Annotated in this window: 118 protein-coding genes, 1 other RNA gene and 1 other annotated feature (2 of these 120 cut by a window edge); of the genes, 64 read left to right on the forward strand and 55 right to left on the reverse strand. The window is 57.4% G+C overall.

Annotated features, from left to right (window positions below; translation table 11 throughout):
• The 3 genes in view from mnmA to rluE are tightly spaced (at most 40 nt apart) and all read right to left on the reverse strand, a layout consistent with a single transcriptional unit that may run on beyond the window.
• On the reverse strand, positions 1-839 hold the 5' portion of the coding sequence (gene mnmA, locus DBY73_RS01110; RefSeq protein ID WP_112009389.1) for a tRNA 2-thiouridine(34) synthase MnmA. Its footprint begins 274 nt before the window's first position; only the first 839 of its 1113 coding nucleotides appear in the window; it begins with the start codon at positions 837-839; its stop codon lies off the left edge, out of view.
• A 40-nt stretch (positions 840-879) separates the two neighbouring features.
• Complete coding sequence (locus tag DBY73_RS01115; protein ID WP_112009390.1) at positions 880-1353, reverse strand: NUDIX hydrolase; 474 nt, start codon at positions 1351-1353, stop codon at positions 880-882.
• Positions 1354-1362: 9 nt separating this feature from the next.
• Positions 1363-2016 carry a 23S rRNA pseudouridine(2457) synthase RluE gene (gene rluE, locus DBY73_RS01120; protein WP_112009391.1) on the reverse strand — a complete coding sequence of 218 codons (654 nt, stop codon included), beginning with the start codon at positions 2014-2016 and terminating at the stop codon, positions 1363-1365.
• Positions 2017-2133: 117 nt separating this feature from the next.
• On the opposite strand from rluE, the gene icd reads away from it, so the two are divergent.
• The 6 genes from icd (at position 2134) to DBY73_RS22250 (ending at position 6612) form a co-directional block, all read left to right on the forward strand.
• Positions 2134-3384: an NADP-dependent isocitrate dehydrogenase gene (icd, locus tag DBY73_RS01125; protein WP_112009392.1), complete on the forward strand. Its 1251-nt coding sequence runs from the start codon at positions 2134-2136 to the stop codon at positions 3382-3384.
• A gap of 361 nt (positions 3385-3745) precedes the next feature.
• Positions 3746-4294 (forward strand): chorismate mutase, encoded by a 549-nt coding sequence (locus tag DBY73_RS01130; RefSeq protein WP_112009393.1) that lies wholly within the window; start codon positions 3746-3748, stop codon positions 4292-4294.
• 163 nt (positions 4295-4457) lie between these two features.
• Positions 4458-5126: an epoxyqueuosine reductase QueH gene (locus tag DBY73_RS01135; protein WP_112009607.1), complete on the forward strand. Its 669-nt coding sequence runs from the start codon at positions 4458-4460 to the stop codon at positions 5124-5126.
• Between the two features lie 215 nt (positions 5127-5341).
• Positions 5342-5950 (forward strand): transporter, encoded by a 609-nt coding sequence (locus DBY73_RS01140; RefSeq protein WP_112009394.1) that lies wholly within the window; start codon positions 5342-5344, stop codon positions 5948-5950.
• Positions 5951-6215: 265 nt separating this feature from the next.
• Positions 6216-6464, forward strand: a complete 249-nt coding sequence (locus DBY73_RS01145) for a GlsB/YeaQ/YmgE family stress response membrane protein (protein ID WP_008500746.1) — start codon at positions 6216-6218, stop codon at positions 6462-6464.
• Positions 6465-6477: 13 nt separating this feature from the next.
• Entirely contained in the window at positions 6478-6612 is a 135-nt protein-coding gene (locus tag DBY73_RS22250) for a hypothetical protein (RefSeq protein ID WP_258458342.1), read from the forward strand.
• Here the strand turns inward: DBY73_RS22250 and DBY73_RS01155 are convergent.
• Both DBY73_RS01155 and DBY73_RS01160 read right to left on the reverse strand, forming a co-directional pair.
• A complete protein-coding gene (locus DBY73_RS01155) occupies positions 6591-6689 on the reverse strand; it encodes a YoaK family small membrane protein (protein ID WP_112009395.1) in 99 nt (32 codons plus the stop codon). The genes DBY73_RS22250 and DBY73_RS01155 overlap by 22 nt on opposite strands.
• 45 nt (positions 6690-6734) lie before the next feature.
• Entirely contained in the window at positions 6735-7763 is a 1029-nt protein-coding gene (locus tag DBY73_RS01160) for a sensor domain-containing diguanylate cyclase (RefSeq protein ID WP_112009396.1), read from the reverse strand.
• Between the two features lie 304 nt (positions 7764-8067).
• On the opposite strand from DBY73_RS01160, the gene DBY73_RS01165 reads away from it, so the two are divergent.
• Together DBY73_RS01165 and DBY73_RS01170 are read left to right on the forward strand one after the other, a co-directional pair.
• Entirely contained in the window at positions 8068-8322 is a 255-nt protein-coding gene (locus DBY73_RS01165; protein WP_112009397.1) for a DUF333 domain-containing protein, read from the forward strand.
• A gap of 80 nt (positions 8323-8402) precedes the next feature.
• Positions 8403-8708, forward strand: coding sequence for a hypothetical protein (locus DBY73_RS01170; RefSeq protein WP_112009398.1), 306 nt, complete (start codon positions 8403-8405; stop codon positions 8706-8708).
• On the opposite strand, the gene DBY73_RS01175 is transcribed toward DBY73_RS01170, so the two are convergent.
• On the reverse strand, positions 8709-9053 hold the full coding sequence (locus tag DBY73_RS01175) for a DUF488 domain-containing protein (protein WP_112009399.1): 345 nt from the start codon (positions 9051-9053) through the stop codon (positions 8709-8711).
• Positions 9054-9201: 148 nt separating this feature from the next.
• Here DBY73_RS01175 and DBY73_RS01180 point away from each other — a divergent pair, with 148 nt between their 5' ends.
• Positions 9202-9909: a CTP synthase gene (locus tag DBY73_RS01180; protein ID WP_112009400.1), complete on the forward strand. Its 708-nt coding sequence runs from the start codon at positions 9202-9204 to the stop codon at positions 9907-9909.
• 35 nt (positions 9910-9944) lie between these two features.
• Here DBY73_RS01180 and DBY73_RS01185 read toward each other — a convergent pair whose 3' ends face one another.
• A complete protein-coding gene (locus tag DBY73_RS01185; RefSeq protein WP_112009401.1) occupies positions 9945-11132 on the reverse strand; it encodes a CynX/NimT family MFS transporter in 1188 nt (395 codons plus the stop codon).
• Between the two features lie 99 nt (positions 11133-11231).
• On the opposite strand from DBY73_RS01185, the gene DBY73_RS01190 reads away from it, so the two are divergent.
• Positions 11232-12023: a helix-turn-helix transcriptional regulator gene (locus tag DBY73_RS01190; protein ID WP_112009609.1), complete on the forward strand. Its 792-nt coding sequence runs from the start codon at positions 11232-11234 to the stop codon at positions 12021-12023.
• On the opposite strand, the gene DBY73_RS01195 is transcribed toward DBY73_RS01190, so the two are convergent.
• Positions 12007-12453 carry a DUF441 domain-containing protein gene (locus tag DBY73_RS01195; protein WP_112009402.1) on the reverse strand — a complete coding sequence of 149 codons (447 nt, stop codon included), beginning with the start codon at positions 12451-12453 and terminating at the stop codon, positions 12007-12009. The two genes, DBY73_RS01190 and DBY73_RS01195, sit on opposite strands and share 17 nt — an antisense overlap.
• 144 nt (positions 12454-12597) lie before the next feature.
• On the opposite strand from DBY73_RS01195, the gene yoaI reads away from it, so the two are divergent.
• On the forward strand, positions 12598-12702 hold the full coding sequence (gene yoaI / locus DBY73_RS22255) for a small membrane protein YoaI (protein WP_258458341.1): 105 nt from the start codon (positions 12598-12600) through the stop codon (positions 12700-12702).
• A gap of 21 nt (positions 12703-12723) precedes the next feature.
• Here yoaI and DBY73_RS01200 read toward each other — a convergent pair whose 3' ends face one another.
• Positions 12724-13224: a YbaK/prolyl-tRNA synthetase associated domain-containing protein gene (locus DBY73_RS01200; protein WP_112009403.1), complete on the reverse strand. Its 501-nt coding sequence runs from the start codon at positions 13222-13224 to the stop codon at positions 12724-12726.
• A gap of 163 nt (positions 13225-13387) precedes the next feature.
• On the opposite strand from DBY73_RS01200, the gene DBY73_RS01205 reads away from it, so the two are divergent.
• Positions 13388-14284, forward strand: coding sequence for a diguanylate cyclase (locus tag DBY73_RS01205; protein ID WP_112009404.1), 897 nt, complete (start codon positions 13388-13390; stop codon positions 14282-14284).
• 33 nt (positions 14285-14317) lie between these two features.
• Here the strand turns inward: DBY73_RS01205 and DBY73_RS01210 are convergent, their stop codons facing one another.
• Together DBY73_RS01210 and yeaG are read right to left on the reverse strand one after the other, a co-directional pair.
• On the reverse strand, positions 14318-15601 hold the full coding sequence (locus tag DBY73_RS01210) for a YeaH/YhbH family protein (protein WP_112009405.1): 1284 nt from the start codon (positions 15599-15601) through the stop codon (positions 14318-14320).
• 93 nt (positions 15602-15694) lie between these two features.
• Positions 15695-17629 carry a protein kinase YeaG gene (gene yeaG, locus DBY73_RS01215; RefSeq protein ID WP_112009406.1) on the reverse strand — a complete coding sequence of 645 codons (1935 nt, stop codon included), beginning with the start codon at positions 17627-17629 and terminating at the stop codon, positions 15695-15697.
• A gap of 432 nt (positions 17630-18061) precedes the next feature.
• On the opposite strand from yeaG, the gene DBY73_RS01220 reads away from it, so the two are divergent.
• Complete coding sequence (locus DBY73_RS01220) at positions 18062-18808, forward strand: MipA/OmpV family protein (protein ID WP_112009407.1); 747 nt, start codon at positions 18062-18064, stop codon at positions 18806-18808.
• A gap of 75 nt (positions 18809-18883) precedes the next feature.
• On the opposite strand, the gene DBY73_RS01225 is transcribed toward DBY73_RS01220, so the two are convergent.
• Together DBY73_RS01225 and gapA are read right to left on the reverse strand one after the other, a co-directional pair.
• Entirely contained in the window at positions 18884-19768 is an 885-nt protein-coding gene (locus DBY73_RS01225) for a D-hexose-6-phosphate mutarotase (RefSeq protein WP_112009408.1), read from the reverse strand.
• A 74-nt stretch (positions 19769-19842) separates the two neighbouring features.
• Positions 19843-20838 carry a glyceraldehyde-3-phosphate dehydrogenase gene (gene gapA / locus DBY73_RS01230; protein ID WP_014831506.1) on the reverse strand — a complete coding sequence of 332 codons (996 nt, stop codon included), beginning with the start codon at positions 20836-20838 and terminating at the stop codon, positions 19843-19845.
• A 341-nt stretch (positions 20839-21179) separates the two neighbouring features.
• Here gapA and msrB point away from each other — a divergent pair, with 341 nt between their 5' ends.
• Together msrB and DBY73_RS01240 are read left to right on the forward strand one after the other, a co-directional pair.
• Positions 21180-21593 carry a peptide-methionine (R)-S-oxide reductase MsrB gene (msrB, locus tag DBY73_RS01235; RefSeq protein WP_112009409.1) on the forward strand — a complete coding sequence of 138 codons (414 nt, stop codon included), beginning with the start codon at positions 21180-21182 and terminating at the stop codon, positions 21591-21593.
• A 41-nt stretch (positions 21594-21634) separates the two neighbouring features.
• The gene (locus DBY73_RS01240) at positions 21635-21913 is read left to right on the forward strand and encodes a YeaC family protein (protein WP_112009410.1); all 279 of its coding nucleotides are present in this window, start codon (positions 21635-21637) and stop codon (positions 21911-21913) included.
• Positions 21914-21972: 59 nt separating this feature from the next.
• On the opposite strand, the gene DBY73_RS01245 is transcribed toward DBY73_RS01240, so the two are convergent.
• The 4 genes from DBY73_RS01245 to sppA all read right to left on the reverse strand — a co-directional run bounded on the left by DBY73_RS01245 (position 21973) and on the right by sppA (position 26985).
• Positions 21973-23229, reverse strand: a complete 1257-nt coding sequence (locus DBY73_RS01245; protein ID WP_112009411.1) for a glycoside hydrolase family 18 protein — start codon at positions 23227-23229, stop codon at positions 21973-21975.
• A 171-nt stretch (positions 23230-23400) separates the two neighbouring features.
• Positions 23401-24042 carry a bifunctional nicotinamidase/pyrazinamidase gene (pncA, locus tag DBY73_RS01250; RefSeq protein ID WP_112009412.1) on the reverse strand — a complete coding sequence of 214 codons (642 nt, stop codon included), beginning with the start codon at positions 24040-24042 and terminating at the stop codon, positions 23401-23403.
• Between the two features lie 9 nt (positions 24043-24051).
• Complete coding sequence (gene ansA / locus DBY73_RS01255) at positions 24052-25068, reverse strand: asparaginase (protein ID WP_112009413.1); 1017 nt, start codon at positions 25066-25068, stop codon at positions 24052-24054.
• Between the two features lie 60 nt (positions 25069-25128).
• Positions 25129-26985: a signal peptide peptidase SppA gene (sppA, locus tag DBY73_RS01260; RefSeq protein WP_112009414.1), complete on the reverse strand. Its 1857-nt coding sequence runs from the start codon at positions 26983-26985 to the stop codon at positions 25129-25131.
• 167 nt (positions 26986-27152) lie between these two features.
• Between sppA and DBY73_RS01270 the strand changes: the two genes are divergently transcribed.
• The 3 genes from DBY73_RS01270 (at position 27153) to DBY73_RS01280 (ending at position 30776) form a co-directional block, all read left to right on the forward strand.
• Entirely contained in the window at positions 27153-27704 is a 552-nt protein-coding gene (locus DBY73_RS01270) for an NAD(P)H nitroreductase (RefSeq protein ID WP_112009415.1), read from the forward strand.
• 116 nt (positions 27705-27820) lie between these two features.
• The gene (gene selD, locus DBY73_RS01275) at positions 27821-28864 is read left to right on the forward strand and encodes a selenide, water dikinase SelD (RefSeq protein ID WP_112009416.1); all 1044 of its coding nucleotides are present in this window, start codon (positions 27821-27823) and stop codon (positions 28862-28864) included.
• Positions 28865-28868: 4 nt separating this feature from the next.
• Positions 28869-30776 (forward strand): DNA topoisomerase III, encoded by a 1908-nt coding sequence (locus tag DBY73_RS01280; RefSeq protein ID WP_112009417.1) that lies wholly within the window; start codon positions 28869-28871, stop codon positions 30774-30776.
• Between the two features lie 66 nt (positions 30777-30842).
• Here DBY73_RS01280 and gdhA read toward each other — a convergent pair whose 3' ends face one another.
• A complete protein-coding gene (gdhA, locus tag DBY73_RS01285; protein WP_112009418.1) occupies positions 30843-32186 on the reverse strand; it encodes an NADP-specific glutamate dehydrogenase in 1344 nt (447 codons plus the stop codon).
• 214 nt (positions 32187-32400) lie between these two features.
• Between gdhA and DBY73_RS01290 the strand changes: the two genes are divergently transcribed.
• Positions 32401-32673 (forward strand): YnjH family protein, encoded by a 273-nt coding sequence (locus tag DBY73_RS01290; protein WP_112009419.1) that lies wholly within the window; start codon positions 32401-32403, stop codon positions 32671-32673.
• On the opposite strand, the gene DBY73_RS01295 is transcribed toward DBY73_RS01290, so the two are convergent.
• Positions 32633-33049: a pyrimidine (deoxy)nucleoside triphosphate diphosphatase gene (locus DBY73_RS01295; protein WP_112009420.1), complete on the reverse strand. Its 417-nt coding sequence runs from the start codon at positions 33047-33049 to the stop codon at positions 32633-32635. The genes DBY73_RS01290 and DBY73_RS01295 overlap by 41 nt on opposite strands.
• A 75-nt stretch (positions 33050-33124) precedes the next feature.
• Here DBY73_RS01295 and DBY73_RS01300 point away from each other — a divergent pair, with 75 nt between their 5' ends.
• Together DBY73_RS01300 and DBY73_RS01305 are read left to right on the forward strand one after the other, a co-directional pair.
• Entirely contained in the window at positions 33125-33694 is a 570-nt protein-coding gene (locus DBY73_RS01300; RefSeq protein WP_112009610.1) for a carboxymuconolactone decarboxylase family protein, read from the forward strand.
• Positions 33687-34304 (forward strand): CDP-alcohol phosphatidyltransferase family protein, encoded by a 618-nt coding sequence (locus tag DBY73_RS01305; protein WP_112009421.1) that lies wholly within the window; start codon positions 33687-33689, stop codon positions 34302-34304. Before DBY73_RS01300 ends, DBY73_RS01305 begins: the two co-directional genes overlap by 8 nt.
• Here the strand turns inward: DBY73_RS01305 and DBY73_RS01310 are convergent.
• The 6 genes from DBY73_RS01310 to xthA all read right to left on the reverse strand — a co-directional run bounded on the left by DBY73_RS01310 (position 34301) and on the right by xthA (position 40482).
• Complete coding sequence (locus tag DBY73_RS01310; RefSeq protein WP_112009422.1) at positions 34301-35608, reverse strand: rhodanese-like domain-containing protein; 1308 nt, start codon at positions 35606-35608, stop codon at positions 34301-34303. The two genes, DBY73_RS01305 and DBY73_RS01310, sit on opposite strands and share 4 nt — an antisense overlap.
• 73 nt (positions 35609-35681) lie before the next feature.
• Complete coding sequence (locus tag DBY73_RS01315; protein WP_112009423.1) at positions 35682-36302, reverse strand: ATP-binding cassette domain-containing protein; 621 nt, start codon at positions 36300-36302, stop codon at positions 35682-35684.
• Positions 36302-37837: a thiamine ABC transporter permease gene (locus DBY73_RS01320; protein ID WP_112009424.1), complete on the reverse strand. Its 1536-nt coding sequence runs from the start codon at positions 37835-37837 to the stop codon at positions 36302-36304. Before DBY73_RS01320 ends, DBY73_RS01315 begins: the two co-directional genes overlap by 1 nt.
• Positions 37810-38970: an ABC transporter substrate-binding protein gene (locus DBY73_RS01325; RefSeq protein WP_112009611.1), complete on the reverse strand. Its 1161-nt coding sequence runs from the start codon at positions 38968-38970 to the stop codon at positions 37810-37812. Before DBY73_RS01325 ends, DBY73_RS01320 begins: the two co-directional genes overlap by 28 nt.
• 15 nt (positions 38971-38985) lie before the next feature.
• The gene (locus tag DBY73_RS01330; RefSeq protein ID WP_112009425.1) at positions 38986-39669 is read right to left on the reverse strand and encodes a TVP38/TMEM64 family protein; all 684 of its coding nucleotides are present in this window, start codon (positions 39667-39669) and stop codon (positions 38986-38988) included.
• 6 nt (positions 39670-39675) lie between these two features.
• On the reverse strand, positions 39676-40482 hold the full coding sequence (gene xthA / locus DBY73_RS01335) for an exodeoxyribonuclease III (protein ID WP_112009426.1): 807 nt from the start codon (positions 40480-40482) through the stop codon (positions 39676-39678).
• Between the two features lie 433 nt (positions 40483-40915).
• Here xthA and DBY73_RS01340 point away from each other — a divergent pair, with 433 nt between their 5' ends.
• The 7 genes from DBY73_RS01340 to ves all read left to right on the forward strand — a co-directional run bounded on the left by DBY73_RS01340 (position 40916) and on the right by ves (position 48608).
• Positions 40916-42136 carry an aspartate aminotransferase family protein gene (locus DBY73_RS01340; protein ID WP_112009427.1) on the forward strand — a complete coding sequence of 407 codons (1221 nt, stop codon included), beginning with the start codon at positions 40916-40918 and terminating at the stop codon, positions 42134-42136.
• On the forward strand, positions 42133-43167 hold the full coding sequence (gene astA, locus DBY73_RS01345) for an arginine N-succinyltransferase (RefSeq protein ID WP_112009428.1): 1035 nt from the start codon (positions 42133-42135) through the stop codon (positions 43165-43167). The genes DBY73_RS01340 and astA overlap by 4 nt, the downstream gene beginning before the upstream one ends.
• Positions 43164-44651: a succinylglutamate-semialdehyde dehydrogenase gene (gene astD, locus DBY73_RS01350; protein WP_112009429.1), complete on the forward strand. Its 1488-nt coding sequence runs from the start codon at positions 43164-43166 to the stop codon at positions 44649-44651. Before astA ends, astD begins: the two co-directional genes overlap by 4 nt.
• A complete protein-coding gene (astB, locus tag DBY73_RS01355) occupies positions 44638-45963 on the forward strand; it encodes an N-succinylarginine dihydrolase (protein WP_112009430.1) in 1326 nt (441 codons plus the stop codon). The genes astD and astB overlap by 14 nt, the downstream gene beginning before the upstream one ends.
• Positions 45964-45972: 9 nt before the next feature.
• Complete coding sequence (gene astE, locus DBY73_RS01360) at positions 45973-46938, forward strand: succinylglutamate desuccinylase (RefSeq protein WP_112009431.1); 966 nt, start codon at positions 45973-45975, stop codon at positions 46936-46938.
• A gap of 334 nt (positions 46939-47272) precedes the next feature.
• On the forward strand, positions 47273-47767 hold the full coding sequence (gene spy, locus DBY73_RS01365; RefSeq protein WP_181573193.1) for an ATP-independent periplasmic protein-refolding chaperone Spy: 495 nt from the start codon (positions 47273-47275) through the stop codon (positions 47765-47767).
• Positions 47768-48050: 283 nt separating this feature from the next.
• The gene (ves, locus tag DBY73_RS01370; RefSeq protein WP_112009433.1) at positions 48051-48608 is read left to right on the forward strand and encodes an environmental stress-induced protein Ves; all 558 of its coding nucleotides are present in this window, start codon (positions 48051-48053) and stop codon (positions 48606-48608) included.
• Here the strand turns inward: ves and cho are convergent.
• A complete protein-coding gene (gene cho / locus DBY73_RS01375; protein ID WP_220092919.1) occupies positions 48586-49464 on the reverse strand; it encodes an excinuclease Cho in 879 nt (292 codons plus the stop codon). The two genes, ves and cho, sit on opposite strands and share 23 nt — an antisense overlap.
• Positions 49465-50055: 591 nt before the next feature.
• On the reverse strand, positions 50056-50880 hold the full coding sequence (gene nadE / locus DBY73_RS01380) for an ammonia-dependent NAD(+) synthetase (RefSeq protein ID WP_112009435.1): 825 nt from the start codon (positions 50878-50880) through the stop codon (positions 50056-50058).
• A gap of 232 nt (positions 50881-51112) precedes the next feature.
• On the opposite strand from nadE, the gene osmE reads away from it, so the two are divergent.
• The 7 genes from osmE to chbG all read left to right on the forward strand — a co-directional run bounded on the left by osmE (position 51113) and on the right by chbG (position 56967).
• A complete protein-coding gene (gene osmE / locus DBY73_RS01385) occupies positions 51113-51457 on the forward strand; it encodes an osmotically-inducible lipoprotein OsmE (protein WP_112009436.1) in 345 nt (114 codons plus the stop codon).
• A 281-nt stretch (positions 51458-51738) separates the two neighbouring features.
• Positions 51739-52056, forward strand: coding sequence for a PTS N,N'-diacetylchitobiose transporter subunit IIB (gene chbB / locus DBY73_RS01390; RefSeq protein ID WP_112009437.1), 318 nt, complete (start codon positions 51739-51741; stop codon positions 52054-52056).
• Between the two features lie 81 nt (positions 52057-52137).
• Entirely contained in the window at positions 52138-53496 is a 1359-nt protein-coding gene (gene chbC, locus DBY73_RS01395; RefSeq protein WP_112009438.1) for a PTS N,N'-diacetylchitobiose transporter subunit IIC, read from the forward strand.
• Between the two features lie 47 nt (positions 53497-53543).
• Positions 53544-53891 (forward strand): PTS N,N'-diacetylchitobiose transporter subunit IIA, encoded by a 348-nt coding sequence (chbA, locus tag DBY73_RS01400; protein WP_112009439.1) that lies wholly within the window; start codon positions 53544-53546, stop codon positions 53889-53891.
• 5 nt (positions 53892-53896) lie between these two features.
• Complete coding sequence (gene chbR, locus DBY73_RS01405) at positions 53897-54739, forward strand: transcriptional regulator ChbR (protein WP_112009440.1); 843 nt, start codon at positions 53897-53899, stop codon at positions 54737-54739.
• A gap of 109 nt (positions 54740-54848) precedes the next feature.
• On the forward strand, positions 54849-56204 hold the full coding sequence (locus tag DBY73_RS01410; protein ID WP_112009441.1) for a 6-phospho-beta-glucosidase: 1356 nt from the start codon (positions 54849-54851) through the stop codon (positions 56202-56204).
• Between the two features lie 10 nt (positions 56205-56214).
• On the forward strand, positions 56215-56967 hold the full coding sequence (gene chbG, locus DBY73_RS01415; RefSeq protein ID WP_112009442.1) for a chitin disaccharide deacetylase: 753 nt from the start codon (positions 56215-56217) through the stop codon (positions 56965-56967).
• Between the two features lie 109 nt (positions 56968-57076).
• Here the strand turns inward: chbG and katE are convergent, their stop codons facing one another.
• Complete coding sequence (gene katE / locus DBY73_RS01420; RefSeq protein WP_112009443.1) at positions 57077-59326, reverse strand: catalase HPII; 2250 nt, start codon at positions 59324-59326, stop codon at positions 57077-57079.
• A gap of 202 nt (positions 59327-59528) precedes the next feature.
• Here katE and cedA point away from each other — a divergent pair, with 202 nt between their 5' ends.
• Positions 59529-59768, forward strand: a complete 240-nt coding sequence (cedA, locus tag DBY73_RS01425; RefSeq protein ID WP_220092920.1) for a cell division activator CedA — start codon at positions 59529-59531, stop codon at positions 59766-59768.
• 53 nt (positions 59769-59821) lie between these two features.
• Here cedA and DBY73_RS01430 read toward each other — a convergent pair whose 3' ends face one another.
• The 3 genes from DBY73_RS01430 to hxpB form a co-directional block, all read right to left on the reverse strand.
• Positions 59822-61213 carry an L-cystine transporter gene (locus tag DBY73_RS01430; RefSeq protein ID WP_112009445.1) on the reverse strand — a complete coding sequence of 464 codons (1392 nt, stop codon included), beginning with the start codon at positions 61211-61213 and terminating at the stop codon, positions 59822-59824.
• 127 nt (positions 61214-61340) lie between these two features.
• The gene (locus tag DBY73_RS01435; protein ID WP_112009446.1) at positions 61341-61931 is read right to left on the reverse strand and encodes a metal-dependent hydrolase; all 591 of its coding nucleotides are present in this window, start codon (positions 61929-61931) and stop codon (positions 61341-61343) included.
• Between the two features lie 150 nt (positions 61932-62081).
• On the reverse strand, positions 62082-62753 hold the full coding sequence (gene hxpB / locus DBY73_RS01440) for a hexitol phosphatase HxpB (RefSeq protein WP_112009447.1): 672 nt from the start codon (positions 62751-62753) through the stop codon (positions 62082-62084).
• Between the two features lie 147 nt (positions 62754-62900).
• Between hxpB and DBY73_RS01445 the strand changes: the two genes are divergently transcribed.
• Positions 62901-63437: a YniB family protein gene (locus DBY73_RS01445; RefSeq protein WP_112009448.1), complete on the forward strand. Its 537-nt coding sequence runs from the start codon at positions 62901-62903 to the stop codon at positions 63435-63437.
• 34 nt (positions 63438-63471) lie between these two features.
• Here DBY73_RS01445 and DBY73_RS01450 read toward each other — a convergent pair whose 3' ends face one another.
• The 3 genes from DBY73_RS01450 to pfkB all read right to left on the reverse strand — a co-directional run bounded on the left by DBY73_RS01450 (position 63472) and on the right by pfkB (position 65761).
• Positions 63472-64332 carry a fructosamine kinase family protein gene (locus DBY73_RS01450; RefSeq protein WP_112009449.1) on the reverse strand — a complete coding sequence of 287 codons (861 nt, stop codon included), beginning with the start codon at positions 64330-64332 and terminating at the stop codon, positions 63472-63474.
• 104 nt (positions 64333-64436) lie between these two features.
• A complete protein-coding gene (ghoS, locus tag DBY73_RS01455) occupies positions 64437-64727 on the reverse strand; it encodes a type V toxin-antitoxin system endoribonuclease antitoxin GhoS (protein ID WP_112009450.1) in 291 nt (96 codons plus the stop codon).
• 101 nt (positions 64728-64828) lie between these two features.
• Entirely contained in the window at positions 64829-65761 is a 933-nt protein-coding gene (pfkB, locus tag DBY73_RS01460; protein ID WP_112009451.1) for a 6-phosphofructokinase II, read from the reverse strand.
• Positions 65762-66056: 295 nt separating this feature from the next.
• On the opposite strand from pfkB, the gene DBY73_RS01465 reads away from it, so the two are divergent.
• Positions 66057-66815, forward strand: a complete 759-nt coding sequence (locus tag DBY73_RS01465; protein WP_112009452.1) for a YdiY family protein — start codon at positions 66057-66059, stop codon at positions 66813-66815.
• A 229-nt stretch (positions 66816-67044) separates the two neighbouring features.
• On the opposite strand, the gene yniD is transcribed toward DBY73_RS01465, so the two are convergent.
• Positions 67045-67152: a small membrane protein YniD gene (yniD, locus tag DBY73_RS01470; protein WP_112009453.1), complete on the reverse strand. Its 108-nt coding sequence runs from the start codon at positions 67150-67152 to the stop codon at positions 67045-67047.
• Between the two features lie 101 nt (positions 67153-67253).
• Positions 67254-67346, reverse strand: coding sequence for a stress response membrane protein YncL (gene yncL, locus DBY73_RS01475; protein ID WP_112009454.1), 93 nt, complete (start codon positions 67344-67346; stop codon positions 67254-67256).
• 323 nt (positions 67347-67669) lie between these two features.
• Here yncL and thrS point away from each other — a divergent pair, with 323 nt between their 5' ends.
• The 14 genes from thrS (at position 67670) to selO (ending at position 80322) form a co-directional block, all read left to right on the forward strand.
• A complete protein-coding gene (gene thrS, locus DBY73_RS01480) occupies positions 67670-69598 on the forward strand; it encodes a threonine--tRNA ligase (protein ID WP_112009455.1) in 1929 nt (642 codons plus the stop codon).
• 3 nt (positions 69599-69601) lie between these two features.
• Positions 69602-70144: a translation initiation factor IF-3 gene (gene infC / locus DBY73_RS01485; protein ID WP_023616141.1), complete on the forward strand. Its 543-nt coding sequence runs from the start codon at positions 69602-69604 to the stop codon at positions 70142-70144.
• A gap of 97 nt (positions 70145-70241) precedes the next feature.
• Positions 70242-70439 (forward strand): 50S ribosomal protein L35, encoded by a 198-nt coding sequence (gene rpmI, locus DBY73_RS01490; protein WP_003030583.1) that lies wholly within the window; start codon positions 70242-70244, stop codon positions 70437-70439.
• 50 nt (positions 70440-70489) lie between these two features.
• Positions 70490-70846: a 50S ribosomal protein L20 gene (gene rplT / locus DBY73_RS01495; RefSeq protein ID WP_000124850.1), complete on the forward strand. Its 357-nt coding sequence runs from the start codon at positions 70490-70492 to the stop codon at positions 70844-70846.
• A gap of 127 nt (positions 70847-70973) precedes the next feature.
• Positions 70974-71098 (forward strand) — a sequence feature (Phe leader region).
• Positions 70979-71023, forward strand: coding sequence for a pheST operon leader peptide PheM (pheM, locus tag DBY73_RS22205; protein WP_001386830.1), 45 nt, complete (start codon positions 70979-70981; stop codon positions 71021-71023). It overlaps the preceding feature by 45 nt.
• Before the next feature lie 62 nt (positions 71099-71160).
• Complete coding sequence (pheS, locus tag DBY73_RS01500; protein ID WP_033145275.1) at positions 71161-72144, forward strand: phenylalanine--tRNA ligase subunit alpha; 984 nt, start codon at positions 71161-71163, stop codon at positions 72142-72144.
• Positions 72145-72159: 15 nt separating this feature from the next.
• Positions 72160-74547 (forward strand): phenylalanine--tRNA ligase subunit beta, encoded by a 2388-nt coding sequence (gene pheT, locus DBY73_RS01505; protein ID WP_112009456.1) that lies wholly within the window; start codon positions 72160-72162, stop codon positions 74545-74547.
• 4 nt (positions 74548-74551) lie between these two features.
• A complete protein-coding gene (ihfA, locus tag DBY73_RS01510; RefSeq protein ID WP_003857805.1) occupies positions 74552-74851 on the forward strand; it encodes an integration host factor subunit alpha in 300 nt (99 codons plus the stop codon).
• Between the two features lie 103 nt (positions 74852-74954).
• Entirely contained in the window at positions 74955-75935 is a 981-nt protein-coding gene (gene btuC / locus DBY73_RS01515; protein WP_112009457.1) for a vitamin B12 ABC transporter permease BtuC, read from the forward strand.
• A gap of 30 nt (positions 75936-75965) precedes the next feature.
• Positions 75966-76517, forward strand: coding sequence for a glutathione peroxidase (locus DBY73_RS01520; RefSeq protein ID WP_112009458.1), 552 nt, complete (start codon positions 75966-75968; stop codon positions 76515-76517).
• Complete coding sequence (gene btuD / locus DBY73_RS01525; protein WP_112009459.1) at positions 76517-77272, forward strand: vitamin B12 ABC transporter ATP-binding protein BtuD; 756 nt, start codon at positions 76517-76519, stop codon at positions 77270-77272. The genes DBY73_RS01520 and btuD overlap by 1 nt, the downstream gene beginning before the upstream one ends.
• Positions 77273-77346: 74 nt before the next feature.
• Positions 77347-77811, forward strand: a complete 465-nt coding sequence (locus tag DBY73_RS01530) for an NlpC/P60 family protein (RefSeq protein ID WP_112009460.1) — start codon at positions 77347-77349, stop codon at positions 77809-77811.
• Positions 77812-78104: 293 nt separating this feature from the next.
• Positions 78105-78818, forward strand: coding sequence for an EAL domain-containing protein (locus DBY73_RS01535; RefSeq protein WP_112009461.1), 714 nt, complete (start codon positions 78105-78107; stop codon positions 78816-78818).
• A 61-nt stretch (positions 78819-78879) separates the two neighbouring features.
• Positions 78880-80322, forward strand: a complete 1443-nt coding sequence (gene selO, locus DBY73_RS01540; protein ID WP_112009462.1) for a protein adenylyltransferase SelO — start codon at positions 78880-78882, stop codon at positions 80320-80322.
• On the opposite strand, the gene DBY73_RS01545 is transcribed toward selO, so the two are convergent.
• The 8 genes from DBY73_RS01545 to ppsR form a co-directional block, all read right to left on the reverse strand.
• Entirely contained in the window at positions 80319-81098 is a 780-nt protein-coding gene (locus tag DBY73_RS01545) for a heme ABC transporter ATP-binding protein (protein ID WP_112009463.1), read from the reverse strand. The two genes, selO and DBY73_RS01545, sit on opposite strands and share 4 nt — an antisense overlap.
• Complete coding sequence (locus tag DBY73_RS01550) at positions 81091-82083, reverse strand: iron ABC transporter permease (protein ID WP_112009464.1); 993 nt, start codon at positions 82081-82083, stop codon at positions 81091-81093. Before DBY73_RS01550 ends, DBY73_RS01545 begins: the two co-directional genes overlap by 8 nt.
• Entirely contained in the window at positions 82083-82904 is an 822-nt protein-coding gene (locus DBY73_RS01555) for a hemin ABC transporter substrate-binding protein (RefSeq protein WP_112009465.1), read from the reverse strand. Before DBY73_RS01555 ends, DBY73_RS01550 begins: the two co-directional genes overlap by 1 nt.
• On the reverse strand, positions 82901-83929 hold the full coding sequence (locus tag DBY73_RS01560; protein ID WP_112009466.1) for a ChuX/HutX family heme-like substrate-binding protein: 1029 nt from the start codon (positions 83927-83929) through the stop codon (positions 82901-82903). The genes DBY73_RS01555 and DBY73_RS01560 overlap by 4 nt, the downstream gene beginning before the upstream one ends.
• A 47-nt stretch (positions 83930-83976) precedes the next feature.
• Positions 83977-85962, reverse strand: coding sequence for a TonB-dependent hemoglobin/transferrin/lactoferrin family receptor (locus DBY73_RS01565; RefSeq protein ID WP_112009467.1), 1986 nt, complete (start codon positions 85960-85962; stop codon positions 83977-83979).
• Between the two features lie 74 nt (positions 85963-86036).
• Positions 86037-86225 carry a hemin uptake protein HemP gene (gene hemP / locus DBY73_RS01570; RefSeq protein ID WP_112009468.1) on the reverse strand — a complete coding sequence of 63 codons (189 nt, stop codon included), beginning with the start codon at positions 86223-86225 and terminating at the stop codon, positions 86037-86039.
• A gap of 172 nt (positions 86226-86397) precedes the next feature.
• Positions 86398-87444: a 3-deoxy-7-phosphoheptulonate synthase AroH gene (aroH, locus tag DBY73_RS01575; protein ID WP_112009469.1), complete on the reverse strand. Its 1047-nt coding sequence runs from the start codon at positions 87442-87444 to the stop codon at positions 86398-86400.
• A 152-nt stretch (positions 87445-87596) separates the two neighbouring features.
• Positions 87597-88430 carry a posphoenolpyruvate synthetase regulatory kinase/phosphorylase PpsR gene (ppsR, locus tag DBY73_RS01580; RefSeq protein WP_112009470.1) on the reverse strand — a complete coding sequence of 278 codons (834 nt, stop codon included), beginning with the start codon at positions 88428-88430 and terminating at the stop codon, positions 87597-87599.
• A 335-nt stretch (positions 88431-88765) separates the two neighbouring features.
• Between ppsR and ppsA the strand changes: the two genes are divergently transcribed.
• Positions 88766-91144 (forward strand): phosphoenolpyruvate synthase, encoded by a 2379-nt coding sequence (gene ppsA / locus DBY73_RS01585; RefSeq protein ID WP_112009471.1) that lies wholly within the window; start codon positions 88766-88768, stop codon positions 91142-91144.
• A gap of 90 nt (positions 91145-91234) precedes the next feature.
• On the opposite strand, the gene tssD is transcribed toward ppsA, so the two are convergent.
• The 5 genes from tssD to ydiK form a co-directional block, all read right to left on the reverse strand.
• Entirely contained in the window at positions 91235-91720 is a 486-nt protein-coding gene (gene tssD, locus DBY73_RS01590; protein WP_112009472.1) for a type VI secretion system tube protein TssD, read from the reverse strand.
• A 4-nt stretch (positions 91721-91724) separates the two neighbouring features.
• Positions 91725-92069 (reverse strand): putative T6SS immunity periplasmic lipoprotein, encoded by a 345-nt coding sequence (locus tag DBY73_RS01595; RefSeq protein WP_112009473.1) that lies wholly within the window; start codon positions 92067-92069, stop codon positions 91725-91727.
• The gene (locus tag DBY73_RS01600; RefSeq protein WP_112009474.1) at positions 92066-92620 is read right to left on the reverse strand and encodes a type IV secretion protein Rhs; all 555 of its coding nucleotides are present in this window, start codon (positions 92618-92620) and stop codon (positions 92066-92068) included. The genes DBY73_RS01595 and DBY73_RS01600 overlap by 4 nt, the downstream gene beginning before the upstream one ends.
• Positions 92621-92766: 146 nt before the next feature.
• An RNA gene (gene rprA, locus DBY73_RS01605) (antisense sRNA RprA) lies at positions 92767-92873 on the reverse strand.
• Between the two features lie 197 nt (positions 92874-93070).
• On the reverse strand, positions 93071-94186 hold the full coding sequence (gene ydiK, locus DBY73_RS01610) for an AI-2E family transporter YdiK (protein ID WP_112009475.1): 1116 nt from the start codon (positions 94184-94186) through the stop codon (positions 93071-93073).
• Between the two features lie 196 nt (positions 94187-94382).
• On the opposite strand from ydiK, the gene DBY73_RS01615 reads away from it, so the two are divergent.
• From DBY73_RS01615 to DBY73_RS01625, 3 genes are all read left to right on the forward strand, one after another.
• Entirely contained in the window at positions 94383-97439 is a 3057-nt protein-coding gene (locus tag DBY73_RS01615) for an FAD-binding and (Fe-S)-binding domain-containing protein (protein WP_112009476.1), read from the forward strand.
• Complete coding sequence (gene menI, locus DBY73_RS01620; RefSeq protein ID WP_112009477.1) at positions 97436-97846, forward strand: 1,4-dihydroxy-2-naphthoyl-CoA hydrolase; 411 nt, start codon at positions 97436-97438, stop codon at positions 97844-97846. Before DBY73_RS01615 ends, menI begins: the two co-directional genes overlap by 4 nt.
• 86 nt (positions 97847-97932) lie before the next feature.
• Positions 97933-98127 (forward strand): YdiH family protein, encoded by a 195-nt coding sequence (locus tag DBY73_RS01625; protein ID WP_003857766.1) that lies wholly within the window; start codon positions 97933-97935, stop codon positions 98125-98127.
• A gap of 45 nt (positions 98128-98172) precedes the next feature.
• On the opposite strand, the gene DBY73_RS01630 is transcribed toward DBY73_RS01625, so the two are convergent.
• Both DBY73_RS01630 and DBY73_RS01635 read right to left on the reverse strand, forming a co-directional pair.
• The gene (locus tag DBY73_RS01630; protein ID WP_112009478.1) at positions 98173-98802 is read right to left on the reverse strand and encodes a helix-turn-helix domain-containing protein; all 630 of its coding nucleotides are present in this window, start codon (positions 98800-98802) and stop codon (positions 98173-98175) included.
• A 67-nt stretch (positions 98803-98869) separates the two neighbouring features.
• Positions 98870-99529, reverse strand: coding sequence for a helix-turn-helix domain-containing protein (locus DBY73_RS01635; RefSeq protein WP_112009479.1), 660 nt, complete (start codon positions 99527-99529; stop codon positions 98870-98872).
• A gap of 402 nt (positions 99530-99931) precedes the next feature.
• On the opposite strand from DBY73_RS01635, the gene DBY73_RS01640 reads away from it, so the two are divergent.
• The 7 genes from DBY73_RS01640 to fliB all read left to right on the forward strand — a co-directional run bounded on the left by DBY73_RS01640 (position 99932) and on the right by fliB (position 107199).
• Complete coding sequence (locus tag DBY73_RS01640; RefSeq protein ID WP_112009612.1) at positions 99932-100453, forward strand: fimbrial protein; 522 nt, start codon at positions 99932-99934, stop codon at positions 100451-100453.
• Positions 100454-100519: 66 nt separating this feature from the next.
• On the forward strand, positions 100520-101197 hold the full coding sequence (locus DBY73_RS01645) for a molecular chaperone (RefSeq protein WP_112009480.1): 678 nt from the start codon (positions 100520-100522) through the stop codon (positions 101195-101197).
• 44 nt (positions 101198-101241) lie between these two features.
• Positions 101242-103755: a fimbria/pilus outer membrane usher protein gene (locus DBY73_RS01650; protein WP_112009481.1), complete on the forward strand. Its 2514-nt coding sequence runs from the start codon at positions 101242-101244 to the stop codon at positions 103753-103755.
• 10 nt (positions 103756-103765) lie between these two features.
• Positions 103766-104713, forward strand: coding sequence for a fimbrial protein (locus DBY73_RS01655; RefSeq protein WP_112009482.1), 948 nt, complete (start codon positions 103766-103768; stop codon positions 104711-104713).
• 11 nt (positions 104714-104724) lie between these two features.
• Positions 104725-105237, forward strand: a complete 513-nt coding sequence (locus DBY73_RS01660) for a fimbrial protein (protein WP_146745733.1) — start codon at positions 104725-104727, stop codon at positions 105235-105237.
• Between the two features lie 30 nt (positions 105238-105267).
• Positions 105268-105894 carry a helix-turn-helix transcriptional regulator gene (locus DBY73_RS01665; RefSeq protein ID WP_112009483.1) on the forward strand — a complete coding sequence of 209 codons (627 nt, stop codon included), beginning with the start codon at positions 105268-105270 and terminating at the stop codon, positions 105892-105894.
• 87 nt (positions 105895-105981) lie between these two features.
• Positions 105982-107199, forward strand: coding sequence for a flagellin lysine-N-methylase (gene fliB / locus DBY73_RS01670; protein WP_112009484.1), 1218 nt, complete (start codon positions 105982-105984; stop codon positions 107197-107199).
• A 36-nt stretch (positions 107200-107235) separates the two neighbouring features.
• Here the strand turns inward: fliB and fdhF are convergent, their stop codons facing one another.
• The 4 genes from fdhF to ycgZ all read right to left on the reverse strand — a co-directional run bounded on the left by fdhF (position 107236) and on the right by ycgZ (position 110456).
• Entirely contained in the window at positions 107236-109386 is a 2151-nt protein-coding gene (gene fdhF, locus DBY73_RS01675; RefSeq protein ID WP_112009485.1) for a formate dehydrogenase subunit alpha, read from the reverse strand.
• A gap of 191 nt (positions 109387-109577) precedes the next feature.
• On the reverse strand, positions 109578-109856 hold the full coding sequence (locus DBY73_RS01680; protein WP_112009486.1) for a biofilm development regulator YmgB/AriR family protein: 279 nt from the start codon (positions 109854-109856) through the stop codon (positions 109578-109580).
• A gap of 29 nt (positions 109857-109885) precedes the next feature.
• Positions 109886-110206 (reverse strand): hypothetical protein, encoded by a 321-nt coding sequence (locus DBY73_RS01685; RefSeq protein WP_112009487.1) that lies wholly within the window; start codon positions 110204-110206, stop codon positions 109886-109888.
• Between the two features lie 10 nt (positions 110207-110216).
• Positions 110217-110456, reverse strand: coding sequence for a regulatory protein YcgZ (gene ycgZ, locus DBY73_RS01690; protein WP_112009488.1), 240 nt, complete (start codon positions 110454-110456; stop codon positions 110217-110219).
• Positions 110457-110792: 336 nt separating this feature from the next.
• Between ycgZ and DBY73_RS01695 the strand changes: the two genes are divergently transcribed.
• Positions 110793-111633, forward strand: the 5' portion of a protein-coding gene (locus tag DBY73_RS01695; RefSeq protein ID WP_112009489.1) for a diguanylate phosphodiesterase. Its footprint extends 380 nt past the window's final position; only the first 841 of its 1221 coding nucleotides appear in the window; the start codon lies at positions 110793-110795; its stop codon lies beyond the right edge, outside the window.

Here is a 111633-nt window from a genome sequence, read left to right on the forward strand (position 1 = left end):
TGGTCGTGCCCCTGCGCGACGATCAGAATGTTGTTTTCGACGTCTTTATCGACAACGTACCACGGGTCTTCGCTGCCTTCTTTGGTGCCGCCGATGCCCAGGCCTTTACGCTGGCCGAGGGTGTGGTACATCAGGCCCTGGTGTTGGCCAATTTCGTCGCCGTCCACGGTCACGATTTTGCCCGGCTGCGCGGGCAGGTAGCGGCCGAGGAACTCGCGGAATTTACGCTCGCCGATAAAGCAGATACCGGTTGAGTCTTTTTTCTTCGCGGTGATCAGATCAAGTTCTTCGGCGATTTTGCGCACTTCCGGCTTTTCCAGCTCGCCGACCGGGAACAGGCTTTGCGCAATCTGTTCGTGGCTCAGCGTATAGAGGAAGTAGCTCTGGTCTTTGTTGCCGTCCAGGCCGCGCAGCAGCTGGCTTTTGCCATTTACATCGGCGCGGCGCACGTAGTGACCGGTCGCAATGTAGTCTGCGCCCAAATCTTCTGCGGCAAATTCCAGGAAGGCTTTAAATTTGATCTCTTTGTTGCACAGAATGTCCGGGTTCGGCGTGCGGCCCGCTTTGTACTCTTCGAGGAAGAGCTCAAAAACGTTATCCCAGTATTCTGCGGCAAAGTTGACGGTGTGCAGCTCAATGCCGAGCTTATCGCACACGGCCTGCGCATCGGCGAGATCCGCTGCGGCAGTGCAGTATTCCTCGCCATCGTCTTCCTCCCAGTTCTTCATGAACAGGCCCTCCACCTTATAGCCCTGTTGCTGTAACAGGTAGGCGGAAACGGAGGAATCGACACCGCCGGACATGCCGACGATCACTTTTTTCTGGCTGTTATCTGACATGGAATACTCACGACATTGAACTTCAAGGCGGCGTATTCTATCACGCGCCCCCACCGTTGGCACCCTCTGTAAACGGCCAGTTAAATTCTCCTATGACCTCCAGCGGAAGGCGACCCGCAGACTGCCAGCAGCGGATGCTTTCGGCAACCAGCGGCGAGCGCAGGTTTGGCGCGTTCAGGATCTCTTCAGCCGTCACCCACAGGCAGCGATCGATATCGTCATCGTGCGGCTCAGTAGCGCATGTTTCGCTAAGTTCGACAGCGAATAAGAAACGCAGGAAAGGGGTATGGTCCGGGGCAATCCACTGGTGCATGCGGATGAAGTGCTGAGGCTCCGCGCGGATCCCGGTCTCCTCCCACAGCTCACGCTTAGCGGCCTGCAGCAGCGTTTCATCGGCTTCAAGATGCCCGGCGGGCTGGTTCCACAGCGCTTTGCCGCTGATCGTCTCTTCTACTACCAAAAATTTACCCTGCGCGTGTACCACGCAGGCGACCGTGACGTGGGGCTTGAACATACATTCTCCTTAGGGGGCGACGTCGCGCCATTCACCGTTTTTTAGCGCATCGAGCGTATAGCTGCCCATGGCGTAGCGAATCAGGCGCAGGGTCGGGAAGCCGACGTGGGCGGTCATGCGCCGCACCTGGCGGTTGCGTCCTTCGTAAAGCGTAATTTTAAGCCAGCTTGTGGGTATGGACTTACGCTCGCGGATCGGCGGATTGCGTGGCCATAGCCAGTCAGGCTCGGCTACAAGCTCGACGCCGGCGGGCAGCGTGGGACCATCGTTGAGGGTTACGCCCTCGCGCAGGGCGCTAATGGCCTCCTGCGTGGGCTCGCCTTCTACCTGAACGTAGTAGATTTTTCCGGTGCGTTTGCCCGGCTGGGTGAGCTTCGCCTGCAGCGCGCCGTTGTTGGTCAGGACCAGCAGTCCTTCGCTGTCGCGATCCAGGCGCCCGGCGGCGTAAACGCCCTGAACGGGAATGTAATCCTTCAGCGTGCTGCGCCCGGCTTCATCGGTGAACTGCGGCAGCACATCGTAGGGTTTATTGAACAGGATGATCCGCGCTGGCTGGTTTTCTTGCGGTCTTCTGGCGGAGTGTTGTGAGCTGAATCGCTCAACCCGGTGTTTTCTAAAAGAAGTTTTCTTCATGGTATTTTCAGGCTTTATCAATTGCCGCATTATAGCCTAATAACGAAGACCTTTCATGGCGCGGGACATTCAGGTACTATCGGAAGGCTCATTACAATTTATTAACATAAGATCAGTAACAACCAGAAGCGCTCGAAGGAGAGGTTAATGGAAAGCAAAGTAGTTGTTCCGGCGGAAGGTAAAAAGATCACCCTGCAAAACGGCAAGATTAACGTTCCTCACAACCCGATTATTCCGTTCATCGAAGGCGACGGCATCGGCGTTGACGTTACCCCGGCAATGCTGAAAGTGGTTGATGCCGCTGTTGAGAAAGCCTACAAAGGCGAGCGTAAAATTTCCTGGATGGAAATTTACACCGGTGAAAAATCTACTCACGTTTATGGCCAGGACGTCTGGCTGCCGGCAGAGACGCTGGACCTGATCCGCGATTACCGCGTTGCTATTAAAGGCCCACTGACCACGCCAGTTGGCGGCGGTATTCGCTCCCTGAACGTGGCGCTGCGCCAGGAGCTGGACCTGTACGTGTGTCTGCGCCCGGTGCGTTACTACCAGGGCACCCCAAGCCCGGTTAAGCACCCAGAGCTGACCGACATGGTTATCTTCCGTGAAAACTCAGAAGACATCTACGCGGGTATCGAGTGGAAAGCGGACTCTGCTGACGCAGAAAAAGTGATTAAATTCCTGCGCGAAGAGATGGGCGTGAAGAAAATTCGCTTCCCTGAACATTGCGGTATCGGCATCAAGCCGTGCTCCGAAGAGGGGACCAAGCGTCTGGTGCGTGCGGCGATTGAATACGCGATCGCCAACGACCGTGACTCCGTAACCCTGGTGCACAAAGGCAACATCATGAAGTTCACCGAGGGCGCGTTCAAAGACTGGGGCTACCAGCTGGCGACCGAAGAGTTCGGCGGTGAGCCGATCGACGGCGGCCCGTGGCAGAAAATCAAGAACCCGAACACCGGCAAAGAGATCGTCATTAAAGACGTTATCGCCGATGCGTTCCTGCAGCAGATCCTGCTGCGTCCTGCGGAATACGACGTTATCGCCTGTATGAACCTGAACGGTGACTACATCTCCGACGCCCTGGCGGCGCAGGTTGGCGGTATCGGTATCGCCCCGGGCGCGAACATCGGCGACGAGTGCGCGCTGTTCGAAGCGACCCACGGCACCGCGCCGAAATACGCGGGCCAGGACAAAGTAAACCCAGGCTCCATCATCCTGTCCGCTGAGATGATGCTGCGCCATATGGAATGGTTCGAAGCCGCAGACCTGATTGTTAAAGGTATGGAAGGCGCGATCAACGCGAAAACCGTCACCTATGACTTCGAACGTCTGATGGAAGGCGCTAAGCTGCTGAAATGTTCAGAGTTTGGTGACGCGATCATCGCGAACATGTAATCCACTTGATGGGTTAAACGAGAACGGGAGCGGATAGGCTCCCGTTTTTTTTTAACCCAAAATCTGCCTGATTTCTCCCCGCTGTGTGTACCGATACCTTGTTGTGTTCTCTGGTAATGAAATCATCTCAAGCCAGAATACTTACGACGCGCAAATGCCTTCGCAAAATTACCCTTCAATTTTCATATTTCATCAACGGCGTTTACGAATATATATACCTTAAGCTGAACGATTTTCCGGATGCTGTATATCGATAAATAGAGCTATAACCGCAGGCTTTAGCGCCAATCGATACGGTAAATACCATGGTAGACTGAACCATAGATGGCTGACTTATGCTCTGCATAAAGAGAGGATGCACATGGGAAGTAAATTGACGGGAGGGCTTTTACTCTTGGCTGGAATGTTATTTTCTGCAACGTCGATGGCGATGCAAACTCAGAACGACGATGTGGGCGCACTGATAAACCAGCGATTATCGTATATGAAGGATGTCGCAGGTTATAAAGCCAGCAATCATCTCCCTATCGAAGATTTGCATCAGGAAGACCGAGTCTTGTTTGACTCAATGCTCGAGGCTGAAAAGTTAGGTTTAGACAGAGAGTCGGTAACACCTTTCATACGGGCGCAAATGGACGTCGCAAAGGCAATACAGTACCGTTACCGAGCAGATTGGTTATCTCTCCCTGAAACGGGCTGGAAACCTCAACCGCTGGATAAAGTCAGAAATAGCATTAGCGTATTAAATAGCCGTATTCTTGCAGCTATTCGCGCCGGGTTATCCACCGACGAGGCCTGCGCCGACAAAAATAAATTTATCCAACAGCTTAACCAGACGCATCTTAAAGATAGCGACAAAGAACTTCTTTGGCGTTCATTAGGGAAGATCAAGCTGAAAAACGATAAATAAAATAACGCCATCGTTTTACTGCCAGCGGGAATATTCAAGGGCGTATCTCAAGTCGTCTGAGCGTTGCCGAGCGGAGCGGGCAGCAACAGGGCAGGTAAAAAGTAAAATCCTCCTCGTGAATACGCTACAATTTCTGCAAACACACTTTTGCTGAATGTGAATGATGGCTATCGATAAATTTGAACGACCAAAACTTGAACTCCCTAACGGCGCAAATAAATTGTTACTTCACTCCTGCTGCGCCCCCTGTTCCGGGGAGGTAATGGAGGCCATTCAGGCCTCGGGGATTGAGTACACCATCTACTTCTACAATCCCAATATTCATCCGCAGAAGGAATATCTCATCCGCAAGGAGGAGAATATCCGTTTCGCTGAAAAACATGGCGTGCCTTTTGTCGATGCAGATTACGACACCGACAACTGGTTTGCCCGCGCAAAAGGGATGGAGTGGGAGCCGGAGCGCGGCGTTCGCTGCACCATGTGCTTTGATATGCGCTTTGAGCGCACGGCGCTGTATGCGGCGGAACACGGTTTTAGCGTCATCAGCAGCTCTCTCGGAATTTCCCGCTGGAAGAATATGCAGCAGATTAACGACTGCGGACAACGCGCCGCCGCGCATTACCCTGGAATGGTGTACTGGGATTACAACTGGCGCAAGCAGGGGGGATCGTCGCGGATGATTGAAATCAGCAAGCGCGAGCAGTTTTATCAGCAAGAATACTGCGGCTGTGTCTATTCGCTGCGCGATACCAACATGCATCGTAAATCGCAGGGCAGGCCGCTCATAAAGCTGGGTAAGCTTTATTACGGCAGGGAAGACGAAGGGCAATAATGCGACGCTGGATATTCCTGCAGGCCGCTTGAGTTTACTGTCCGCTCGGCGCGATGAGCGGACATCAGCAACTTGCGCCCTGGCAACGCACGCTTATTTGTCTGCAGGAAAATAGCCATTAATGTTAATCAAATGGGGCATTTGTAGCACGGATCGAAAAGGTTGGACGGGTTAAGCAGGATAAGATGGTCCTTTTAATAACCATGTTGTATCTAATGCTATTACTCAAACCCATTCTCCAGTTCGTCTTTTCCTCGCTCGCGATACTGATTGCCATCCTCTGCCTGCATCTCGATGTGAATCTCTTTAACAACGGTCTTTCAGAAATCTCCGTCACCGAAATTGTGCAGGAAAGCCTGCTGGCAGCGATCGTTGGCGTCCACCTGTGGCTTGCCCGGCGCAGCGGCGCGATGCGCGCGTGCAATATCCTCATTGCAGGTTTTTTTATGTCGATGCTGATCCGCGAGCTGGATGCGCTATTTGACATGATTTCCCACGGCAGCTGGGTGTGGTTTGCGCTGGGTGTGGCAGCGGTCGCCGTAACGAGCGTGGCACGGCATCCCGCAAGGGCGGTACAGCAGCTTGTGGAATACACGCGCACGCCGTGCTGGGGGATCATGCTTTCAGGATTGCTGGCCGTGCTGGTCTTTTCCCGCCTGTTTGGCATGGGGATACTCTGGCATAACCTTCTTCAGGACGGCTATCTGCGAATAGTGAAAAACATGGTGGAAGAGGGGACCGAACTGTTTGGCTATATTCTTTGCGCCACGGCGACGCTTGTCCATCTTGTCGATAGCAACGCCAGGCAAAAAAAAGCCCACTAAAAAGTGGGCAAGAAATACTGGAAGCAATGTGAGCAATGTCGTACTGAATACCTGAGTGATTTGCTCAACTATTCAGTGTTGAGAAAGATAATCTTTCTCAACAAAAGATGCAACCCCACATTTCGTGTGGTACGACAAATTTTTCTGAGCAAAAATCGTCCGAAACATTGATGTGATGTATATCACAAATTTCCTTTCTCAAATCCTGTGCTATTCTTTTCCGTGTCGTTGATTTAATGACTAAAACCATACGGAGAGGAAAACGATGGGAATTTTATCCTGGATTATCTTTGGGCTGATTGCGGGGATTCTGGCGAAGTGGATCATGCCGGGCAAAGATGGCGGTGGTTTTATCGTCACCGTGATACTCGGTATTGTCGGTGCGGTAGTTGGCGGCTGGATCAGTACGCTGTTCGGTTTTGGTAAAGTCGATGGCTTCAACTTTGGCAGCTTTGCCGTTGCGGTGATTGGCGCGCTGGTTGTTCTGTTTATCTACAGAAAAATCAAAAGCTAAACCTGGCGACAGAATGAAAAAGGCTGCCGATGGCGGCCTTTTTACGTTGGGTTACCACCAGCCGAACTGCGAACCCGCTACGGCCACGACGGCCACAACCAGCATGATCAGGGTTGTTTTTCTCATCTATGCCCCCGGCGCGGCGTAACCGCCAACAAAAAACCATGCCAAAAATACCACCGCCGTAATAAAAATGACGACCGGAAAAACGATCCCTATTCTCATGCTTTCACCTGTTTCGGTTTACGTAACGCCATAGAGTGTACGAGGTTAATCCACGGCGAGAAAGTGCGTTTTGCTTTTTGATTTTTTATCCTGATACATCGCGCTGTCAGCGGCGCGCAGGGCGCTGTCCGCATCGGTGCTGGCCGGGTCAACCGCAATCACGCCAAGGCTGGCACCGGGATAAATCAGATGAACCTCGCCAAGCCAGTATTCTCCAGCAATACGCGCGCTAAGTCGGGTTTTCAGCAGGTTGAGCTGTTCACGCTCGCCGCTCCTGCCGTTTTCGCACAGGCACGCCACCAGAAATTCATCGCCACCCAGGCGGCCGATAATCTCGTCCTGCGTTTGGCCTTCGGTCAGCCGTTTTCCAACCTCAATCAGGAACTGGTCGCCCGCTTCATGCCCGAAGCGATCGTTAATGAGCTTGAAATTATCCAGATCGATAAAGGCGATCGCGGCGTTGCGCTTCAGGTGCCGCGCCAGCGAGAAGAGCGTGGTGAGGTTTTCAAAAATGGCCCGACGGTTAGGCAGGCCGGTGAGGGCGTCCGTATAGGCGTGCGCGATGAGCGCCGCATTCGCCTCGCGCAGCTGCGCAACCAGCGACTCTTTCTGAATGTATTGGGCAATCAGTCCGGCAAACAGCCTGAGCACCTGCTCGCCGCGCTCGCTAAGCTGCTTCTTTTGCGTGCTGGTAGCGCAGAGGGTGCCGTAGAGCGAACCATCAGCCAGATGAATGGGAATGCTCATGTAGCTGGTAATACCCAGGGCTTTCGCTGCTTCACACTCCGGCCATCGTTCTGCCACCTCATTGCTAAAGAGCGTGCCGCTGTCTATTGCGCGCTTGCACAGCGTTTCACCCCACGGAACGCTCAGCCCCTCCGGGATCTGCATCTGTTTGCTGTTTCGCGCGTATAAAATATGCTGCAGCCGGGCGTTAATGTCGACTTTGGTCAGGTAGGTTGACTCCATATCAGACACCATCTCCAGCATCTCCAGGAGCTGGCGGACGAGGCTTTCAAGGGATTGCTCGGTGCTGAGGGTTTCTGAAACGCGGGCAAGGATAACATCTGACATGACGGTAGATAGACTCCCATACAGAAGATGTCCGCATCTGCATGTTGTGCTGAAATATTGGGCTCCTGCCATAGTAAAACATGAAGTTAAAAAATTTAATATATTCGTGAGCAAAGTGCGGGGAGGAGATGAAAAAAATGCCCCGTCGTTGAAACGGGGCCAAACATCTTGATTACGGAATGATGCTCTCTGGTCAAATCGAGAACAGGCGATACGTTAGCGCAGAAAAGTGCAGGTTTAATGGAGAAATCATGGAGAAAGCGCGTTACCCTTAGGTTTTCGAGTCACTTAAAGGATCGTTACGATGAGATATCTGTTACTGGCTATGGCGCTGCCGCTCGCGGCCTGCAGTACTGCACCAACGCCCCAGGATGCCCCAAAACCCCCGCACGCGATCGGCATGGCAAACCCGGCGTCTGTGTACTGTCTGGAAAAAGGCGGAGAGCAGATCCCGATTCAAAGCCCGCAGGGCGTGCGTACGGAGTGCAAATTACCCGGCGGCGAGGTGATTGATGAGTGGGAACTCTATCGTCGCGACCACCCGCAACCCGCCAGGTGACAGACGGATAGCGAGTGCGATACACTTCTCTTTAGGATTTATCTCAATCACTATCTGAAGTAATTCACCGCGAGAGAAGTATGTTTCAGCTTAAACCGGGCAGCCTGGCGATCGTCATCGGCGCTCGTACGACGGCAGGGCGTCGTAATATCGGTAAGTCAGTCGAATTATTCGGCCTGTGCCAGCCCGGACAGCGTTTTTTAAACCCGGTAAACGGCGTCATGACGCAGCTGCCGACCACGGCGGATCGCGCGCTGTGGCTGGTGACGGGGGACGTTTATGCCTTTGATAATCAACATGGCTTTGCGTTTGTGCGCCCGGAGCACCTGATGCCGCTCGCGCCGGATGACGTGGCGCAGGCGCGCGATGAGCTGGCCCTTTTCTGATTAAAGATGGCGCAGCCAGTCGGCCAGCACCAGGGCGTGATTTTGCTGCGTATTCTTCGCGCCGTACAGCAGCGTGACGGTCTGCTTTTTCGCTATCTCCGCGAGGCGCATGCCTTCCTCTTTATGCTGCGCCAGCTCCTGCCGATAGGCCTTGCTGAAGTGCGAAAAATCCATCGTTTCACCGTGGAAGGCTTTACGCAGCTCGCTTGAGGGCGTCAGCGTTTTGCACCATTCATCATACGCAAGGTCGGTTTTTTTCACCCCACGCGGCCAGAGTTTATCAACCAGCACCCGGTAGCCGTCTGCCGCGCTTGCCTCTTCGTACACTCGCTTGCACTGGATCATTTTTCCTCCTTACCACACATACCGTTCGCCCAACACTATAGCACTTTGCGCTGCCCCTCCCAATTTAAGGTATTGTGATAAATACAAAAGATCGGTAGTCTGAGGTTCCTTATGTTATCGGATAAAACTCTGGCGTAAGGAACCACTCATGGAACTCTCCCCGGTTAAAACAACGCTGCGCATTGCCCTCGTGGGCGATTACAACCCCGACGTGGTTGCGCATCAGGCGATCCCTCTGGCAATTGATGATGCAGCGGCCGTTCTGGACCTCACCGCTGATTACGACTGGCTTGCGACGACCGAGCTGACCAGCCCCGAAGATCTGGTGGGTTACGACGCCATCTGGCTGGTTCCGGCAAGCCCGTATAAAAACGCTGAGGCGGCATTCATCGCCGCACGCTACGCGCGTGAAAATAGCATTCCTTTCCTCGGCACCTGCGGTGGGTTCCAGCATGCGCTGATTGAATATGCTCGCAACGTGCTGGGCTGGCGCGATGCCGGACACGCCGAAACCGACAGTGAAGGAACCATGGTGATTGCGCCGCTGGCCTGTTCGCTGGTGGAAAAAACGGACGGCATTGAGCTGCGCAACAACACGCTGATTGCCAAGGCCTACGGCAAACCGGAGATTGTTGAGGGCTACCACTGCAACTATGGCGTGTCGCCGGAATTTGCGCAGGAGCTGGAGAGCGGCGATATGCGCGTGACGGGCTGGGACGAGCAGGGCGACATCCGTGCTGCAGAGCTGATCACGCACCCGTTCTTCGTCATCACTCTGTTCCAGCACGAGCGCGCCGCGCTTGACGGGCGTCCGGTGGTGCTGGTGCAGGCGATGCTGCGCGCCGCGCGCGGGTGAAAAAAGGCAGACCCGATGGTCTGCCTTTGTCATTTTTAACGGGGGGTAATCTCCCGATCGCGCCCGGCAAGCACGCCGCAGGCGGCCATCACGACGGCGGCCAGCGCGCAGGCCATCAGCGGAATGTGCCAGTCCCCTGCGGTATCGTGAATTTTTCCCATCAGCGGTGGCCCGCAGGCCGCCAGCAAATAGCCAATCGACTGCGCCATTCCCGACAGTGCCGCTGCCTGATGGGCCGAGCTGGCGCGCAGGCCGATAAACGTCAGGCCAAGGATCATGGTCGCCCCGGAGCCAAAGCCGAAAATCAACGTCCAGACCACGGCCATGCCGGGAGCGAACCAAAAGCCCGCCGCGCTGACGGCGCACATCATCGCAACCAGCCCGGCGATCCCGCGCTGATCCTTCAGGCGGTGCAGGAGCAGCGGTACCGCGAGGCCCGGAACCGCCGTGGCCAACTGCAGCAGGCCGTGCATGGAGCCCGCCTCGGTTTCGCTGTAGCCATGGCTAAGCAGAATCGCCGGAAGCCAGCCGATAATCACATAGTAGATCAGCGAGTTAATGCCGAGGAACAGCGTTACCTGCCAGGCGAGCGCCGAGCGCCAAATGGCGCGGTTATGGAGCGCGCCCGCGCCCGTGACCGTTGCGGGAGGCGTCCGGCGCCACTGCGGCAGCCAGAGCAATAGCGCGGCCAGCGGGAAAATCATCAGCATCAGCAGCGCGCCGTGCCAGCCGGCTCCGCCCAGCGCCAGAGGGACGATCAGCGCGGAGCCGAGCGCGGCGGCGGCCCCCATCGTCAGGGAATAGGCTCCCGTCAGCCTTGCGACCTGGCCGGGGAAATCCCGCTTAATCAGCCCCGGAAGCAGGACGTTACCCAGCGCAATGCCGCAGCCTATTGCCGCCGTTCCCGCAAACAGCATGGTGGCCGAGGGCAGGGAGCGAACGGCAATCCCGGCGCAAATCAGCAGCATGGCAATAAACAGGCTGCGCTCCATGCCTATGCGGCGCGCAACGCCGGCAGCAAGCGGAGAGACCAGCGCAAACGCCAGCAGCGGCAGCGTGGTCAGCAGCCCGGTCTGCGCCGTGCTGAGGCCGTAATCCTGGCTGATGGTGTCCAGCAGCGGGGCCGCGCCCGTAAAGGTCACGCGCAGCGTGGTGGCAATCATCAGGATGCCCGCGATCAGCAGCGCACCCTGTTTCCCGGAAGTTCGAATATCAGTACTCATTGTTTTCTCATACGTTCAGGCAAGGCCATACGATACCGATTTTCTCGGTGGTTTAAATCAGGCTAAAATGACAGTTTATCGCTAATATCGGACAACATGATGATCGGCCTGGGACTCGATGGCTACGATCCCGACAGCCAGCACGACGCGGCGGTGGCCTTTCGCGTTCGCGTGGTGGCCGAGGAGCAGCATATTCCCCTGCACCAGCACCGCAAGGGACAGCTGATTCTGGCGCTTGGCGGGGCAATAACCTGCGAAGTTGAAAATGCGATGCTGATGGTGCCCCCGCAGTATGCGGTGTGGATACCGGGACAGCTGCCGCACAGCAACAAAGCGACCCCGAGCGCGCAGCTCTGCTTTTTATTTATCGAGCCGGGCGCGGTGAGCCTGCCGGAGCGCTGCTGCACGCTCAAAATCTCGCCCCTGGTGCGGGAGCTGATCCTCTCCCTGGCAGAAAAAACGCGGGAGAGCCTGAATCACCCGGCCACGTCGCGCCTGGTGAACGTGCTTTTTGACGAGCTGCCGCTGCAGCCCCAGGAGCATTTACAGCTTCCCGTTTCGCCTCATCCTAAAATCCGTCAGATGAGCGAAACCATGGCCGAACGGCCCGCCCAGTGGCAGACGCTGGCGCAGTGGGCGCGTCACTTCGCGATGAGCGAGCGAAACCTCGCGCGCCTGGTGGTTAAAGAGACGGGCCTCAGCTTTCGCCGCTGGCGGCACCAGCTCCAGCTGATTGTGGCGCTGCAGCTGCTGATAAGCGGAAAATCCGTCCAGCAGACCGCGCAGGCGCTGGGCTATGACTCCACGACCGCGTTTATTACCATGTTCAGGAAAGGGCTAGGGCAGACGCCAGCGCGCTACGCGGCCAGCCTGGCTACGACTTCCCGATAAACAGCGACACCAGCCCGGCGGCAATCAGCGGACCGACCGGCACGCCGCGGAACAGGGCAACGCCCAGCACCGTACCGACCAGCAGCCCGGCAACCAGCGTCGGCTGGGAGCTCATCAGCGTGACGCCGCGGCCGCCAAGCCAGGAGACGAAAACGCCCACGGCTATCGCCACAAGCGATTTCCAGTTGACGAAGGAGTGCAGCAGCGTTGAGGCGGGCAGCGTGCCGCTGGCGATAGGCGCCATCACCCCAATGGTCAGAATGATAATCCCGACCGTCAGGCCCTGTTTTTCGATCCACGGGAAAAAGCCGTTTAGCGGGGTAACGCGCACGATGATCAGTACGAGGATTGAGACGGCCACGGTGGTGTTATGGCTGATAAAGCCCAGCGCGGCGAGCCCCATCAGGATTAAGAGAGTCGGATCTAACATGAATCATCCTTGCCAAAAGTAAGCCTGCTTAATTTGCGCGGATAGCGCTTCTGAAACGCTTTTATAAGATTAACGACAAACCGTCATGCTGCTGTCATTTACGGAGGATAAAACGAGGTTGTGCACCGTTTAAAGGCCACCGCGATGAACGACCATATGTTTGTTGAAACGCTGATAATCACCTCAGCCTTTATCACTATTGCCATCATACTGGTGGCGTCCGTGCTGTTGCTGGAAAAACGCGGCTGACCGATAAGCCAGCCGGGTGCGCTAGCCTCGGCGAAACGTCACCAGCTCAGGACACGCAATGCGCAGGTAGTCCTGGGTATCCATAATCACGGATTTTTCCAGCAGGCCGGCGTTGAAGGCGATCTCGTCCACGCGTTCAAACAGCAGCGGATCGGCGACCAGCGTAAGGTCCGGGTGGAAGCTAAACGGCGGGATTGCGCCGAATACGCAGGCGGTGAGGGCGTCTACCTCGGCAGGGCTGGCGAGGGAGGCTTTAAGCCCGCCAAAATGACCGGCAAGCTGGCTTAAATCGGCCTGCTGATCGGCCGCCAGGATCGCCAGCACGTGCTTTTTCACGCCGTTTCCCTTCACCTTACATACAAGCGCTTTTGCACCCTGCTTCAGCTCTGTTCCGCGAATTTCACTCACCGCTTCGCATTTACCTACGGGCTCATGATCGACGACGCGAAATTTTGCCCCTTGCTGCGATAGCAGCGAGATAAGCTGCCGGTGTGTCGCGGTGCCTTTTATCTCTTCAGACATAACGTTATGACTCTGCGATAGATCATTCAGTGGGAGCACTACAGTAGCATATTTCCTTTTACCGCGCGGGATATGACTCTTGAGCTTATATACGCTTGCTGACAAATATTGAGGCACGGATTGTTACTATTAGATCTGATTTCACTCATTAGCAGGAGCGCTTGTGAACAGAAAATTCAGGGAAATAGATACTACCCTTATCGGTCTAAACCAATCCACCGATGCCCATTTTAAATGGCTGGTCACCGTATTGCGCTACGTTGCCAGCAAAGACGTGGAGCTGATGGAAATCACCCACGAGGATGCACACCAGCACTGCGAGTTTGGCCAATGGCTGAATGCCCAGCTGCTGGAAGAGCGAGGCGACAGGCATTACCTGCTCGATATTTCGACGCATCACCGTAAAGTGCATTTTGCCTGTCAGCAAATCATCACCGCCATTGACGCTCGGGACGTCAGTTCGCACTCTTACGATGCGTTCGAAACGGCGCTGCTGGGCTTCACCGAAGCGCTTTCTCTCTATAAGGTCCACCTGCTGCAGCTGCGCACCAGCTACGACGCGCTTACTGGCCTGCCGCTGCGCCGCATTCTGGATGAATCTTTCGACGCGATGAACGCGGGGCAGGAAGCGTCGGGGCTTTACCTGATGCTGCTGGATATCGATCACTTCAAAAAGGTGAACGATAACTATGGGCATCTGACGGGGGACGCGGTGCTGCGCTCGCTGGCGCTGCATCTGGAAGATAACGTGCGGCGCTCGGAGTCGGTTTATCGCTACGGCGGAGAGGAGTTCATCATTCTTCTGCGGGCGAAAAGCGATCGTGAAGCCACTGCGGCGGCGGAGCGCTTACGCCGCTCTACCGCTGAGGTGAGTACCGTGTCGGGCGAGCATACCGTACGCGTTACCTTTACCACCGGCCTTTCGCGCGTGCATCGCGGTGAACCGCTGCGGGAAGTGCTGGAGAGGGCGGATATGGCGCTTTACCGGGGGAAACAGAGCGGCCGAAACTGCACCATGCTGATCGGCAAAAATCTGGACTGCATGAAGGTGAGCGGATGAAGAAAACAGCCAGCGCTATCGCTGGCTGTTGCATTATGCGCCGCTGGTTGCGGACTGCTTGTGGAAAAGCTCCCTGAACACCGGATAGATATCATCCTGATCGCGAATGTGCTGCATTGCAAAGTTGTCGAACATCGACTGCAGATGCTCATATTCGCGCCACAGCGTCTGGTGGGCTCGACGGGTAATTTCGATGTAGCTGTAGTAACGCACCACCGGCAAAATCTTCTTCGCCAGAATGTCGTGACACAGCGGCGAGTCGTCCGCCCAGTTATCGCCATCGGAGGCCTGCGCGGCGTAGATGTTCCACTGCGCCGGGTCGTAGCGCTCTTTTACCACCTCATCCATCAGCTTCAGCGCGCTGGAAACGATGGTCCCCCCGGTTTCCTGCGAATAAAAGAACTCATGCTCATCGACCTCCTTCGCCTGGGTATGGTGGCGAATATAGACCACCTCCACGTTCTTATAGGTTCTGCTCAGGAACAGATAGAGCAGGATATAGAAACGCTTCGCCATGTCTTTGGTGGCCTGATCCATCGAGCCTGAGACGTCCATCAGGCAGAACATCACGGCCTGGCTCGAGGGCTCCGGGCGTTTTTCATAGTTCTTGTAGCGCAGGTCGAACGTGTCAATAAACGGCACGCGATCGATTTTTGCGCGCAGTTCCGCAATTTCCTTACGCAGGCGCTCCTCTTCCAGCAGCTGCGCCGGCTCGGTGTTTTCGACCACCTTCAGGCTGGTTTCCAGCTCGTGCAGTTCACGCCGCTTGCCGGCGGTCATTGCGGTGCGGCGCGCCAGCGAATTTTGCAACGAACGCACGACGCTGATGTTGGCGGGCACGCCGTTGGCGGTATAGCCCGCGCGGTGCGTTTTGTATTCATTCAACTGGCGGTGCTGGTTCTTTTTCAGATTCGGCAGCGCCAGGTCCTCAAACAGCAGATCGAGGTATTCGTCCTTCGAAATCTGAAAGACAAATTCGTCCTGGCCTTCTCCGTCCTGGCTGGCCTGGCCCTGGCCGCTTCCCGAGCCGCCGCCTCCGCCCTGAGGGCGCTCGATGCGGTCGTTCTGAACAAAATGATCGTTACCTGGGTGTACGCGATGGCGCAGGCCGCCACGCCCCTGATGAAACATCGGTTCGCTGATGTCATCGGTAGGGATGGAGACGGATTCGCCGCTGTCGACGTCGGTCACCGAGCGTTTGTTGATGGCCTCGGAGATCGACTGTTTAATTTGCGATTTATAACGACGCAGGAAGCGCTGGCGGTTCACCGTGCTCTTGTTTTTGCCGTTAAGACGCCGATCAATAAACCAGGTCATAGTTCCCCCGTACTGCATTTGCCAACTTGCAGCGTCCGTAAGTGCCGGACATTTTGTTGGCCCGGTAAGCGCGAGCGCCACCGGGCACTTGTTTTAAGACGATTTCCGCACGCGCAGGTACCATTCACAGAGCAGGCGAACCTGCTTGCGGGTATAGCCTTTCTCCATCATGCGGTCGACAAAGTCGTCGTGCTTTTTCTGCTCGTCGGTTGAGGTTTTGGCGTTAAACGAAATGACCGGCAGCAGCTCCTCGGTGTTGGAGAACATTTTCTTCTCAATCACCGTGCGCAGTTTTTCGTAGCTGGTCCAGTTCGGATTGCGTCCGTTGTTGTGCGCTCTGGCGCGCAGCACGAAGTTGACGATTTCGTTACGGAAGTCTTTCGGGTTGCTGATCCCGGCAGGCTTCTCGATTTTCTCCAGTTCGGCATTCAGCGACTCGCGGTCAAACAGCTGGCCGGTGTCCGGATCGCGATACTCCTGATCCTGGATCCAGAAGTCGGCGTAGGTGACGTAGCGGTCGAAGATGTTCTGCCCGTACTCGGAGTAAGATTCCAGATAGGCGGTCTGGATCTCTTTGCCGATGAACTCGGCGTATTTCGGGATCAGGTAGCCTTTGAGGAACTCAAGGTAGCGCTCGGCCAGCTCCTGCGGGAACTGCTCGCGTTCAATCTGCTGCTCCAGAACGTAGAACAGATGCACCGGGTTGGCCGCCACTTCCGCATGGTCGAAGTTGAACACGCGGGAGAGGATCTTAAACGCAAAGCGCGTGGACAGGCCGTTCATCCCTTCATCCACGCCCGCGTAGTCGCGGTACTCCTGATAAGACTTCGCTTTCGGGTCGGTATCTTTCAGGCTCTCGCCGTCGTACACGCGCATTTTTGAATAGATGCTGGAGTTTTCCGGCTCTTTCAGGCGTGAAAGAATCGAGAAGCGCGACAGCGTTTCCAGCGTGCCGGGGGCGCAAGGCGCGTGTACCAGCTCGCTGTGGTTAAGCAATTTCTCGTAGATTTTGATCTCTTCGGAGATCCGCAGGCAGTAAGGCACCTTGACGATGTAAACGCGGTCAAGGAACGCCTCGTTGTTTTTGTTATTACGGAACGTGACCCATTCGGATTCGTTCGAGTGGGCGAGGATGATCCCGTTAAACGGCAGGGCGGAAATACCTTCCGTCCCGTTGTAGTTGCCTTCCTGGGTCGCGGTCAGCAGCGGATGCAGCACTTTAATCGGCGCTTTGAACATCTCGACGAATTCCATGATCCCCTGGTTCGCCCGGCACAGCGCGCCGGAATACCCGTAGGCGTCCGGATCGTTTTGCGCATGGTGTTCCAGCTTGCGGATATCCACTTTACCGACCAGCGCTGAAATATCCTGGTTGTTCTCATCGCCCGGTTCGGTTTTGGCGATGGCAATCTGCTCGAGAATGGACGGCCAGACCTTGACGACGCGGAACTTGGTGATGTCCCCGCCGAACTCGTGCAGGCGTTTTGCCGCCCACGGCGACATAATGGTGCCGAGATAGCGGTGCGGGATGCCAAACTCTTTATCCAGAATTTGCGCATCTTCCTGCGGATTAAACAGGCACAGCGGATGGTCGTTTACCGGGCTGCGCTCGCCGTTGGCGCTCAGCACATAGATCGGCACGCGCTGCATCAGCGCTTTCAGCCGTTCCGCGAGAGACGACTTACCGCCGCCCACCGGGCCGAGTAAATACAGAATCTGTTTCTTCTCTTCCAGGCCCTGAGCGGCGTGCTTCAGGTAGGAGACGATCTGCTCAATGGCATCTTCCATGCCGTAGAACTCTTCAAACGCGGGGTATCGGGCAACCACCCGATTCGAAAAGAGACGGGAAAGCCGTGGCTCCAGGGCAGTATCGACCATGTTTGGCTCACCGATAGCCATCAATAGCCGTTCTGCCGCATTGGCATAGGCACTGCGATCTTGCCGACAAATGGTAAGAAACTCCTGCAGTGTGAACTCTTCGTCCTTGGCAGCTTCATAACGCTGGCGATAGTGATCGAATATATTCATGGCATGCCGTCCTTTCGTTTTTTAGCACAGGATAAGAGCCGTTCGTATGAGTAGTGGAGGCTCCCGGAAGAGAATGTCTCGCACCTCACTGCCAGAGCAGCAACCTGTGTGCCAGGTCGGACGCTAATAACCGCAGGGCGTTCAGCAAAATCTCTTCTCAAATTAAAGCGTAGATGGCATTTGCAAAACTTGCATGCGAGGAAAATCTAATTTCAATGACATATCAATAACTCATCCTTGAAAACCCGCGGTCGTTATAAGGCGTACGCGCGATTTTCATTTATCAGTCACATATATGAAAACGGACTGTCATCTGAAAAGTAAAAAATATCGGATTTATCAAACGCATTAGCGGGCAAAAAGTTTTGGGATGTTCGCGTTTGGCGGTTACACTTCACCCGCTGATTATTTGACTACAGGAAAGAATGGATTGTGACCAAACTCAAACTTCTGGCATTGGGCGTTCTCGCCGCCACCGCAGTAACCACCGCACACGCGGAGAGTCAGTGGACAGTAGGTGCGGGGGTTGGCGTAATCAACAGCCCGTATAAACAGTACGATCGCGATGTCTATCCGGTTCCGGTTGTCACCTATGACAGTGATAACTTCTGGTTCCGCGGTCTGGGCGGCGGCTACTATCTGTGGAACGACAAGGCTGACAAGCTCTCCATTATGGCGTACTACGACCCGACGCACTTTAAGCCGGGCGACAGCGACAGTAACTCCCTGCGCCAGCTCGACAAACGCAGAAGTTCTCTGATGGCGGGCCTTTCTTACGTTCACAACACCGAGTATGGCTTCCTGCGCACCGCGCTGGCGGGTGATACGCTCGACAACAGCAACGGCTTCATCTGGGATCTGGCCTGGCTCTATCGTTACACTAACGGCGCGCTGACGCTGACGCCGGGCATCGGCGTGCAGTACAGCAGTGAAAACTATAACGACTACTACTATGGCGTGTCTAAAAACGAGTCTCGCCGCAGCGGTCTTAATAGCTACAGCGCCGATGATGGTTGGGATCCGTACCTGGAACTGACCGCCAGCTACAACTTCCTGACCGACTGGAGCGTGTACGGCACTGGCCGCTACGTGCGCCTGAGCGATGAAGTGAAAGATAGCCCGATGGTCGACAAGTCCTGGTCCGGCATCTTCTCTGTGGGTGTGACCTACAAGTTCTAAGAATGCATTAATAGTGCAGTCTTTGCATCAAAACGGGGCGCTTGCGCCCCGTTTGCTTTATGTCAGTGCGGACGTTTAGCGTTTAACCAGCTTAATCGTCTGCCCTAAACGAGACGGTTTTTCTTCACTCGCTTTCTGCGGCGCGGTCACGCAGGCGGTTTCCACGCAGACAAAGCTTTTGTATCCCTCATCCGGCATGTCGGCCATGCTGACGGACAGCGCCGGGCCCGGGTTCCAGCCCACAACATCGTTATGATGATGGTGAACGACCTCAATGCTCCGGTTCATCTTGCCGTCATGAATAACGCTGCAGGCTTCAGGATGGAAATAGACGCGGTCGGTACGGTCCGGGAAGGTCTGCACGCCGTCGCTCAGCTTGCCTTCCTTTGCGTTATCCACTTTGTCGATAAAGTTATTGCCAAGGCCGCTCACCTTCACCGCGCTGATATCGCCCACGTTGAAGTAGGTGTGCAGGGCAGACGTGGTTTCAAAATCACCGTGCGCTTCCAGCTCGATTTCACAGGTTTTGCCCAGCTTGAAGCGGGCGTAAAGCGTGAAGTCGTGCGGCCAGAGGGCGCGGGTTTCATCATTCGCCTGAAGTTCAAAGGTCAGCACCGCGCCGTTTTCATCTTCATTGTGTGCTTTTAGCGTCCACTGCTGGTTGCGGGCAAAACCGTGCGAAGGTAATCCTTGCTGTGCTGAAGGGCCAAACCACGGCCAGCAGATCGGCACGCCGCCGCGAATGGCTGCGCCTTTCTTGAAGGACGTTTCACTGCTGAGCCATAGCGCTTCTTCTTCGCCTTCCGGTTTCCAGGAGAGCAGATGAGCGCCGTTCAGCGCTACGGACGCTTTCACGCGAGGGTGGTCAACGACGATAACGTCAGCACCGTCAATCTGACGACGGGAGAGCACAGGGGTAAGTTGTTCGACTACCGGAAGTGCAAAAATTTTATTATTCATTCAGCAATCCTCTGTCTTAAAACAATAAAAAAGGCGACCGAAGTCGCCTTTTTGGATCAGATTCTCATCTCAACTTATTTGGAGATGTGAGCGATCAGGTCCAGTACTTTGTTAGAGTAGCCGGTTTCGTTGTCGTACCAGGAAACCAGTTTAACGAAGTTGTCGTTCAGTGCGATACCTGCTTTAGCATCGAACACGGAAGTGCACACTTCGCCGTTGAAGTCGGTAGATACAACGTCGTCTTCGGTGTAACCCAGAACGCCTTTCATTGCGCCTTCGGAAGCAGCTTTGATTGCTTTCTTAATTTCTTCATAAGAAGCAGCTTTTTCCAGACGAACGGTCAGGTCAACTACAGATACGTTTGGAGTTGGAACGCGGAACGCCATACCAGTCAGTTTGCCATTCAGTTCTGGCAGTACTTTACCTACAGCTTTAGCTGCACCGGTAGAGGATGGGATGATGTTCTGAGCCGCGCCACGGCCGCCGCGCCAGTCTTTGTGAGACGGGCCATCAACGGTTTTCTGAGTAGCGGTGGTTGCGTGAACGGTAGTCATCAGACCTTCGATGATGCCGAAGTTGTCGTTGATAACTTTAGCCAGCGGAGCCAGGCAGTTGGTGGTGCAGGATGCGTTGGAAACGATGTCCTGGCCAGCGTAGGTTTCGAAGTTTGCACCGCGAACGAACATTGGGGTGTTGTCTTTAGAAGGACCGGTCAGAACAACTTTTTTCGCACCTGCGGTGATGTGTTTACGCGCGGTTTCGTCGGTCAGGAAGATACCGGTTGCTTCAGCAACAACGTCAACACCGATTTCGTTCCATTTCAGGTTAGCTGGGTCTTTCTCAGCAGTAACGCGGATGGTTTTACCGTTAACAACCAGGTGGCCGTCTTTCACTTCAACGGTGCCGTCGAAACGACCGTGAGTTGAGTCGTACTTCAGCATGTACGCCATGTATTCAGCGTCCAGGAGATCGTTGATACCAACGATTTCGATGTCAGAACGTTTCTGAGCAGCACGGAAAACAATACGGCCGATACGGCCAAAACCGTTGATACCTACTTTGATAGTCATATATTCCACCAGCTATTTGTTAGTGAATAAAAGGTTGCCTGTAAAATTACAAAAACCTTACGCAGCGTCAAGCGGAATCGTGTCAATCATTGCGACAAATCAATCCTGTGACTAACGTTTGTGCGACTGACTCGCCTCACTTTCCCTTTGAGCTAGCAACCACATGGGGGCTGCGGGCGGGATTTTAAAGGCCTCACAGGATAAAAATGTGAAAAAGATCACAATTGCCTGACCGCCTTTTCGCGACACATAAGTTTAGAACAAAAGTGTGCGCGCTGGTGTTAATGTTTTGTTAGAATCAGGGGTAAAAGATGTCTGTTTCTACAGCGAGATGTAAGCATATGTCGAACCAACGTAACCCCGACGATTTGAAAAAAAACCTCACCGAAATGCAGTTTTACGTGACGCAAAATCACGGCACTGAACCGCCGTTTACCGGGCGTTTGCTGCACAACAAGCGAGACGGCGTCTATCACTGCCTGGTGTGCGATTCACCGCTGTTTAACTCGCAAACGAAATACGACTCGGGCTGCGGCTGGCCGAGCTTTTATGAGCCGGTTAGCGATGATGCGATCCGCTACCTGACCGACTCATCGCACGGCATGGTGCGCACCGAAATTCGCTGCGGAAACTGTGACGCACATCTCGGCCACGTGTTCCCGGACGGCCCCCAGCCAACGGGCGAGCGTTTCTGCGTCAATTCAGCCTCAATGAGCTTCACCGACGATGAGAATGGCGACCAAACCAAAGGTTGAAAAAACGATTCAGCAAATTATTCCTTTGAAAGGGAGGCATCATGAATATTGAGGACATGATTAGCGGTATGACGCCGGAAGTTTATCAGCGTCTGGTGACGGCGGTTGAGCTGGGAAAATGGCCGGACGGCGTGGCGCTGACCCCGGAGCAAAAAGAGAACAGCCTGCAGCTGGTGATGCTCTGGCAGGCGCGTCACAACACCGACGCGCAGCACATGACGATCGACACCCAGGGGCAGATGGTGATGAAGAGCAAGCGCGAGCTCAAAGAGGATTTTGGCATCACGCCAAAGCCGATCGCGACGATGAAAATGCAATAACGGTACGGGTTGATGCCCTTACCCAACCCTCTCCCACAGGGAGAGGGCTGATTATCCTACTACTTACGCGGGATCCCGAGAGACTCCGCCAGCTGCTTCGCGAGCTGATTATTGTCGTCAGCGCCATACTCCCAGAACATCGCGCCCGCCAGGCCTTTCTGCTTGATGTAGTCCGCTTTGAGCGCCACGGAACGCGGGTTTTCATACGAGATCGCAAACAGTTCTTTGCCTTCGGCTGACTTCACCGACAGCCACGGCACCTTCGCCTGGTCATCCCAGTGCTCCGTAAAACGCTTCTGCGGATCGTTGAGCAGCTTTTTGACGATGTCGTTGTACTTCACGTAGGTGTCTTTGGTCAGGTCATAGCCGAGCGACTTGAACAGCGCAATCTCCTGTGGGCCAAAGTAGGGCTGCGTGACCGGATTTTTTTGCGCGTCCGGCTTGCTCCAGTCGATGCCTGGCTCCACGGAGCGCTTCGGCACGCGGCCATAGAAGCCAATGCCGAGGTTCATCTGCTGCGGCTTCAGTCCGGCGGCAAGATAGTTATTGACCACAAAATCAACGCTGTATTTGTCCGCGGCAGCGACCGTTGGCCACGCGCTGGAGTCGTACAAATTGGCGTTGAAGTACTGCGTGCCATACGCCATGTCGTAGGTCATCAGGTTAATGTAGTCGAGAAGCGGGGCGATGGCCTTCACGTCGACCCAGCTTTTCGGACTTTCCGCATTCGCGCCGACCGCGATGGTCACCAGCTTTTTCTTCCCGAACGCGTCGCGCATCTCTTTCAGCAGGGCGGTAAAGTTATCCCGGTCGGCCGGCGTGCTGGCGACCAGCCCCCACGCGCCGTTAACCGGAAACTCCCAGTCCAGATCGATCCCGTCCAGACCGTATTTTTCGACAATCTCCTGCGCGGAGCGGATAAATACCGCGCGCGTCTCTTTTGTCGCCGCCGCGCCGGAGAAACCGCGCGCTCCCCAGCCGCCCACGGAAAGCAGCACCTTCAGATTGGGGTTTTGTTTACGCAGAACGGGGATTAGCGCCAGGTCGGACGCCACCTTGGGCGACAGCCAGATTTGATGCAGCTTGGCGGGATCTTTCAGCGCGGCGTTGGTTTCGTCTTTCTCATCGTTATAAACGAGGCCAAACGAGTAGTTGAGATGGGTGATTTGGCGCACGTCAAGCGTGTTGATGTCGCCGCCCGGCCCGGCGGTAACATCGCCTCCGCCGTTGAAGTAGCCTACGGACATCAGGGAACTGGCAGAAGCAACTGATGCGCACAGCAAGGGTAAAGCTGCCAGCAAGGGCAAACGTTTCATAGGTGTTCCTCTTTGACTTAAAAAAATAACCACGCCACAACAAGGGCGTGGCGAAAAAACAGCCTGAAAAGAATAGCATCGCCGCTTCGCTTGAGATGCGAGGGAGTTCACTTTATGGGATATCGGTGAGGGGATTGCCGGGTAAGCGTCAGCGCCACCCGGCTTAAAAAACTATGCCTGCGTCTCCAGCCAGTCGGCCAGCGTATACAGCGTCGCGCCTTCTGCGGCCATCTCCATAAACGCCTGCGCGCCGTCCTGCGGGTTAATATTTACCCCGCGGCAGCCGTCGGTAATCACGCTGACGGTGTAGCCAAGCTGCAATGCGTCCAGCACGGTGAACTTCACGCAGTAGTCCGTTGCCAGGCCCATCACGATCAGCTCGGTGATTTCATGGTGGTGCAGCCACGCGTCCAGCGCCGTTTTCTGACGGTGCCCGTTATCAAAAAACGCGCTATAGCTGTCGATCGCCGGGTTTTCCCCCTTATGGAAGACCGCGTCGATGGCTTTCTGATTCAGGAGCGGATGCAGATCCGCGCCTTCCGAGTGCTGCACGCAGTGATCGGGCCAGAACGTTTGCGCCAGCCCGTCCAGCTCTCCCTGGGTATAGGGTTCAACGCCGTGCTGGCTGGCAAAGCTGCCGTGGTTGGCGGGGTGCCAGTCCTGGCTTGCGACCACCGCCTCGCTGCGGGTTTTACACCAGTCGATAAGCGTATTCGCCACGTCAACGGTGCTATCGCCTTGTGCGACGGCCAGTGCGCCGCCCGCGCAGAAATCATTTTGCAAATCGACCAGTAACAGGGCGCGTTGCTTCATGGTGCCTCCTTATTCGTCCGGGGTCAGTTCGCCGCGCAGGTTTTGCATCATGGCGCTGCGGATGGACTGAACGTCCAGATCCTGACTCAGTAAATAGTGAAGTTTAGTCAGCGTCGCTTCCACGGTCATATCAAAACCGCCGATGACCCCCGCGTGCGCCAGCGCGTTGCCGGTCGCGTAGCCGCCCATGTTGACTTTGCCGGACATGCACTGGGTCAAATTGACCACCACAATCCCGCGCTTGCTCGCTTCCTGAAGTTCCTTCAGGAACTCGCCGTTCTGCGGCGCGTTGCCCACGCCGTAGGAGCGCAGGATCAGCGCTTTCACCGGCTGGCGCAGGAAGTTGCGCACCACGTCGGCGGAAATGCCGGGGTAAATCGTGACCACGCCAATCGGCTGCGGCGTGATCGGGTGAACGATCAGCTCGCCCGCGGTATGCGGCGCAGGAGGCGTGCCGAGGCGGCGAATGTGGATACCCGCCTCCAGCAGCGGCGGCAGGTTCGGTGAGGCAAACGCGTCGAATCCGTCGGCGTGCGCTTTGGTGGTGCGGTTGCCGCGGTACAGGCGGTTGTTGAAGAACAGCGACACTTCGTTGATCGGGTAATTGGCCGCCACGTACAGGGAGTTCAGCAGGTTAATCTGCCCGTCGGAGCGCAGCTCGGCAAGCGGGATCTGCGAGCCGGTCACGATGACGGGCTTGCTGAGGTTCTCCAGCATGAACGACAGCGCCGAGGCGGTAAACGCCATGGTGTCGGTGCCGTGCAGAATAACGAAGCCGTCGTAGCGGTCGTAATTGGCCTTAATGTCATCCGCAATATGCTGCCAGTCTTCCGGCGTCATATCGGAGGAGTCCATCAGCGGTTCATATTCATGGATGGTAAAATCCGGCATTTCCGGGCGGTGAAACTCCGGCATTAGCGCCAGCTGGCGCTGGAGGTGACCCGAGACCGGGATATAGCCATTTTCCGAGCGCTGCATACCAATGGTACCGCCGGTATACGCCACATAGATTGATTTCTTCTGCATGATGGTGAGTTCTTGTGCTTCAAAGAAAAAATCCCCTCTTCGCGTGAAGAGGGGACGGGGTTAACGGACGTTAGCGCAGGTCAGGCAAAATGCGTAACGGCTTTGCGGATCGTTGAAGGCGGCAAGCTTATCGCTCTCTACCTTCATGGCTTTCGCCGCGCTGGCAACCGGGGCCGGCAGGTAAGCCTGCAGAGCCTCCGGCAGCGCAGCGCGCACGGAGCCGGACATGCTGTCCATCACCATATCGAAGAAGCTTGGCTCGTCCTGATAGTAATCGACGTGCCACTGCTTCAGCTTCGCCAGCTCGGCCGCTTTTTTCACCGCGTCATCGAAATCGCCGAGGCTGTCCACCAGGCCGTTGCTTTTCGCATCCTGGCCTGTCCAGACGTGGCCCTGCGCAATCTGGTCAATTTGCTCAGGCGTTTTCTTACGGGAGTCCGCCACCAGGGTGATAAAGCGCTTATAGCCGTTTTCAATGCTGAGCTGCATCATCTCCGATACTTCCGGCGGCAGGGACTTGGTCACCGAGACGTCCGCCAGCGGGGAGGTCGCCACGCCGTCGGTATGCACGCCGAGGTAATCCAGGCTGTTTTCCACGGTGTTGATCACGCCGAAGATGCCAATCGAGCCGGTCAGCGTGCTTGGGCTCGCCACGATGTAGTTCGCCGGCGTGGAGATCCAGTAGCCGCCAGAGGCCGCCATGCCGCCCATAGACACCACCACCGGCTTGCCCGCGGCGCGCGCGGCGGCCAGCTCGGCGCGGATCACCTCAGAGGCGCTGACGCTGCCGCCAGGGCTGTTTACGCGCAGCACAATGGCCTTCACTTTCGGATCGAGGCGCGCGTCGCGGATTTGCGATGCGGTGGTATCCCCGCCCACGTTCCCCGGCGTTTCCTCACCGTCCATGATCGCGCCGTTGGCAAAGACCACGGCGATGCTGTCGCCGCTGTCGGCAGGTTTCTTCGCCGCGTAGTCATACATACTGACCGCGCTGTAGTTTTTGTCCTCTTTGCTCCAGCCAAACTGCTTGGTTAGCGATTTTTCGATATCCGCGCTGGTGCCCAGCGCATCCACCAGCTTGCTGTCGAGGGCGTATTTCGCGGTATCGCCATCCACCTTGCGCAGGCCGTCCAGCACGGCGCGCGCGCCCGGGAAGACTTGCTCAGCGGTGATCTGGCGGTTAGCCGCAACGATGTTCAGGTAGTTTTGCCACAGCTCGCCAATCCAGCGGCTGTCCGCTTCGCGCGCGGCGGGCGACATATCGTCACGGATGAACGGCTCAACGGCGGATTTATAGGTGCCGACGCGGAAGACGTGGGTGGTCACCTTCAGCTTGTCGAGCAGGGATTTGTAGTACAGGCCGTTGGTTGCAAAGCCGTGCAGATCCACGGTGCCCTGCGGAGAGAGCCAGATCTTATTGGCGAAGCTGGCCAGATAGTATTGCCCCTGGCTGTAGCTGTCGCCCACGGCAATCACCGGCTTGCCGCTGTCGCGGAACTCGCGCAGGGCCTTACCGACGTACTGCATGGACGGCTGATCGCCACCGGCGAAATCTTTTAGATCCAGCACGATGCCGGTAATGTTGCGATCGTCTTTCGCCTGGCGAATGGTATCGACAATATCAAACAGGGAATTTTCCTGCAGGCGGTCGGAGGTTGCGCCAAAGAGCTGGCGGCCAATGACGCCAAGACGATTGCTGGCAGACGGCTTATCAACGATAACGCCCGTAATATCCAGCAGCAGCGCGCCGCGCGTAGAATTTTTGGACTGGGTCGCGTTGCTGATGTGCATCCACACGCCAACGCAGACCAGCAGCAGCGCGATGAAAAAGATATTCATTACCAGATTGCGGGCGAAGTTGAGCAGTCGCCATGTCCATTTAAAGAAACCGGCAAAGATTCGCCAAAGGGTTCGCATGTATTCTCCCTAACCAGAAAGTGACCGTGTCCGTCGCCATGGGACGACGTTGTGAGGCTATCGTAATGACCCAACTGCCTCTTGTCAGCAGGAATCGCCTGCCGCGCTGTAACAAATTCTGCTCTCGTGTTAATTTTGTGAATAAATTTCATGACAGGAGTTAACCAATGGACGCACTTGAACTGCTTGTTAACCGCCGAAGCGCCTCACGTCTCGCTGAGCCAGCCCCGGCGGGCGAACAGCTGGAGAACATACTGCGTGCGGGACTGCGCGCGCCGGATCACGGCACGCTTCAGCCGTGGCACTTCTATATTATTGAAGGCGAAGGCCGCGAGCGTTTTAGCGCACTGCTGGAAAAAGGGGCGGTGGCTGCCGGTCAGGATGAGAAGGGCATTGAGAAAGCGCGCAGCGGCCCGTTCCGCGCGCCGATGATCATCGCCGCGGTGGCAAAATGTCAGGCCGGGCACAAAGTCCCCGTTTGGGAACAGGAGATGTCGGCGGGCTGTGCGGTGATGGCGATGCAGATGGCGGCCGTGGCGCAGGGCTTTAACGGCATCTGGCGCACCGGCCCGCTGACCGAAAGCCCGGCCGTGCGGGAAGGACTATCCTGCGGCGAGCATGATAAAATCGTCGGTTTCCTCTACCTTGGCACCCCGCAGCTAAAAGCCTCCAGCACCATTAGCGTGCCGGATACCTCACCTTTCGTCAGCCGTTTCTGATAACGCGCGCTAAACTGTCTGGATTCTGAGCATCTGCCGCAGAATTCAGACAGTCATACTTACCTCTTTATGGAATGAGCGCTACCATAGCGCGATTGCAATGACAGGAGATGTCCATGAGCGAGCAAACTATTCGTTTAACGCAATACAGCCACGGAGCCGGTTGCGGTTGTAAAATTTCCCCGAAGGTGCTGGAAACCATCCTGCACAGCGAGCAGGCGAAGTTTATCGACCCGAACCTGCTTGTCGGTAACGAAACGCGTGACGATGCCGCGGTGTATGACCTGGGTAACGGCACCAGCATTATCAGCACCACCGATTTCTTTATGCCGATCGTCGATAACCCGTTCGATTTCGGGCGCATCGCGGCCACCAATGCCATCAGCGATATCTTCGCGATGGGCGGCAAGCCGATCATGGCGATCGCGATCCTGGGCTGGCCAATCAATACCATTCCGCCGGAAATTGCCCGCGACGTGATTGAGGGCGGGCGCTTTGCCTGCCAGCAGGCGGGCATTGCGCTGGCGGGCGGCCACTCTATCGATGCGCCGGAGCCGATCTTTGGCCTGGCGGTCACCGGCGTCGTGCCGACCGAGCGCGTGAAGCGCAACAGCACCGCGCAGGCGGGCTGCAGGCTGTTCCTCACCAAGCCGCTGGGCATTGGCGTGCTGACCACCGCCGAGAAAAAATCCCTGCTGAAGCCGGAGCACGTCGGGCTGGCGACGGAGGTGATGTGCCAGATGAACCTCGCGGGCGCGGCGTTCGCCAATATCGACGGCGTGAAGGCGATGACCGACGTAACCGGATTCGGTCTGCTCGGCCACCTGAGCGAAGTGTGCCAGGGCGCGGGGGTACAGGCGCAGGTCTGGTATCAGGACGTGCCTAAGCTGCCGGGCGTGGAAGCGTACATCGCGCAGGGCGCGGTGCCGGGCGGGACGCAGCGTAACTTTGCCAGCTACGGTCACCTGATGGGCGACATGCCCGGCGAGTGGCGCGATCTGCTGTGCGATCCGCAAACCTCCGGCGGCCTGCTGCTGGCGGTCACGCCGGAATCGGAAGCCGAGGTTCAGGCAACGGCCGCGGAGTTCGGCATCACCCTGACCGCCATCGGCGAGCTGGTTACCGCCCGCGGCGGCCGTCCGATGATTGAGATCCGCTAAGTCGATGCGGTTGTTTATTGCCGAAAAGCCGAGCCTGGCCCGCGCCATTGCCGACGTGCTGCCTAAGCCGCACCGCAAAGGCGACGGCTTTATCGAATGCGGTAACGGGCAGGTGGTCACCTGGTGTATAGGTCACCTGCTCGAGCAGGCGCAGCCGGACGTCTACGACAGCCGCTACGCGCGCTGGAACCTCAACGATCTGCCCATCGTGCCGGAAAAATGGCGCCTTCAGCCGCGTCCTTCCGTCACCAAACAGCTCAACGTGATCAAGCGCTTCCTGCACGAGGCGTCTGAAGTGGTTCACGCGGGTGACCCGGACAGGGAGGGGCAACTGCTGGTGGATGAAGTGCTGGATTACCTTGAGCTGGCGCCGGAAAAGCGCCAGCAGGTGCAGCGCTGCCTGATCAACGACCTCAACCCGCAGGCCGTCGAGCGCGCCATCTCGCGCCTGCGCGCCAACAGCGAATTTATCCCGCTGTGCGTGTCGGCGCTGGCCCGCGCCCGCGCCGACTGGCTCTACGGGATCAACATGACCCGCGCCTACACCATTCTTGGGCGTAACGCGGGCTATCAGGGCGTGCTCTCCGTCGGGCGCGTGCAGACCCCGGTGCTTGGGCTGGTGGTGCGCCGCGACGAGGAGATTGAGAACTTCGTCGCCAAAGACTTTTTTGAAGTGAAGGCGCACATCGTCACGCCGAAAGAGGAACGCTTTACCGCCGTCTGGCAGCCGAGCGACGCCTGCGAATCGTACCAGGATGAAGAGGGGCGCCTGCTGCACCGCCCGCTGGCGGAGCACGTGGTCAACCGCATTACCGGCCAGCCCGCCATCGTCACCAGCTATAACGATAAACGGGAATCAGAACCTGCGCCGCTGCCGTTTTCGCTGTCCGCCCTGCAGATTGAGGCGGCCAAAAAGTTCGGCATGAGCGCGCAGAACGTGCTGGATATCTGCCAGAAGCTCTACGAAACCCACAAGCTGATCACCTATCCGCGCTCGGACAGCCGCTACCTGCCGGAAGAACACTTTGCCGGACGCCACTCGGTGATGAACGCCATCGGCGTACACGCGCCGGACCTGCTGCCGCAGCCTGCCGTTAACCCGGACACCCACAACCGCTGCTGGGATGACAAAAAGGTGGATGCTCACCACGCCATCATCCCGACGGCGCGGACCAGTAGCGTAAATCTGACCGAGAACGAATCGAAGGTCTATGGCCTGGTTGCCCGCCAGTACCTGATGCAGTTCTGCGCGGACGCGGTGTTCCGCAAGTGCACGATCGAGCTGGAGATTGCCAAAGGGAAGTTCGTTGCCAAGGCGCGTTTTCTCGCGGAAGCGGGCTGGCGCACGCTGCTGGGCAACAAGGAGCGCGACGAGGAAAACGACGGCACGCCGCTGCCGGTAGTGGCGAAAGACGACGAGCTGCTGTGCGAGAAGGGCGAAGTGGTTGAGCGTCAAACCCAGCCGCCGCGCCATTTCACCGACGCCACGCTGCTGTCGGCGATGACCGGGATCGCCCGCTTCGTGCAGGATAAAGATCTGAAGAAGATCCTGCGTGCGACGGACGGTTTAGGTACCGAGGCCACGCGCGCGGGGATCATCGAGCTGCTCTTTAAGCGCGGTTTTCTCGAGAAAAAAGGACGCTATATTCATTCGACAGAGCCGGGACGCGCATTGATCCATTCGCTGCCGGAGCTGGCCGCCAGGCCGGACATGACGGCGCACTGGGAGTCGGTGCTGACGCAAATCAGCGAAAAGCAGTGCCGCTATCAGGACTTTATGCAGCCGCTGGTCGGCACGCTGTATCAATTGATCGATCAGGCGCGCAGCACGCCGGTGAAGCGGTTCAGAGGAATGGTTGCGCCGGGCGGCGGCGCGAAGAAGCCGTTTAAAAAGAGAAAGAGTGCGGCCTGACCGGTTTTCTCCCTCTCCCCATGGGAGAGGGACGGGGAGAGGGCTCCCGGCCGCACGATATAAACCTTAAATCACACCCTGCCCAATCATCGCATCCGCCACCTTCACGAATCCGGCGATATTCGCGCCGCGCACGTAGTTGGTCTGCGACGCCTCGCCGCCGTACTCCACGCAGGAATGGTGGATATCCAGCATGATGTGGTGCAGGCGCGCATCCACTTTCTCTGCCTTCCAGCCCATGCGGGCGGCGTTTTGCGCCATCTCCAGGCCGGACGTCGCCACGCCGCCCGCGTTCGCCGCCTTACCCGGCGCGAACAGCACGCCCGCCTCCAGGAACAGGTCGGTGGCTTCGATGGTGGTCGGCATGTTTGCGCCCTCCGCGACCGCCTTCACGCCGTTGGTGATGAGCGTGTGCGCGGCCTCGGCGTCCAGTTCATTCTGCGTGGCGCACGGCAGGGCGATATCCACCGGTACCGCCCACGGCTGTTTACCTTCCAGATAGGTCAGGCCAAACTCGCGGGCATAGTCGGCCACGCGGCCGTCGCGGCTGGCTTTGATTTCGCACAGGCGCGCCAGCTTCTCCGCCGTAAAGCCGGCTTCGTCCACCACCGTACCGCTGGAGTCCGAGGCGGTTACTACGCGTGCGCCAAACTGCATCGCCTTTTCGATGGCATACTGCGCGACGTTGCCGGAGCCGGACACCGCCACGCGCATGCCTTCAAAGCTCAGGCCGTGAAGCTTGAGCATCGCTTCGGTGAAGTAGACCAGGCCGTAGCCGGTCGCTTCCGGGCGAATCAGGCTGCCGCCGAACGAAAGACCCTTGCCGGTAAAGACGCAGGCGCTGTTGTTGGAGAGCTTTTTCATCATTCCGGCCATAAAGCCGACTTCGCGTCCGCCCACGCCAATATCGCCCGCCGGGACGTCGGTATCCGGCCCCAGGTGGCGATACAGTTCGGTCATCAGCGCCTGGCAGAAGCGCATCACTTCCCCTTCGCTTTTGCCTTTCGGGTCGAAATCGCTGCCGCCTTTGCCCCCGCCCATCGGCAGGGTGGTCAGCGCGTTTTTAAACGTCTGCTCGAAGCCGAGGAATTTTAAAATAGAGAGGTTAACGGAAGGGTGGAAGCGCATGCCGCCCTTGAACGGGCCGATTGCCGAGTTAAACTGCACGCGCCACGCGCGGTTGACCTGCACCTGATTGCGGTCGTCGACCCACGTCACGCGGAACTGAATAACGCGCTCCGGCTCGACCAGCCGCTCGAGCAGCGACATCTGGCGATAGCGCGGGTTTTCTTCAAGGAATGGCCACAGGGTGGTCATCACTTCGCGAACGGCCTGCGCGAACTCGCTTTGATGCGGGTCGCGCCGTTGAACATGGTTAAGAAAGTCTTCCAGAGAGCGTGTCTGATCCATAGATATAAGAACCTCTTATAATACGTAGGTGTTTTGTGTTGTTTTTTTGACTATACCACCCGCACCGCTTTGCGAGGCAAGCGGAAATTCCGCCAGAAAGGGAAATTCATTACGCGGCGCCTGTCATAACCAAAAGCGATGGTGAGATAAATTAAAGGTCGGGCCGTTTTTTACCGTTATAGTCATTATCAGAAGACAACAGGAAGAGACGTCTATGAATCGTTATGTTTTTACCGCGCTGCTGGCCCTTTTATCCGCAGGCGCGCAGGCCGACCGCATTCGCCCGGACGTGGAGGTCAACGTGCCGCCAGAGGTGTTTAGCACCAGCGGGCAGCGCGCGCAGCCGTGCAACCGGTGCTGTATTTATCAGGATCAAAACTATTCGGAAGGCGCGGTGGTGAAGGCTGATGGCGTACTGCTGCAGTGCCAGCGCGACGAGCGCACCATCAGCACGAACCCGCTGGTCTGGCGGCGCGTAAAAGAATAAACGCTTCAAGCAGGGGAATATCGGCGGGGGCCAGATCGTAGCCAAACGCCTCCTCCGGCGTACACCACGCCAGCCGCGCGTGGTAATGCGCCGTGGGCTCGCCGCGAAAGGCGGGCACATGCCACGCGTGGAGGTTTATCAGCCGCTGCGACACCTCGCGCCGGTGGCTTGCCACGTAGCGTTCAGGCTGGGCCTCAATGCCCAGCTCTTCGCGCAGCTCGCGGATCAGCGCCTCCGGCTGGGTCTCCCCGGCCTCCACCTTTCCGCCCGCGAACTCCCACATTCCCGGCTGGTCGGCGTGGGAAGGGCGCTGGGCCAGTAAAATGTTGCCGTCTTTTTCGATAATGGCCGCCACAACTTCGAGTGTTTTCAGCATGAGTGTCAATAATTGATAATGAAAACCGACATATTATCGTCCCCCTTCAAAGAGTCCAGCCGTCAGGAGAATCAGGTGAAAGAGACGACCGCCTGGGTAAGCCCCATCAACAACATTCCCGCCAGCCTTAAGCCCATCGCCGCCGTACAGAAGAAACATTTCGGCGCGGTGTTAAACCCCACCCGCTGGTGGGGCCGCATGCCGCGATTGTTCTGGCTGGTGGCGCTGTTCGTCGGCTTTCTGGAGCGGCGCAGCGCGCGGCTTAGCCCGGTGCTGCGCTCGCTGCTGATGACCCGCGTGTCGCAGCTTTGCCACTGCGCGTTCTGTATTGACGCCAACAGCCTGCGCCTGGCGGAGAGAGCGGGCGCGCGGGATAAAGTGCAGGCCGTGAGCGACTGGCATGCCTCCGCGCTGTTCAGCGAGGAAGAGCGCGCGGCGCTGGCGTATGCCGACGCGGTCACCGCCACGCCGCCCCGCGTGGACGAGGCCACAAAGGCCGACCTCAAGCGCCACTTTACGGACGAAGCCATTACCGAGATGACGGCGCTAATTGCGTTCCAGAATCTCTCCGCTCGCTTTAACGCCGCGCTGGAGATCCCCGCGCAGGGGCTGTGCGACAGCGCCAAAGGAAAGCCGCATGCTTGATCGTCACCTGCACCCGCGCGTCAAGCCCGCGCTCGGCCGCCTGGCCGCCGCGCTGGATAAGCCTTTTATCTCACCGGACGGTCTCACCCTGACCGGGTTTGCCATCGGCGTGCTGGCGCTGCCGTTTCTGGCGCTGGGATGGTATCCGGCGGCGCTGGCCGCCATTGTGCTGAACCGCCTGCTCGATGGCCTTGACGGCGCGCTGGCGCGCCGCAGGGGATTGAGCGACGCTGGGGGATTTCTGGATATCGCGCTTGATTTTCTGTTCTACGCGCTGGTGCCGTTTGGCTTCGCCCTCGCCGCGCCCGCAGAGAACGCGCTGGCGGCCGCCTGGCTGCTGTTCGCCTTTATCGGCACCGGGAGCAGCTTCCTGGCGTTTGCGGCGCTGGCCGCGAAGCACGATATTGATAACCCCGGCTATGCGCATAAGTCGTTCTATTACATTGGCGGGTTAACGGAAGGGACGGAGACGATCGCGCTGTTCGTGCTGTGCTGCCTGTTTCCGGCGCACTTCACGCTGTTTGCGTGGGCGTTTGGCGCGCTGTGCTGGCTGACCACCACAACGCGCATCTGGAGCGGATACGTAACGCTGAAGGCGCTCAGGCCCTAGCGCACGCTCTCAGGCCCGCGTTCGCCGGTGACCGTCGGGTTTTTCGGGTCGGCGCTCCATTCGTACCAGCCGCCGTCGTACACGGAGACGTTTTTCCAGCCCATCGCCCGCGCGTACATGAAGGTTTCCGACGCGCGCCAGCCCGTACCGCAGTAGAACGCCACGTGCTGCTCGGGCAGGATATTCCAGGTTTTCCACATGGCGGCGATGTCGTCCGCGCTGCGCATGGTGCCGTCCGGATTGTGGAAATCTTCCATGTGGGTCGCATCGCTGCCCGCGTGTCCCCAGCGCGCTCCCGCAATCTCGCCTTTTGGCTTGATGTAGCTATAGCCGCTGGTTTCCCCGATGAACTCCGGCCACGAGCGAATGCTGACCAGCGAGGCGTCCTGGCGATTGAGCATGCCGCGCGCCTGTTCCATATCAACCATCAGCTGAGGCTGGCCGGGGATAGGGGCACCAAAATCGGGGGCCGGTTTCACCTTCGGCGGCATGCCGCGTTCAACCGGCAGCCCGGAATCTGACCAAGTCTTCCAGCCGCCATCAAGCAGACGCACGTCCTTAACGCCCGCGTACAGCATAATCTGCGCCACGCGCGCCGCCGCATAGACGTCGCGGCCGTAGAGGATCACCGTGGTGTCGTGGCGAATGCCGTATTTTGCCAGCAGCGCCTTCAGCTTGTCGTCGGAGACTTTATTCCACAGCGGCTCGCTCTCGACGTCGTTGGTGTCGATGTAGTCCGCGCCGGGAATATGGTTCAGCAGATAGAACTTCGGCGCGCCCCAGGCGGCTTCAATCACCTTCCAGTCGCCCTTCGGCGCGGCAACCACCGGTTTACCCTGCTGCAGCTGGTGGATCCACTGCGGATAAACCAGCTGTTCGAAGTGCGGCAGGCGCTGCAGGCGATCGGCGGCCTGAAGGGCATCGCTCAGAAGGGAAATCTGCGTATAGCCCGCTTTTTCCAGCCGGGCCCGGACGGCCTGGTTATCGCTTTCGCTGCCGTAAAGCGCAATCGGCCTGTCGGCGGAAAGCTGATGGGCTTTTGCCCATGCGGCTATCTGCGCGTCGCTCATCGCGCCGAGCCACGAGGCGGAAAGGTTCAGCGCGGCGGGTTCATGCCCGGAAGGGGCGCTTAACGCCTGCGGCCAGCCGTTATAAAACGCGCTGGGGCGGGTATCGATCGCCGCGCCGTGCTGCTGTTGCAGCTGCTCAAGCGTGAGGGCGTGGGGCATGTTAGCCGCCAGGGAAGAGAATGAGGCGAGGCCGCAAAGCAGGGCCAGCGCGGTCAGTTGAGAAACACGTTTCATCGAAAATCCTGACACAGAAAAATGAGGGCGTCATTGTCGTCGTTCCCGTCGCGGAAAACATTGCGTTAGCACATTATTGCCAGCGAGAAAGCGCAATCACCTGGCCGCCGGGCGGAATATCGTTTTCATCATGCGTGACCAGCACCGCCGGAATATTGCGCGCGCGGACGGCGTCAAAGACCCACGCGCGGAAGCTGGCGCGCAGCGCGCTGTCGAGGCGGCTGAACGGCTCGTCCAGCAGCAGCGCCCGCGGCTCGGCAAGCAGGGCGCGAAGCAGGCTCACCCTCGCGCGCTCACCGCCGGAGAGCGTTGCGGGATCGCTATGATAATGGTGATTCAGCCCGGCCGACGCCAGCGCCGCCTGCACCGCCTCCCGACGCGCCTTTCCTGCCACGCGCGCGGGCAGCGCCAGCAGCAGGTTTTGCCCAACGCTGAAGTGGTCAAACAGCAGCGCGTCCTGGAAAAGAACGCCGATTCCCCGCTGCTCCGTGGGCAATTCATCGCAGCGGCGATCGTCCAGCCACAGCTCGCCCTGCGCCTGAAAATCCGCGGCAAGCGCGCCCGCCATCCACGAAAACAGCGTTGATTTCCCGCTGCCGGAGGCGCCCATCAGCGTGACGATCTCGCCGCGCGGTACGCAAAAATTCACCCCGCGAAACAGCGGCTCAATGGTGAGGTCGTTGACGTTGAGCATCAGCGTAATCCTTGTCGATAGCGCCCGGCGAGGCGGGCCAGCAGCGCGGCCACGCCGAACGCGCCGCCCGTTAACAGCAACAGCCCCAGCGCGCGGCTGGCGAGCACCGGCACGCTGCCGCCGCTGCTGAGCGCAACGGCCTCGGTGGTTAGCGTGGCGAGGCGTCCCGCGCCGAGCCACAGCGTAGGCATGTACTGGGCCATACTCACCGAAAACCCGGTGGCGAACGCCAGCAGCGCCGGGCGAAGCAGCAGGGGACATTTTAGCAGGCAGAAGATTTTTCCGCGCGACCAGCCCAGCGTTCTGGCGGTGAGGATCAGCCGGGGATCGAGCCTGCGCCAGGCGGGCTGCAGCATCAGCAGCATCCACGGCAGCACCCACAGCAGGTGGCTCCACAGCACGGTGGCATACTCACCGTCCAGGCCGAGCCGCAGCGCCAGCGCGTACTGGCCGGAAACGAGCGGCAGGGCGGGAAGCGCCAGCGGCAGCCAGATCCACAGCGCGCCGCGCCGGGGGCCCCACTCGAGCCAGAGGAAAATAACCGCCAGGGCGATCAGGCTCGACAGCAGGCCCAGGGACAGGCTGGTGCTGACAAGCGTCAGGGCGGCACCGTCGTCGCGCGCCAGCGCAACCAGCACGACCGTACACAGGATGCCGCAGGCGGGCAACAGCCAGCCCAGCGCGCGTTCGGGAAGCGGGGCGTGCGATATCCGTCGAACGCCGGACAGGTTCGGCACCGCGCGCCGCCAGGCTCTCCACAGGCCGTAGCCCAGCGCGGCCAGCGCCGCTAAAAGCGCCAGCAGAAGCAGGCACAGCAGCGTGCCCTTGACCTGCTGGCCCTCATCGCCCTGGCTCAGCCAGTGCCAGGCCAGCACCGCCAGCGTCGGCGGGTTCCCCGGACCGAGAACGATCGCCACGTCGACGGCCGAAAGTGACCAGGCCAGGACCGCGAGCATCACCGCGCCCAGCGCCGGGGCAATTGCCGGAATGACCAGCCAGGCCAGGCGCTGCAGCCTCCCGTAGCCGAGGGTTTGCAAGACCACGTTCTGCTGCGCCAGCCGCTGCTCCGGCAGCACCGCGCAGATGGCCCACAGCACGAAGGCGCTCTCCTTAACGGCGAGCGTAAATCCCAACCCGACGCCGTAACGGTCCAGCTGGGGCGCGCAGAGCGTGCAGAATCGGTAAAAAAGGCCGCCCTCGGCAAACACCAGCAGCACGCTGGTGGCAAACGCGACGTGGGGCACGGCCAGCAGCCACGGCAGGCGGCCGCTCAGGCGCTGCCAGCGCTCGCCGGGCCAGAGCAGGGCAACGAACCCGAGCGCGATCAGCAGCGCGCCGAGCGTGGCAATCAGGGTTGAAACCAGCGTGGCGGCCAGCGCCTGGGGTAGCTGCGGATCGCCGAGAAGCGACTGCCACCCCTCAGAGGAGAACGCCGGAGCCAGCAGGATGACGGCCGCGGGCACGAGCGGCACGTAAATCACCGCCATCGCCAGCCGGGCAAGGCCGCCTAGCGCGTACCGTAGCGGCGAAGCCATTCCTGCTCCAGCGCGTTCACCCAGGCGGCGTGCGGTTCAGCCAGCACCGCCGGCTGGCCCGCAGGCGTAAAGGCGGCAAGCGCTTTTGCCGCATCGGCGGGAAGCTTGCTCGCGTCCAGCACGCTCGGATCGCCCCAGACGGCGGGGTCGGCCTTGCGGATCTGCGCCCGCGGGGAGAGCAGGAAGTTAGCGACCATCTTTGCTCCCGCGCTGGCGCTGGCGTTTAGCGGGATCGCCACGAAGTGGACGTTTCCGAGCATGCCGTTGCGAAAGCCGAAGCTATAGCTGTCAGAAGGAAGCTCGCCGCTGGCCACCTTCTGCTGCGCGTGGGCCGGGTTAAAGGTCAGCGAAAAATTCAGGCTGCCGCTGGCTAGCAGCGCGTCCATTCTGGCGGGGGACGGCGGAAAATCTTTCCCCTCGCGCCACAGCAGCGGGTGCAGGGCGTCGAGCCAGGCCCAAAGCGGCGCGGTAACCTGGGCGAAATCGGCGTCCGGCGCTTTTTTTAGCGCGTCAGGATGCTCGGTCAGCGTGAGGAGCATCTGCTCAAGAAACGCGGTGCCGGTAAAGTCCGGCGGGCGAGGGTAGCTCACCTTGCCCGGATGCTGCTGCGCGTACGCCAGCAGCGCCTGCGGATCGGCGGGCGGCGTAGGCGTGCTGCCACGGCGGGCGATGAAGGTGAGCTGCGCGCCGCCCCACGGGGATTCAGCGCCCTCTGTGGCAACCGCAAAATCTTCCGTCACCGGCTTTTGCATATCGACGTAGCGCCAGTTCGGCAGCGTCTGCGCCCACCGGGTTTGCAGCAGGCCGGCCTCCTTCAGGGTGCGGAAATTCTCTCCGTTAACCCACAGCAGATCGACCGAGCCTTTCGCCGTGCGCCCCGCGCGGGCTTCCGTCTGAATGCGTTTAACCGCGTCGGCTGCGTCGGCCAGGCGTACGATTTTAAGGTCGATGGCGTAGTGGGTTTTCATCTCTCCGCTCACCCAGTCGAGATAGCGGTTTACCGCCGGGTCACCGCCCCAGGCGTTGAACCAGACCGTCTGGCCCTGGGCCTGTTGCTGGAGGGTTTGCCAGCTGTCTGCTGCCAGCACGGGGGCTGCAAAGAGCAGGCCTGTCAGAATCGCGCAAAAACGCACACGGCGCATGATGCCTCACTTTTTGGTCGAAAAGGGATAACGGGAAAGAAGCCAGCGGGTCACCAGCGGAAATAATCCCAGCAGTGTAAAGGCAACGATCAGCCCAGGCGACAGAATATCGCGCAGTGAGGTTATGTTTCCTAACGCGCGTCCGGCGTTCAGGAAAATGACCGTAGCGGGCAGCATCGCCAGCTGGCTAACCCACCAGTAGCGGCGCACGCCAAGGCGCGTGAGCCCCATCAGCAGGTTGACCAGGAAAAAGGGGAACAGCGGCATCAGGCGCAGGGCAAAAAGGTAGCCCGCGCCGTCGTGAGCCATACCGGCGTTGACCGTTTTCATCTGCAGGGCAAAACGCTGCTGGACCCAGTCGCGCAGCAGGTAGCGGCTGGCAAGCATCGCCAGCGTCGCGCCGAGCGTGGAGGCAAACGACACCAGCAGTACGCCCAGCCACGGGGTGAACAGCGCGCCGCCGAGCAGCGTCAGGAACGCCGCGCCGGGAATGGAGAGCGCGGAAACCAGCACATATACCGCAAAGTAGAGCAGCGCGCTCTGAACCGGCGCGTGATTAACCTGCGCAATCAGCGCGTGCTGGTGAGCTTTAATGGTATCGAGCGAGAGCGTGCCGGGCGGCAGAAAACGAAACGCAAGAATAAAGGCGCCCAGAAGGGCGCACAGGAAGAGGGTTTTACGCATGGTCACGCGGCGTTACAGCTTGAATTTCGCCCATACCGGCGCATGATCCGACGGTTTTTCCATGCTGCGAATGTCGTAGTCAATCCCGGTTTCAACGCAGCGCTCTGCCAGCGGCGAGCTTGCCAGCAGCAGGTCGATGCGCAGGCCGCGGTTGTCGTCGAAGCCTTTCGAGCGATAGTCGAACCACGAGAAGCGATCCTGCGTCTCCGGGTTAGCGGCGCGGAAGGTATCCACCAGGCCCCAGCCGAGCAGGCGGTCCATCCACTCGCGCTCTTCCGGCAGGAAGGAACATTTGCCGGTGCGCAGCCAGCGCTTGCGGTTCTCTTCACCAATGCCGATGTCCAGGTCGGTCGGGCTGATATTCACATCACCCATGATCAGCACCGGATTCTCTTTGTCCAGCTCGGTGGTCAGGTAGTTTTGCAGGTCCTGATAAAACTTCGCTTTGGCCGGGAACTTGGTTGGATGATCGCGGCTTTCGCCCTGCGGGAAGTAGCCGTTGATCACCGTGATGTTGCCCAGCGGGGACGGAATTTCCGCCATGATGATGCGGCGCTGCGCCTCTTCATCATCGCCCGGGAAGCCGCGACGCACCGATACCGGCGTCTCTTTGGTCAACAGCGCCACGCCGTAGTGGCCTTTCTGCCCGTGATAGAAGACGTTGTAGCCCAGCTTCGCGACCTCTTCGAGCGGGAACATATCGTCGTGGACTTTTGTCTCCTGCAGGCCGATTACGTCAGGCTGATGTTGCTCAACAATTGCTTCAAGCTGATGGGGGCGGGCACGCAGGCCGTTGATATTAAAAGAGACAAATTTCATAGTCGCTGCCAATGCAAGGTGAATAGTGCAGGGATGGTAGCAGAATTTGCCGCGTCTGGTATCGGGATCGACCAATAACTGCAACAGATAACGTCAACGGTGCAATTTTTGCACCATTACGACGCGCGCTGCCCGCAAACAGGGCGCAAACGATCGCTAAATTTCGCGAGCGATCACAATTCCAGAATTATATTTGGCCTCTGCATACTCTTTCTGATTTTCGTGCGGCAAAGCGCCGCTTGTCGTAAAAATATTCACTTTTTATGCAATAACAGTGAATAACTCCATATCGTAACCCGTTGATATTCTGTCTGAACAACCCGTTTATGCATTTTTATCGCTGGCTGGCACGAAGGCTGCAATCTACATTCACAGTGCAAACACTCAAATATTTAACATTTAAACAACCTTTTATTTACCGGATGAGGTCGCTATGTCTCTGTCAATCACGCGTGAAAATTTCGATGAATGGATGATGCCGGTTTACGCTCCGGCGGCTTTTATTCCGGTACGGGGGGAAGGCTCACGCCTGTGGGATCAGCAGGGCAAAGAGTATATCGACTTTGCCGGCGGGATCGCGGTAAATGCGCTGGGCCACGCGCATCCGGCGCTGCGTCAGGCGCTGAACGACCAGGCGGCTAAGTTCTGGCATACCGGCAACGGCTATACCAACGAGCCGGCGCTGCGACTGGCGAAAAAGCTGATCGACGCCACCTTCGCTGAAAAAGTCTTTTTCTGTAATTCGGGGGCGGAAGCCAACGAGGCGGCGCTCAAGCTGGCGCGCAAATACGCCCACGATAAGTTCGGCGCGCACAAGAGCGGCATCGTGGCGTTCAAGAACGCCTTCCACGGCCGCACGCTGTTTACCGTGAGCGCGGGCGGCCAGCCGTCCTACTCGCAGGACTTTGCGCCGCTGCCGCCGGACATTCGCCACGCGGCCTATAACGATCTCGACTCTGCCCGCGAGCTGATTAATGACAACACCTGCGCGGTGATCGTCGAGCCGATGCAGGGCGAAGGCGGCGTGGTGCCCGCGCAGAAGGCCTTCCTGCAGGGGCTGCGCGAGCTGTGCGATCGCCACAACGCGGTGCTGATTTTCGATGAGGTCCAGACCGGCGTGGGCCGCACCGGCGAGCTGTATGCCTACATGCATTATGGCGTCACGCCGGACGTGCTCTCCACCGCGAAAGCGCTGGGCGGCGGCTTCCCGGTAGGGGCGATGCTGACCACCGATAAATTCGCCAGCGTGATGGTTGTCGGCACGCACGGCACAACGTACGGCGGTAACCCGCTGGCCACGGCGGTCGCCGGGCAGGTGCTCGATATCATCAATACGCCAGAGGTGCTCAACGGCGTGAAGCAACGCCACGCGTGGTTCGTGGAGCGCCTGAACGCCATCAACGGTAAGACCGGCCTGTTCAAAGAGATCCGCGGCCTGGGGCTGCTGATCGGCTGCGAGCTTGCGCCTGAGTTTGCCGGAAAAGCGAAGCTGGTTTCACAGGAAGCGGCGAAGCTGGGCGTGATGGTGCTGATTGCCGGTGCCAACGTGGTGCGCTTTGCGCCGGCGCTGGTGGTGAGCGAAGAGGAAATTCGCACAGGCTTAGACCGCTTTGCGCTGGCCTGTGAAAAAGTGAAGTCCGGGGTGTCATCATGATGGTCATCCGTCCCGTTGAGCGCGGCGATATCGCCGCGCTCATGCAGCTCGCCGGTAAGACGGGAGGCGGGCTGACCTCGCTTCCCGTTGATGAGAAAACGCTGTCGGCGCGCATCGAGCGCGCCCTGCAAACCTGGCAGGGGACGTTGCCAAAAAGCGAACAGGGCTACGTGTTCGTGCTGGAAGACACCGACACCGGAACGGTCGCCGGGATTTGCGCCATTGAGGTGGCGGTCGGCCTGAACGACCCGTGGTACAACTACCGCGTCGGCACCATGGTTCACGCTTCGAAAGAGCTGAACGTTTACAACGCGCTGCCGACGCTGTTTCTCTGTAACGATCACACCGGCGCCAGCGAGCTCTGCACGCTGTTCCTCGACCCGGAGTGGCGCAAGGAGGGCAACGGCTATCTGCTCTCTAAATCGCGCTTTATGTTTATGGCCGCGTTTCGCGATCGCTTTAACGAAAAGGTCGTTGCAGAAATGCGCGGCGTGATAGACGAAAAAGGCTATTCGCCGTTCTGGGAAAGCCTGGGCGAACGCTTCTTTTCGATGGAATTTAGCCGCGCGGACTATCTGTGCGGAACCGGGCAGAAGGCGTTTATCGCCGAGCTGATGCCGAAGCATCCTATCTATACCCATTTCTTAACCCCGGAAGCGCAGGCGGTGATTGGTGAAGTTCATCCGCAAACCGCGCCTGCCCGCGCGGTGCTGGAGAAAGAGGGATTCCGCTACCGCAACTACGTCGACATCTTTGACGGCGGGCCGACGCTGGAGTGCGACATCGACCGCGTGCGTGCGATCCGCAAAAGCCGCCTCGTGCAGGTGGCGGAAGGCCAGCCCGCGCCGGGCGAGTGGCCCGCCTGCCTGGTGGCAAACGAGCACTACGAAAACTTCCGCGCCATGCTGGTGCGAACCAACCCGAAATGCGAGCGCCTGGTGCTGACCGCCGCGCAGCTCGATGCCCTGAAATGCAATGCCGGCGACGCGGTTCGCCTGGTGCGGCTCTGCCCGGAGGAGAAGACAGCATGACTTTATGGATTAACGGTGACTGGATCACGGGCGAGGGCGAACCGCGCGTTAAAACCAATCCGGTGGGCAAAGAGGTGCTCTGGCAGGGCAACGACGCCAGCGCGGGGCAGGTTGAGCTGGCCTGTGCCTCCGCGCGCCGCGCGTTTCCGGCGTGGGCGAAACAGCCATTCTCCGCGCGTCAGGCGATCGTCGAAAAATTTGCCGGGCTGCTGGAGGCCAATAAAGCCGAGCTGACGCGCATTATCGCGTCCGAGACCAGCAAGCCGCGCTGGGAGGCGGCGACCGAGGTGGCGGCGATGATCGGCAAAGTCGCGATTTCGGTGAAGGCTTACCACACCCGCACCGGCGAGCAGCACACCGAGATGCCCGACGGCGCCGCCACGCTGCGCCACCGGCCGCACGGCGTGCTGGCGGTGTTTGGCCCGTACAATTTCCCCGGCCATCTGCCGAACGGGCATATCGTGCCCGCGCTGCTGGCGGGCAACACCGTGATCTTCAAGCCGAGCGAGCTCACGCCGCTGACCGGAGAGGCGGTGGTGAAACTCTGGGAGCAGGCGGGCCTGCCGCCGGGCGTGCTGAACCTGGTGCAGGGCGGGCGCGAAACGGGTCAGGCGCTGAGCGCGCTCGCCGACGTTGACGGCCTGCTGTTTACCGGCAGCGCCGGAACGGGCTACCAGCTGCACCGCCAGCTGGCCGGGCAGCCGGAAAAAATTCTGGCGCTGGAGATGGGCGGCAACAACCCGCTGATCGTGGAAGATCCTGACGATATTGATGCGGCGGTGCATCTGACCATCCAGTCGGCCTTTATTACCGCCGGGCAGCGCTGCACCTGCGCGCGCCGCCTGCTGGTGAAGCGCGGGGCGCAGGGGGATGCGTTCCTTAAGCGCCTCGTCGAGGTGAGCGCGCGGCTGGTTCCGGCAAAATGGGACGCCGAGCCGCAGCCGTTTATCGGCGGGCTGATCTCCGGGCAGGCGGCGCAGAACGTGCTGAACGCCTGGCAGGATCACGTTTCGCGCGGGGCGAAAACCCTGTTGGAGCCGAAGCTGGTTGAGCCGGAGACATCGCTGCTGACGCCGGGCATTATTGAGATGAGCGGCGCGAGCCGCGTGCCGGACGAAGAGGTCTTTGGCCCGCTGCTGTGCGTCTGGCGCTATGACGATTTTGACAGCGCCATCGCGATGGCCAATAACACCCGCTACGGCCTGTCGAGCGGGCTGATTTCGCCGCAGCGCGAGAAGTTTGACCAACTCCTGCTGGAAGCGCGCGCCGGGATCGTCAACTGGAACAAACCGCTGACCGGCGCGGCGAGCACCGCCCCGTTTGGCGGCGTGGGGGCGTCGGGCAACCATCGCGCCAGCGCGTGGTATGCGGCTGATTACTGCGCGTGGCCGATGGCGAGCCTGGAAACGCCCGCGCTGACGCTGCCGGGCACGCTCAGCCCGGGTCTGGATTTTTCGCAGGGAGACGATCATGAAAGCGCGTGAGGTTAACTTTGACGGGCTGGTGGGGCTGACGCACCACTACGCCGGGCTGTCGTTTGGCAATGAGGCCTCGACGAAGCACCGCTTTCAGGTCTCTAACCCGAAGCTGGCGGCGAAGCAGGGGCTGCTGAAGATGAAGGCGCTCTCGGACGCCGGTTTCCCGCAGGCGGTGATCCCGCCGCAGGAGCGCCCTAACGTGCCCGTTCTTCGCCAGCTCGGCTTTAGCGGCAGCGACGAGCAGGTGGTCGAAAAGGCGGGAACGCAAACGCCGCACCTGCTGTCGGCGGCCAGCTCCGCGTCCTCTATGTGGGTGGCTAACGCGGCAACCGTCGCGCCGTCGGCGGATACGCTGGACGGCAAGGTTCACCTGACGGTCGCTAACCTCAACAACAAGTTCCACCGCACCACGGAAGCGGAAACCACCGAGCGCGTGCTGCGCGCCATTTTTAATGATGAAGCCCATTTTGAGGTGCATCAGGCGCTGCCGCAGGTAGCGATGTTTGGCGATGAAGGCGCTGCCAACCATAATCGCCTGGGCGGTGACTACGGCGAGCCGGGCCTTCAGCTCTTTATCTACGGGCGCGAAGAGGGCGGTCCTTCCGCACCGGCCCGCTATCCGGCGCGCCAGACGCTCGCGGCAAGCCAGGCCGTCGCGCGGGTGAATCAGGTCAATCCGTCGCAGGTGATGTTTGCCCAGCAAAACCCGCACGTTATCGATCAGGGCGTGTTCCATAACGACGTGATTGCCGTCTCCAACCGCCAGGTGCTGTTCTGTCACGAGCAGGCGTTTGCCCAGCAGGACAGGCTGCTCGCCGCGCTGCGCGAGCGGGTGCCCGGCTTTACGCCGATTCAGGTACCCACTGAGGCGGTCAGCGTGCAGGACGCGGTCGAAACCTACCTCTTCAATAGCCAGCTGCTGAGCCGGGATGACGGCAGCATGATGCTGGTCCTGCCGCAGGAGTCGCGCAACCATGACGGCGTGTGGCGCTATCTGAGCGCGCTGGTGAAAGCCGATAACCCGATCGACGAGCTGAGGGTGTTTGACCTGCGCGAAAGCATGGCCAACGGCGGCGGTCCGGCCTGTTTACGCCTTCGCGTGGTGCTGACGCAGGATGAAATGCGTGCGGTCAATCCTGCGGTGATGATGAACGACGCGCTGTTTAACAGCCTTAACGACTGGGTCGAGCGCTACTATCGCGACCGGCTCACCCAGGCCGACCTGGTTGATCCGCAGCTGCTGCGCGAAGGGCGCGAGGCGCTGGACGCATTGACGAACATCCTGCGGCTGGGATCGGTTTATCCGTTCCAGCGCTAAGGGGAGGGTATGGAAAATTTACTGGCGCTGACGCTGGCGAACGACTCGCCGGCGCGGCGCGAGGGGGAAGGCCCCTCATTTCGCTGGCGCTGGCTTGAGCGCGGCGTGCTGGAGCTGACGCCGTTTGACGAGGACGGACGGTCGCTGCTGCTGTCGTCGGGCATTCACGGCAACGAAACCGCGCCGGTCGAGATTGTCGACCTGCTGCTGCGCGCGCTGTATCGCGGTGATATTAGCCTGCGCTGCCGCGTGCTGGTGGTGCTCGGCAACCCGCCCGCGCTGGCGCAGAATAAGCGCTACCTCGAAAGCGATCTTAACCGCATGTTCGGCGGGCGCTGGGCGCAGTTTCCGCAGGGCGATGAGACGGCGCGCGCGCAGCGGCTTGAGCAGGCGGCGAGCGCATTTTTCGCCGCCGCCGGGCCGGACCGCTGGCATCTCGATCTGCACACGGCGATCCGCGCGTCGTACCACGTGCGCTTCGGCGTGCTCCCCCAGCGCGATGGGCCGTGGGATGACGATTTCCTGCGCTGGCTTGGCGACGCGGGGCTGGAGGCGCTGGTCTTCCACCAGGCGCCAGGGGGCACCTTTACCCACTTCACCTGTGAAAAGCACGGCGCGCTGGCCTGCACGCTGGAGCTGGGAAAAGCGCTGCCGTTCGGGCATAACGATCTCGAACGCTTTGCGCCCACGCACGCCGCGCTGCGGGCCCTGCTGGGCGGGTCAGCACCCGAGCGCGCGGCTGAACCTCCGGTGCGCTATCGCGTGGTACAGCAAATTACGCGCCGCAGCGAGCATTTCCGGCTGCATATGGCCGCACACACGCTGAACTTTACGCCGTTCCGCCAGGGCGCGCTGCTGGCCGAGGACGGAGAAGAGCGTTACGAGGTGCAGAAAGCGACGGAGTATGTTCTTTTCCCGAATCCCGCCGTGGCGTTTGGCCTCAGGGCCGGGCTGATGCTGGAAAAATTAGCCTGAGTGTGGCCCCTCTCTTTTATGCGAGGGGCTCCAGTCCTTTTATTTTCTTGACCATAAGCGCGATTGCCGATCTTTTGCAGATTATTCCTGGTGAATTGCTTTATTAATAATCTCTCTTTGGATATACTTCTGCATATTCTCTTTAAAATCATTGAATTGAATATTTTCGTTTCAACTCTCCACGCTTTATCCTTAATTTCTCCATATTTGGTGAAAATGTGTTTTATACGCTTTCATTGTTTTACCGTTACTCTGACTAATTGACGATAAACCCCGTAAAGTTAATCTCGTCAACACGGCAACACGCCGAAGAATAACTGAAAGTAAGGAAATAATTATGCGTAAGTTAACTGCACTGTTTGTTGCTTCTACCCTGGCTCTGGGCGCTGCAGGTACGGCGTTCGCCGCAGATACCGCAACCGCGACGGCCGCGCCTGCTGAAGGCAAAATGATGATGCATCATAAAGGCATGCCGGGTATGCATCACGACATGATGTTTAAAGACCTGAACCTGACCGACGCACAGAAGCAGCAGGTGCGCGACATCATGAAAAGCCAGCGCGACCAGATGAAGCGTCCGCCGCTGGAAGAGCGCCGCGCAATGCATGACATCATCGCCAGCGACAGCTTCGATAAGGCAAAAGCTGAAGCACAGATCGACAAGATGGCCGCGCAGCACAAGGCAATGATGCTGTCCCGCATGGAGACTCAGAATAAGATCTACAACATTCTGACTCCGGAACAGAAAAAACAATTCAATGCCAATTTTGAGAAGCGTCTGACAGAACGTCACGCGCCGGAAGGTAAAATGCCTGCACCAGCCGAATAATCGGTTAACTCTCTTAAGACCGCCGGGATCCTGTCCACAAAAGCGCAACCGCTGTGGGCAGGACCGGCGGTTTTTCTTTTCTCTCCCCTTGCCTGGCGCGATAAGCTCGGTATTCTCATCAGGTCGCTACAGAGAATGTTCAACGGAGTCATGGCGTTAGAATTTTTTTAACGTTCGTCTAAGGCATACCTCTCTGCTGCCGATAATAGCTAACGATAACAATCATAACCGCAGCGGTGGTGAACCGCGGCGTTGGGGCTGGCTGCGCCCTTCAGGAGAGGTGATGGAGTTCTTTGATATTCGTAAGATGCCGGTCAGCCTGTGGCGCAACGGTGCCGGAGAAACGCGCGAGATTTGCTGTTTTCCTCCCGCCACGCGTGATTTTTCGTGGCGAGCCAGCATTGCGTCTATTGCCAGCAACGGGGAGTTTTCCTCTTTTCCGGGCGTCGAACGGGTCATCACCCTTCTTGAGGGCGGCGAAGTTACGCTGGACGCGGGCCACGCGTTTTGCCATACCCTGAAGCACCATCAGCCGTATCGTTTTTCTGGCGATCTGCCCGTCAAGGCGCAGCTGACCGAAGGCCGGATGTCGATGGATTTCAATGTTATGACCCGCCGGGAGCATTGCCGGGCGAAGGTTCGCGTGGCCGATCGCACCTTCACCACCTTCGGCTCGCGGGGGGGCGTGATTTTTGTGCTAAGCGGGGCGTGGCAGCTTGGCGAAAAACTACTGACCGCCGATCAGGGGGCGTGTTGGGAAGAGGGCGTACATACCCTCCGCCTTCTGGAGTCCAGCGGCACGCTGCTGTTCAGTGAGATTACCTGGCTGCCGGGTCACTAAGCGCGACGATCTCGTATTGTCCGTTCAGCAGGGGTTTACAGAGGATTTTATAACCGTCCTGATCGAAACCGGCGGGCGCGCGCAGCAGCCCGGCAGCGTCGGTTAACTTTTCAACCGCGCCCAGCCACAGCCAGTTGTGGATGATGTGATAGTGCGTGAGGCCATCGCCGCACTCCTTCAGCGCAACGGCGCCTTCCCACGGCCAGCAGTTCACGCTTATCGATGCCAGCCCCGCCATAAATCGCGCCTGATGTTCTTCGACGGGTTCTTTTCCGCAGCATGCCCCCGCGCACCGCTTAAGCGCCGACCGGAAGCAGGCGCGCCCGCGGGTGGTGGCTTCCAGCCCCAGCAGGCCGTAGCAGAGCTTCAGCTCGTCCGCGAGGGATTGCAGCGTCTGCAGCGCGGCGCGCTTGTTGGCAAACAGCCCGTACAGGTTTGGCGTGCGGGAGAAATCCACCTCCCGGGCGTACACCACCTGAGGTTTGCCGCCGACGACCTGCAGCGAACAGAGCTGGCGATTGCGGCGCAAACGCTTGTTGAACAGCGGCTGCTGCTCCTTGATGAGCCGGGCTTCAAGCAGCAGCGCGCCCAGCTCGCCCGCCGTCTGGATCCAGGTGATGCGACGCGACTGGCGCAGCATCGCGGCTTCATCCGGCGTGCGCAGATGCGAGAGCACCCGGCTGCGGATATTGACGCTTTTGCCGATATAGAGCGGCATGGTGTCGCTTTCGCCATGAAAGAAATAGACGCCGGGCTGCCTGGGCAGCGCTTCCAGCCAGGGACGAAGATGTTCGGGATATTCATAGATGGCCGCCGCTTCGAACTCGAGACGCGGGGCGGATTGACGCCTGCTCACATAGTGCTCCGTATACTGTTCAGGTATACAGTGTAGCAGGTGTGGAGTGGTTAAAAAAGAGCCGGGTGGGGTTGCGCTGAACCGGCCAGATCGTGCGGTCTGTTGCCCTCACCCCAACCCTCTCCCACAGGGGTGAGGGTTCCCCACAAATTACAGTCTGGCACCGGATACCCCCTCTCCCTGGAGGGAGAGGGCCGGGGTGAGGGGGGGAACATACGGCAGTGGTGGTTATTCCGTTCACTTTATGAGCGTTGCTACTCTGAAATCACATTACTTGTGAACGTGTTAAGGAGGCTCACCGCCGCCTCCTTAACAATCCGGGCTCCCGGCAGAGAAAATCGCCGCTTCGCGGTGCCTTCGGCTTATTCCTTCCGGCTTATCGGGGGCGGGCGGAGGCAACGTCCCTGTAAAGCCGCCCTCTCGGCGCATCCCTGCGCCTCGCCCCGGCCTGCAGGAAAAGCCTCAGCGATTTTCAGCCGGACCGGGGGGCGCTGTAAGCTTTTTATTCTGTTAATAAAAACTTAATCGCTTCTGAATAAAATTTTTGTGGGGATTCCTCAGCCCACAGGGAGAGGGAGAAAATGCTCGCGTTTATTTCCAGAAATCGTCGAACACTGTAATCGGCGTGTGGCGTTTATGCTCGGTCTTCAAATACCAGCCTTCGATGATTTTTGCGATGCCCTCATCCAGCGTTTTGCCCTCCAGATAATCATCGATGTTATCGTAGGTCACGCCGAGCGCCGCTTCGTCCGGCAGGGAGGGGCGATCGTCTTCCAGGTCAGCCGTTGGCGCCTTCTTATATAAATGTTCGGGGCAGCCCAGCGCGGCAAGCAGCTGTTTGCCCTGGCGCTTGTTCAGGCGGAAAATCGGATTAATGTCCGTGCCGCCATCGCCGTACTTGGTGAAGAAGCCGGTGATGGCTTCCGCTGCGTGATCGGTTCCCACCACCACGCCTTTGGTCATGCTTGCAATGCTGTACTGCGCCTTCATGCGCTCGCGCGCTTTCTCATTACCGCGAACAAAATCGCTTAGCTCAATACCCGCTTCACGCAGCGCCTGTTCGCTGGCCAGAACAGCCCCTTTGATGTTGACGGTCAGCACCCGGTCTGGCTGGATAAACGCAATCGCGTCCTGACAGTCCTGTTCGTCAGCCTGCACGCCGTAGGGCAGGCGCACCGCGATAAACTGCAGCGCGCTGTCGCCAGTCTCTTCACGCAGCTCGGTGATGGCCATCTGGCATAGCTTGCCGGTGAGGGTGGAATCCTGACCGCCGCTGATGCCCAGCACGAGAGACTTCAGGAACGAATTTTTTTTCAGGTATGACTTCAAAAAATCAACGCTTCGGCGGATCTCTTCTTGCGCATCAACCGCGGGCTTTGCGCCCAGCGCCTGAATGATGTCTTGTTGCAGAGCCATGACGCCCCTCCCTATGCAGAACGAAACAGAAAGTGTATTCCGTTAAAACTAACCCGTTGGGCGAGAAACGACAAGGATCACCGTTTTAAGTGCGCTAAATTGCGACGTTTTAGCAGGTTATCGTTGTTTTATTAGATTTTTCCGAAATTCGTCTGGCGAAAATCACAAAGTTGAAGAATCGTGATTTTTATTCCATGCTTAGATAACACGCTGATAAACAAGAGGACGGAAAATGAATAAGAACGTAGCAGGAATTTTAAGTGCAGCGGCGGTTCTGACTATGCTGGCAGGGTGTACGGCTTACGATCGTACCAAGGACCAGTTTACTCAGCCAGTGGTGAAGGACGTTAAGAAAGGGATGACCCGTTCGCAGGTTGCCGCAATTGCCGGTAAGCCTTCGTCCGAAGTCACCATGATTCACGCGCGCGGTACCTGCCAGACCTACATCCTGGGTCAACGTGATGGTAAGGCAGAGACCTACTTCGTCGCGCTGGATGATACCGGACACGTAATCAATTCCGGCTATCAGACCTGTTCTGAATATGATACCGATCCGCAGGCGCCTAAGGCTCAGTAACCCTTTCAGCCTGATGATGTTAACAAACCGGCCAGCTGGCCGGTTTTTTTACGCCCGCGCTAATCTTATTTCTTCCCGCGAATTATTTAGCTGAAATGTGAAGGGAGTCAACAAGCCAGGTCAATGAGAGACAATTTGTGTCTGTTCAGAATTATCCCCTGCCTGTACCATTGCGTATACTCACTTCAACGACAAACAATGTTAAGCAAACTGCCCGTCAGCCAGGATAGCGAGTCGAGTGATAGCGCGACGGCGGGTGGCCAAACAAGAGGGAAGTTACGATGGAAAAGAAACATATTTATCTGTTTTGTTCTGCGGGCATGTCAACCTCACTGCTGGTATCAAAAATGCGCGCGCAGGCTGAAAAGTATGAAGTTCCCGTGGTAATTGAAGCGTTTCCGGAAACCCTGGCGGGCGAGAAAGGACAGGCTGCGGACGTCGTGCTGCTGGGGCCGCAAATTGCCTACATGCTGCCTGAAATTCAGCGTTTGCTGCCAAACAAGCCGGTTGAAGTTATTGATTCCGGGCTGTACGGCAAAATTGATGGTTTAGGTGTATTGAAAGCTGCTGTTGCAGCCATTAAAAAAGCTGCAAATTAATTATTTTATTTTTCCCGTCAAAGAGTAATTTCACACACAATACGCCGTAACCGTCGTTACGGCATTTAAGGGTATTTACCTATGAGTAAAGTCATCGCTTCACTTGAAAAGGTACTCCTTCCTTTTGCTGTTAAAATAGGAAAGCAGCCTCACGTTAATGCCATCAAAAACGGCTTTATTAAATTAATGCCGTTAACGCTGGCCGGGGCCATGTTCGTTTTAATTAACAACGTTTTCCTGAGCTTTGGCGAAGGGTCCTTCTTTTATTCATTAGGAATACGGCTAGACGCTTCCACCATTGAAACCCTTAATGGTTTAAAAGCCATCGGCGGCAACGTATATAACGGTACGTTAGGTATTATGTCGCTGATGGCGCCTTTCTTTATTGGGATGGCGCTGGCGGAAGAACGTAAAGTGGACCCGCTGGCCGCAGGGCTATTATCCGTTGCCGCATTCATGACCGTGACCCCGTACAGCGTAGGCGAAGCCTATGCGGTAGGGGCCAACTGGCTCGGCGGCGCAAACATTATTTCCGGTATTGTGATTGGCCTGGTGGTGGCAGAAATGTTCACCTTCATCATCCGCCGCAACTGGGTTATCCGCCTGCCGGATAGCGTACCGGCTTCCGTATCTCGTTCATTTTCCGCGTTGATTCCAGGCTTCATTATCCTCTCCATCATGGGGATTATCGCCTGGGCGCTCTCTCACTGGGGCACGAACTTCCACCAGATCATCATGGACTCTATCTCTACGCCGCTGGCGTCGATGGGGAGCGTGGTCGGCTGGGCGTATGTCATCTTTACCTCCCTGCTGTGGTTCTTCGGCGTGCATGGTTCACTGGCACTGGCGGCGCTGGACAGCGGTATCATGACCCCATGGGCACTGGAAAACGTTGCGCTTTACCAGCAGTACGGCTCCGTTGATGCGGCGCTGGCGGCCGGTAAAACCTTCCATGTGTGGGCGAAGCCGATGCTTGACTCCTATATCTTCCTGGGCGGTACCGGGGCGACGCTGGGTCTGATCATCGCGGTCTTTATTGTCTCTCGCCGCGCTGACCACCGTCAGGTTGCGAAGCTGGCGCTGCCGTCAGGCATCTTCCAGATTAACGAACCGATTCTGTTTGGTCTGCCGATCATCATGAACCCGGTCATGTTTATTCCGTTCGTACTGATTCAGCCGCTGCTGGCCGCGATTACCCTGACCGCGTACTACCTGGGCATTATCCCGCCGGTCACCAACATCGCACCGTGGACAATGCCGGCCGGTCTGGGCGCATTCTTCAATACCAACGGTAGCGTTGCCGCCTTCCTGCTGGCGATATTCAACCTCGGTATAGCCACGCTGCTTTACATGCCGTTCGTGGCGATTGCGAACAAAGCGCAAACCGTTATCGACGAAGAAGAGAGCGAAGAGGATATCGCCCTCGCACTGAAATTCTAAAGTTGCACGGCGCGGGGTAGCCCGCGCCAGCCAAAAGGAGCTTAAAGATGTTAGATTTAGACAGCATTGTTGCAGAAGAGGCGGTAGAGAACGATCTGGAAGAGGTGGTGATGGGGCTTATCATCAACTCGGGGCAGGCGCGCAGCCTGGCGTATGCGGCACTCAAGCAGGCCAAGCAGGGCGATTTCGCCGCGGCAAAGACTATGATGGATCAGTCCCGCACCGCGCTCAATGAAGCCCACCTGGTACAGACGAAGCTGATTGAGGGCGATCAGGGCGAAGGCAAAATGAAGGTTAGCCTCGTCCTGGTGCATGCGCAGGATCATCTGATGACCTCTATGCTGGCCCGCGAGCTGGTGGCAGAGCTCATCGAGCTTCACGAGAAAATGCAGTAAGGTTGATGGGGCAGCAGGAGGTCAGCACGATGGAAATTAAAACCGCACTTGAGCAGCAGCTGTTTAACGGCAAAAATTTTCACGTGGTTATCTACAACAAGACGGAGAGCGCCAGCGGTCTGCACCAGCATGACTACTATGAGTTCACGATTGTTCTGACCGGCCGCTACTATCAGGAGATCAACGGGAAGCGGGTCCTGCTTGAGCGCGGAGATTTCGTGTTCCTGCCAATGGGGTCGTATCACCAGAGTTTCTACGAATTTGGCGCCACCCGCATTCTCAACGTCGGCGTAAGCAGACGCTTCTTCGAGAAACACTACCTGCCGCTGGTACCGTTCTGCTTTGTGGCCTCACAGGTTTATCGCGTTAAAAACGAGTTTATGACCTGGATCGAGACGGTTATCGCCTCGCTCAACTTCCGCGACGGTGAATTTGATGAGTTTATTGAAACGGTCACGTTCTACGTCATGAACCGCCTTCGCCACCACCGCGAGGAGCAGCAGGTTGTTGACGATATTCCCCATTGGCTGCGCAGCACCGTTGAAATGATGCACGATAAATGTCAGTTCAGTGATAATGCCCTGGAGAATATGGTGGCGATATCGGGTAAATCGCAGGAGTATTTAACCCGCGCGACTCAACGCTATTATCGTAAAACGCCGGTGCAAATCATTAATGAAATCCGCATTAATTTTGCCAAAAAGCAGCTGGAAATAACCAACTACTCGGTGACCGATATTGCTTACGAATCGGGTTACAGTAGCCCCAGCCTGTTTATTAAAACCTTTAAGAAATTTACGTCATTCACACCGAACAGTTACCGAAAGAATTTGACGGTAATTAATTAACGGCAGACGGAGTATCCGTCAAGAATAATGATTTAATTGCTTGCCCAAATAGCGGGAAGAGAACGCTATACCTTGCAGGCGGTTAACCTGATACGCTAAGGGAGATATTATGCAACAGAAATTAAAAGTCGTAACCATTGGCGGCGGCAGCAGCTATACCCCGGAATTACTGGAAGGCTTTTTGAAACGCTATCATGAATTGCCGGTCAGCGAATTATGGCTGGTGGACGTTGAGGAAGGGCAGGAGAAGCTGGATATTATTTTTGACCTCTGCCAGCGCATGGTTGCCAAAGCGGGCGTTCCGTTAACCGTCCATAAAACGCTGGACCGCCGCCTGGCGCTGAAGGATGCCGATTTCGTCACCACCCAGCTGCGCGTTGGCCAGCTGAAGGCGCGCGAGCTGGATGAACGTATCCCGCTGAGCCACGGTTACCTGGGCCAGGAAACCAACGGCGCGGGCGGCCTGTTTAAAGGGCTGCGCACCATTCCGGTCATTTTTGACATTATCAAAGACGTGGAAGAGATCTGCCCGAACGCGTGGGTGATTAACTTCACCAACCCGGCGGGCATGGTGACCGAGGCCGTCTACCGCCATACCGGCTTTAAGCGCTTTATCGGCGTATGCAATATCCCGATCGGCATGAAGATGTTTATCCGCGACGTGCTGGAGCTGACCGATAGCGACGATCTTTCCATCGATCTGTTCGGCCTGAACCACATGGTGTTTATTAAAGATGTCATCGTGAACGGAAAATCGCGCTTTGACGAACTGCTGGACGGCGTGGCTTCCGGCCGCCTTACCGCGGCGTCGGTGAAGAACATCTTCGATCTGCCGTTCAGCGAGGGGCTGATCCGCTCCCTGAACCTGCTGCCGTGCTCGTACCTGCTTTACTACTTCAAGCAGAAAGAGATGCTGGCCATCGAAATGGGCGAGTACTACAAGGGCGGCGCGCGCGCGCAGGTGGTGCAGAAAGTTGAAAAGCAGCTCTTTGATTTGTACAAAGATCCTAACCTCAACGTGAAGCCAAAAGAGCTGGAGCAGCGCGGCGGGGCGTACTATTCTGACGCCGCGTGCGAAGTCATCAACGCCATTTACAACGACAAGCAGGCCGAGCATTACGTAAACGTGCCGCACCATGGCCACGTCGACAATATCCCGGCAGACTGGGCCGTGGAGATGACCTGCATCCTGGGGCGCGACGGCGCAAAACCGCATCCGCGCATTACCCATTTTGATGACAAGGTGATGGGCCTGATCCACACCATTAAGGGATTCGAGGTGGCGGCGAGCAACGCGGCGCTCAGCGGCGAGCTGAACGACGTGCTGCTGGCGCTGAACCTCAGTCCGCTGGTGCATTCCGACCGCGATGCGGAAGTGCTGGCGAGCGAGATGATCCTGGCCCATGAAAAATGGCTGCCCAACTTTGCCGCAACGGTCGAGAAGCTCAAGTCCAATCACCGCTAAGGGGAGAACGATGGAAAACCTGCTGATCGTAAATGCCGATGACTTTGGCCTGTCGAAGGGGCAGAACTACGGCATTATTGAGGCCTGCCGCCGGGGCGTCGTGACCTCTACGACGGCGTTAATCAACGGTGAGGCGGTTGAACATGCGGCTCAGCTAAGCCGCGAGGTGCCCGAGCTGGGCGTCGGCATGCACTTTGTGCTGACGCTGGGGATGCCGCTCTCTGCGATGCCGGGGCTTACCCGTGACGGACTGCTGGGGAAATGGATTTGGGAAATGGCGGAGCAGGGCGTGCTGCCGCTCGATGAAATTGCCCGCGAGCTGGACTGTCAGTTCAACCGCTTTGTCGACGTGTTTGGCCGCGAGCCGTCGCATATCGACAGCCACCACCACGTTCACATGATCCCGGCGATTTGCCCAGTCGTCGCCGAATTTGCAAAGCGCAAAGGGGTGGCGATGCGCGTGGATCGTAGCGTTCCGCAGGAGATGGACATGCCAGACGTGACGACAACGGACGGCTTCAGCAGCGCGTTTTACGGTGACGATATCAGCGAGGCGCTGTTCCTGAAGGTGCTGGATGATTCCGCCGCGCGCGGCGAACGGTCGCTTGAAGTGATGGCGCATCCGGCGTTTGTCGATAACATCGTGCGCAAAAGCGCCTACTGCTGGCCGCGCCTGGCGGAGCTGGACGTGCTGACCTCGGCGTCGCTGAAATATGCGATTGCCGAGCGCGGGTATCGTTTGGGGACGTTCAGGGATTTGTAAAAAATGTCCCCTCACCCTATCCCTCTCCCCAAAGGGGAGAGGGGACTACGAGCACAGGCCTGCATGTCTCCCTCTCCCTTTCAGGGAGAGGGCCGGGGTGAGGGTATTTTTACGCCGGTATCTGATCTATCTTGCTGCTGCGTGACCAGACGCGGTGCGCGGCAAGCAGATCAAAAAGCGTGGTCATAAACGCTTTGTCGACGCTATCGCCTTCGACAATCCCTTCCTCGCCCTGGTCCGCAACCTTCAATAGCGCCTTGAACTGACGCGCGTCGCCCGCGAGCGCAATCGGCTTGAGGTGCTTATAGGCTTCGAGCAGGTAATAGGCCGCATCGCCGTTGTTCAGCAAGCTCTGAATATCCCCGCACGGCACGATGACGGCATCTACCGTCAGCGACGGTGCCCCTGCGAAGGTTGCCGCAATCGGCAGTACGGAGCCATCATCGGCGGTGACTTCGCCCATGCGTGAGTAAAGCAGCTTTGCGTGAACGCCTTTGGACTTCAGCGCCTTCATTATGCTCAACACGTCGCTGGCGCGAGTGTTGTCATTCAACAGAATTGCCACCACGCGCCCTTTGATTGAACCGCCAGGTACTGCGTACAGGCTGAGAGACGGATCTTTCTTCACGCCGTTGACGTCTTTTGGCGGCGCGGCGTTCCGCTGCTCGTCGGTAAGCGCAATGCCGAGGTTATCAGCCACGCTCTGGGCGAGCTGAATATCAATGCGTGCCAGATGATCGACCACGCGCTCGCGGATGTAGCTGCGCACCACCTTGCTCAGTTCGAAGCTAAAGCCGCCGATAATGTGCTGTTGCTCAATCGGCGTCTGGCTGTTCCAGAACAGGCGCGGCTGGGCGTAGTACTCGCCAAACGACGGGCTTCGCTCGCGAATTTTGGTGCCTTCAACGCGCTCCTGATACGACTCAAAGCCGCCGCGCGTTGGCGCAGGAGGCGTTTCGCGCGGCCAGTTATCGTTAATGGAGTTTGGCTCGTAGTTCGCAGGGTTGGTGTCGATATCCTGGCGGTGCATCCCGTCGCGCTGGAAGTTATGGTACGGACAGGTTGGGCGGTTGATCGGAATTTCGTGGAAGTTCGGCCCGCCGAGGCGGCTGATCTGCGTATCGGTGTATGAGAACAGACGACCCTGCAGCAGCGGATCGTTGGTGAAATCCAGACCCGGCACGATATGCCCCGGATGGAACGCCACCTGCTCGTTTTCGGCAAAGAAGTTATCCGGGTTGCGGTTGAGCACCATTTTGCCCACCAGCTGAACCGGCACCAGCTCCTCCGGGATGAGCTTGGTTGGGTCGAGCAGGTCAAAGTCGAACTTAAATTCGTCCTCTTCCGGGATCAGCTGTAGCCCCAGCTCATATTCAGGGAAATCACCCGCTTCAATCGATTCCCACAGCTCGCGACGGTGGAAGTCCGGATCGCGGCCGGTAAGCTTTTGCGCTTCGTCCCACACCAGGGACGCCTTGCCCGCAACGGGCTTCCAGTGGAAGCGCACAAACGTGGCTTTGCCTTCGGCGTTGATCAGGCGGAAGGTGTGAATACCGAAACCTTCCATCGTGCGGTAGCTGCGCGGAATGCCGCGGTCCGACATCGCCCACATCACGTTGTGCAGCGTTTCGGGCTGCAGCGAGACATAGTCCCAGAAGGTGTCGTGCGCGCTTTGTCCCTGCGGTATCGCCCAGTGGGGCTCCGGTTTTACCGCATGGACAAAGTCAGGAAACTTATGCGCATCCTGAATGAAGAAAATAGGGGTGTTGTTGCCTACCAGGTCGAAAATGCCCTCGTCGGTGTAAAACTTGGTGGCGAAGCCGCGGATGTCGCGCACCGTATCGGCCGAGCCTGCGCCGCCCTGAACGGTGGAGAAGCGCACAAATACCGGCGTTTTTTTGTTGGGATCGGAGAGGAAGTCCGCTTTGGTGATCGCTTTCAGGCTCTTATAGGGCTGGAAATAGCCATGTGCCGCAGAGCCACGCGCGTGGACGATGCGCTCCGGAATGCGCTCGTGGTCAAAATGGGTAATTTTTTCCCGCAGGATAAAATCTTCCAGCAGCGTTGGGCCGCGGCTGCCCGCGCGCAGCGAGTTCTGATCGTCCGCGATGCGCACGCCCTGATTGGTCGTCAGCGCAAAGCCTTCTCCGCCTTTGCGGTGCGGCTCAAGCGAATCTACCTTGTGGTTTCCCGCGTCCGGGGATTTCATGCTGCCCGGTGCGGTGGGTTGTTCCCCGGGCGCCGAGTGGCCGGGAGTCGGGCGGTGGGAGCCGTCCGCAGGTGCGAGAGAGTCCATCCCCGGTTTTGATTCTTCGGTGCCATGAATGGGTGACTGATGTGGCTTATCTTTGTTCGACATTGCACGCTTCTCCTTTATCCATTGCTAAAAACCCTATTAAGGATAGAACAATGTGAGGATTTGGCCGGTTAACTAAGAGTTTTCACACTCCGGGATTAGCAAAAGGAGCGAAATGAGGCGCGCCGGGCGCGACGCAGGAGGGGAGAATCGGCTATCATAGAATTTTCTGCTTCCCGAATTTGTTTTAGTGAATCCGTCGCTTATGAAACCTCTTCGTCAACAAAACCGCCCCGTCATTAGCTACGTGCCCCGCGTCGAGCCCGCGCCGCCTGAACATGCCCTGAAGGTGGATGGTTTTCGCGATGTTTGGCAGCTGCGGGGGAAATACGTGGCTTTTGTACTGATGGGTGAACACTTTCGCCGTTCGCCGACCTTTTCCGTGCCGGAGTCGGCCCAGCGGTGGGCCGTGCAAATCCGTCAGGATGACGAGGTTGAAGAGTAGAGCAACAGATATAAAAAAACCGCCGGAGGGCGGTTTTTTTATGTTGAATGCGATTAACGGTGCGCCAGCTCGGCGTCCTCTTCGCTGTCCAAAATCGTTTTGTCGGTTTGCTTCAGCCACTGGCTGGTCAGCGTCCCGGCGGTCATCGAGCCGCTTACGTTCAGCGCCGTACGGCCCATATCGATCAGCGGTTCAACGGAGATCAGCAGCGCAACCAGCGTCACCGGCAGGCCCAGCGCGGGAAGGACGATCAGCGCGGCGAAGGTTGCACCGCCGCCCACGCCAGCAACCCCGGCAGAGCTAATGGTCACAATACCCACCAGGGTCGCAATCCACACCGGGTCCAGCGGGTTAATCCCCACGGTTGGTGCTACCATCACGGCCAGCATGGCCGGGTAGAGACCCGCACAGCCGTTCTGACCGATGGTTGCACCAAAGGAAGCGGAGAAGCTGGCGATGGATTCCGGTACGCCCAGACGGCGGGTCTGCGCTTCCACGTTCAGCGGGATAGACGCCGCGCTGGAGCGGCTGGTAAACGCGAAGGTCAGCACCGGCCACACTTTGCGGAAGTACTTGAGAGGGCTCACGCCGTTCACGCCCAGCAGGATGCCGTGGACAACGAACATAATGCCCAGACCCAGGTAAGAGGCAATGACGAAGCTGCCCAGCTTAATGATGTCCTGCAGGTTAGAGCCGGCGACCACTTTGGTCATCAGGGCCAGCACGCCGTAAGGCGTCAGCTGCATCACCAGGCGCACCAGCTTCATCACCCAGCTTTGCAGGGTGTCGATCGCGGTCAGAACGCGTTCGCCCTTAGGCGCGTCGTCTTTCAGCAGCTTCAGCGCGGCCACGCCAAGGAATGCCGCAAAGATCACTACGCTGATAATAGAGGTTGGGCTGGCACCGGTCAGGTCGGCAAACGGGTTCTTCGGAATGAAGGAAAGCACCATTTGCGGCACGGTCAGGTCCGCCAGTTTGCCAACGTAGTTGGTTTGAATCGCGGTTAGACGCGCGGTTTCAGCAGAACCCTGCACCAGACCTTCGGCGGTCAGGCCAAACAGGTTGGTCACCAGCACGCCCACCAGCGCCGCAATCAGCGTGGTGAACAGCAGGGTGCCGATGGTCAGGAAGCTGATTTTACCCAGCTGAGTCGCGTTATGCAGACGCGCCACGGCGCTCAGAATAGAGGCAAACACCAGCGGCATGACGATCATCTGCAGCAGCTGAACATAGCCGTTGCCGACGATGTTGAACCACTGAATGGAGTCTTTCAGTACCGGATTGTCAGAGCCATAAATAGCCTGCAGTGCCAGACCAAATACAACACCCATTCCCAAACCGACGAGCACTTTCTTCGCCAGGCTCCACTGTTTGTGGCGCGTCTGCGCGAGAAGCAATAGCAATACGACGAACACGACAATGTTCGCGATGAGTGGAAAATTCATCCCCGTTCTCCTGATTTATTATACGGTCGGTTTTTACCGATCCTGTTGGCGCAAGGTTATCAGAAGTGTGATGTGGCGCTTATATCCAAATGGAATGGTTTATGACAAATGGGATTATTTTGTCGGTTTAATGTTCAATCTGGTGATGAATAAATCGATTGAACTGAAATTGTAGCGAATTGATCATCTGGGATGACCAGCGCACTGCACCATTTTCGGGCAGGCCCTGCGGCATCCACACCGCCCAGGCGAAGAGTGCCATGCAAAGTACGCGCTCAAGCTGGTTGCCTTTCTGCGGCACAAGGATGGGGAAACGAAAGCGCCAGCGGCACGGCCATAGCAGCGGCACGCCGGCAGGAGTGAGCATGTCCGCAAGGATATGGCTCAGATAGCCGAGCACCATGCCCTGAATGGCGTCGGCGGGGACGATCCAGCTCTCGGGTACCTTCAGGTAAAACAGCGTTAGCAGGCCAAACACGGCCAGCAGGCTGTGGGTAAATCCGCGGTGCCCGAAGGCTCTGGCGATCGGCTTCGAGATCCATTTCAGCCGCTGCCCGAGAAACGATTTGGGGTGGTCGATATCGGGCAGCAGGCAGGTCAGTACGGCCGAAGGGACGATATGCCACCAGTCGCCCTGCGCCAGCACGGGCGTCAGCTCAGCGTTTTTAGCAAACACCGCGCATGCGATTGAAAAAAGCAGGTGGCCTTCCGCCGTCATGATAAAACCCTGGAGACTGTCAATTCATCCAGTATAGGGTTTTTATACAGTACATGAAAGAGGTGACGGTGTAACTCTTTGTCACAATCCAATTAAAGCGATTAACCCGCGCCCCCGAAGGCCGTGCGCGAAGAACGCGGGTGGTTGACGCTACTTACCGAACAAATGCTGTGCGGTGAGTTCGGTCAGCGAGCTGAGCTTAACGTCAGCGAGCGCGAAGCGAGGATCGTGCTGGCCCTCTTCGGCAGGGACGACGATTGAGCGCATGCGTGCGGCTTTAGACGCCACCATGCCGTTAACGGAATCCTCTAGGGCCACGCAGGTGAGCGGGTCGAGGCCGAGTTTGGCGGCGCAGTCCATATACACCTGCGGGTGCGGCTTGCTGTAGGGCAGCTTTTCCGCAGAGGCCAGCGCGTCGAAGCTGTCGCGCAGCTCAAACATGGTCAGCACTTTTTCCAGCATATGCAGCGGCGACGCGGAGGCCAGCCCAACCTTGAGCCCGTTAGCTTTGCACAGGGCGACCGCCTCGCGAACCCCTGGCAGAAGCGGCTTGCTCTCTTCTACCAGCGAAATGGCGCGACTGATGATGCGCGACGTCACTTCAGCGCGATCGGGGCCCGTCCACGGCTGCTGGACATACCAGAGCTCAACCACCATATCGATGCGCAGTCCCAGCGTATCGGGCAGTTCGTGACGGCGGCTGATATCAACGCCAAGGCTGGCCATGACGTCCAGTTCAGCACGATCCCACAGCGGCTCGGAATCGATAAGTAATCCATCCATGTCAAAAATTGCGGCAAGAGTTTGGCGCGGTGTCGACATCACAACGTCTCCTTTTTTAGGGTGTACGACAGACGATAAGTGCTAAGTACCTACCGCAATTTAGCATAACGGTTTTAAAGAACGGGCGAAAATGATGGGCAGCAGGTAAACTTACGCAAAAATAACGCGTCTTTGAAAGGGGAACTGATGACGTATCAACAGGCTGGACGCATTGCGGTCTTAAAACGTATTGCCGGATGGGTTATTTTTATTCCTGCGGTCATTTCCACGCTGATTTCCGTACTCAAGTTTATGTACGACCACAGTGAAAAGCAGGCAGGAATTAACGCGGTCATGCTTGATTTTGCGCACGTCATGATTGAAATGATGCGCTTTAACACGCCGTTCCTGAACGTTTTCTGGTTCAATTCGCCAACGCCGGATTTTCACCAGCAGTTGAATATTGGGTTTTGGATCATCTTCGCCCTGATCTTCGTCGCCATGGCGCTGCAGGCCTCCGGCGCGCGCATGAGCCGCCAGACGCGTTTTCTTCGCGAAGGGGTAGAAGACCAGCTAATTCTTGAGAAGGCGAAGGGGGCGGAAGGGCTGAGCCGCGAACAGATAGAAGCGCGCATTGTCGTTCCGCGCCACACCATTTTCCTGCAGATTTTCCCACTCTATATCCTGCCCGTTATCATTATCGTGGCCGGATACTTTTTCTTTAAGCTGCTCGGCTTCCTGTAAAAACTGCGGGTGGCGTAAGGCCACCCGTTGAGCGCTACGCTGCCAGTACGCGCTCCAGGGCGCGCTCCGCGTTCACCAGATGCTGACCGCCAAACAGAATGGCGCGGTTGATCAAGGTGTAAAGCTGATAGACCGGCTGACGTTCAAGAAAACCGGTCGGAAGCGGCGATACGGACTGGTAGCCATCATAAATTTGCGGCGGCTGTTCTGGATGCAGAGGAAGCATGGCGAGGTCGCACTCCCTGTCACCCCAGTAGCAGGCGGGATCGTAGATATACGGCCCGTTCGGCCCAAGCGCGCAGTTGTCAGACCATAAATCACCGTGCAGCAGGGATGGCTGCGGCTGATGTGACGCAAGGCGCTGCTGGACGTGCTCGACTATCGCATCAATGTTGCCAAACGCCAGCCCCTTCTCGGCCGCCAGCTCCAGCTGCCAGCCAATGCGCTGCTCGGCAAAAAAGGTAGACCACCGGCGCTGCCAGGCATTTGGCTGCGGCGTGGTGGAAAGATCGTTATCGAAATCCAGGCCAAACTGAGGCTGATCGCTCCACTGGTGCAGCCGGGCAATCTGCTGCCCGAGGATAAAGGCGTTGTGGGCATCCAGCGGACGGGGCGGAAGGTAGTCCATGACCAGGAAGCTGTAGTCGCGGTCGCTTCCGACCGCCAGCACCTGAGGAACCGCAACCGTTTTACTGCGTGAAAGCAGCTCAAGCTGGTCCGCTTCGGCGGTAAAAATGGGCAACAGTTCTCGCTCGTCGGCCTTAACGAAAAGATCCCGACCCGCGTAGCGTAAATGCCACGCGGCGTGAATTTCTCCGCCCGGCAGTTCGGTACGCAGTTCGATTTCACCTTCACCCAGCTGTTCACTTAAAAGATGATTGATAGCCTGCCACATGATGCCTCTCCCATGTTGTCTGCCAGATCATAAAGTTAGCGCATAACGGCTGTATAAAATACGAACTAACGCACACCTGAGCGGTTTAACGTCAGGCAGGGCACTTAATGTTCTTTTTTGTGCCACGCCTCCCAGGTATCCACCTCGATGGCGGTGGCTTTATCGGTTACGCCTTCGGCGAGGCTGCTGGCCAGCGCCTTAACGTCGTTCGAATCGAGCGGGCTTATCAGGCCAAAAGTCATTGGCCCGAGATCGTGGGTATTGCCTTCCTCGTCCGTAAGCGTCAGGAGGAATTTCGCTTGGGAAAAGGCGTTGTTAAGTTCATTTAGTTCAGTCAGCGACGCTTCATGGATCTTAACCGTAACCACGTAGCGTGTGAGATCGCCACTGCTCATATTTCACCTCATTGTTATTCTGAAAGTTTTCTTAGCATAGTCGATGGCGCGGGTTTGGCGACCCGCGCGCGCAATCGCCCCGATAAAGAAGGGGGAAGGGGCTAGCTTCTGGACAGGTAATCGACAATTTTTTGGGTGTCCGCCAGCGAACACAGGCGCGTGCCCTGGTTTAGGGTGGCGGCGCTCCCCGCAGCGACGCCATAGCGCGTCATCTCCAGAAGGGATGCGCCCTGAGCCAGCTTTAGGGCCATGGCGCCGACCATGCTGTCTCCTGCGCCCACGGTGCTTTGGCTCTTCACCGGTGGCGGGACGACCTGTACACATCCGTTCTCATCCACGGCCAGCGCCCCCTGTGGGCCGAGCGAAACCACCACGCGGCGGGCTTTGCCGCTGTGAACAAGCTCCTCTGCCGCAGAGCGCACGTCATCTGGCTCGGTCAGTTCACGGTTGACCAGCGCGCTTAGCTCTTTCTGGTTCGGTTTTACCAGCTCGAGCCGGCCCGGCGCGAGCGCCGCGTGCAGGGCCTCGCCGGAGCTGTCGACAATGCACCGAACGTCACGCTGCTGTGCTGCCTGAATGAGCGACGTGAGTTTTTCCGTTTTTACGCCGGGCGGGAGGCTGCCGCTAATAACCAGCAGCGCGCCGCGGGGGATGGCCAGCACTTTCTCTTCAAGACGGCGAAACTCATCATCGGACAGCCTTGCTCCAGGCATTACGAACCGGTACTGCTCGCCGCTGGATTCAACGTGAACGTGCAGGTTTTGGCGGGTCCATTCCCGCGCCTCGACCGTGGAAACGGCGACCTGCTCATCGGCAAGCAGCGAGATCAGATGTTCCCCGGTCGCGCCCCCGGCCGGGAAAATAGCGGTCGCTTTTCCACCGAGATGCGTAATGGCCCGCGCTACGTTGATCCCGCCTCCGCCCGGTTCGAATACGGGGGCGCTGCAGCGTAGTTTACCTTCCGGATAAATCTGCGGCGTCAGGGTGGCAGAATCGAGAGAAGGGGAAAGGGTTAGGGTATAGATCACGTCCATCATTACCTCCTTTTTATAAGGGTATCCTTAAGCCTGGCACCTATCGGCAGGAAGGGAAAGTAAATAACAGTATGATTTTAAATACGAATGCTGACAAAAGTAGGGCTAGCGATATATAAACGAAATAACTTTTTCAGATCGTTCTTATTCAAAAAATGAAATAAGAAATCATTGCTATGTTATTTGCGGCTTTTTATAATTTGTTACCTTTCTCTGGACGCCTTGTCATTGATCCTCAAGAAAGTTTCCGGGACCGTGATGGTCTCTTTTTTTGTTGTACGGACTCCTTAATAAAATGAAGCTTTTGAAGACAGTACCCGCTGCACTGATGCTGGCGGGTGGCGTGTTTGCGTCAATGAATGCAGCCGCCGATGATTCCGTTTTTACTGTCATGGACGATCCTGCCACCGCGCAAAAACCGTTCGAAGGTAACCTGAACGCAGGTTATCTGGCACAATCCGGTAATACCAAAAGTTCCTCTCTGACCGCAGACAGCACCCTGACCTGGTATGGGAATACCACCGCATGGTCTCTGTGGGGCAATGCCAGCAACACTTCCGCGAACGATGAGCGATCTTCAGAGAAGTATGCCTTAGGCGGACGTTCACGCTACAACATGACGGATTATGACTATCTTTTTGGCCAGGCAAGCTGGCTGACCGACCGTTACAACGGCTATCGCGATCGCGACGTGTTCACGGCAGGTTATGGTCGTCAGTTCCTGAACGGGCCGGTTCATAGCCTTCGCTTCGAATTTGGTCCGGGCGTACGCTATGACAAGTACACTGACGGTGATACCAAGACGCAGCCGTTAGGCTATGCGTCTGGCACCTACGCCTGGCAGATGACCGACACGACGAAATTCACCCAGGGCGTATCGGTGTTTGGCGCAGATGATACGACGCTAAACTCTGAGACCGCGCTGAACGTGGCGATTAACGAGCATTTTGGACTGAAAGTGGCCTACAACGTCACCTGGAACTCTTCGCCTCCAGATACTGCACCGGATCATACTGACCGCAGAACCAGCATTTCCTTAGGCTATAAAATGTAATAGCGATGGGCCGATATAGTGTCGGCCCATTTTTATTTTAATCAGATATTATTTACGTCTGTTCGTCATGAAAAAGCGGTCTCGATAAACGGCAAAAATTGCAGAATTAAATAAATAGTTATGCAGTTAAACGGAAGGGAAAATAAAAAACGCAGAAATCTTCTTCGAACGCCGTCATCCATTTTGCCCGGCAGCCCATTGAAGTCTTTACGGATTTTCTTAGGTATGGCTAGCCCCAGATCATGGCTGCCCAGCGCAGTAGCAGCATTGCACCGCAAATCGCAATTAAAACCAGCACCATTTTCCAGTGTTTTGCGGCAAATCGTTTCGTTGGCATAACCTGACCCCTGAAATTTGATATTTCGATTCTATCAAAGTATGCCGCAGTTTGCGCATTATTCAGGAGGACAGGTTATGGTGTTGCTAGCAACGATTGTTTCAGAACCAGTTGAATCTGTTCGCAAGGATCAACACCAAACCGGCAGCTGAAAGTACGTTCAATATCACGACGGTTCGACTGGATACGTTCATATAAAGCCCTCTAAAGGGTGTAAAGGCCTGTTCAAGAATAGCTCAGCGTTAAGGATTTGCGAGCCACTGGCTGCAAAGCGAGCAAACTCATGCCAAAGCATGAGATGCGCGTTCTGGTTACAGAGGATGCAATCCGTTGCCTAATAGTGTTAACATTACAAGGCTTGCCGTAAATCCGCATTTTTCTGATTTTCGCTAGCGCATGATGACGAGCCAATTTGACGATTGTTGGTTAGATGGTGTCGTAATCTACTGTTAAATCACGATTATTTTCTTTGTATATGCTCTTATGTGTGGGGCATCACTGCAAATAAGGATATAAAATGCCTGTAATTACTCTTCCTGATGGTAGCCAACGCCATTTTGATCACGCCGTTAGTCCAATGGATGTTGCTCTGGACATCGGTCCAGGACTTGCAAAAGCAACTATCGCTGGCCGCGTAAACGGTGAGCTGGTTGATGCCTCCGATCTGATTGAAAACGACGCGACGCTTGCCATCATCACGGCGAAAGACGAAGAAGGTCTTGAGATCATTCGTCACTCCTGTGCGCACCTGTTAGGTCACGCAATTAAGCAGCTCTGGCCAAACACCAAAATGGCGATCGGTCCGGTTATCGACAACGGTTTTTACTATGACGTTGATCTTGACCATACCCTGACTCAGGAAGATATCGACGCGCTCGAAAAACGTATGCACGAGCTCGCCGAAACTAACTACGACGTCATTAAGAAAAAAGTCAGCTGGCACGAAGCGCGTGAAACCTTCGTGAAGCGTGGCGAGAACTATAAAGTTTCTATTCTTGACGAGAACATCTCGCATGATGACAAGCCTGGCTTGTACCATCACGAAGAATACGTCGACATGTGCCGCGGGCCGCACGTGCCGAACATGCGTTTCTGTCATCACTTCAAACTGATGAAAATCGCGGGTGCCTACTGGCGCGGCGACAGCAACAATAAGATGCTGCAGCGTATTTACGGTACCGCGTGGGCAGATAAAAAAGCCCTGAACGCCTACCTGCAGCGCCTGGAAGAGGCCGCTAAACGCGACCACCGTAAAATCGGCAAGCAGCTTGACCTGTATCATATGCAGGAAGAAGCGCCGGGTATGGTGTTCTGGCACAACGACGGCTGGACCATCTTCCGCGAACTGGAAACCTTTGTGCGCTCGAAGCTGAAAGAGTACCAGTATCAGGAAGTGAAAGGCCCGTTCATGATGGACCGTGTGCTGTGGGAAAAAACCGGCCACTGGGACAACTACAAAGATGCGATGTTCACTACCTCGTCTGAGAACCGTGAATACTGCATCAAGCCAATGAACTGCCCGGGGCACGTTCAGATCTTCAACCAGGGTCTGAAATCCTACCGCGACCTGCCGCTGCGTATGGCAGAGTTCGGTAGCTGCCACCGTAACGAGCCATCGGGTGCATTGCACGGTCTGATGCGCGTTCGTGGCTTTACTCAGGATGATGCGCATATCTTCTGTACGGAAGATCAGGTACGTGATGAAGTTAACGCCTGCATTCGTATGGTCTACGATATGTACAGCACCTTTGGCTTCGAGAAGATCGTGGTCAAACTCTCAACGCGTCCGGAAAAACGTATCGGTAGCGATGAGACATGGGATCGTGCTGAAGCGGATCTCGCCGTCGCGCTGGAAGAGAACGGTATTCCGTTCGAATACCAGCTGGGCGAGGGCGCATTCTACGGTCCGAAAATTGAATTTACCCTGTATGACTGCCTCGATCGCGCATGGCAGTGCGGTACTGTACAGCTGGACTTCTCCCTGCCGCAGCGTTTAAGCGCCTCTTATGTTGGCGAAGATAACGAGCGTCAGGTACCGGTCATGATTCACCGCGCAATTCTCGGATCGCTGGAGCGCTTCATCGGCATCCTGACCGAAGAGTTCGCAGGCTTCTTCCCAACCTGGCTTGCGCCAGTGCAGGTCGTGGTGATGAACATTACCGATTCTCAGGCGGATTACGTTAAAGAATTGACGCAGAAACTACAAAATGCGGGCATTCGCGTAAAAGCAGACTTGAGAAATGAGAAGATTGGCTTTAAAATCCGCGAGCACACTTTACGTCGTGTCCCTTATATGTTGGTCTGTGGTGATAAAGAGGTGGAAGCAGGCAAAGTCGCCGTTCGCACCCGCCGTGGTAAAGACCTGGGGAGCCTGGACGTAAGTGAAGTGATTGAGAAGCTGCAACAAGAGATTCGCAGCCGCAGTCTTCAACAACTGGAGGAATAAGGTATTAAAGGCGGAAAACGAGTTCAAACGGCACGTCCGAATCGTATCAATGGCGAGATTCGCGCCCAGGAAGTTCGCTTAACAGGTCTGGAAGGCGAGCAGCTGGGGATTGTGAGTCTGAGAGAAGCGATCGAAAAAGCTGAAGAAGCTGGAGTAGATTTAGTTGAAATCAGCCCTAACGCCGAACCGCCAGTTTGTCGTATCATGGACTACGGCAAGTTCCTTTATGAAAAGAGTAAGTCTTCTAAGGAACAGAAGAAGAAACAAAAAGTTATCCAGGTTAAGGAAATTAAATTCCGTCCTGGTACCGACGATGGCGATTATCAGGTAAAACTCCGCAGCCTGATTCGCTTTCTGGAAGATGGCGATAAGGCCAAGATCACGCTGCGTTTCCGCGGTCGTGAGATGGCCCACCAACAGATTGGTATGGAAGTGCTTAACCGCGTCCGTGACGATCTGAGTGAACTGGCAGTAGTCGAATCCTTCCCTACGAAGATCGAAGGCCGCCAGATGATCATGGTGCTCGCTCCTAAGAAGAAACAGTAAGGCCTTCAAGTAGCAAAACCTGTGAAGCCTTCGGGTCTCATAGGTTTTGTTCGCCTATGTTTCGTTTATTTAACAATGCGAAGTGGAAGTAATTAAGATGCCAAAAATTAAGACCGTACGCGGTGCTGCTAAGCGCTTCAAAAAAACCGGTGGTGGTGGATTTAAGCGTAAGCACGCAAACCTGCGTCATATTCTGACCAAAAAATCTACTAAGCGTAAACGTCACCTGCGTCCAAAAGGCCTTGTTTCTAAAGGCGATCTGGGTCTGGTTATCGCGTGCCTGCCGTACGCATAAGCCGTTAACGTTTAATTTTTTACTAAGAATATAGATACAGGAGAGCACATATGGCTCGCGTAAAACGTGGTGTAATTGCACGTGCACGTCACAAGAAAATTTTGAAACAAGCTAAAGGCTACTACGGTGCGCGTTCACGCGTTTACCGCGTTGCCTTCCAGGCTGTTATCAAAGCTGGTCAGTACGCTTACCGTGACCGTCGTCAGCGTAAGCGTCAGTTCCGTCAACTGTGGATTGCGCGTATCAACGCAGCAGCACGTCAGAACGGTATTTCTTACAGCAAATTCATCAACGGCCTGAAAAAAGCCTCTGTTGAAATCGACCGTAAGATCCTGGCTGACATCGCAGTATTCGACAAAGTAGCGTTCACCGCTCTGGTCGAAAAAGCGAAAGCAGCACTGGCATAAGCCAGTTGAGAGAGGGGGCTTTGCTCCCTCTTTTATTATTTGGGGTATAACCCTATCAGAAGATTGACATTTATCCGTGCAGGCTTTTCAATAAGGTCTTATCGGTTTTTTACCACGCAAGGTAACGCAAGCATGAATGCTGCTATTTTCCGCTTCTTCTTTTACTTTAGCACCTGAACTCAGGAGGCTAGCGCGTGAAAGATGAAACGAAAAACAGCGCCAATTAAGCCTCCTGATGGAGGCTTTTTTTGTGTCTAAATTCGAGAGAGTAAGTCCACCAAATCGGTGTCTGCACCGACATAATGAGGAAAACCATGTCACATCTCGCAGAGCTGGTTGCCAGTGCAACGGCCGCCATTAACCAGGCCTCAGATGTTGCCGCGTTAGACAATGTCCGCGTCGAATATCTGGGCAAGAAAGGGCATTTGACCCTTCAAATGACTACCCTGCGTGAACTGCCAGCGGAAGAGCGTCCGGCAGCGGGTGCGGTGATCAACGAAGCCAAAGAGCAGGTTCAGCAGGCGCTTAACGCCCGTAAGGCCGAGCTGGAAAGCGCGGTGCTGAATGCCCGCCTGGCCGCTGAAACTATCGACGTTTCACTGCCCGGTCGTCGTATCGAAAACGGCGGACTGCATCCGGTCACCCGTACCATCGATCGTATTGAAAGTTTCTTCGGTGAGCTCGGCTTTACCGTGGCGACCGGCCCGGAAATCGAAGATGATTATCACAACTTCGACGCGCTAAACATTCCAGGCCATCATCCGGCACGCGCTGACCACGACACTTTCTGGTTTGACGCCACGCGTCTGCTGCGTACCCAGACATCCGGCGTACAGATCCGCACCATGAAGGATCAGGAGCCGCCGATTCGCATCATCGCGCCGGGTCGCGTATACCGTAACGACTACGACCAAACGCACACCCCGATGTTCCATCAGATGGAAGGCCTGATCGTTGATAAAAACATCAGCTTCACCAATCTGAAAGGCACGCTGCACGACTTCCTGAACAACTTCTTTGAGGAAGACCTGCAGGTTCGTTTCCGTCCATCCTACTTCCCGTTCACCGAACCGTCTGCGGAAGTTGACGTGATGGGCAAAAACGGCAAATGGCTGGAAGTGCTGGGCTGCGGCATGGTGCATCCAAATGTACTGCGCAACGTCGGTATCGATCCGGAAGTGTACTCCGGCTTTGCCTTCGGTATGGGTATGGAGCGTCTGACCATGCTGCGTTACGGTGTGACCGATCTTCGCGCATTCTTCGAAAACGATCTGCGTTTCCTCAAACAGTTTAAATAAGGGCAGGACAGAACAATGAAATTCAGTGAACTGTGGTTACGCGAATGGGTCAATACCACGCTGGACAGCGACGCGCTGTCTAACCAGATCACGATGGCGGGCCTGGAAGTGGATGGCGTTGAGCCGGTATCAGGCGCGTTTACCGGCGTGGTTGTCGGTGAAGTGGTAGAGTGCGGCCAGCATCCTAACGCCGACAAGCTGCGCGTGACGAAAGTAAACGTGGGCGGCGAACGCCTGCTGGATATCGTCTGCGGCGCGCCAAACTGCCGCCAGGGGCTGAAAGTGGCCGTAGCAACCGTGGGCGCGGTGCTGCCGGGCGATTTCAAAATTAAAGCCGCAAAGCTGCGCGGTGAGCCATCCGAAGGGATGCTGTGCTCGTTCTCCGAGCTGGGCATTTCCGACGACCACAACGGCATTATTGAGCTGCCGCTGGATGCGCCAATCGGCACCGACATCCGCGAATACCTGAAGCTTGATGACAACACCATCGAAATTAGCGTCACGCCAAACCGCGCTGACTGCCTGGGGATCCTCGGCGTCGCGCGCGACGTGGCCGTGCTGAACCAGGCCGAACTCAACGCGCCGGAAATCGTGCCGGTTGAAGCAACCATCACCGATACGCTGCCTATCGAGGTTGAAGCCGCAGACGCCTGTCCGCGCTACCTCGGCCGCGTGGTTAAAGGTATCAATGTTAAAGCGCAGACCCCGCTGTGGATGAAAGAGAAGCTGCGTCGCTGCGGTATTCGTTCTATCGACGCCGTGGTTGACGTCACCAATTACGTTCTGCTGGAGCTGGGCCAGCCAATGCACGCGTTCGATAAAGATCGTATCGAAGGCGGCATCGTTGTGCGCATGGCGAAAGAGGGTGAAACCCTGGTTCTGCTGGACGGCAGCGAAGCAAAGCTGAACGCGGATACGCTGGTCATTGCCGACCACAACAAAGCGCTGGCCATGGGCGGCATCTTCGGCGGTGAACATTCCGGCGTAAACGACGAAACGCAAAACGTGCTGCTGGAGTGTGCCTTCTTTAGCCCGCTCTCCATTACCGGTCGCGCGCGTCGCCACGGCCTGCACACTGACGCTTCTCACCGCTACGAGCGCGGCGTTGACCCTGCGCTGCAGCACAAGGCGATGGAGCGTGCGACCCGCCTGCTGATCGACATCTGCGGCGGCGAAGCGGGTCCGGTTATCGATGTGACCAACGAAGCGACGCTGCCGAAGCGTGCGACCATTACCCTGCGCCGCAGCAAGCTGGATCGTCTGATTGGCCATCACGTTGCCGATGCGCAGGTGACCGACATTCTTCGCCGTCTGGGCTGCGAAGTGACGGAAGGTCAGGACGAGTGGAAGGCCGTTGCGCCATCCTGGCGTTTTGACATGGAAATCGAAGAAGATCTGGTGGAAGAAGTGGCCCGCGTCTATGGCTACGACAACATTCCCGACGAGCCGGTGCAGGCGGGTCTGGTGATGGGGACCCATCGCGAAGCCGACCTGTCCCTGAAGCGTGTTAAAACCATGCTCAATGACAAAGGCTACCAGGAAGTGATCACCTACAGCTTCGTCGATCCTAAGCTGCAGCAGTTGGTCCACCCGGGTGAGGAGGCGCTGATCCTGCCAAGCCCAATTTCAAGCGAGATGTCCGCCATGCGTCTGTCCCTGTGGACGGGCCTGCTGGGGACCATCGTCTACAACCAGAACCGTCAGCAAAACCGCGTGCGAATTTTCGAAAGCGGTTTGCGCTTTGTGCCGGATAATCAGGCAAGTTTAGGCATCCGTCAGGATCTTATGCTGGCAGGCGCCATTAGCGGCAACCGCTATGAAGAGCACTGGGACCAGGCAAAAGGCACCGTTGATTTCTATGATATGAAGGGCGATCTGGAAGCGATTCTCGATCTGACCGGTAAATTGTCTGAAATTGAATTTCGTGCGGAAGCGATTCCTGCCTTGCATCCGGGCCAAAGCGCGGCTATCTATTTAGAAGGTAAACGCGTTGGTTTCATTGGGGTTGTGCACCCTGAGCTGGAACGTAAGTTCGACCTCAACGGCCGTACCATCGTGTTTGAGCTGGAGTGGAGCCCGGTTGCTGACCGCGCGATCCCGCAGGCGCAGGACGTCTCTCGCTTCCCGGCTAACCGCCGTGATATCGCGGTTGTGGTCGCAGAAAACGTTCCCGCAGCAGATATTTTGGCCGAATGTAAGAAAGTTGGCGTAAATCAGGTAGTTGGCGTAAACTTATTTGACGTGTACCGCGGCAAGGGCGTAGCAGAAGGTTTCAAGAGTCTTGCTATTAGCCTTATCCTTCAGGATACCAGCCGTACACTCGAAGAAGAGGAGATTGCCGCTACCGTCGCCAAATGTGTAGAGGCATTAAAAGAGCGATTCCAGGCATCATTGAGGGATTGAACCTATGGCGCTTACAAAAGCTGAAATGTCAGAATATCTGTTTGATAAGCTTGGGCTTAGCAAACGGGATGCCAAAGAGCTGGTAGAGCTGTTTTTCGAAGAGATCCGTCGTGCTCTGGAAAATGGTGAGCAGGTAAAACTCTCCGGTTTTGGCAATTTTGATTTGCGAGACAAAAACCAACGTCCGGGTCGTAACCCGAAGACGGGGGAAGATATTCCCATTACAGCCCGCCGCGTGGTGACCTTCAGACCCGGCCAGAAGTTAAAGAGCCGCGTCGAGAACGCAACGCCCAAAGCAGAGTAATATGAGCTAACTAAAAAGGCCGCAGTCGCGGCCTTTTTTCTTTGCGAAGTTGAGCAAATCCACATTAAAATCAACCACATCTTATTCTGATGACGCACAGCCTATGCTTGATTTCGCCCGCCGCCAGTACCGTTCCGATCGTCGTCGCCTGATTGCGCTTGTGCTCCTGCTCATCGCTGCCGCCACGGTCAGCCTGAGCGCGGGCGACCGCTGGTTTGGGCCTGAAAGCTGGCTGAGCCCGGACGGCCAGCTGTTCGTCTGGCAAATCCGCCTGCCGCGAACGCTGGCGGTGATCCTGGTGGGGGCGGCGCTGGCTATTTGCGGCACGATGATGCAGGCGCTGTTCGAAAATCCGCTGGCGGAGCCGGGGCTGCTTGGCGTATCAAACGGAGCCGGCGTGGGGTTGATCGCTGCCGTAATGCTGGGCGGCGGCGCGCTTTCGCTCTGGGAAGTAAGCCTGAGCGCGATACTTGGCGCGTTGCTGATCACCCTTATCCTGCTGCGGTTCGCCAGACGCCATCTCTCGACCAGCAGGCTGCTGCTCGCGGGCGTGGCGCTTGGGATCATCTGTAGCGCCCTGATGACGTGGGCAGTCTATTTCTCTACCTCCTTTGACCTGCGCCAGCTGATGTACTGGATGATGGGCGGCTTCGGCGGCGTTGACTGGCATCAGGGATGGCTCATGCTGCTGCTTGTCCCTGCCATCCTGTGGGCATGCTGCCAGTCCCGGCCGCTCAATCTCCTCGCCCTGGGTGAAACGTCGGCCCGGCAGCTTGGCATGTCGCTTGGCCTGTGGCGCAACGTACTGGTGATTGCCATTGGCTGGATGGTCGGCGTCAGCGTGGCGCTGGCGGGAGCGATCGGCTTTATCGGCCTGGTGATCCCCCACATGCTGCGGCTGTGCGGCATAACCGACCACCGCACGTTACTTCCGGCCTCAGCAGCTGCCGGGGCCACCACGCTTCTGCTTGCCGACATCATCGCCCGGCTCGCCCTGACGGCCGCCGAGCTGCCAATAGGCGTGGTCACCGCTACGCTGGGCGCGCCGGTGTTTATCTGGCTATTATTAAAAGCCGGACGTTAAAACACCCGTAAGACAACCTGAGGGAATGCTATGCAGTCTGATATTTTGAATACCGAAGTGACCACCATTGATGGCGAAAAAACCACGCTGGAAGGCTTTAAAGGTAACGTGCTGCTCATCGTCAACGTGGCGTCCAAATGCGGCCTGACGCCGCAGTACGAGCAGCTGGAGAACATACAAAAAGCCTGGGAGAAAGACGGTTTCACCGTGCTGGGGTTCCCGTGCAACCAGTTTCTCGGCCAGGAGCCTGGAAGCGAAGAAGAGATCAAGACGTTTTGCAGCACCACCTACGGCGTAACGTTCCCCATGTTCAGCAAAATCGACGTCAACGGTGAAAATCGTCATCCGCTGTACGCGAAGCTGATTGCCGCCGCGCCGACGGCCGTAGCGCCAGAGGAGAGCGGATTTTACGAGCGAATGGCCAGCAAAGGCCGCGCGCCGCTTTATCCCGACGATATCCTGTGGAATTTCGAAAAATTCCTCATCGGCCGCGATGGGCAGGTTGTCCAGCGTTTCTCCCCGGATATGACCCCTGAAGATCCGATCGTGATGGAATCTATCAAGCTGGCGCTGGCGAAATAATGACGCAGCTGATGCAGCTCACGGACGTTGCTGAGAAAGGACGTCTGGAGCCCCTGACCGCATCCCTCAATGCCGGTGAAATCCTGCATCTTGTCGGGCCTAACGGCGCGGGTAAAAGCACGTTGCTGTCGCGGATGGCGGGCCTAAGCGCGGGCGAAGGCGCGATAACCCTGCTCGATCGTGCGCTCAGCGACTGGCCAGCAGTCGCTCTGGCGCAGCGGCGAAGCTACTTAGTTCAGCAGCAGATGCCTCCCTTTGCCATGCCCGTCTGGCACTACCTGATGCTGCATCTGCACGACAAAACCCGCACCGCGCTGCTCGCCGAGGTGGCGACCGCCCTTGGGCTGGAAGACAAGCTGGACCGGCATGCCAGCCAGCTCTCAGGAGGAGAGTGGCAGCGCGTGCGGCTTGCGGCGGTGGTGCTGCAGATCCACCCTGCGGGGAACCCGCAGGGAAGGCTGCTGCTGCTCGATGAGCCAATGAGCGGACTGGACGTTGCCCAGCAGGCCGCGCTGGACGCGCTGCTGAGCACGCTTTCCGCCCAGGGGATTGCCATCGTGATGAGCAGCCACGATCTGAACCACACCCTGCGCCACGCGCACCGGGTCTGGCTGCTGGCGCGCGGGAAGCTGATAGCCAGCGGGGCGCGGGATAGCGTGTTAACGCCGCCTAATCTGGCAAGCGCGTATCACATGCCGTTCCGCCGTCTCGATATTGAAGGGCACAGAATGCTGATTTCCACCGGGCACGAGTAACCGTTTCTTGCGCGGTAGCACAATTGCACGCTAAATTACGGAAAGAACAAAAAAAGCAGAGGATTCGTCTGAAAATGCGATTCTGGTTTCTCCTTGTGGCAGCGTTAATTCTTGCGGGATGCAGTAGCCATCGCGCACCTCCACCCAATCCGCGCCTTTCGGATTCAATCACGGTCATTGCCAGCCTGAACGACCAGCTCAGCAACTGGCGCGGCACGCCGTATCGCTATGGCGGCATGAGCCGCGGCGGCGTGGACTGCTCGGGCTTCGTGCTGATGACCTTCCGGGATAAATTCGATCTTCAGCTGCCGCGGGAAACGCGCATGCAGGCAGAGATCGGCACGAAGATTGATAAAGATGAACTGCTGCCCGGCGATCTGGTCTTTTTCAAAACGGGGGCGGGTGACAGTGGCCTACACGTGGGGATATATGACACAGACAACCAGTTCATTCATGCGTCAACCAGTCGCGGGGTGATGCGTTCTTCATTAGATAATGTGTACTGGCGAAAAAACTTTTGGCAGGCGCGACGTATTTAACACATTGCCACTTGCGAATATTACGATGACCTGGTATGAATAAACTTCGCCAGGTTTCATCGAAAGATGATTAAAGTGAAATTTATGGCGAATAAGTAATGCCACTATATGACTGTTTTATCTAAAACTAGCTATTAAGCTGTTTCCAGGATAAGATTATTTTTAGGTTCAGGGATAAATCAGAAAATTAAAACGGAACTGATGAAATTAATCTTATTAAAATCAATACAGTGGAATTGTGTCGGCAATTGCTCCAGGATGTCCTCTCTTATCTTTAATGCGGGGCGAGCGCGATGATTATCACGCTAGATAATGCTTACCAGTCAGAACTTTTTTTGCTTCCTGCGCGTAATAGTGTAGGGGAGCTTAAAGGTTTAGACGTAATGGCTAACTTTACTGGCGTAGGTACGGATGTCCGTATCCCAACCGAACTGGTTCTCCCTCATCTTTCTCCTAAAGAAGAGCTGGCGCTGTTTCACGAAAAACTGCAATTGATTGAAAACTGCCAGCTGTTCTTTATTCAGCACCAGCTAATTGCATGGATAAATATTACACCTGCAATTGTTGAGTACTTATTAACTGATGATAATGCGGTTTCATTAATGAATCGTTATCCGTTTCTGGAGTTAACTGTTAATGAGAACTATCCGGGTTTAAATAGCGGCAAAGACGATCTTACTCTGGCCAGGATGGTAATCCATTTTCCGCTGGTGCTGGCGAATTTTGGCGCGGGCGGGGCATCCCTGAAAGCCGTTTTTGATGGACTGTTTAAACGCGTGATTGTCGATAAAGGTTTTATTCAACAGCGCGCCCAGGAACTCTCCTTCGATCCGTTTATACGCGCCATCCTGTGGCAAATAACGCCGCATTGCCAGTCGGTGTTAGTCTCCGGCATTGACGATCACGCCCTGTTGCAGCAGGTTTTGCCCTTTAACTTCTTTGCCATGCAGGGCAACCTTTGGCCTGCCGTGACGGCAGAGCGCGTGACGTCGCTCGTTCAGGCATAACCTTTCTCTTCGCCCGTGTTTAAGCGCAGGTAAACCCTCTACACTAAAAGCAGGAGGACCTATGACCCTGTCTTTTACCGCACACTGGCATGACGAACTGCCCGGCTTTTACACCGCGCTAAAACCCACACCGTTACAGAATGCTCGCCTTGTCTGGCATAACGCTGCGCTGGCGGACTCGCTCGCCGTTCCCCCGGCGCTGTTTCATCCATCGCAGGGGGCTGGCGTCTGGGGCGGCGAAACGCTGCTGCCCGGCATGCGGCCTTTGGCGCAGGTCTATAGCGGACATCAGTTCGGCGTCTGGGCCGGCCAGCTCGGCGATGGCCGGGGAATACTGTTAGGTGAACAACCGCTTGCCGACGGCAGCACGGTAGACTGGCATCTGAAAGGCGCGGGCCTGACGCCGTACTCGCGAATGGGCGATGGCCGCGCGGTGCTGCGCTCCACGATCAGAGAGGCGCTGGCGTCAGAGGCGATGCACGCTCTGGGTATTCCTACCTCGCGCGCGCTGTCGATAGTGACCAGCGACACGCCGGTCTACCGCGAAACCGTAGAGCAGGGGGCCATGCTGATGCGCGTGGCGGAAAGCCACCTGCGGTTCGGCCATTTCGAGCATTTCTACTATCGCCGCGAGCCGGAAAAAGTGCGCCAGCTTGCCGACTACGCCATCCGCCGCCATTGGCCGCATCTGCGGGACGAAGATAACCGCTACATTCACTGGTTCCGGGATATCGTCGCCCGCACCGCGTCGATGATTGCCCGCTGGCAGAGCGTGGGCTTTGCGCACGGCGTGATGAACACCGACAACATGTCCCTGCTGGGGCTGACCTTCGACTACGGTCCGTTTGGTTTCCTGGATGATTATCAGCCCGGCTATATCTGTAACCATTCCGACCATCAGGGGCGCTACCGCTTTGATAATCAGCCGGCGGTCGGACTGTGGAACCTTCAGCGCCTTGCGCAGACCCTGTCGCCGTTTATTGACGTCGAGGCGCTGAACGACGCACTCGACGGCTATCAGGAGGTGCTGCTGCGTGAATATGGCCTGCTGATGCGCGCTAAGCTGGGCCTGGTGACGCAGGAGAAGGGCGATAACGATATCCTGAACGGCCTCTTTTCGCTAATGGCCCGCGAGGGCAGCGACTATACGCGCACCTTCCGCATGCTGAGCGAAACGGCGCAGCGCGAGGCGGCGTCCCCGCTTCGCGACGAGTTTATCGACCGACAGGCGTTTGACGACTGGTTCGCCATTTATCGCGCGCGCCTACTGCAGGAACAGGTTGATGACGATGTGCGTCAGGCAAACATGAAGGCCGTCAACCCGGCGATAGTGCTGCGCAACTGGCTGGCGCAGCGCGCTATCGAGCAGGCGGAAAAGGGCGAGTACGGCGAGCTTCATCGCCTGCACGCGGCGTTACGCACGCCGTTCGCGGATCGTGATGATGACTACGCCAGCCGCCCGCCGGACTGGGGCAAGCGGCTGGAAGTGAGCTGCTCAAGCTAGGGCGAGAGAAAAACCTGCGGCACGGCGTGGGAAGGATGCCTGCCGACGTGAACCTGGGCGCCATACCAGCGCGTCAGCGCGTCGGTTTGCAGGACCCGCTCCGGCGTGCCCTGGGACACCATCCGACCCTGGTGCAACAGCAGGATGCGATCGGCCCACAGCGCCGCAAGGTTAAGATCGTGCAGCACGACGCAGACGTGCAGATGCCCCTCACGCGTTAGCGATGCTAGCAGGCGCAGCAGATGCTGCTGGTGGTAGAGATCGAGCGCCGAGGTGGGTTCGTCAAGAAATAGCCAGCCGCGCGGCGCGCCGCGATGCCAAAGCTGCGCCAGCGCGCGGGCAAGCTGGACGCGCTGCTGCTCGCCGCCGGAGAGGGCGTTGTAGTGCCTTCCCGCCAGCGGTGAACAGCCGGTCAGGCGCATTACCTCAGCAACGATCGACGGCTCGGGACGCTGGCTCCACGGCGCCCGCCCCATGCCAATCACGGCCTCGACGGGCCAGTCAAAGCCAAGCTGCGCGTGCTGGCGCATTACCGCCCGGTAGCGGGAAAGCGTTTCAGGCGACCACTCCTTGAGCGGCTTATTTGCCAGCACGCACTCACCGCCGGTCGGCGTGAGATAGCCCGTCAGCAGGCGAAGAAGGGTGGATTTTCCCGCGCCGTTCGGCCCAATCAGCGCAACCATTTCGCCGGGAGATAGCGTGAGGGAAACGTTATCAATCAGCACTCGCCCCGACTGGGTAAACGATATGTTGTCCGCGCAAAACCGTTCAGCCATGCTGACCTCCACGACGAAAAATTAGCCACAGGAACCACGGGGCGCCGAGCAGGCTGGTCAGCAGGCCGACCGGCATCTCCGCCGGGGAGACCAGCGTGCGGGCGATCGTATCCGCGATCAGCAGCAGCAATGCGCCCGCCAGCACGGAGCCGGGGATCGCCGCGCGGTGATCGGCCCCAAGCCACATGCGCACCAGGTGCGGCACCACCAGGCCGACAAAGCCGATCACGCCGCTGACGGCAACGGCGGCGGCCACCAGCAGCGCGCTGCACAGCAGCAACACGCGCTGAACCACCGCAACGTCTACGCCCAGGTAATGCGCCTCCTCTTCACCCAGCTGCAGCAAATTGAGCGCCCCGGCAAGCCGCCAGATTACCAGCACCGTTGGGATCGTCAGGGAGGCAACGGCCAGCAGCGTTGACCACTGCGCCTGGCCGAGGCTGCCCATGCCCCACAGCGAAAGCTGGCGCAGTTGGGCGTCATTGCTGAGCCACGAGAGCACGCCAACCGCGGCGCCGCACAGGGCGTTAATGGCAATTCCCACCAGCAGCAGGCGGGAGAGCGAGCCGTCGCGCTGCTGGCTCAGGAAGAAAATAACGACCGTCGCCGCCAGCGCGCCAAGAAACGCGGCGAGCATAGGCGCATAGAGCATGATCAGCGCCGGCAGGGAGAGCGGAAGTACTACCCACAGGGCCACGGCCAGCGCCGCGCCGCTGCTGATCCCTAGCAGGCCGGGGTCGGCCAGCGGGTTACGAAACAGCCCCTGCATGACGCAGCCTGAAAGGGCCAGCGACCCGCCGATGACCAGCGCCAGCAGCACGCGGGGCAGGCGGATCGTCAGCCAGATCTGGCGGAGCGCCTCATCGCCGTGGCTCCACAGCAGGCTGAGCGGGAGGCGCAGCGCGCCAAAGCCGGTTGCCGCGAGCGTCATGCCCGCCAGCAGCGCGGCAAGCGCCCACAGTGAAAATGCGGTGCGCCGGGCCATCAGGGCAGCTGTTCCGCTTTGGTTCGCAGGGCCAGAATGGCCTCCGGCGTTCGCACGCTAAAGCCCAGCAGAGCCATATCGTCAACCACCAGCACCTCCCGGTTGCGTCCCGCGGGGGTATGCGCCAGCCCGTGCAGTTTCCAGAGGCTGGCCTCGCCGCCCATCGCGTCGATGCCGTCCTGGGATATCACGACCAGATCGGGACGGCTGGCGATGACGCCTTCCTGCGACAGCGGCTGGTAGCGGCTAAAGCCCTGCATAGCGTTTTGCAGCCCGGCCGCGCGAATGGCCGCGTCCGCGCCCGTCTGCTGCCCCGCGGCCATGGCGGTCATTCCGCCGTGGCTGAGGATAAACAGCACCCGCTTGTTGAGCGGGGAGGCGGGCAGCGCCGCCAGCGCGTCACGCAGCGTTTTGCGCAGGATCTCCCCCTGCGCCTCGCGGTGGGTCGCTTCGGCAATGACCCGCACCTTTTCATCTATCGCGCTCAGCGCACTGTCGGCGGGAACGGTAACAACCTTCACGCCGCTCTGTTCAACCATCCTTAACGCCAGAGCAGGCTGCGCCTGCGCGCTCGCCAGCACCAGCGTCGGGCGCAGAGATAACATCCCTTCCGCGTTAAGCTGGCGCAAATAGCCGACGTCCGGCAGGGCGTTCGCCGCCTGCGGCCACCGGCTGGTGCTGTCGCGGCCTACCAGTGACGATTGCGCATCAAGGGCATAGACAATCTCCGTGACGTCTCCCCCGAGCGTCACCATTCGCTCCTGCGCGGCGGCGAGCGCCATCAGGGGCAGAGCGCCGAGCAGGGCAAGCCACGTTTTCATGCGGCAAGCCCCGTCGAGGTGAGGGCGTCAATCTGGCTGCGCCAGCGGGCCTGCTCCGGCTCGCCTTCGGTACGCTGTCCGTACAGCTGGGCGATCTGCGTGCCGTCTGCTGCGAACAGCTCGAGGCTGGTGACGTGCCCGTCCGCGGTTGGCTTACGCGTGACCCAGGTCTCCGCGATCGTCTCTTCAAGCAGGTGCAGGGTAAAGGCAGGGTTGAAAATATTCAGCCAGCCCTTCATCGGCACCACCTTTTCAACCACCCCGGTAAAGATCTGCACGCAGCCGCGGTTGCCCACGAAGACCATGATCTCGTTCCCGTCCTGGCACGCGGTGTCCAGCAGCTGCGCCAGAGCGGTGTTCTCGACCTGACAGGCGAGATCGTCGCCGACGAGGCGAAAGGCCTGCTGGCGGCTGAGGTTATGATGCTTCAGCAGGCTGAAGAACTGGTGCACGTCGGTCATAGCCCGCCACTCTTTGTCTACGGTGACGGCATCCGCGCTATCAGCGTGGGCGGGCACGTCTGCGGCCTTCAGCGCAAGCGGCGGGTTGTCGGCAGCGATAAAGCGCGTCAGCACGTTGGCCCAGGCGGAAACGTCGGTGTTATCCGTGGTGTAGACCTTGAGCAGCGCATCGCCCTGGTGGTCGAAGAACTGAATGCTCTGACGCGCGCCGCGCGCCGTGGTTTCGCTGATGTGGAACGCGCTCGCCCACTGGTTGAGGAACAGGCGTAGATCCAGCGCGCGCGGGTTCAGCACCAGCCCGGCGTGGCCGCTGAGGTGCTGGTTTGTAAACGCGCCCACCTGCTCGTGAACCGCGTATTCGTTGCGGCAGATGCACTTGGTTTCGCCCACGGCTTCCAGCGCGCCCAGAACGTCGCGGATGTCGCCATGCAGGCGCCAGGCGTCGTGCCCGACGCGGGCAAAGGCGAGCTCCGCTTCGCTGATGTTCAGCATGCCTGCGATATCCCGCGCGTAGTTGCCCGGATGTTGTTCTTTTAGCTCAAGCCAGCGTGTGTAGTGATGCATTATCTCTTCCTTATCAATATGCGCCCCGGCGCGGCGGGGCGAGCGGATTACCACTGATAGCTTACGAAAATCTTGCCGTTACGCCCGTCCTGCGGGATGCCCTGCGGTGACCAGTACGCTTTATCGAAGGCGTTGCCCAGCACCAGCGTGGTGGTCACGCCTTTCAGCTGCGCCTGGCCCTTATAGCTGACGTAGAAATCATTGACCGCATAGCCGGGCTGCTTGCTGTAGCTGCTGCTGACGTGCGTGGAGCGATCGGCAAAGGTACCGACCCAGCCCACGGAGAAGCCGCTTTGCGCCACCGGAATATCCAGTTTGCTGGTGACGGTATCCGGATTAATGCTGGAGATGTACTCGCCGGTATTGGTATCCTTGCCGCGCGTGCGGTTGTAGGCCACGTCCAGGTTGAACAGGTCCGTCGAATATTTGGTCATTACGTCCCAGCCCCAGATTTTGGCGTCAGGAACGTTGTAGGACGTGGTGGTCGCGGCGGCAAAATCGACGGCGGTGGAGATGTAGTCTTTGGCCTTGGTATCGAAGTAGCTCGCCTTAAACTCCAGGGCATCGTTTGCCAGCAGCAGGTTGTCAAAGCGCAGGCCCATCCCGAACTCCTGCGTTTTATTGGTTTCCGGGCGCAGGTTAGGGTTCGGTACCCAGTAGTTAGTGTAGAAGCTGCCGATGGAGAAGTGCTTTGAGTCGTTATACATTTCGCCCATGGTTGGGGCGCGGAACGCCTGCGCGTACGAGCCGAACAGCATCAGCCAGTCGGTTGGGCTGACGGTTAACCCGGCGCGGGAGGACCATTTGTCCGCATCCACGTCGTCATAGCCCTGGCTGCTGCCGCGGTAGCTGTCGTAGCGGGTGCCGCCCAGCAGTGTGACCGGCACGTCGCGCAGGGTGATTTCATCCTGCAGCCAGCCGGAGCTGAAATCGATTTTGGCGTCCGGGAAGCCGGTGGTTGTGCCGCCGGGATGCTGCTCCTGGCGGTAATACTCTCCGCCGTAGGTGAGCAGGTGCGAGGCAAAGGAGTCGCTGAACAGGCGGGTGCGGTTTTCCACTTTTCCGCCTTTGGTGGACTGCTTGCGAAATTCGCCCGTGCCGTCAACGTTCTGGGCATTGATGCGCGCCTCCGACCAGTAGACTTTTACGTCCGCGTTCAGCCAGTCGTTACCTTCTGGCGCGATTCGGTAGCCGAGCTGCGCGTCGCGCTGGATGGTCGAGCGGTCGGTCATCGGGTTGCTGCTGGCGCTGGCGTCCGGGGTTTGCGGGTTTTTCGGCTCCTGGGCGTCGTTATTGTAGTAGCGCAGGGAGCCGCTCAGCGTCTGGGCCGGATCGATTTTCCAGCTGCCCTTCGCCAGCATATTATTTATCGACTCATCGTTTGGCGCCGTCGTCCCGTTGCTCTGGCGGAGATCGCCGCGGTCGCGGCTCGACCAGGACAGCAGCCCGTCGAGCGTGTCCGTGCGGCCGTACGCGCTGGCGCCCATGCCGAGGCTACGATCGCCGGTTGCGCCGGTGCCAAACACGCGATAGCCGCTGTTTTTACCCGGCTCCAGCAGATCTTTTGCATCGACGGTATCGTAAGCGATCACGCCGCCCAGCGCGCCGCTGCCGTACAGCAGCGCGGACGGACCGCGTACCACTTCGATACGCTTGATCAGGGCCGGATCGAGGAAGGTGCTGTTGAGGTGGCCGGTGTCGGTGCCCTGGCGCACGCCGTCGACCAGCACCAGCACGCCCCGGCGGTCGTAGCCGCGCAGGTTCACGTCCTGGCCGTTGGTGCGCCCGGTGCCGTCCAGCGTCAGGCCCGGCACTTTGCGAAGCAGGTCGGCGGCAGAGCTGGCGGTCTGGTTTTCGGGCGCGGTGGCGTCAATCACGCTCACCATCATCGGCGCTTCAAAGGCGCTGCGGGCGTTGCCCGTGGCGGTAACGGTAATGTCATCTGCGGCAGCAAACGCGACGCCCGGCAGGGTGCTGACAATCGCCAGCGCCAGAAGTGAAGGGCGCAAAGACGCGGAATGCAGGTGTGGCATAGCAACTCTCCATTAAGAATCGAAAGCGCTGGCTGCCTGGGGATCACCTGGGTGGCTGGCGTAATGTTATTGGTTTATTTTGTGAGGATCAGTTTTCCGGCATGGGTCTGGCGCAGCAGGTAGCGCTGGCCGTCATGCTCGATGATCACCCTTCCAGCCTCTCCCAGCAGCGTTTTGCTGTCGATACGACGATCGTCGGAAGCGGGGGAAGGCGCTGTGTGATTTTTTGCCTTTGTAGCCGCGGCGTTATCCGTACGTGACATAATGTTTATAAATAACAATCAATGTAACAATGATAATCATTATCAATAAACTGCAAATTCACGGCAAGCGTTTTTGTGAAAATAATGTGACGGGATCAAATTTGGGGGTGAGTTGTGGCCTGATGCCCTCACCCCGACCCTCTCCTACGGGGAGAGGGAGAAGGGCTGAATTTCAGAAGCGCGTATCGACCGCCGCCGCCAGTTTTTCCACCAGCAGCTCGCTGTCTTCCCAGCTCAGGCACGGATCGGTAATCGACTGGCCGTAAACCATCTGCTGGCCGGCCACGATTTTCTGCGTGCCTTCCTTAATGAAGCTCTCCGCCATAATGCCCGCGACGGCGGTAGAGCCGCTGCGGATCTGCTGGCAGATCTCATCGCACACGTCCAGCTGGCGGCGGTGCTGCTTCTGGCAGTTGCCGTGGCTGAAATCCACCACCAGATGTTCCGGCAGGTCGAACTCGGCCAGCGTTTCGCAGGCGGCGGCAATATCTTCCGCGTGGTAGTTTGGCTTTTTGCCGCCGCGCATAATGATGTGGCCATACGGGTTGCCGCTGGTCTGGTAAATGGTCATCTGCCCGCTTTTGTCAGGGGAGAGGAACATATGGCTGGCGCGCGCCGCGCGAATGGCGTCTACAGCAATGCGCGTGTTGCCGTCCGTGCCGTTTTTAAAGCCAACCGGGCAGGAGAGCGCCGAGGCCATTTCGCGGTGGATCTGGCTTTCGGTGGTACGTGCGCCAATCGCGCCCCAGCTGATGAGATCGGCGATAAACTGCCCGGTCACCATATCCAGGAACTCGGTGGCGGTCGGTACGCCAAGCTCGTTCACCTGCAGCAGCAGCTTGCGCGCCAGCTCAATGCCGTGATTCACGCGGTAGCTGCCGTTGAGGTCCGGGTCGGAAATCAGCCCTTTCCAGCCCACGACGGTGCGCGGCTTTTCAAAGTAGGTGCGCATAACGATCTCAAGGCGATCCTGATGCTTATCGCGCAGGCCCTGAAGACGTTTTGCGTAGTCCATTGCCGCATCCAGATCGTGGATGGAGCAGGGGCCGATGACGACAAGAAGACGCTTGTCTTCGCCGTTAAGAATTTTTTCAATGCGGCGGCGGGAGGCCGTCACGTGTTCCGCCACCTCAGCGGAAACGGGGTGCCGCTGCGCCAGTTCGGCCGGTGTGACCAGGCTATCAATGCGCGCCGTGCGGAGTTCGTCGGTTTTATTCATGGGATATCTCAGAAATTTTTTGCTTCATCGGCAGACTACCGGGAAGTGATGGGCATCACATTAAACCAATCCCTGCTGATTTCAAGTTCGGGGCGAACGCGCCCCGACGATGCGCATCATGATACCTGAAATGTAATTAATGTACTAGCATATTAGTACATGCGGCGATTCAGCCCCATAATATCGAGGATTTTGGTGGCAATTTCTTCCACGGAATAGTTGGTGCTGTTCAGCCACGGGATCTGGTTTTTACGGTACAGGGCTTCAACCTCTGATACTTCCATTCGGCACTGGCGCATGGAGGCATAGCGGCTGTTTTCGCGGCGCTCTTCGCGAATGGCGGCCAGCCGCTCCGGGTTGATGGTCAGGCCAAAGAGCTTGTGCTGCAGGGGCTTAAGCGCGGCGGGCAGAACGAGGTTATCCATGTCGTCAGCAATAAACGGATAGTTGGCCGCGCGAATGCCAAACTGCATCGCCAGGTAAAGGCTGGTGGGGGTTTTTCCGCAGCGCGAGACGCCGAGCAAAATTACCTGCGCCTGATCGAGGTTACGCAGCGAAATGCCGTCATCGTGGGCCAGGGTGTAGTCAATGGCGGCGATTCGCGCATCGTACTTGGTCAGGTTGCCGGGGTTCAGTCCGTGGGTTCGGTGCGCGATCGGCGTGGGGTCAAGCTTCAATTCGCTCTGCAGGGGAGCGACCAGCGCCTGCACGATATCCTGGCAAAAGCCTTCACTTTGCAGAATGATGGCGCGAATTTCAGGAATAACGATGGAGTAGAAAACCAACGGACGCACGCCGGTCTGCTGAAAGATGGCGTCGATCTGGTCCTTTACGGCCCGGGCGCGGCTCTCATTTTCCACGAACGGCAGCGTGATGCTGTTAATCGAAACCGGAAACTGCGACATCACCGCGTGCCCCAGCACTTCGGCGGTGATCGCCGTACCATCAGAAATATAAAAAACGTGGCGATCGACAGCATTATCCATTTTATTCACCCTGAATAGCGTACCTAATTGCCTGAAAGCATAAATTAAAAAAGTAATTTCTACAGCAAAGAACTTCTCATAATTATAAATGAAACGGCATTTTTGATTTTACTGAAAAGCGGATTTCATTTTTCGAATAGCGGCTTTATTTTTGTGGTTTTTGCCGGAATCTATAGGAATCATCGGGTTAGCGTTTGATGGGAATCTGTCCGAAAAGTTGAAAATTTAAATTGCTTACACGATTCACCGTTTTTTTAGCGCAAACAAATATGCCAGTATAAATACGTAGTCAGGTGTTTCTTACTCCGATCAAATATCACAAAAGGATTGTTTCGATGTCCAACAATGGCTCGTCACCGCTGGTGCTTTGGTATAACCAACTCGGCATGAATGATGTAGACAGAGTTGGAGGCAAAAATGCCTCCCTGGGTGAAATGATTACAAATCTGTCGGGTATGGGCGTCTCCGTACCGAACGGGTTTGCCACAACTGCCGACGCGTTTAACCTGTTTTTAGACCAGAGCGGCGTGAACCAGCGCATTTACGACCTGCTGGATAAAACGGATATTGATGACGTCACCGCGCTTGCCAAAGCCGGGTCGCAAATCCGCCAGTGGATTATCGACACACCTTTCCAGCCGGAACTGGAAAAAGCCATTCATGACGCCTACAACCAGCTCTCCGCGGACGACGCGCAGGCCTCGTTTGCCGTGCGTTCTTCCGCCACCGCAGAGGACATGCCGGACGCCTCCTTCGCCGGGCAGCAGGAAACGTTCCTCAACGTTCAGGGCTACGATGCGGTGCTGGTGGCGGTTAAACACGTGTTTGCTTCCCTGTTTAACGACCGCGCCATCTCCTACCGCGTACACCAGGGCTATGACCACCGCGGCGTCGCGCTTTCTGCGGGCGTGCAGCGCATGGTGCGCTCCGACGTGGGCTCCTCCGGCGTGATGTTCTCGATTGATACCGAATCCGGCTTCGACCAGGTAGTATTTATCACCTCCGCGTGGGGGCTGGGCGAAATGGTGGTGCAGGGCGCGGTAAACCCTGACGAATTTTACGTTCACAAGCCAACGCTCGCGGCCAACCGCCCGGCGGTGGTGCGCCGGACCATGGGCTCGAAAAAAATCCGCATGATCTATGCCCCGACGCAGGAGCATGGCAAGCAGGTAAAAATTGAAGATGTACCGCAGGAGCAGCGCGACCGCTTCTCGCTGACCGACGCCGAGGTGGAAGAGCTGGCGAAGCAGGCGGTGCAGATTGAGAAACACTACGGCCGTCCGATGGATATCGAATGGGCGAAAGACGGCAACACCGGCAAGCTGTTCATCGTGCAGGCGCGTCCGGAAACCGTTCGCTCGCGCGGGCAGGTGATGGAGCGCTATACGCTGCACGCGCAGGGTAAAATCGTGGCGGAAGGCCGGGCAATCGGTCACCGCATCGGCGCAGGCCCGGTGAAAGTGATCCACGATATCAGCGAGATGAACCGCATCCAGCCGGGTGACGTGCTGGTAACCGACATGACCGACCCGGACTGGGAGCCGATCATGAAGAAAGCGGCGGCTATCGTGACCAACCGCGGCGGGCGTACCTGCCATGCGGCGATCATCGCCCGCGAGCTTGGCATTCCTGCGGTGGTCGGCTGCGGCGATGCGACCGAACGCATGAAGGACGATGAGAAGGTGACCGTCTCCTGTGCGGAAGGCGACACCGGCTACGTGTATGCCGATATTCTGGATTTCAGCGTGAAAAGCTCCAGCGTCGATACCATGCCGGACCTGCCGCTGAAGATCATGATGAACGTCGGCAACCCGGACCGCGCGTTTGACTTTGCCTGCCTGCCGAACGAGGGCGTCGGGCTGGCGCGTCTGGAGTTCATCATCAACCGCATGATCGGCGTTCACCCGCGCGCGCTGCTGGAGTTTGACGACCAGGACGCCGGGCTGCAGAACGACATCCGCGAGATGATGAAGGGCTATGACTCGCCGAAAGAGTTCTACGTCGGCCGCCTGACGGAGGGGATTGCCACGCTGGGCGCGGCGTTCTATCCGAAACGCGTTATCGTGCGCCTGTCGGACTTTAAGTCTAACGAATACGCCAATCTGGTCGGCGGCGAGCGCTACGAGCCGGAAGAAGAGAACCCGATGCTGGGCTTCCGCGGCGCCGGACGCTACGTGTCCGACAGCTTCCGCGATTGCTTCGCGCTGGAGTGCGAGGCGGTGAAGCGCGTGCGCAACGACATGGGGCTGACCAACGTTGAAATCATGGTGCCGTTCGTTCGCACCGTGGAGCAGGCTAAAGCGGTGGTGGACGAGCTGGCGCGTCAGGGGCTTAAGCGCGGCGAGAACGGGCTGAAGATCATCATGATGTGCGAAATTCCGTCCAACGCCCTGCTGGCGGACCAGTTCCTTGAGCACTTCGACGGCTTCTCTATCGGCTCCAACGACATGACGCAGCTGGCGCTGGGCCTGGATCGTGACTCCGGCGTAGTCTCCGAGCTGTTCGACGAGCGTAACGAGGCGGTGAAGGCGCTGCTCTCAATGGCTATTCGCGCGGCGAAAAAGCAGGGGAAATACGTCGGGATTTGCGGTCAGGGTCCGTCCGACCACGAAGACTTTGCCGCCTGGCTGATGGAAGAGGGGATTGATAGCCTCTCCCTGAACCCGGACACCGTGGTGCAAACCTGGCTGAGCCTGGCAGAGCTGAATAAGTAACGTTTAATTATTATTTAATAGAAGGGGGAAGTGCGTAAGCTCTCCCCCTTTTTCATTTTTATACAAAATCATATCGCATGTTTATTGATTTTATTGTTCCTGTTTTTTAAGCCAGGAATCACTATATTTGATTACACCGTCTAAATAGAGCCACTCGATGCCTCTGAAACGGATGGACACTGTCTCAAGCATATTGGCTGAGTGAGATCCTGGAATGTAGCTGTGGTTCGCATTTACGCTCATAATAACAACGCCGTCAAGTGTGAGTCGGTAAAGTTCGCGTTCCATTCCGGCATCGTTAATTTCGTAGTATCTAATGACGGCTTTTTGCAGTCTGCGACCTTCACATACGCATACGGCCAGGTAAGGGCTCATTTTATCAATGTACTTATGGAGAATGAGAGGGTGATGCTGTCGAGTTCCTGACATACTTCCCGTGTGGCTATCTACAGGTTGGGCAACACCAAAACTACTACTCATAATTTCAACGGCCCCCAGCCTGCCTGGGGTTGAGCATGGTCCACTCACTAACATTCCATTTTCGTCATATAAAAACATATAAGCTGGTAGGGACATTGCACTATCTCCTTAAGTCTACCGTATTCCCTTCACTGTCAATAATAAAAGAGTATGCGTAATGGGTATTCTCGATCGTATAGGTGGCAGCATAAATAACGCCTTTCTCAAGGTGAAGAGTGAAACAGGTATTAGGATAAAATAAACTAACGCCTTCTTCTCCAATCAGTTTCTTGTAGTTGTGACCATTTTCGGCCAGCGAATAGCGACGTAATTCATCTTCTTTTTTGACAGTAAAACAGATGTTGCTGCCATTTATATAAATAGGCCTCCATGCCCCGGCGCCAAAATATTCACCCGTTGGGCAACCGGTAAGTAAGAGTATAGCTAATGCTAAGCTCCTCTTCATGATGGAAAATTTCCTAACACTTGTTTGTAGTTATCCAATAAAGTACCGTCATGCTGGGAAGGGTTATAATCTCTTAGCTTGATTAAATAGCTGTTTTGATAAAAACCATAGGTCTTAAATAACCAGTAATCGCTTACGATACAGGCCTGCTGTTCCATTGAGTAATCAGCAAGACTGCACTTATCTAAGCTGTATGAATAGTCGGCGGCCCATGAGAATATACCCCTGGTTTTAACCCACATCCCCCTTTGTTTCTGCCAGACGTGCATCATTTCGTGAAGAAATAAATGCTGTTGCCCCACTCTGTCTCGCAGCGGCATCGAAAAATCGTCTTCATAAATGCCTTCCTGAAACCAGACTTCTCCGTTTGGCGTCATAGCGGTGAGATTGTCCTGCAGGTTAAAGGGTAGGTAGCTGCCTCTGTGAATCCAGACCTGATTGTAATGAATGCTGAAATCAAAGAGCGAACTGGCGAGGTTAATTTCCCCCAGGGTTAAAAGGCGTAATCCCCCCGGCTTTATGGGATCGAACCTGACAGGTTTGTGATACATACCCCCTCCTTTTGTGAAAAAACATTAACACTAAATTCAATTAAATCAATTATTTAGTTAATGAATGGGATGAGGGTTTATGCCAGGTTTTAATGATTACAGGATTCGTTCAAAGGAATGAGATGTAGCCGAGGAGCGAATTTTGAATAAAAAAAAGCCCATCGTGGGAGATGGGCAAAGACTACACACAGCAATTCGTTGTTTCACTCAGGGAATTCCATGCTTATAAATCAAGATGTTGATTTATAACCGTGTCCTAATAGTAGGCATCTCAACTTTTAGCGTCGATCAGATTCGTCTCAATAGTTAAAGAGACGTAAAGATTTATAGGGTGCAATAGCGATATGGGGGCTGAAACAGCGGGTCTGACCAGTGGTGAGAGAATATATTGTTTAGAAAATCTTATATATCGTGTGGTCGCCGGGTGAGCTAACCCACCCGGCAAAACGCTTACTGCTTGTTTTGATCTTCCAGCGCTTCCAGCTCGCTGAGGATGAGGTCCGGGTCCGTTCCCGGAGGGGGAATTTCATGCACCCAGGCTGAGAACAGGCGCCAGGTGACGGCCAGCAGCACCGGGCCGATAAACAGGCCAATCATGCCGAACGCAATCAGGCCGCCGATGACCCCGGAGAGAATGAGGATGAGCGGCAGGTCGGCACCCATGCGGATCAATATCGGACGAATCACGTTATCCATCGTGCCGACAACGCAGCTCCAGACCAGCAGCACCGTTCCCCAGGTCGTATCACCCGTCCAGTACAGCCAGATGATGGCCGGAACCAGCACCAGCAGCGGCCCCAGCTGTGCCAGGCAGGTCATCAGCATCACCACGGTGAAGACGGTGGCGTAAGGCACGCCGGAGATTGCCAGGCCAATGCCGCCCAGTACGGCCTGCGCCAGCGCGGTCACCACCACGCCGAGCGCGACGGCGCGAACGGCCTGCGCGGCCAGCAGAACGGCCGCGTCGCCACGTTTACCCGCCAGACGGGTAGCAAAGTGGCGCACGCCCAGGGCCACCTGCTCGCCGCGCCAGTACAGCAGGGCGCTAAAGACCAGCATCAGCGCACAGTGCATCATAAAGCGCCCAATGTGCGCCGCCTGGCCGACAAACCAGGTGGTGGTCGTGCCAATATACGGCCGCACTTTTGCCATGATCGCGCTGCCGCCCATCTCCAGCAGGCTGTGCCAGCCGCTGTAAAGCTTGGCACCGATCACCGGGATGCTGTTCAGCCAGGCCAGGTCGGGTAGCGTCAGATCGCCGCTGCTGACGGCGCGGATCACCGGGCCGCTGGAATCAACGAGGCTGTTAACCAGCAGGGCAACAGGAATAATAAACAGCAGGAACAGCAGCAGCGTCATGACCAGTACCGCAAGGCTGCGGCGGCCAAACAGCAATTTCTCCAGGCGTAATAACACCGGCCAGGTGGCAACCACCACCGTGCCCGCCCACGCGAAACCGAGAATAAAAGGCTGAACAATCCACAGGCACGCAATAATCATGAGGGCCAGGAACAGCACCGACAGCAGAATTTGCGCAACGTCCCTGGGCTGACGAAGATTGACCATAAAAGTATCTTTCCTTAAATAAACGCCAGATCGGCTGGCGGAAACCCTGGCCACGTATCATTAATCATTGGCGATAGCAGCCATTTTTGACAGGCGGATTGTGCCTGTAATTCAGCTAAGCACATAAGAAAAAAATGTGATAAAAAGTTGAGACACAACGCAAACGATTTCACACCTCTTATTAGGGTCGACGGTCATGATCCCACAAATTTCTCAGGCACCCGGCGTCGTTCAGCTGGTGCTTAATTTTTTGCAGGCGCTGGAGCAACAGGGTTTTACGGGGGATACCGCCACGAACTACGCCGACAGGCTGACGATGGCGACAGACAACAGTATCTACCAGCTTCTTCCCGATGCGGTCGTTTTTCCCCGCTCGACGGCGGACGTCGCGCTGATTGCGCGGCTGGCGTCGCAGGAGCGCTTTACCTCCCTGATTTTCACCCCGCGCGGCGGCGGGACGGGCACCAACGGACAGGCGCTGAACCAGGGTATCATCGTTGACATGTCCCGCTATATGAACCGCATCATCGAAATTAACCCGGAAGAGGGATGGGTGCGCGTTGAGGCGGGCGTCATCAAAGACCAGCTCAACCAGTATTTAAAACCCTATGGCTACTTTTTCGCGCCGGAGCTGTCGACCAGCAACCGCGCTACGCTTGGCGGGATGATCAACACCGACGCCTCCGGCCAGGGATCGCTGGTCTACGGCAAAACCTCCGACCACGTGATGGGCGTGCGCGCCGTGCTGCTGGGGGGCGATATTCTTGATACCCGGCCAATGCCGGTGGCGCTGGCGGAAACGCTGGCGCAAGAGAGCACCGTGACCGGGCGCATCTACCGCACCGTGCTGGAGCGCTGCCGCGACAACCGCCAGCTGATCCTCGATAAATTCCCGAAGCTGAACCGCTTCCTGACGGGCTACGATCTGCGCCACGTGTTTAACGATGACCTGAGCCAGTTTGACCTGACCCGCGTGCTGACCGGTTCCGAAGGCACGCTGGCGTTTATTACCGAGGCGCGTCTGGACATCACCCGGCTGCCGAAGGTGCGTCGCCTGGTGAACGTCAAATACAACTCCTTTGATTCCGCGCTGCGCAACGCGCCGTTTATGGTGGCGGCGCGGGCGCTGTCGGTGGAAACCGTCGACTCCAGGGTGCTGAACCTGGCCCGGGAAGACATCGTCTGGCACTCGGTAAGCGAGCTGATTGCCGACGTGCCGGACAGCGAGATGCTCGGCCTCAACATCGTCGAGTTTGCCGGCGATGACGAAGCGCTGATTAACGAACAGGTCACCACGCTTTGCCAGCGCCTCGACGCGCTCATCGCCAGCGGCGAGGGCGGGGTGATTGGCTGGCAGCAGTGTAACGACCTCTCCGGCATTGAGCGTATCTACGCGATGCGTAAAAAAGCGGTCGGGCTGCTGGGGAATGCCAAAGGGGCGGCCAAGCCCATTCCCTTTGCGGAAGATACCTGCGTCCCGCCCGAACATCTGGCGGACTACATCGTCGAGTTCCGCGCGCTGCTGGACAACCACGGCCTGAGCTACGGCATGTTCGGCCACGTTGATGCGGGCGTACTGCACGTGCGCCCGGCGCTGGACATGTGCGACCCGCAGCAGGAGATCCTGATGAAGCAGATCTCCGACGAGGTTGTCGCCCTGACGGCGAAATACGGCGGCCTGCTGTGGGGCGAACACGGCAAAGGCTTCCGCGCGGAGTACAGCCCGGCGTTCTTCGGCGAGCAGCTTTACGGCGAGCTGCGCAAGGTGAAGGCGGCATTCGATCCTGACAACCGCCTCAACCCCGGAAAGATTTGCCCGCCGGAAGGCGTGGACGCGCCGATGCTGAAGGTTGACGCAGTCAAGCGCGGAACGTACGACAGACAGATCCCGGTGGCCGTGCGCGGCGCCTGGCGCGGCGCGATGGAGTGCAACGGCAACGGCCTGTGCTTTAACTTCGACGTGAACAGCCCGATGTGCCCGTCGATGAAAATCACCAGCAACCGCATTCATTCTCCGAAAGGACGCGCGACGCTGGTGCGGGAGTGGCTGCGCCTGCTGGCCGATCGCGGCGTCGATCCGCTGAAGCTGGAAAAGGAGCTGCCGGAAAAACGCGCCAGCCTGCGCGGGCTTATCGAGCGCACCCGCAACAGCTGGCACGCGAACAAAGGCGAGTACGACTTTTCACACGAGGTGAAAGAGGCGATGTCCGGCTGTCTGGCCTGCAAAGCCTGCTCGACGCAGTGCCCGATTAAAATCGACGTGCCGGAGTTTCGCTCTCGCTTCCTGCAGCTTTACCACACGCGCTATCTGCGCCCGATGCGCGATCATCTGGTGGCGACGGTGGAAAGCTACGCCCCGCTGATGGCGCGCGCGCCGAAGACCTTCAACTTCTTTATTAATCAGCCCCTGGTGCGCAAGCTGTCCGAAAAGCACATTGGGATGGTGGATCTGCCGCTGCTCTCAGCGCCGTCGCTCCAGCGCCAGCTGGTGGGACACCGCTCGGCGAACATGACGCTTGAACAGCTTGAGGCCTTAACGCCCGAGCAGAAGTCCCGCGTTGTGCTGGTGGTGCAGGATCCGTTTACCAGCTATTACGATGCCCAGGTGGTGGCCGATTTTATTCGCCTCGCGGAAAAGCTGGGCTATCAGCCGGTCGTCCTGCCGTTTTCTCCTAACGGTAAAGCGCAGCACATTAAAGGCTTCCTGACCCGCTTCGCCAAAACCGCGCGCAAAACGGCTGAGTTCCTCAACCGCGTGGCGCAGCTTGGCATGCCGATGGTAGGGGTCGATCCGGCGCTGGTGCTTTGCTATCGCGACGAGTACAAGCAGGCGCTTGGCGAGCAGCGCGGGGATTTCCACGTGATGCTGGTCCATGAATGGCTGCCGTCGGCGCTGCAGGATACGACCCGTGCGGATGTCAGCGGCGAACCCTGGTATCTGTTCGGCCACTGCACCGAGCTGACGGCGCTGCCGGGCGCGCCCGCGCAGTGGTCATCCATTTTCGCCCGCGTTGGCGCGAAGCTGGAGAACGTTAGCGTCGGCTGCTGCGGCATGGCGGGTACCTACGGACACGAAGTGAAAAATCACGCCAGCTCGCTCGGCATCTACGAGCTGTCGTGGCATCAGGCGATGCAGCGACTGCCGCGAAACCGCTGTCTGGCGACGGGCTATTCCTGCCGCAGCCAGGTGAAGCGCGTTGAGGGCAACGGCGTACGCCATCCTCTACAGGCTTTACTGGAGATTATGGGATGATCTGGAAACGCACGGTGACGCTTGACGCGCTCAATGCGATGGGCAAAGAGAACATGGTTGGCCTGCTGGATATCCAGTTTACCCGCATCGGCGAGAACGAACTGGAAGCCACCATGCCCGTTGATAGCCGCACCCACCAGCCGTTTGGCCTGCTGCACGGCGGGGCGTCGGTGGTGCTCGCCGAAACGCTGGGGTCGGTGGCGGGATATTTATGCACCGAGGGCGAACAAAAGGTCGTCGGGCTGGAGGTGAACGCCAACCACCTCCGCTCGGTGCGCAGCGGCCGCGTGCGGGGCATCTGCCGCGCGCTCCACGCCGGCAGTCGCCATCAGGTCTGGCAAATCGACATTCTCGACGAGCAGGAACGGCTGTGCTGTTCGTCGCGGCTGACGACGGCGGTGGTGTAGCGTTTCACCATGTTTTGCCTGTGGTCAAAAAATCGTCAGCAGAGTGTGATATACTGGCGATGTTTTGTACTAACACCGAGGACATTATGGATACCGAAATAACCCCAACCCAGCTGGCCATTGAATATTTACGTCGCGACAAGAGCAACCTCTCTCCGGCTCAGTACCTGAAAAAGCTGAAACAGCTTGAGCTTGAGTTTACCGATCTGCTCGCGCTCTCTTCTAACGAGCTCAAAGAAGAGATTTACTTTGCCTGGCGGTTGGGCGTTCACGTCCATTGACCCTGAGAAAAAGGCCGCGTTTGCGGCCTTTTTTGTCTCTGACGTTCAGTATTTCGCGGGAAGCTTGTTTATCCTGATCAGCTTCCCTTCCTCAATGTCGATGAATCCCCCCGTCCGGAGATCGGCCAGGATGCGCATCACGCCGCTGCGCGAAAGCTGGGTTTTCTCTCTGATATAGCGCTCTGCCGTGATGCTGGCCCGGTAGTGTTCATCTTCGTCCATTAGCTTGAGCAGCTGCTGGCGAATCATCTCGTAAGCCGTTGGCGCGCCCTGGGGCATGATATTTTTATACAGCCGACTGTAGACGAACATCAGCTGCTTTGAGAAAAGCCCCCACAGCGATTTTTCATTGATGATCTCGTGTACGCGCTCTGCAGGGATCACGCCAATCGTGCAGGGCGTAACGGTTTTAAAATAATCGTCGAAATAAATATCCGTCAGGTTGGCGATGCCAAAAACGGCCGGCGCGCGGGCGGTGGACAGCATCATCGCATCGCTTCTGCGGTATACCGCAACCGTACCTTCCAGCAGTAAATAACACATTCCCTGGCCGTTAACCTGGAGATCGAGCTGTTCCCCGCGAGCGGTTTTGCGCGGCGTGCAGTAGGGCAGCAAATGGTTGATAAGCGCTTGCGCGTAGGGGGAACCGCGGTGAGGGTTTTCAGATGAAGACATCGTCGATAACCTAAAAAATGACCTCTTATATTATAGCGTTGCTCTCTTTTGCAGGCACGTCCTGCCGTCAGTATTTTCGTGGCAAATGGTGAATGTCCAGCAGCACGCCGCGCTCCATCGTGATGTACTTCCCGGTGCGCAGTTCGGCCAAAATTCGCATAATGCCGCTGCGCGAAAGGTAGGTTCGGCTTTTGATATACGCTGCCGCCGTAATATTGTTACGTATTGCCTCCGTTTCCTGCATCAGCTCAACAAGCTGAAAGCGAATGATGTCGTAGGCCGACATCTGCGATATTTGCGCGCAGTGCTCGTACACGCGCGAGGCGGTATAAATCAGCAGTTTCGAAAAATGCTCCCAGAGATCCTGCTGCGCAACGATGTGATTGAACGCCTCCAGCGGTACGCGGGCCAATTCTGACGTTTCGATGGCGCGAACGTAAAGATGCTCGGATGAGAATTGACTGCTGACGCCTAAAATAAAGGGGGCGGATTCTGAGTTTAATACAATGCCGTCGCCGCGGCGGTGAAGCGCCACGCTGCCCTGTAAAAGTAAAAAGCACTGGCGAACGTCGTCTCTATAATAATGCACCACCTCTCCCCGGCCGATCACCGCCCGCTCCGCGGAAGGCAAAATTCGTGAAATCAGCGTCTCAATATGCCCGAAGGGTTTTAATTCAAGTACCGATGAACCGGAACGGTTCGGCGGCGCGGCTAAGCGCGTATTCATAAGATACCTCACATTACAGGTGCGATCGTTTTTCGCATCGCATAAGGAATTATCTTAGAAATTAATCATTCGCGAAATGGTTTGCCAAAGTCTAAAAGTAGACCCGTCGTGGAATTGAATATAACTCGCTGAAAGTTATCGTGTTGTGATTGAGTCTATTAATAGACCTATGCGCATGGCCAATAATTTAATCAGAATTGAAATGTTGAGTTTTCGTTAAGCGGCAGTCTACAGCTAGACCCTAAATCAGTTGTCTTTGCGAAGGCGATTATATAAATTTTGACCAGTTGACGCGGTGACGCAATCTAAAATTATTCATAAAAGAATGAGCTTATCTTTCTTTTATCATTTTCTGCTGCGCGCTGATTACACATAAATAAAGAAATGGAGAGTTAAACAATGATGATAAATAAAGTTATTGCCGCAGCCGGACTGGCACTCACGACGTCCGCGGCAATGGGGGCCGCAGGAACCGTTAATTTTTCCGGGAATATTCTGGACTCCGCGTGCGACGTCGCGGTGGCTTCTCAGAATCAGGTGGTGGTGCTTGGGGATTACTATAAAAACGATTTTACCGCAGCCGGTTCCAGAACCGCCGCCACGCAGTTCGCCATTGTGCTGAAAAACTGCCCGGTCGCGGTAAGCACGGCCAAAGTGCGGTTTGACGGCACGCCGGACGCCAGCAACGCGAACCTGCTTGCCATTGACTCCTCCGTTCAGGGGGCCGCAACGGGCGTTGCCATTAACCTGATGACCGCCGATAAGGTCGATTTGCCTTTGCAGGGCAGCAATAGCTACGCCTATTCGCTGAGCAGCACGGCGGATAATACCCTCAACTTTTACGCGCAGTATATTTCAACGGCGCTATCGGTGACGGCGGGACCGGCTAATTCCGTAGCGAATTTTTCAGTTGTGTATAACTAAACGTAACGATTGGTGCCGCACGTGTTTCAACGGGGGCCTGACGTTACCTATTTTTAGAGAGGAATAATGAATCCAGGTAATAAAATCCTGTTGGCGGCTGCGGCTTTCATCACGTCGGTGTCGGTTGCTGATGCCGGGGTGATTATTGGCGGTACGCGGGTTATTTTTGCCGGCGCGAATAAAGAGGCAACGATCGACGTAAATAACGCCGATAAAACGCCGTATTTAATCCAGTCATGGGTCGATCTGCCGGAGGGGAAGGGGAATAAAGCCCCCTTTATCGTCACGCCGCCGCTGTACCGGCTCGACGCCGGGCAGAAAAATATCGAGCGGATTTTGCTGACGGGAACCCTGCCGCAAAATAAAGAAAGCCTGTTCTGGCTGAATATTAAATCGATACCGTCGGCGACGGCGCAGGTGAATACATTACAAATTGCCGTTAAAACGCGGATCAAGCTTATTTATCGTCCCTCAAGCCTGAGCGCCTCGACGCCCGAAGAGCAGGCAGACAGGCTGGTCTGGTCGCGCAGCGGCGATCGCCTTCAGGTGACGAACCCGTCGCAGTACGTGGTGAATTTTAACGAAATCAGCGTCGGCGGAATTAGGCTGGACGATGTCTCCTGGGTTCTGCCCGGCGCGGTGGCGACGTTCGCGCTGCCGCCGGGCAGCAGCAGCGGGCAGATTATTTTCAAGGTAATTAACGATTACGGTAGCCCCGGACCGGCGCATCAGGCCCGCCTGTAGCTTCAGGCCGCAGGGATCGAAGGCCACCGGTCAGGTTGAGAAAGATGGTAACGAAAAATGATACGCGGCAGCCCTCGCGACGGGCGATCTATATCGCCCTTGCGCTGGCCGCCGTTCCTGCCGCCTGGGGGCGCGAAACGTTTAACGCCGAGCTGGTCGAGCTGGACAATCCGGGGATGGGCAAGGCCGATTTATCCGCCTTTGAGTCGGGCTCTCAGGCGCCGGGAACATACCGCGTTGACATCATTCTTAACGATCGGCTGGTGGAAACCCGTGAGGTTGAATTTATTCAGGCCAGCGACGATCGGCTCCAGCCGTGCCTGAGCCTGGCGCAGCTTAACGCGTGGGGCGTTAAAACCGCGCTGTTTCCGGAAATGGCGAAGGGCAATGGGGCCTGCGCCAGCCTCCAGGCCATCCCTGACGCGCGCGCCGATTTTCAGTTTGGCGCGCAGCGGCTGGTCTTAAGCATTCCCCAGGCCGCGGTTGCGCTGCCTGCCCAGGGAGAGGTCTCGGCGGATCGTTGGGACGAGGGGATTACGGCAGCGATGCTGAACTATAGCCTGAACGGGGCTACAGGCTGGGCAAACGGCGGAGAGAGCGCCGGCAGCCAAAGCCAGTACGCCAACCTGCGTCCCGGCATCAACGTGGGGCCATGGCGGCTGCGCCATTACTCAACCTGGACGCGCGATGACGGCGGCCAGAGCGCATGGAATACGGTCTACAGCTATGCCCAGCGTGCCGTCATTCCGCTGCGGGCTCAGCTCACGCTCGGGGACAGCGCCGCCCCCTCGGACGTCTTTGACAGCGTGCCGTTTCGCGGCGTGCAGCTGGCCTCCGATGATGACATGCTGCCCGATTCGCAAAAAGGCTACGCGCCCGTCGTGCGCGGAATCGCCCGCACCAATGCCCAGGTTACCGTGCGGCAAAACGGCTATCAGATCTACCAGACGTTTGTCGCCCCGGGCGCGTTTGAAATTACGGATCTTTATGCCACCGGAGGCGCGGGGGATCTGGACGTTACCGTTCTCGAAGCCGACGGCAGCGAGCAGCGCTTCACGCTGCCGTACGCTTCGCTGCCGGTGCTTCAGCGGGAAGGCCGCGGGAAATATGCCTTCACGGGCGGGCAGTATCGGTCGTGGAACAGCAGCGTTGAGAGGACGCCGTTTGCGCAGGCTACGGGGATCTACGGCCTTCCGCAGGGCGTAACCGCCTACGGCGGCGCGCAGTCGTCGGGGCACTATCGGGCGCTCGCGCTCGGCCTCGGCAAAAACATGGGCGAGGCTGGCGCGCTCTCGGCAGACGTCACCCAGGGCTGGTCGGCACTACCCGACGGCGGAAAATCTGGCGGCCAGTCCTGGCGCGTTCGCTTTAGCAAAACCGAGGCGGCGAGCGGAACGCAGCTGACCGTAGCGGGCTATCGCTTTTCTTCACGCGGCTATTACAGCATGCAGGAGGTTCTGGATGCGTACGGCGACGGCAGCGCCCCGCAGGCGGCGCGCAAAAACCGCGTGGAAGTGTCGATCGGCCAGCCCCTGGGCGAGGCGTCAGGCGCGCTGATGCTCAGCGCGGCGCGGGAAGATTACTGGGGTTCCGCCGGGTCTACGGCATCGTACAGCCTCGGCTATAACAACGCCTGGCGCGGCATGAGCTACGGACTGTCCTGGACCTACAGCCAGCGCGCCAGCGCGGGTGCGCAAGGGCAACAGCCGCAGGGCGACAGCGATCGGCTGCTGGCTTTTAACCTCAGCGTGCCGCTGGATACATTCTTACCGCAGGCGTGGGCCAGCTACGGCCTGAGCGCCAGCAGGCATAACGGCGCGACGCACAGCGTTGGCTTAAACGGCGTGGCGCTGGAGAACAGGGCGTTCAGCTGGAACGCACAGCAGGGCTACGGCACGCGCGGCGCGGGCGCGACGGGGAATCTCGGCGGCGATTATAAGGGCACTTACGGTGATGCCTCGGCGGGCTACGGCTACGACAAAAATGGCCAGCGTCTGAACTACGGCCTGCAGGGCGGCGTTCTGCTTCACGAGGATGGCGTGACCTTTTCGCAGCCGCTGGGCGAGACCAACGCGCTGGTGAAAGCGCCCGGCGCGCACGACGTCGATATTCGCAACCAGCCCGGCGTCAGAACGGATTATCGAGGGTATACGACCGTCAGCAATCTGTCGAACTACCGGAAAAACGAACTCTCGCTCGCGCCGGAAACGATGCCGGGCGACGTAGAGCTGGAGGTGACGACCCGGACGGTGATACCGACGCGCGGCGCCGTGGTGAAGGCCGAGTATCTGGCAAAAGTCGGACATCGGGCGCTGATGAGCATTATTCACCGCGGCCAGTTTGTGCCTTTTGGCGCCATCGCTGCGCAGATAAAGGGGGAAGGGAATAGCGGCATCGTTGGCGACAACGGCCAGGTGTATCTCGCCGGCCTTGAGGCACAGGGCACGTTGTTCGTGACGTGGGGGGAGAAGGCGGGGCAGCAGTGCCGCGCGCCGTACGCCCTGCCAGAGCGATCTCTTCTTGCGGATATAGCAGAAATTAACGTCAATTGCGTTTAAGGCATTCAGTATGAAAACACTATTTTTGAGCGTCCTGCTGTGCGTCGCGTCGGGGTGGCATTCCGCGCGCGCCGGAACCTGCAGCACGATTTTGCCTCAGGAGTCCACGCTGTCCGTCGGGACCCTGACGGTCCAGCGGGACGTGCCCGTCGGCACGGTTATTTTTTCGCGCGCGGCGACGTCCACGAAATCGTACATGACCGATTGCACAAGCCCTTTGACGCTCGGCTTTAGCATGCGCTACCTCAGCGCGACGCCGAGCGCGTACGGCAATCACGTCTACAGCACCAACATCGCCGGGATAGGAATTCGTTTTTCATCCGGTAATTATTTTGAAAACCCGGCCTATACGTTCTCCTACAGCCCGCAAACCTCTTACGTTGAATGGTGGGGTGGAAAAATTGAGCTGGTGGTCACCGGACCGGTTACCTCCGGGGCGCTTACGCCCGGCGTAGTGGGCGTGGTGACGCTTCAGGGCAGCGACGGCATTTTTCGCGATGCCCTGACGACCCGGATAACCGACGGCGTCGTCAACGTGGTGGCCTGCACGATAACGACGCCTGGCCTGACGTTTCCGATAGGCGATATTTCGGCCTCTACGTTCGGCTCAGCGGTCGGCACTACGCCTGCCGGTACGCAGAATACGCAGGATCTCGGGCTGAACTGCGATGCGGGTGCAAACGTGAACGTCACGCTGAGCGGCATTCAAAACCCGGATATCGCTAACGGCAGCGTGCTGGCCCTGACCGGACAAGGCGCGGACGGCGTCGCAAAGGGCGTGGGGGTCCAGCTGTTATATAACGGTACGCCGCTGGCGATGAACGCGCGGCTCGCGCTAAAGCCCGCCGCTGGCGGGCAGGAATCCTTTCCGTTGACGGCGCGCTATTACCAGACCCGCGCGTCGGTGGAGCCGGGTTCTGCCAACGCGTCCGCAACGTTAAATCTGACCTACCAGTAGCCGGAGACGCGATGAAGTACCGGATTATTTTGACCGCGATGGCGGCACTGATGAGCGCGAGCGCGATGTGTGCGGACGGCGTGAACGTTAGCGTAACGGGGAATATCGTGGCTTCTCCCTGCCTCTTTAACGGTGGCAGTTCAGCTGTGAACGTTGATCTTGGCGATATCCAGGCCGCGAACCTGGCGACGCCGGGCTCAACGTCCGCACCGGTCCTCTTTAGCCTGTCGTTTAGCCAGTGCCCGGTGGGAACCCGCAGCGTGACGGTAGCCTTTACCGGCACGCCCGATCCCGCCGCGGGCAACGACTATTACGCCAACGGCGGAACCGCCCGCAACGTGGCGATTGCGATGATCGACGCGGCAAGCGGTGAGCGTAAGGGAACAGGTTCAGCCGTGTCCCACTCTGTGTCTGCAGACCGAACGGTGATGATGCCGATGAAAGCGATGGTCTCGTCAGCGGCGGGAGGCGCCACGGCGGGTTCGATTAGCGCGGTGGTGATGCTAACCCTGCAATACAACTGAGCGTCGTGCGAAGAGATTCAGGAAGAAAATATGCTCAACATCGTCATTAACGAACCTGACGTGCTGTTTAGACAGGGACTTACGTACCTGTTGGCCGACTTCTTTGCGCAAAAGGACAGGCCAGAAATTCGCATTGATGTGCATTCCTCGCCTGCGGGCATTCTGCTGGCGGATATGCTGGTGCTTTCCCTCGCGCCCGGCGAATGCTTCACCTGCTTTACGCCCTCTTTGGCAGGCCGAAAGGGGGTTGCAATCGGCCTCGTTGACGCGTGCCCTGAATGGGACGCGCTGCCTTCCTGCTTTGAGGATATGCTTTTTATAGCGCGCCGCGCACCGCTGATGCAGATGCGGTTGACGCTGGAAAAGGCATGGGCAAGACGCCTGCTGCACGACGCTTATCGTCGTCCGTCCTCCTGCGCCGACTGTCAATACAGAGGGCTTACGCCTCAGCAGGTCAGGGTGATGCAGGAGCTTCATCAGGGGCTGTCGATCGCCGACACCGCGCAGCGGTTGGGAATCGCCGTTAAAACAGTATTTTCCCATAAGTATGCGGTCATGGAGAAATACAGGCTGCGCAGCGACTACGAGTTGACGTTATTTTTACATCGAATGGCGGAAAAGCGCAGCGGCTTCAGCGCCCACAGCCTGATTCCATGAATAGCGAAACGGAGTGTCTGGTTATGCGCCTATAAGTAAACGCGAGGGCCGTGTTAATTTTTGATTTTTATACGTGACTCTTCAACGATGCAAATTCATAAAACCACAACACCGATTTTCGTGAGTAAGTTTCAGTGCGTTGGCTCGGAATGCTTAATTTCCTGCTGCCGCGGCTGGACAATCAGTATTGATAAGAAAACCCATCAGAAGTATGTCTTTTCCGCACATCCGGAAATAGCAGCAATCGCAAAAGATAACCTAATCCTTCAGCGTAAAGGCAAAAGTAATTATTCCAGAATCAGGCTGGACGAAAAGGGTAATTGTCCTTTTATCGATGAGAATAAGCTGTGCATGGTGCACCGGGATTTAGGCGAAGCGGCGCTATCGCCGACCTGCGCGACCTACCCGCGATTATCGTCACGCTATCAGGACGAAACGCGAAAAAATATGACGCTTTCCTGTCCGGAAGTGGTGCGGCGCGTGCTGTTTGACCCTGAGGCGATGCTGCTGCAGGAGCAGGATGAGCTGCTGGCGGTGTATAAAACCAACCTTATCGGCCAGCGTCAGTCTGTACCGCAGGCTAATCAGGTGATCCATCTTATGGCCTGGAATCTGATTCAATCGCCTTCAAAGGGCATAGAAGAAAACCTGATGGCGCTGGCGCAGCTAATCCTGATGCTGCAGCACGTTAGCTTTGACCTGCACGGCCAGTACGAGCAGGTTGAGCAATTTTATGAGGGGCTGCTTCGGGAATTGCAGAGCGGAAAATCGCTGCTGGATGCAAATAGCGTTGCGCGCTCAAGCACGATGAAATACCTCGCCTTATCTATTCTGGGCACCAACGTGGCCCGCGATTCGGCCCGGGATGGCTTCGTTCTGGAAGGGCACCGGCAAATTGCGCGGTATCTGGATGTGAGCAGCCTGGCCGACCCGGAGGAGATTGACGAGAAGTTCGTCGGCATTAACCAGCAGTGGCAGACGCTGTGTGAGGATTCCTGTATTTCAGAACCGCACGTGCTGCGCAACTATCTGCTCTACAAACTGTATAGCGGCTATTTCCCCGGCATAGAGACGGCAACCATCATGCGGCAGTTCTACCGCATCGTCCTCGATTTCTTCTATTTAAAAACGTTCCTGAGCGTCAAATCCATGCACGACGAGCTTGAACAGCAGACGGTGATGAAAACCATTGCCAGCTTCTCGGAAAAGACCCTGCACAACCAGACCATCGACGCGCGAATGGATTTTGCGATCGATAAAATCAACGGCGGTGACGATCTTACCTGCCTGCTGCTGATTGGCTAAAACGCGAAGAGGCCCGCAGCGCGAGCCTCTTTTTTATCAGACGTTTGCCGCGTCAAGCAGGCGCGTCTTCATATTCTGATAGGCCGCGGCGGCAAAATCCTCCGCCCAGCGCTGATCGTCAATCGCCTCGAGCCGTACCGCGCAGTATTTCGTTTCCGGCGTTTTGGATACCGGGTCGAGATTATCCTGCGTCAGCTCGTTGCAGGCGCCAATCCACCACTGACAGGTCATGTAGACCGCCCCGACGTTGATGCGCTCGCTGACGCTGGCGCGGGTAATGACTTTCCCCCTGCGCGAACGGACCCACACCAGCTCGCCGTCGGTAATGCCGAGGTTGTCCGCATCGACAGGGTTTAGCTGCACCCGTCCCGGCTCGTCGGCCAGGCTTTGCAGCGCCGCGCAGTTGCCGGTCATCGAGCGGCAGGAGTAGTGTCCGACCTCGCGCACCGTGCAAAGCACCAGCGGATAGTCCGCGTCCGGGACTTCCGCAGGCGCGCGCCACTCGGCGGCAAAAAGCTGCCCCTTGCCGCTTGCGGTATCGAAGCGGTTGTCTTTGTACAGATAGGGCGTACCGGGATGATCGAGGGTAGGGCATGGCCACTGGACGTGGCCCATTTCGCCCATTTTCTCGTAGGTCACGCCGTAGAACAGCGGGCACAGCTCGCGCATTTCATCCCAGATTTGCCGTTCGGAGTCGTAGCGCATCGGATAGCCCATTTCAGTGGCGAGCAGGCTGATAATGTCCCAGTCGCGCTTGACGTTGCCGCGGGCGTCGATGGCTTTACCGAAGCGCTGGAAGCCGCGGTCGGCGCAGGTAAATACGCCGCCGTGTTCGCCCCAGGAGGTGGCGGGAAGCAGCACGTCCGCCACCTCGGCCGTTTTGGTCATAAAGATGTCCTGAACCACCACAAAATCGAGCGCGTCGAAGCCGCGGCGAACCAGGCCTAAATCCGCTTCGGTCTGAAGTGGGTCTTCCCCCATGATGTAATAGGCCTTGATTTTGCCTTCAAGGGCAAGGTGCGGGACTTCGGTGATGCGGGTACCGACGCTAGCGTCCATCTTGTCGGGATCAATCCCCCAGGCATCGGCAAATTTCTGCCTGACGGCGGGGTCGGTCACCGCCTGATAGCCGGGGAACATGTTGGGCAGGACGCCCATGTCGCAGGCCCCCTGAACGTTGTTCTGCCCGCGCACCGGGCCAACGCCGACCGCCGGACGGCCCAGGTTGCCGGTGAGCAGCGCCAGGCTGGAAAGCCCTTTCACCACGTCGACGGCCTGACCAAACTGGGTGACGCCCATCCCCCACATGACGGTTGCCGACGGGGCGGCGGCAAAGGTGCGCATGGCCTGGCGTATCTCCTGGGCCGGTACGCCCGTCAGGTGCTCCACGCGCTCCGGCGGGTAGTTCTCGACGGTTTTTCGGTAGGCATCCAGCCCCTGCGTAAAGCGCGCCACGTAGTTTTTGTCGTACAGCTCCTCTTCCAGCAGCACATAGCCAAAGGAGTTGACCAGAGCCATATTGCTGCCGTTTTTCAGCTGAAGGTGCTGGTCGGCGATGCGGGCCGTTTCAATGCGCCGCGGATCGCAGACGATAATTTTTGCGCCATTCTCACGCGCTTTCAGCACGCGCCTGGCAACGATGGGGTGTGAATCCGCGCAGTTGTAGCCAAAGACCAGCAGGCATTTCGAGTTTTCAATGTCGCTAATGGCGTTGCTCATTGCGCCGTTGCCGAGCGTCTCCTGCAGCCCGGCAACCGAAGGCCCGTGGCAGACGCGCGCGCAGCAGTCGACGTTGTTAGTGTGCAGCACCGCGCGGGCAAATTTTTGCATCACGTAGTTGGTTTCGTTCCCTGTTCCGCGTGAAGAGCCGGTGGTCATGATGGCGCGGGGGCCGAACTCCGACCTAATGCCGCTCAGCCTGTGGGCGGTATAGCGAATGGCCTCTTCCCAGGTGACTGGCGTAAAGGCGTCGCCCTTACGATAGCGGATCATCGGCTGCGTCAGGCGAGGGGTAAGCAGGCGAGTGTCGTTTAAGAAGTCCCAGCCGTAAAATCCTTTCAGGCAAAGCGTGCCCTGGTTGGTGACGCCGTCTGCCGCTTCGGCGCGGATGATACGGTTATTTTCAACGACAAGATTGAGCTTGCAGCCTGCGCCGCAGTAGGGGCAGACGGTGGCGATTTTTTTCATCAATAACAGACCTGTTAATAAATGAAGCGATGTTTAACTGGAGCATTCCAGTCCCGTACCCGGCTAAAGCAGGATCCGTGCCACATCGTAGCATCTTGATTATCAGGAGGTTATTGCGAGCAAAGTCGTGTCATCGTCAACAGGTTCGTCATATGTGACGATGACACGTCAGGAAGGGGAGTACAGCCGGGTTAAAGATCGTCCATGGTGTAGCCCACAACAATCTCAAGCGTTTTGCGGATAACATCGGCCCGAACAACGTCGTGCGTGCCTTCAAGCGTCTGGATCAGCCACAGAATAATGGCCTTATTGGTGATATGCCCTTCAGTGGCCTGGATACAGCGTACTGCCGTAGAGAAAATAGCGGACTCTTCAGCAAAACGATCGCCTGCGTGACGGAAATACTCCGACAAAGGGCTTTCATGAAATGCCGATGTGTACTCGGGTTGAATCTGAATATTCTGTCTCATTTATTCTCACCGTAGCTGTTAGGTTGTAGTCAATGTATTTTCTTTGGATCGGACGGTTTTCCTTTACCAAATAAGGGCACTACATTGTCTTCCGTTATCCGAAGAGATCCCTCTCCGTGAGTCCTTCCCTGTGCGGTGCGGCGATGTTTAAACGCGGCACGGTTTTCGCCTACGTCGGCAATAACGCGCGCTATGGCTTCCCGCCGCCCGGGATCTTTTTCATGCGTCTTCATGCTCCATAGACGCTCGATTAACGTGCCTGTCGTGAGCGGCCCGCGCTCTTTCAGTAGCGAAAGAACGGCTTCTCCGATAAGCGAGTCAATCAGCTTGTCTACGTCACTGCTTTTCATAACGGCGTTTTTATCGTTCGAAGAGCAGGCCAAGCAGCATGTGGTAATGCTGTTCCTCTTCCGGACTGGAGGCCTTTTCGAGGCGGCTTAACAATTTCGTACAGAGCGATTTTCGGTTGAGATTTCGCCCGTCGCTCAGAATTTCTACTACCACCTGGCCCAGCGTTTCCTGCTGGGTTGGAAGCGCTGCCTTTTCGAAATACTGCGCAATCGCTGCGGCGGAATCTCCGGCATAACCGTTCTGGTACATGTTTCGCTCCTGTTAAGGTCCGTAATCAGTAACGTTACATTTAAGGTATACACTTTTTTCAAATCTGTACATTTAAAATGTACAATTTTTTAATAAATTGTCATATTTTCTTATAAAGGCGTTTTTATACAACACGTTATGCATGCTGTTTTTTATCGGTCAAGGTTGGGATATATTGTACAAGCTTCAGCTGCAGGAGAGAGTTGTACAAAGGATAATGAAGGGGCTGAAATGACGATAAATCATTGAGATGTAAATTATTTGTTAGGCAATTAATATGCTATAACAGAATGTAACCCACACGTTTTATCGTCCACACCTAACCCCAGGAATAGCATGCTCACGACCATCATTTACCGCAGTCATATCTGCGATGACGTGCCTGTGAAAGCACTCGAAGACATGGTAGCTGCTGCAAATCATCATAATCGACATGAAAATGTCACAGGGATTTTGTTATTCAACGGCACGCATTTTTTTCAGCTGCTTGAGGGTCCCGCGGAGAGCGTGACGGCTATCTATCAGCATATTTGCTGCGATCCGCGCCATCACAACGTGGTTGAGCTGTTACGGGATCACGGTCCGTCGCGCCGCTTCGGTAACGTCGGCATGGAGCTTTTCGATCTGCGGCATTACGACAGGGATGACGTGCTTCAGAGCGTGCTTGATAAGGGCACGACGAAATACCAGATGACTTATAACGATCGCGCCCTGCAGTTTTTCCGCACCTTCGTTGAGGCGACTGAAAAAGCGAACTATTTCGAGCTGCCTCCGGCGGATTCGTGGGAATTTATTCCCGAAGAAACGGCGCTTTCCGTGCAGCCGGAGGTTGTCGCGCCCGGCGCCGACTGTAGCTTCGCCTTCCAGCCCATCGTGGACCCGTTTATGCAGGAGGTGGTCTCATGGGAAGCGCTTATCCGCTCGCCTGGCGGTGAATCACCGGGGGCCTATTTTGACGCCTTACCGCGTGAGGAGCTGTACGAACGGGATTTGAAAAGTAAGCAGGTCGCGCTGTCGATGGCCAGCGCGCTGGGCCTACAGGACCAGACGTTATCTCTCAACCTGCTGCCGATGACGCTGGTGAACGTCCCGAGCGCCGTGGATTTCCTGCTCACGGCGATAGAAGCAAACGGCTTCGTGCCGGAGCAAATCGTGGTGGAATTTACCGAAAGCGAAG

It is taken from the genome of Enterobacter sp. RIT418 (genome assembly GCF_003057745.1).
Taxonomy (GTDB): Bacteria; Pseudomonadota; Gammaproteobacteria; order Enterobacterales; family Enterobacteriaceae; genus Enterobacter.

Coding starts and splice junctions, on each gene's coding strand:
- DBY73_RS01545 (WP_112009463.1), bottom strand. CDS start 81,098: ATGGCTGAACGGTTTTGCGCGGACAACATATCGTTTACCCAGTCGGGG.
- DBY73_RS01145 (WP_008500746.1), top strand. CDS start 6,216: ATGGGAATTTTATCCTGGATTATCTTTGGGCTGATTGCGGGGATTCTG.
- xthA (WP_112009426.1), bottom strand. CDS start 40,482: ATGAAATTTGTCTCTTTTAATATCAACGGCCTGCGTGCCCGCCCCCAT.
- astA (WP_112009428.1), top strand. CDS start 42,133: ATGATGGTCATCCGTCCCGTTGAGCGCGGCGATATCGCCGCGCTCATG.
- DBY73_RS01625 (WP_003857766.1), top strand. CDS start 97,933: ATGGATACCGAAATAACCCCAACCCAGCTGGCCATTGAATATTTACGT.
- astB (WP_112009430.1), top strand. CDS start 44,638: ATGAAAGCGCGTGAGGTTAACTTTGACGGGCTGGTGGGGCTGACGCAC.
- DBY73_RS01640 (WP_112009612.1), top strand. CDS start 99,932: ATGATAAATAAAGTTATTGCCGCAGCCGGACTGGCACTCACGACGTCC.
- DBY73_RS01180 (WP_112009400.1), top strand. CDS start 9,202: ATGGAACTCTCCCCGGTTAAAACAACGCTGCGCATTGCCCTCGTGGGC.
- DBY73_RS01435 (WP_112009446.1), bottom strand. CDS start 61,931: ATGACGGCGGAAGGCCACCTGCTTTTTTCAATCGCATGCGCGGTGTTT.
- DBY73_RS01270 (WP_112009415.1), top strand. CDS start 27,153: ATGGACGCACTTGAACTGCTTGTTAACCGCCGAAGCGCCTCACGTCTC.
- DBY73_RS01565 (WP_112009467.1), bottom strand. CDS start 85,962: ATGCCACACCTGCATTCCGCGTCTTTGCGCCCTTCACTTCTGGCGCTG.
- chbA (WP_112009439.1), top strand. CDS start 53,544: ATGTTAGATTTAGACAGCATTGTTGCAGAAGAGGCGGTAGAGAACGAT.
- DBY73_RS01165 (WP_112009397.1), top strand. CDS start 8,068: ATGAGATATCTGTTACTGGCTATGGCGCTGCCGCTCGCGGCCTGCAGT.
- DBY73_RS01225 (WP_112009408.1), bottom strand. CDS start 19,768: ATGAATAATAAAATTTTTGCACTTCCGGTAGTCGAACAACTTACCCCT.
- sppA (WP_112009414.1), bottom strand. CDS start 26,985: ATGCGAACCCTTTGGCGAATCTTTGCCGGTTTCTTTAAATGGACATGG.
- ppsR (WP_112009470.1), bottom strand. CDS start 88,430: ATGGATAATGCTGTCGATCGCCACGTTTTTTATATTTCTGATGGTACG.
- DBY73_RS01520 (WP_112009458.1), top strand. CDS start 75,966: ATGCAGTCTGATATTTTGAATACCGAAGTGACCACCATTGATGGCGAA.
- ghoS (WP_112009450.1), bottom strand. CDS start 64,727: ATGAGCAGTGGCGATCTCACACGCTACGTGGTTACGGTTAAGATCCAT.
- DBY73_RS01295 (WP_112009420.1), bottom strand. CDS start 33,049: ATGCTGAAAACACTCGAAGTTGTGGCGGCCATTATCGAAAAAGACGGC.
- menI (WP_112009477.1), top strand. CDS start 97,436: ATGATCTGGAAACGCACGGTGACGCTTGACGCGCTCAATGCGATGGGC.
- astD (WP_112009429.1), top strand. CDS start 43,164: ATGACTTTATGGATTAACGGTGACTGGATCACGGGCGAGGGCGAACCG.
- rpmI (WP_003030583.1), top strand. CDS start 70,242: ATGCCAAAAATTAAGACCGTACGCGGTGCTGCTAAGCGCTTCAAAAAA.
- DBY73_RS01155 (WP_112009395.1), bottom strand. CDS start 6,689: ATGAGAATAGGGATCGTTTTTCCGGTCGTCATTTTTATTACGGCGGTG.
- DBY73_RS01185 (WP_112009401.1), bottom strand. CDS start 11,132: ATGAGTACTGATATTCGAACTTCCGGGAAACAGGGTGCGCTGCTGATC.
- yoaI (WP_258458341.1), top strand. CDS start 12,598: ATGAACGACCATATGTTTGTTGAAACGCTGATAATCACCTCAGCCTTT.
- selD (WP_112009416.1), top strand. CDS start 27,821: ATGAGCGAGCAAACTATTCGTTTAACGCAATACAGCCACGGAGCCGGT.
- DBY73_RS01320 (WP_112009424.1), bottom strand. CDS start 37,837: ATGGCTTCGCCGCTACGGTACGCGCTAGGCGGCCTTGCCCGGCTGGCG.
- DBY73_RS01655 (WP_112009482.1), top strand. CDS start 103,766: ATGAAAACACTATTTTTGAGCGTCCTGCTGTGCGTCGCGTCGGGGTGG.
- yniD (WP_112009453.1), bottom strand. CDS start 67,152: ATGCCAACGAAACGATTTGCCGCAAAACACTGGAAAATGGTGCTGGTT.
- DBY73_RS01290 (WP_112009419.1), top strand. CDS start 32,401: ATGAATCGTTATGTTTTTACCGCGCTGCTGGCCCTTTTATCCGCAGGC.
- DBY73_RS01115 (WP_112009390.1), bottom strand. CDS start 1,353: ATGTTCAAGCCCCACGTCACGGTCGCCTGCGTGGTACACGCGCAGGGT.
- DBY73_RS01550 (WP_112009464.1), bottom strand. CDS start 82,083: ATGGCCCGGCGCACCGCATTTTCACTGTGGGCGCTTGCCGCGCTGCTG.
- DBY73_RS01465 (WP_112009452.1), top strand. CDS start 66,057: ATGAAGCTTTTGAAGACAGTACCCGCTGCACTGATGCTGGCGGGTGGC.
- DBY73_RS01645 (WP_112009480.1), top strand. CDS start 100,520: ATGAATCCAGGTAATAAAATCCTGTTGGCGGCTGCGGCTTTCATCACG.
- DBY73_RS01680 (WP_112009486.1), bottom strand. CDS start 109,856: ATGAGACAGAATATTCAGATTCAACCCGAGTACACATCGGCATTTCAT.
- nadE (WP_112009435.1), bottom strand. CDS start 50,880: ATGGCTCTGCAACAAGACATCATTCAGGCGCTGGGCGCAAAGCCCGCG.
- DBY73_RS22250 (WP_258458342.1), top strand. CDS start 6,478: ATGAAAAAGGCTGCCGATGGCGGCCTTTTTACGTTGGGTTACCACCAG.
- rluE (WP_112009391.1), bottom strand. CDS start 2,016: ATGCGGCAATTGATAAAGCCTGAAAATACCATGAAGAAAACTTCTTTT.
- chbR (WP_112009440.1), top strand. CDS start 53,897: ATGGGGCAGCAGGAGGTCAGCACGATGGAAATTAAAACCGCACTTGAG.
- ihfA (WP_003857805.1), top strand. CDS start 74,552: ATGGCGCTTACAAAAGCTGAAATGTCAGAATATCTGTTTGATAAGCTT.
- DBY73_RS01130 (WP_112009393.1), top strand. CDS start 3,746: ATGGGAAGTAAATTGACGGGAGGGCTTTTACTCTTGGCTGGAATGTTA.
- pheS (WP_033145275.1), top strand. CDS start 71,161: ATGTCACATCTCGCAGAGCTGGTTGCCAGTGCAACGGCCGCCATTAAC.
- DBY73_RS01310 (WP_112009422.1), bottom strand. CDS start 35,608: ATGAAACGTGTTTCTCAACTGACCGCGCTGGCCCTGCTTTGCGGCCTC.
- pfkB (WP_112009451.1), bottom strand. CDS start 65,761: ATGGACGTGATCTATACCCTAACCCTTTCCCCTTCTCTCGATTCTGCC.
- DBY73_RS01535 (WP_112009461.1), top strand. CDS start 78,105: ATGATTATCACGCTAGATAATGCTTACCAGTCAGAACTTTTTTTGCTT.
- DBY73_RS01140 (WP_112009394.1), top strand. CDS start 5,342: ATGCTATTACTCAAACCCATTCTCCAGTTCGTCTTTTCCTCGCTCGCG.
- ansA (WP_112009413.1), bottom strand. CDS start 25,068: ATGCAGAAGAAATCAATCTATGTGGCGTATACCGGCGGTACCATTGGT.
- chbC (WP_112009438.1), top strand. CDS start 52,138: ATGAGTAAAGTCATCGCTTCACTTGAAAAGGTACTCCTTCCTTTTGCT.
- hxpB (WP_112009447.1), bottom strand. CDS start 62,753: ATGTCGACACCGCGCCAAACTCTTGCCGCAATTTTTGACATGGATGGA.
- DBY73_RS01240 (WP_112009410.1), top strand. CDS start 21,635: ATGAATATTGAGGACATGATTAGCGGTATGACGCCGGAAGTTTATCAG.
- DBY73_RS01600 (WP_112009474.1), bottom strand. CDS start 92,620: ATGTATCACAAACCTGTCAGGTTCGATCCCATAAAGCCGGGGGGATTA.
- btuC (WP_112009457.1), top strand. CDS start 74,955: ATGCTTGATTTCGCCCGCCGCCAGTACCGTTCCGATCGTCGTCGCCTG.
- ydiK (WP_112009475.1), bottom strand. CDS start 94,186: ATGGTCAATCTTCGTCAGCCCAGGGACGTTGCGCAAATTCTGCTGTCG.
- DBY73_RS01200 (WP_112009403.1), bottom strand. CDS start 13,224: ATGTCTGAAGAGATAAAAGGCACCGCGACACACCGGCAGCTTATCTCG.
- DBY73_RS01170 (WP_112009398.1), top strand. CDS start 8,403: ATGTTTCAGCTTAAACCGGGCAGCCTGGCGATCGTCATCGGCGCTCGT.
- ppsA (WP_112009471.1), top strand. CDS start 88,766: ATGTCCAACAATGGCTCGTCACCGCTGGTGCTTTGGTATAACCAACTC.
- DBY73_RS01160 (WP_112009396.1), bottom strand. CDS start 7,763: ATGTCAGATGTTATCCTTGCCCGCGTTTCAGAAACCCTCAGCACCGAG.
- DBY73_RS01280 (WP_112009417.1), top strand. CDS start 28,869: ATGCGGTTGTTTATTGCCGAAAAGCCGAGCCTGGCCCGCGCCATTGCC.
- DBY73_RS01210 (WP_112009405.1), bottom strand. CDS start 15,601: ATGACCTGGTTTATTGATCGGCGTCTTAACGGCAAAAACAAGAGCACG.
- DBY73_RS01340 (WP_112009427.1), top strand. CDS start 40,916: ATGTCTCTGTCAATCACGCGTGAAAATTTCGATGAATGGATGATGCCG.
- DBY73_RS01245 (WP_112009411.1), bottom strand. CDS start 23,229: ATGAAACGTTTGCCCTTGCTGGCAGCTTTACCCTTGCTGTGCGCATCA.
- DBY73_RS01450 (WP_112009449.1), bottom strand. CDS start 64,332: ATGTGGCAGGCTATCAATCATCTTTTAAGTGAACAGCTGGGTGAAGGT.
- yncL (WP_112009454.1), bottom strand. CDS start 67,346: ATGAACGTATCCAGTCGAACCGTCGTGATATTGAACGTACTTTCAGCT.
- yeaG (WP_112009406.1), bottom strand. CDS start 17,629: ATGAATATATTCGATCACTATCGCCAGCGTTATGAAGCTGCCAAGGAC.
- DBY73_RS01650 (WP_112009481.1), top strand. CDS start 101,242: ATGGTAACGAAAAATGATACGCGGCAGCCCTCGCGACGGGCGATCTAT.
- msrB (WP_112009409.1), top strand. CDS start 21,180: ATGTCGAACCAACGTAACCCCGACGATTTGAAAAAAAACCTCACCGAA.
- DBY73_RS01685 (WP_112009487.1), bottom strand. CDS start 110,206: ATGAAAAGCAGTGACGTAGACAAGCTGATTGACTCGCTTATCGGAGAA.
- astE (WP_112009431.1), top strand. CDS start 45,973: ATGGAAAATTTACTGGCGCTGACGCTGGCGAACGACTCGCCGGCGCGG.
- pncA (WP_112009412.1), bottom strand. CDS start 24,042: ATGAAGCAACGCGCCCTGTTACTGGTCGATTTGCAAAATGATTTCTGC.
- DBY73_RS01445 (WP_112009448.1), top strand. CDS start 62,901: ATGACGTATCAACAGGCTGGACGCATTGCGGTCTTAAAACGTATTGCC.
- DBY73_RS01560 (WP_112009466.1), bottom strand. CDS start 83,929: ATGCATCACTACACACGCTGGCTTGAGCTAAAAGAACAACATCCGGGC.
- hemP (WP_112009468.1), bottom strand. CDS start 86,225: ATGTCACGTACGGATAACGCCGCGGCTACAAAGGCAAAAAATCACACA.
- aroH (WP_112009469.1), bottom strand. CDS start 87,444: ATGAATAAAACCGACGAACTCCGCACGGCGCGCATTGATAGCCTGGTC.
- DBY73_RS01175 (WP_112009399.1), bottom strand. CDS start 9,053: ATGATCCAGTGCAAGCGAGTGTACGAAGAGGCAAGCGCGGCAGACGGC.
- thrS (WP_112009455.1), top strand. CDS start 67,670: ATGCCTGTAATTACTCTTCCTGATGGTAGCCAACGCCATTTTGATCAC.
- osmE (WP_112009436.1), top strand. CDS start 51,113: ATGAATAAGAACGTAGCAGGAATTTTAAGTGCAGCGGCGGTTCTGACT.
- DBY73_RS01305 (WP_112009421.1), top strand. CDS start 33,687: ATGCTTGATCGTCACCTGCACCCGCGCGTCAAGCCCGCGCTCGGCCGC.
- pheT (WP_112009456.1), top strand. CDS start 72,160: ATGAAATTCAGTGAACTGTGGTTACGCGAATGGGTCAATACCACGCTG.
- gdhA (WP_112009418.1), bottom strand. CDS start 32,186: ATGGATCAGACACGCTCTCTGGAAGACTTTCTTAACCATGTTCAACGG.
- DBY73_RS01530 (WP_112009460.1), top strand. CDS start 77,347: ATGCGATTCTGGTTTCTCCTTGTGGCAGCGTTAATTCTTGCGGGATGC.
- katE (WP_112009443.1), bottom strand. CDS start 59,326: ATGTCGAACAAAGATAAGCCACATCAGTCACCCATTCATGGCACCGAA.
- fliB (WP_112009484.1), top strand. CDS start 105,982: ATGCAAATTCATAAAACCACAACACCGATTTTCGTGAGTAAGTTTCAG.
- btuD (WP_112009459.1), top strand. CDS start 76,517: ATGACGCAGCTGATGCAGCTCACGGACGTTGCTGAGAAAGGACGTCTG.
- DBY73_RS01635 (WP_112009479.1), bottom strand. CDS start 99,529: ATGAATACGCGCTTAGCCGCGCCGCCGAACCGTTCCGGTTCATCGGTA.
- DBY73_RS01190 (WP_112009609.1), top strand. CDS start 11,232: ATGATCGGCCTGGGACTCGATGGCTACGATCCCGACAGCCAGCACGAC.
- gapA (WP_014831506.1), bottom strand. CDS start 20,838: ATGACTATCAAAGTAGGTATCAACGGTTTTGGCCGTATCGGCCGTATT.
- DBY73_RS01195 (WP_112009402.1), bottom strand. CDS start 12,453: ATGTTAGATCCGACTCTCTTAATCCTGATGGGGCTCGCCGCGCTGGGC.
- ves (WP_112009433.1), top strand. CDS start 48,051: ATGGAGTTCTTTGATATTCGTAAGATGCCGGTCAGCCTGTGGCGCAAC.
- tssD (WP_112009472.1), bottom strand. CDS start 91,720: ATGTCCCTACCAGCTTATATGTTTTTATATGACGAAAATGGAATGTTA.
- fdhF (WP_112009485.1), bottom strand. CDS start 109,386: ATGAAAAAAATCGCCACCGTCTGCCCCTACTGCGGCGCAGGCTGCAAG.
- DBY73_RS01430 (WP_112009445.1), bottom strand. CDS start 61,213: ATGAATTTTCCACTCATCGCGAACATTGTCGTGTTCGTCGTATTGCTA.
- DBY73_RS01630 (WP_112009478.1), bottom strand. CDS start 98,802: ATGTCTTCATCTGAAAACCCTCACCGCGGTTCCCCCTACGCGCAAGCG.
- DBY73_RS01410 (WP_112009441.1), top strand. CDS start 54,849: ATGCAACAGAAATTAAAAGTCGTAACCATTGGCGGCGGCAGCAGCTAT.
- DBY73_RS01555 (WP_112009465.1), bottom strand. CDS start 82,904: ATGAAAACGTGGCTTGCCCTGCTCGGCGCTCTGCCCCTGATGGCGCTC.
- DBY73_RS01135 (WP_112009607.1), top strand. CDS start 4,458: ATGGCTATCGATAAATTTGAACGACCAAAACTTGAACTCCCTAACGGC.
- chbG (WP_112009442.1), top strand. CDS start 56,215: ATGGAAAACCTGCTGATCGTAAATGCCGATGACTTTGGCCTGTCGAAG.
- icd (WP_112009392.1), top strand. CDS start 2,134: ATGGAAAGCAAAGTAGTTGTTCCGGCGGAAGGTAAAAAGATCACCCTG.
- DBY73_RS01315 (WP_112009423.1), bottom strand. CDS start 36,302: ATGCTCAACGTCAACGACCTCACCATTGAGCCGCTGTTTCGCGGGGTG.
- selO (WP_112009462.1), top strand. CDS start 78,880: ATGACCCTGTCTTTTACCGCACACTGGCATGACGAACTGCCCGGCTTT.
- DBY73_RS01615 (WP_112009476.1), top strand. CDS start 94,383: ATGATCCCACAAATTTCTCAGGCACCCGGCGTCGTTCAGCTGGTGCTT.
- cedA (WP_220092920.1), top strand. CDS start 59,529: ATGAAACCTCTTCGTCAACAAAACCGCCCCGTCATTAGCTACGTGCCC.
- rplT (WP_000124850.1), top strand. CDS start 70,490: ATGGCTCGCGTAAAACGTGGTGTAATTGCACGTGCACGTCACAAGAAA.
- ycgZ (WP_112009488.1), bottom strand. CDS start 110,456: ATGTACCAGAACGGTTATGCCGGAGATTCCGCCGCAGCGATTGCGCAG.
- chbB (WP_112009437.1), top strand. CDS start 51,739: ATGGAAAAGAAACATATTTATCTGTTTTGTTCTGCGGGCATGTCAACC.
- DBY73_RS01660 (WP_146745733.1), top strand. CDS start 104,725: ATGAAGTACCGGATTATTTTGACCGCGATGGCGGCACTGATGAGCGCG.
- DBY73_RS01665 (WP_112009483.1), top strand. CDS start 105,268: ATGCTCAACATCGTCATTAACGAACCTGACGTGCTGTTTAGACAGGGA.
- DBY73_RS01595 (WP_112009473.1), bottom strand. CDS start 92,069: ATGAAGAGGAGCTTAGCATTAGCTATACTCTTACTTACCGGTTGCCCA.